103 protein-coding genes, 1 tRNA gene and 3 pseudogenes (2 of these 107 only partly in view) are annotated in these 115343 nt (G+C 65.7%); 56 read left to right on the top strand and 51 right to left on the bottom strand.

Translation table 11 applies throughout. The features are described 5' to 3' along the window. On the top strand, positions 1-669 hold the 3' portion of the coding sequence (locus tag ACOGXQ_RS08735; protein ID WP_419947018.1) for an RNase H family protein. It extends 402 nt beyond the left edge of the window; 669 of the gene's 1071 nt are visible here — the last part of the coding sequence; its start codon lies beyond the left edge, outside the window; it ends in the stop codon at positions 667-669. Between the two features lie 8 nt (positions 670-677). Here the strand turns inward: ACOGXQ_RS08735 and ACOGXQ_RS08730 are convergent, their stop codons facing one another. The 3 genes from ACOGXQ_RS08730 to ACOGXQ_RS08720 are packed head-to-tail and all read right to left on the bottom strand — an operon-like array spanning position 678 to position 1810. Beyond that, positions 678-1154, bottom strand: coding sequence for an SRPBCC family protein (locus tag ACOGXQ_RS08730; protein WP_419947017.1), 477 nt, complete (start codon positions 1152-1154; stop codon positions 678-680). 8 nt (positions 1155-1162) lie between these two features. Beyond that, the gene (locus tag ACOGXQ_RS08725; RefSeq protein ID WP_419947016.1) at positions 1163-1396 is read right to left on the bottom strand and encodes a TlpA family protein disulfide reductase; all 234 of its coding nucleotides are present in this window, start codon (positions 1394-1396) and stop codon (positions 1163-1165) included. A gap of 60 nt (positions 1397-1456) precedes the next feature. Beyond that, the gene (locus ACOGXQ_RS08720; protein WP_419947015.1) at positions 1457-1810 is read right to left on the bottom strand and encodes a hypothetical protein; all 354 of its coding nucleotides are present in this window, start codon (positions 1808-1810) and stop codon (positions 1457-1459) included. A 1044-nt stretch (positions 1811-2854) separates the two neighbouring features. Between ACOGXQ_RS08720 and ACOGXQ_RS08715 the strand changes: the two genes are divergently transcribed. Next, positions 2855-3433: an ISL3 family transposase gene (locus ACOGXQ_RS08715; RefSeq protein WP_419947014.1), complete on the top strand. Its 579-nt coding sequence runs from the start codon at positions 2855-2857 to the stop codon at positions 3431-3433. A 39-nt stretch (positions 3434-3472) separates the two neighbouring features. On the opposite strand, the gene ACOGXQ_RS08710 is transcribed toward ACOGXQ_RS08715, so the two are convergent. Both ACOGXQ_RS08710 and ACOGXQ_RS08705 read right to left on the bottom strand, forming a co-directional pair. Beyond that, on the bottom strand, positions 3473-4657 hold the full coding sequence (locus ACOGXQ_RS08710; RefSeq protein ID WP_419947013.1) for a Fic family protein: 1185 nt from the start codon (positions 4655-4657) through the stop codon (positions 3473-3475). A 472-nt stretch (positions 4658-5129) separates the two neighbouring features. Further along, entirely contained in the window at positions 5130-5435 is a 306-nt protein-coding gene (locus tag ACOGXQ_RS08705) for a hypothetical protein (RefSeq protein WP_419947012.1), read from the bottom strand. Between the two features lie 141 nt (positions 5436-5576). Between ACOGXQ_RS08705 and ACOGXQ_RS08700 the strand changes: the two genes are divergently transcribed. Next, entirely contained in the window at positions 5577-5762 is a 186-nt protein-coding gene (locus ACOGXQ_RS08700) for a hypothetical protein (RefSeq protein WP_419947011.1), read from the top strand. 35 nt (positions 5763-5797) lie between these two features. On the opposite strand, the gene ACOGXQ_RS08695 is transcribed toward ACOGXQ_RS08700, so the two are convergent. Next, positions 5798-6562: a dodecin family protein gene (locus tag ACOGXQ_RS08695; protein WP_419947010.1), complete on the bottom strand. Its 765-nt coding sequence runs from the start codon at positions 6560-6562 to the stop codon at positions 5798-5800. A 127-nt stretch (positions 6563-6689) separates the two neighbouring features. On the opposite strand from ACOGXQ_RS08695, the gene ACOGXQ_RS08690 reads away from it, so the two are divergent. The 4 genes from ACOGXQ_RS08690 to ACOGXQ_RS08675 all read left to right on the top strand — a co-directional run bounded on the left by ACOGXQ_RS08690 (position 6690) and on the right by ACOGXQ_RS08675 (position 14943). Then, entirely contained in the window at positions 6690-6899 is a 210-nt protein-coding gene (locus ACOGXQ_RS08690; RefSeq protein ID WP_419947009.1) for a dodecin family protein, read from the top strand. 78 nt (positions 6900-6977) lie between these two features. Continuing rightward, positions 6978-9398, top strand: coding sequence for a CaiB/BaiF CoA transferase family protein (locus ACOGXQ_RS08685; protein WP_419947008.1), 2421 nt, complete (start codon positions 6978-6980; stop codon positions 9396-9398). Positions 9399-9469: 71 nt separating this feature from the next. Next, positions 9470-10753 carry an ATP-binding protein gene (locus ACOGXQ_RS08680; protein WP_419947007.1) on the top strand — a complete coding sequence of 428 codons (1284 nt, stop codon included), beginning with the start codon at positions 9470-9472 and terminating at the stop codon, positions 10751-10753. Continuing rightward, positions 10750-14943 carry a hypothetical protein gene (locus tag ACOGXQ_RS08675; protein ID WP_419947006.1) on the top strand — a complete coding sequence of 1398 codons (4194 nt, stop codon included), beginning with the start codon at positions 10750-10752 and terminating at the stop codon, positions 14941-14943. Before ACOGXQ_RS08680 ends, ACOGXQ_RS08675 begins: the two co-directional genes overlap by 4 nt. Positions 14944-15051: 108 nt before the next feature. Here ACOGXQ_RS08675 and ACOGXQ_RS08670 read toward each other — a convergent pair whose 3' ends face one another. From ACOGXQ_RS08670 to ACOGXQ_RS08650, 5 genes are all read right to left on the bottom strand, one after another. Then, entirely contained in the window at positions 15052-15339 is a 288-nt protein-coding gene (locus ACOGXQ_RS08670) for a hypothetical protein (RefSeq protein WP_419947005.1), read from the bottom strand. Positions 15340-15519: 180 nt separating this feature from the next. Continuing rightward, on the bottom strand, positions 15520-16317 hold the full coding sequence (locus ACOGXQ_RS08665; protein ID WP_419947004.1) for a VOC family protein: 798 nt from the start codon (positions 16315-16317) through the stop codon (positions 15520-15522). A gap of 14 nt (positions 16318-16331) precedes the next feature. Then, positions 16332-21587 carry a hypothetical protein gene (locus tag ACOGXQ_RS08660; RefSeq protein WP_419947003.1) on the bottom strand — a complete coding sequence of 1752 codons (5256 nt, stop codon included), beginning with the start codon at positions 21585-21587 and terminating at the stop codon, positions 16332-16334. Next, on the bottom strand, positions 21569-21853 hold the full coding sequence (locus ACOGXQ_RS08655) for a RusA family crossover junction endodeoxyribonuclease (protein WP_419947002.1): 285 nt from the start codon (positions 21851-21853) through the stop codon (positions 21569-21571). The genes ACOGXQ_RS08660 and ACOGXQ_RS08655 overlap by 19 nt, the downstream gene beginning before the upstream one ends. Positions 21854-22284: 431 nt before the next feature. After that, positions 22285-23262, bottom strand: a complete 978-nt coding sequence (locus ACOGXQ_RS08650; RefSeq protein ID WP_419947001.1) for an alpha/beta hydrolase — start codon at positions 23260-23262, stop codon at positions 22285-22287. A gap of 454 nt (positions 23263-23716) precedes the next feature. Between ACOGXQ_RS08650 and ACOGXQ_RS08645 the strand changes: the two genes are divergently transcribed. From ACOGXQ_RS08645 to ACOGXQ_RS08615, 7 genes are all read left to right on the top strand, one after another. Beyond that, positions 23717-24022 (top strand): amidohydrolase family protein, encoded by a 306-nt coding sequence (locus tag ACOGXQ_RS08645; RefSeq protein ID WP_419947000.1) that lies wholly within the window; start codon positions 23717-23719, stop codon positions 24020-24022. A gap of 205 nt (positions 24023-24227) precedes the next feature. Further along, complete coding sequence (locus ACOGXQ_RS08640; RefSeq protein WP_419946999.1) at positions 24228-24470, top strand: hypothetical protein; 243 nt, start codon at positions 24228-24230, stop codon at positions 24468-24470. 141 nt (positions 24471-24611) lie between these two features. Beyond that, on the top strand, positions 24612-25271 hold the full coding sequence (locus ACOGXQ_RS08635; protein ID WP_419946998.1) for an enoyl-CoA hydratase/isomerase family protein: 660 nt from the start codon (positions 24612-24614) through the stop codon (positions 25269-25271). 1 nt (position 25272) lies between these two features. Beyond that, the gene (locus ACOGXQ_RS08630) at positions 25273-26355 is read left to right on the top strand and encodes a CoA transferase (RefSeq protein WP_419946997.1); all 1083 of its coding nucleotides are present in this window, start codon (positions 25273-25275) and stop codon (positions 26353-26355) included. Then, complete coding sequence (locus ACOGXQ_RS08625; RefSeq protein WP_419946996.1) at positions 26348-27070, top strand: enoyl-CoA hydratase/isomerase family protein; 723 nt, start codon at positions 26348-26350, stop codon at positions 27068-27070. Before ACOGXQ_RS08630 ends, ACOGXQ_RS08625 begins: the two co-directional genes overlap by 8 nt. Positions 27071-27212: 142 nt before the next feature. Continuing rightward, a complete protein-coding gene (locus ACOGXQ_RS08620) occupies positions 27213-27422 on the top strand; it encodes a YlcI/YnfO family protein (protein WP_419946995.1) in 210 nt (69 codons plus the stop codon). Further along, positions 27419-27817 carry a type II toxin-antitoxin system death-on-curing family toxin gene (locus ACOGXQ_RS08615; RefSeq protein WP_419946994.1) on the top strand — a complete coding sequence of 133 codons (399 nt, stop codon included), beginning with the start codon at positions 27419-27421 and terminating at the stop codon, positions 27815-27817. Before ACOGXQ_RS08620 ends, ACOGXQ_RS08615 begins: the two co-directional genes overlap by 4 nt. 47 nt (positions 27818-27864) lie before the next feature. Here the strand turns inward: ACOGXQ_RS08615 and ACOGXQ_RS08610 are convergent, their stop codons facing one another. Continuing rightward, positions 27865-27966: a hypothetical protein gene (locus tag ACOGXQ_RS08610; RefSeq protein ID WP_419946993.1), complete on the bottom strand. Its 102-nt coding sequence runs from the start codon at positions 27964-27966 to the stop codon at positions 27865-27867. Between the two features lie 228 nt (positions 27967-28194). Between ACOGXQ_RS08610 and ACOGXQ_RS08605 the strand changes: the two genes are divergently transcribed. Next, positions 28195-29817 (top strand): ATP-binding protein, encoded by a 1623-nt coding sequence (locus ACOGXQ_RS08605; protein WP_419946992.1) that lies wholly within the window; start codon positions 28195-28197, stop codon positions 29815-29817. Between the two features lie 507 nt (positions 29818-30324). Here ACOGXQ_RS08605 and ACOGXQ_RS08600 read toward each other — a convergent pair. Both ACOGXQ_RS08600 and ACOGXQ_RS08595 read right to left on the bottom strand, forming a co-directional pair. After that, complete coding sequence (locus ACOGXQ_RS08600) at positions 30325-31497, bottom strand: amidohydrolase family protein (RefSeq protein WP_419946990.1); 1173 nt, start codon at positions 31495-31497, stop codon at positions 30325-30327. A 25-nt stretch (positions 31498-31522) separates the two neighbouring features. After that, positions 31523-32113 carry a disulfide bond formation protein DsbA gene (locus ACOGXQ_RS08595; RefSeq protein ID WP_419946989.1) on the bottom strand — a complete coding sequence of 197 codons (591 nt, stop codon included), beginning with the start codon at positions 32111-32113 and terminating at the stop codon, positions 31523-31525. A 521-nt stretch (positions 32114-32634) separates the two neighbouring features. Between ACOGXQ_RS08595 and ACOGXQ_RS08590 the strand changes: the two genes are divergently transcribed. Then, entirely contained in the window at positions 32635-34116 is a 1482-nt protein-coding gene (locus tag ACOGXQ_RS08590) for a hypothetical protein (protein WP_419946988.1), read from the top strand. A gap of 124 nt (positions 34117-34240) precedes the next feature. On the opposite strand, the gene ACOGXQ_RS08585 is transcribed toward ACOGXQ_RS08590, so the two are convergent. Both ACOGXQ_RS08585 and ACOGXQ_RS08580 read right to left on the bottom strand, forming a co-directional pair. Continuing rightward, entirely contained in the window at positions 34241-36919 is a 2679-nt protein-coding gene (locus ACOGXQ_RS08585) for a CaiB/BaiF CoA transferase family protein (protein WP_419946987.1), read from the bottom strand. A gap of 106 nt (positions 36920-37025) precedes the next feature. Then, the gene (locus ACOGXQ_RS08580; protein ID WP_419946986.1) at positions 37026-38390 is read right to left on the bottom strand and encodes a serine hydrolase domain-containing protein; all 1365 of its coding nucleotides are present in this window, start codon (positions 38388-38390) and stop codon (positions 37026-37028) included. 154 nt (positions 38391-38544) lie between these two features. On the opposite strand from ACOGXQ_RS08580, the gene ACOGXQ_RS08575 reads away from it, so the two are divergent. Next, positions 38545-40119: a class I adenylate-forming enzyme family protein gene (locus ACOGXQ_RS08575; RefSeq protein ID WP_419946985.1), complete on the top strand. Its 1575-nt coding sequence runs from the start codon at positions 38545-38547 to the stop codon at positions 40117-40119. Between the two features lie 8 nt (positions 40120-40127). Here the strand turns inward: ACOGXQ_RS08575 and ACOGXQ_RS08570 are convergent, their stop codons facing one another. Continuing rightward, positions 40128-40373 (bottom strand): hypothetical protein, encoded by a 246-nt coding sequence (locus tag ACOGXQ_RS08570; protein ID WP_419946984.1) that lies wholly within the window; start codon positions 40371-40373, stop codon positions 40128-40130. Positions 40374-40514: 141 nt separating this feature from the next. Between ACOGXQ_RS08570 and ACOGXQ_RS08565 the strand changes: the two genes are divergently transcribed. The 4 genes from ACOGXQ_RS08565 to ACOGXQ_RS08550 all read left to right on the top strand — a co-directional run bounded on the left by ACOGXQ_RS08565 (position 40515) and on the right by ACOGXQ_RS08550 (position 44298). After that, positions 40515-41684: an amidohydrolase family protein gene (locus ACOGXQ_RS08565; RefSeq protein ID WP_419946983.1), complete on the top strand. Its 1170-nt coding sequence runs from the start codon at positions 40515-40517 to the stop codon at positions 41682-41684. A gap of 374 nt (positions 41685-42058) precedes the next feature. Then, complete coding sequence (locus ACOGXQ_RS08560) at positions 42059-42679, top strand: hypothetical protein (protein ID WP_419946982.1); 621 nt, start codon at positions 42059-42061, stop codon at positions 42677-42679. 412 nt (positions 42680-43091) lie between these two features. Next, positions 43092-43883, top strand: coding sequence for a hypothetical protein (locus tag ACOGXQ_RS08555; protein WP_419946981.1), 792 nt, complete (start codon positions 43092-43094; stop codon positions 43881-43883). Further along, entirely contained in the window at positions 43864-44298 is a 435-nt protein-coding gene (locus ACOGXQ_RS08550; protein WP_419946980.1) for a calcium-binding protein, read from the top strand. Before ACOGXQ_RS08555 ends, ACOGXQ_RS08550 begins: the two co-directional genes overlap by 20 nt. A 242-nt stretch (positions 44299-44540) precedes the next feature. On the opposite strand, the gene ACOGXQ_RS08545 is transcribed toward ACOGXQ_RS08550, so the two are convergent. Further along, the gene (locus tag ACOGXQ_RS08545) at positions 44541-45578 is read right to left on the bottom strand and encodes a nucleotidyltransferase domain-containing protein (RefSeq protein ID WP_419946979.1); all 1038 of its coding nucleotides are present in this window, start codon (positions 45576-45578) and stop codon (positions 44541-44543) included. Positions 45579-45796: 218 nt separating this feature from the next. Here ACOGXQ_RS08545 and ACOGXQ_RS08540 point away from each other — a divergent pair. From ACOGXQ_RS08540 to ACOGXQ_RS08495, 10 genes and pseudogenes are all read left to right on the top strand, one after another. Next, positions 45797-46251 (top strand): annotated as a pseudogene (locus ACOGXQ_RS08540) (CoA transferase). 132 nt (positions 46252-46383) lie between these two features. Next, positions 46384-47553, top strand: coding sequence for a DUF1015 family protein (locus ACOGXQ_RS08535; protein WP_419946978.1), 1170 nt, complete (start codon positions 46384-46386; stop codon positions 47551-47553). 13 nt (positions 47554-47566) lie between these two features. After that, positions 47567-48121 (top strand): bifunctional adenosylcobinamide kinase/adenosylcobinamide-phosphate guanylyltransferase, encoded by a 555-nt coding sequence (cobU, locus tag ACOGXQ_RS08530; RefSeq protein WP_419946977.1) that lies wholly within the window; start codon positions 47567-47569, stop codon positions 48119-48121. After that, a complete protein-coding gene (locus tag ACOGXQ_RS08525; RefSeq protein ID WP_419946976.1) occupies positions 48114-49196 on the top strand; it encodes a nicotinate-nucleotide--dimethylbenzimidazole phosphoribosyltransferase in 1083 nt (360 codons plus the stop codon). The genes cobU and ACOGXQ_RS08525 overlap by 8 nt, the downstream gene beginning before the upstream one ends. Before the next feature lie 83 nt (positions 49197-49279). Continuing rightward, complete coding sequence (cobS, locus tag ACOGXQ_RS08520; RefSeq protein WP_419946975.1) at positions 49280-50041, top strand: adenosylcobinamide-GDP ribazoletransferase; 762 nt, start codon at positions 49280-49282, stop codon at positions 50039-50041. 48 nt (positions 50042-50089) lie between these two features. Beyond that, complete coding sequence (locus tag ACOGXQ_RS08515; RefSeq protein WP_419946974.1) at positions 50090-50212, top strand: hypothetical protein; 123 nt, start codon at positions 50090-50092, stop codon at positions 50210-50212. Positions 50213-50349: 137 nt separating this feature from the next. After that, positions 50350-51045: a hypothetical protein gene (locus ACOGXQ_RS08510; protein WP_419946973.1), complete on the top strand. Its 696-nt coding sequence runs from the start codon at positions 50350-50352 to the stop codon at positions 51043-51045. A gap of 250 nt (positions 51046-51295) precedes the next feature. After that, a complete protein-coding gene (locus ACOGXQ_RS08505) occupies positions 51296-54052 on the top strand; it encodes an ABC transporter permease subunit (protein WP_419946972.1) in 2757 nt (918 codons plus the stop codon). After that, entirely contained in the window at positions 54049-54939 is an 891-nt protein-coding gene (locus ACOGXQ_RS08500) for an ABC transporter ATP-binding protein (RefSeq protein WP_419946971.1), read from the top strand. Before ACOGXQ_RS08505 ends, ACOGXQ_RS08500 begins: the two co-directional genes overlap by 4 nt. A gap of 5 nt (positions 54940-54944) precedes the next feature. After that, positions 54945-56819 carry a DUF3556 domain-containing protein gene (locus ACOGXQ_RS08495; RefSeq protein ID WP_419946970.1) on the top strand — a complete coding sequence of 625 codons (1875 nt, stop codon included), beginning with the start codon at positions 54945-54947 and terminating at the stop codon, positions 56817-56819. A gap of 374 nt (positions 56820-57193) precedes the next feature. Here the strand turns inward: ACOGXQ_RS08495 and ACOGXQ_RS08490 are convergent. Continuing rightward, positions 57194-58347, bottom strand: a pseudogene (locus tag ACOGXQ_RS08490) (IS3 family transposase). A gap of 59 nt (positions 58348-58406) precedes the next feature. Here ACOGXQ_RS08490 and ACOGXQ_RS08485 point away from each other — a divergent pair. After that, positions 58407-58865, top strand: a complete 459-nt coding sequence (locus tag ACOGXQ_RS08485; protein WP_419946969.1) for an ISL3 family transposase — start codon at positions 58407-58409, stop codon at positions 58863-58865. Between the two features lie 30 nt (positions 58866-58895). Here the strand turns inward: ACOGXQ_RS08485 and ACOGXQ_RS08480 are convergent, their stop codons facing one another. From ACOGXQ_RS08480 to ACOGXQ_RS08470, 3 genes are all read right to left on the bottom strand, one after another. Further along, complete coding sequence (locus ACOGXQ_RS08480; protein WP_419946968.1) at positions 58896-59288, bottom strand: hypothetical protein; 393 nt, start codon at positions 59286-59288, stop codon at positions 58896-58898. A 32-nt stretch (positions 59289-59320) separates the two neighbouring features. Beyond that, positions 59321-60217 carry a S8 family serine peptidase gene (locus ACOGXQ_RS08475; RefSeq protein WP_419946967.1) on the bottom strand — a complete coding sequence of 299 codons (897 nt, stop codon included), beginning with the start codon at positions 60215-60217 and terminating at the stop codon, positions 59321-59323. A gap of 486 nt (positions 60218-60703) precedes the next feature. Beyond that, positions 60704-61798, bottom strand: coding sequence for a hypothetical protein (locus tag ACOGXQ_RS08470; RefSeq protein ID WP_419946966.1), 1095 nt, complete (start codon positions 61796-61798; stop codon positions 60704-60706). Positions 61799-62048: 250 nt separating this feature from the next. Between ACOGXQ_RS08470 and ACOGXQ_RS08465 the strand changes: the two genes are divergently transcribed. The 4 genes from ACOGXQ_RS08465 to ACOGXQ_RS08450 all read left to right on the top strand — a co-directional run bounded on the left by ACOGXQ_RS08465 (position 62049) and on the right by ACOGXQ_RS08450 (position 68140). Next, a complete protein-coding gene (locus tag ACOGXQ_RS08465; RefSeq protein ID WP_419946965.1) occupies positions 62049-62726 on the top strand; it encodes a DUF3556 domain-containing protein in 678 nt (225 codons plus the stop codon). Between the two features lie 4 nt (positions 62727-62730). Then, a complete protein-coding gene (locus ACOGXQ_RS08460) occupies positions 62731-64158 on the top strand; it encodes a phytoene desaturase family protein (RefSeq protein ID WP_419946964.1) in 1428 nt (475 codons plus the stop codon). A 782-nt stretch (positions 64159-64940) separates the two neighbouring features. Continuing rightward, a complete protein-coding gene (locus tag ACOGXQ_RS08455; protein WP_419946963.1) occupies positions 64941-66941 on the top strand; it encodes a type I restriction-modification system subunit M in 2001 nt (666 codons plus the stop codon). Then, positions 66938-68140 carry a restriction endonuclease subunit S gene (locus ACOGXQ_RS08450; protein ID WP_419946962.1) on the top strand — a complete coding sequence of 401 codons (1203 nt, stop codon included), beginning with the start codon at positions 66938-66940 and terminating at the stop codon, positions 68138-68140. The genes ACOGXQ_RS08455 and ACOGXQ_RS08450 overlap by 4 nt, the downstream gene beginning before the upstream one ends. A gap of 194 nt (positions 68141-68334) precedes the next feature. Here ACOGXQ_RS08450 and ACOGXQ_RS08445 read toward each other — a convergent pair whose 3' ends face one another. The 6 genes from ACOGXQ_RS08445 to ACOGXQ_RS08420 form a co-directional block, all read right to left on the bottom strand. Continuing rightward, positions 68335-68937 (bottom strand): dCTP deaminase domain-containing protein, encoded by a 603-nt coding sequence (locus ACOGXQ_RS08445; protein ID WP_419946961.1) that lies wholly within the window; start codon positions 68935-68937, stop codon positions 68335-68337. A 102-nt stretch (positions 68938-69039) separates the two neighbouring features. Further along, positions 69040-69633, bottom strand: coding sequence for a hypothetical protein (locus ACOGXQ_RS08440; RefSeq protein WP_419946960.1), 594 nt, complete (start codon positions 69631-69633; stop codon positions 69040-69042). A gap of 120 nt (positions 69634-69753) precedes the next feature. Next, positions 69754-70764, bottom strand: a complete 1011-nt coding sequence (locus tag ACOGXQ_RS08435; protein ID WP_419946959.1) for an ImmA/IrrE family metallo-endopeptidase — start codon at positions 70762-70764, stop codon at positions 69754-69756. Next, on the bottom strand, positions 70761-71147 hold the full coding sequence (locus ACOGXQ_RS08430) for a helix-turn-helix domain-containing protein (RefSeq protein ID WP_419946958.1): 387 nt from the start codon (positions 71145-71147) through the stop codon (positions 70761-70763). The genes ACOGXQ_RS08435 and ACOGXQ_RS08430 overlap by 4 nt, the downstream gene beginning before the upstream one ends. Beyond that, on the bottom strand, positions 71144-72448 hold the full coding sequence (locus ACOGXQ_RS08425; protein ID WP_419946957.1) for a 4'-phosphopantetheinyl transferase superfamily protein: 1305 nt from the start codon (positions 72446-72448) through the stop codon (positions 71144-71146). Before ACOGXQ_RS08425 ends, ACOGXQ_RS08430 begins: the two co-directional genes overlap by 4 nt. Further along, positions 72445-73866 (bottom strand): nucleotide kinase domain-containing protein, encoded by a 1422-nt coding sequence (locus ACOGXQ_RS08420; protein WP_419946956.1) that lies wholly within the window; start codon positions 73864-73866, stop codon positions 72445-72447. Before ACOGXQ_RS08420 ends, ACOGXQ_RS08425 begins: the two co-directional genes overlap by 4 nt. A 349-nt stretch (positions 73867-74215) precedes the next feature. Here ACOGXQ_RS08420 and ACOGXQ_RS08415 point away from each other — a divergent pair, with 349 nt between their 5' ends. From ACOGXQ_RS08415 to ACOGXQ_RS08390, 6 genes and pseudogenes are all read left to right on the top strand, one after another. Next, positions 74216-75025, top strand: coding sequence for a hypothetical protein (locus tag ACOGXQ_RS08415; protein ID WP_419946955.1), 810 nt, complete (start codon positions 74216-74218; stop codon positions 75023-75025). Next, positions 75022-75609 (top strand): hypothetical protein, encoded by a 588-nt coding sequence (locus tag ACOGXQ_RS08410; protein WP_419946954.1) that lies wholly within the window; start codon positions 75022-75024, stop codon positions 75607-75609. The genes ACOGXQ_RS08415 and ACOGXQ_RS08410 overlap by 4 nt, the downstream gene beginning before the upstream one ends. A gap of 305 nt (positions 75610-75914) precedes the next feature. Beyond that, entirely contained in the window at positions 75915-79403 is a 3489-nt protein-coding gene (locus ACOGXQ_RS08405) for a DEAD/DEAH box helicase family protein (protein ID WP_419946953.1), read from the top strand. 136 nt (positions 79404-79539) lie between these two features. Further along, on the top strand, positions 79540-80412 hold the full coding sequence (locus tag ACOGXQ_RS08400) for an IS5 family transposase (RefSeq protein WP_419947325.1): 873 nt from the start codon (positions 79540-79542) through the stop codon (positions 80410-80412). A gap of 128 nt (positions 80413-80540) precedes the next feature. Beyond that, the gene (locus ACOGXQ_RS08395; RefSeq protein ID WP_419946952.1) at positions 80541-81872 is read left to right on the top strand and encodes an IS1380 family transposase; all 1332 of its coding nucleotides are present in this window, start codon (positions 80541-80543) and stop codon (positions 81870-81872) included. A gap of 295 nt (positions 81873-82167) precedes the next feature. Continuing rightward, a pseudogene (locus tag ACOGXQ_RS08390) lies at positions 82168-83152 on the top strand (site-specific DNA-methyltransferase); the annotation flags it as partial. A 39-nt stretch (positions 83153-83191) separates the two neighbouring features. Here ACOGXQ_RS08390 and ACOGXQ_RS08385 read toward each other — a convergent pair. From ACOGXQ_RS08385 to ACOGXQ_RS08375, 3 genes are read right to left on the bottom strand one after another with little or no spacing between them, the layout of a single operon-like run. Beyond that, complete coding sequence (locus ACOGXQ_RS08385; protein WP_419946951.1) at positions 83192-83611, bottom strand: type II toxin-antitoxin system VapC family toxin; 420 nt, start codon at positions 83609-83611, stop codon at positions 83192-83194. Positions 83612-83627: 16 nt separating this feature from the next. After that, the gene (locus ACOGXQ_RS08380) at positions 83628-83876 is read right to left on the bottom strand and encodes a hypothetical protein (protein ID WP_419946950.1); all 249 of its coding nucleotides are present in this window, start codon (positions 83874-83876) and stop codon (positions 83628-83630) included. Positions 83877-83928: 52 nt separating this feature from the next. Beyond that, positions 83929-85143: an amidohydrolase family protein gene (locus tag ACOGXQ_RS08375; protein ID WP_419946949.1), complete on the bottom strand. Its 1215-nt coding sequence runs from the start codon at positions 85141-85143 to the stop codon at positions 83929-83931. A gap of 165 nt (positions 85144-85308) precedes the next feature. On the opposite strand from ACOGXQ_RS08375, the gene ACOGXQ_RS08370 reads away from it, so the two are divergent. Then, on the top strand, positions 85309-86196 hold the full coding sequence (locus ACOGXQ_RS08370; RefSeq protein WP_419946948.1) for an SDR family NAD(P)-dependent oxidoreductase: 888 nt from the start codon (positions 85309-85311) through the stop codon (positions 86194-86196). 86 nt (positions 86197-86282) lie between these two features. Here ACOGXQ_RS08370 and ACOGXQ_RS08365 read toward each other — a convergent pair whose 3' ends face one another. Continuing rightward, positions 86283-86906 (bottom strand): acetyl-CoA hydrolase/transferase C-terminal domain-containing protein, encoded by a 624-nt coding sequence (locus ACOGXQ_RS08365; protein ID WP_419946947.1) that lies wholly within the window; start codon positions 86904-86906, stop codon positions 86283-86285. Between the two features lie 88 nt (positions 86907-86994). Beyond that, positions 86995-87588, bottom strand: coding sequence for a hypothetical protein (locus tag ACOGXQ_RS08360; protein ID WP_419946946.1), 594 nt, complete (start codon positions 87586-87588; stop codon positions 86995-86997). Between the two features lie 156 nt (positions 87589-87744). Here ACOGXQ_RS08360 and ACOGXQ_RS08355 point away from each other — a divergent pair, with 156 nt between their 5' ends. Further along, complete coding sequence (locus tag ACOGXQ_RS08355; protein WP_419946945.1) at positions 87745-88953, top strand: acyl-CoA dehydrogenase family protein; 1209 nt, start codon at positions 87745-87747, stop codon at positions 88951-88953. 412 nt (positions 88954-89365) lie between these two features. Here ACOGXQ_RS08355 and ACOGXQ_RS08350 read toward each other — a convergent pair whose 3' ends face one another. Next, positions 89366-90373: a hypothetical protein gene (locus ACOGXQ_RS08350; RefSeq protein WP_419946944.1), complete on the bottom strand. Its 1008-nt coding sequence runs from the start codon at positions 90371-90373 to the stop codon at positions 89366-89368. A gap of 186 nt (positions 90374-90559) precedes the next feature. Here ACOGXQ_RS08350 and ACOGXQ_RS08345 point away from each other — a divergent pair, with 186 nt between their 5' ends. Beyond that, positions 90560-91345, top strand: a complete 786-nt coding sequence (locus ACOGXQ_RS08345; RefSeq protein ID WP_419946943.1) for an SDR family oxidoreductase — start codon at positions 90560-90562, stop codon at positions 91343-91345. Between the two features lie 103 nt (positions 91346-91448). Here ACOGXQ_RS08345 and ACOGXQ_RS08340 read toward each other — a convergent pair whose 3' ends face one another. Together ACOGXQ_RS08340 and ACOGXQ_RS08335 are read right to left on the bottom strand one after the other, a co-directional pair. Then, positions 91449-92276 carry an FAD binding domain-containing protein gene (locus tag ACOGXQ_RS08340; protein ID WP_419946942.1) on the bottom strand — a complete coding sequence of 276 codons (828 nt, stop codon included), beginning with the start codon at positions 92274-92276 and terminating at the stop codon, positions 91449-91451. A 13-nt stretch (positions 92277-92289) separates the two neighbouring features. After that, the gene (locus tag ACOGXQ_RS08335) at positions 92290-92760 is read right to left on the bottom strand and encodes a (2Fe-2S)-binding protein (RefSeq protein ID WP_419946941.1); all 471 of its coding nucleotides are present in this window, start codon (positions 92758-92760) and stop codon (positions 92290-92292) included. 174 nt (positions 92761-92934) lie between these two features. Between ACOGXQ_RS08335 and ACOGXQ_RS08330 the strand changes: the two genes are divergently transcribed. After that, positions 92935-93522 carry a TetR/AcrR family transcriptional regulator gene (locus ACOGXQ_RS08330; protein ID WP_419946940.1) on the top strand — a complete coding sequence of 196 codons (588 nt, stop codon included), beginning with the start codon at positions 92935-92937 and terminating at the stop codon, positions 93520-93522. Here ACOGXQ_RS08330 and ACOGXQ_RS08325 read toward each other — a convergent pair. Together ACOGXQ_RS08325 and eno are read right to left on the bottom strand one after the other, a co-directional pair. Next, entirely contained in the window at positions 93519-93914 is a 396-nt protein-coding gene (locus ACOGXQ_RS08325) for an FtsB family cell division protein (RefSeq protein WP_419946939.1), read from the bottom strand. The two genes, ACOGXQ_RS08330 and ACOGXQ_RS08325, sit on opposite strands and share 4 nt — an antisense overlap. Beyond that, positions 93911-95206 carry a phosphopyruvate hydratase gene (gene eno / locus ACOGXQ_RS08320; RefSeq protein WP_419946938.1) on the bottom strand — a complete coding sequence of 432 codons (1296 nt, stop codon included), beginning with the start codon at positions 95204-95206 and terminating at the stop codon, positions 93911-93913. Before eno ends, ACOGXQ_RS08325 begins: the two co-directional genes overlap by 4 nt. A gap of 197 nt (positions 95207-95403) precedes the next feature. Between eno and ACOGXQ_RS08315 the strand changes: the two genes are divergently transcribed. The 4 genes from ACOGXQ_RS08315 to ACOGXQ_RS08300 all read left to right on the top strand — a co-directional run bounded on the left by ACOGXQ_RS08315 (position 95404) and on the right by ACOGXQ_RS08300 (position 100251). After that, a tRNA-Lys gene (locus ACOGXQ_RS08315) sits at positions 95404-95476 on the top strand. 64 nt (positions 95477-95540) lie between these two features. Continuing rightward, the gene (gene dut / locus ACOGXQ_RS08310) at positions 95541-95975 is read left to right on the top strand and encodes a dUTP diphosphatase (RefSeq protein ID WP_419947366.1); all 435 of its coding nucleotides are present in this window, start codon (positions 95541-95543) and stop codon (positions 95973-95975) included. Between the two features lie 220 nt (positions 95976-96195). Further along, a complete protein-coding gene (locus ACOGXQ_RS08305; RefSeq protein WP_419946937.1) occupies positions 96196-98631 on the top strand; it encodes a choice-of-anchor R domain-containing protein in 2436 nt (811 codons plus the stop codon). Positions 98632-99087: 456 nt separating this feature from the next. Beyond that, complete coding sequence (locus tag ACOGXQ_RS08300; RefSeq protein WP_419946936.1) at positions 99088-100251, top strand: ATP-binding protein; 1164 nt, start codon at positions 99088-99090, stop codon at positions 100249-100251. Here the strand turns inward: ACOGXQ_RS08300 and ACOGXQ_RS08295 are convergent. Further along, the gene (locus ACOGXQ_RS08295) at positions 100229-100633 is read right to left on the bottom strand and encodes a hypothetical protein (RefSeq protein WP_419946935.1); all 405 of its coding nucleotides are present in this window, start codon (positions 100631-100633) and stop codon (positions 100229-100231) included. The two genes, ACOGXQ_RS08300 and ACOGXQ_RS08295, sit on opposite strands and share 23 nt — an antisense overlap. Positions 100634-100646: 13 nt before the next feature. Between ACOGXQ_RS08295 and ACOGXQ_RS08290 the strand changes: the two genes are divergently transcribed. Further along, entirely contained in the window at positions 100647-100922 is a 276-nt protein-coding gene (locus ACOGXQ_RS08290; RefSeq protein ID WP_419946934.1) for a hypothetical protein, read from the top strand. A gap of 53 nt (positions 100923-100975) precedes the next feature. After that, complete coding sequence (locus ACOGXQ_RS08285) at positions 100976-101188, top strand: hypothetical protein (protein ID WP_419946933.1); 213 nt, start codon at positions 100976-100978, stop codon at positions 101186-101188. Positions 101189-101220: 32 nt separating this feature from the next. Here the strand turns inward: ACOGXQ_RS08285 and ACOGXQ_RS08280 are convergent, their stop codons facing one another. Next, positions 101221-102009 (bottom strand): maleylpyruvate isomerase family mycothiol-dependent enzyme, encoded by a 789-nt coding sequence (locus ACOGXQ_RS08280; RefSeq protein ID WP_419946932.1) that lies wholly within the window; start codon positions 102007-102009, stop codon positions 101221-101223. A gap of 36 nt (positions 102010-102045) precedes the next feature. Then, positions 102046-102465 (bottom strand): hypothetical protein, encoded by a 420-nt coding sequence (locus ACOGXQ_RS08275; RefSeq protein ID WP_419946931.1) that lies wholly within the window; start codon positions 102463-102465, stop codon positions 102046-102048. A 178-nt stretch (positions 102466-102643) separates the two neighbouring features. Between ACOGXQ_RS08275 and msrA the strand changes: the two genes are divergently transcribed. Both msrA and ACOGXQ_RS08265 read left to right on the top strand, forming a co-directional pair. Beyond that, positions 102644-103228: a peptide-methionine (S)-S-oxide reductase MsrA gene (gene msrA / locus ACOGXQ_RS08270; protein WP_419947365.1), complete on the top strand. Its 585-nt coding sequence runs from the start codon at positions 102644-102646 to the stop codon at positions 103226-103228. A 274-nt stretch (positions 103229-103502) separates the two neighbouring features. Further along, positions 103503-103727: a hypothetical protein gene (locus tag ACOGXQ_RS08265; protein WP_419946930.1), complete on the top strand. Its 225-nt coding sequence runs from the start codon at positions 103503-103505 to the stop codon at positions 103725-103727. Positions 103728-103729: 2 nt separating this feature from the next. On the opposite strand, the gene ACOGXQ_RS08260 is transcribed toward ACOGXQ_RS08265, so the two are convergent. The 10 genes from ACOGXQ_RS08260 to ACOGXQ_RS08215 all read right to left on the bottom strand — a co-directional run bounded on the left by ACOGXQ_RS08260 (position 103730) and on the right by ACOGXQ_RS08215 (position 113264). Beyond that, positions 103730-104260 carry a phosphatase PAP2 family protein gene (locus ACOGXQ_RS08260; RefSeq protein WP_419946929.1) on the bottom strand — a complete coding sequence of 177 codons (531 nt, stop codon included), beginning with the start codon at positions 104258-104260 and terminating at the stop codon, positions 103730-103732. Further along, positions 104260-104664 (bottom strand): LysM peptidoglycan-binding domain-containing protein, encoded by a 405-nt coding sequence (locus ACOGXQ_RS08255; protein WP_419946928.1) that lies wholly within the window; start codon positions 104662-104664, stop codon positions 104260-104262. Before ACOGXQ_RS08255 ends, ACOGXQ_RS08260 begins: the two co-directional genes overlap by 1 nt. 38 nt (positions 104665-104702) lie before the next feature. Next, complete coding sequence (locus ACOGXQ_RS08250; protein WP_419946927.1) at positions 104703-105056, bottom strand: LysM peptidoglycan-binding domain-containing protein; 354 nt, start codon at positions 105054-105056, stop codon at positions 104703-104705. A gap of 3 nt (positions 105057-105059) precedes the next feature. Further along, the gene (gene map / locus ACOGXQ_RS08245; protein WP_419946926.1) at positions 105060-106061 is read right to left on the bottom strand and encodes a type I methionyl aminopeptidase; all 1002 of its coding nucleotides are present in this window, start codon (positions 106059-106061) and stop codon (positions 105060-105062) included. A 95-nt stretch (positions 106062-106156) separates the two neighbouring features. Continuing rightward, complete coding sequence (locus ACOGXQ_RS08240) at positions 106157-107428, bottom strand: CaiB/BaiF CoA transferase family protein (protein WP_419946925.1); 1272 nt, start codon at positions 107426-107428, stop codon at positions 106157-106159. Positions 107429-107498: 70 nt separating this feature from the next. After that, positions 107499-108296: an enoyl-CoA hydratase/isomerase family protein gene (locus ACOGXQ_RS08235; protein WP_419946924.1), complete on the bottom strand. Its 798-nt coding sequence runs from the start codon at positions 108294-108296 to the stop codon at positions 107499-107501. 11 nt (positions 108297-108307) lie between these two features. Continuing rightward, a complete protein-coding gene (locus ACOGXQ_RS08230; protein WP_419946923.1) occupies positions 108308-108799 on the bottom strand; it encodes an HIT family protein in 492 nt (163 codons plus the stop codon). Between the two features lie 29 nt (positions 108800-108828). Next, a complete protein-coding gene (gene coaA / locus ACOGXQ_RS08225; protein ID WP_419946922.1) occupies positions 108829-109788 on the bottom strand; it encodes a type I pantothenate kinase in 960 nt (319 codons plus the stop codon). 4 nt (positions 109789-109792) lie between these two features. Further along, complete coding sequence (locus tag ACOGXQ_RS08220) at positions 109793-111091, bottom strand: NAD(P)/FAD-dependent oxidoreductase (protein ID WP_419946921.1); 1299 nt, start codon at positions 111089-111091, stop codon at positions 109793-109795. 4 nt (positions 111092-111095) lie between these two features. Beyond that, positions 111096-113264 carry a VanW family protein gene (locus tag ACOGXQ_RS08215; protein ID WP_419946920.1) on the bottom strand — a complete coding sequence of 723 codons (2169 nt, stop codon included), beginning with the start codon at positions 113262-113264 and terminating at the stop codon, positions 111096-111098. Between the two features lie 268 nt (positions 113265-113532). On the opposite strand from ACOGXQ_RS08215, the gene ACOGXQ_RS08210 reads away from it, so the two are divergent. Continuing rightward, a complete protein-coding gene (locus ACOGXQ_RS08210; protein WP_419946919.1) occupies positions 113533-114450 on the top strand; it encodes an SDR family oxidoreductase in 918 nt (305 codons plus the stop codon). A gap of 73 nt (positions 114451-114523) precedes the next feature. Then, on the top strand, positions 114524-115343 hold the 5' portion of the coding sequence (locus tag ACOGXQ_RS08205) for a MaoC/PaaZ C-terminal domain-containing protein (RefSeq protein WP_419946918.1). Its footprint extends 62 nt past the window's final position; only the first 820 of its 882 coding nucleotides appear in the window; it begins with the start codon at positions 114524-114526; the stop codon falls past the right edge of the window.

Here is a 115343-nt window from a genome sequence, read left to right as displayed (position 1 = left end):
GCGGACGCCCTGGCCGTGCATGCGGCGGGCGCCGGGGCAGGCCTGCGCGGCGATCGATTCGACGACGGCGTGCTCGATCAGCTCACCGACCGGCGAGCCGACGCGAGCGCACCAGCGAAGCGCGCCGGCCAGGAGGCTGCCAGCCGGGAAGCTGCGGGCCGGAAGATTGCCGGTCACGGATTGGCCGTGCTCGGTCACCGCCCGACCGAGCTCGGCGGGTACAACGAGAATCCGGTGTCGCGCCGCGTGCTGCGACAGCTCAGCGACGTGCTGGCCGCCAAGCGTGAGATGCATCCTGATCTGGTGGTCGCCTCGGGCCTTGGGCTCGGCGCGGAGACGATGGGCGCCGAGGCCGCGCTCGCGGCCGGTGTGCCCTACGTCGTGGTGCTCGCCTTCGAGGGCCTCGACGCCCGGTGGCCCGCACCTTCACGACGAAGATTCGCCGAGCTGCGCCAGCACGCACAGCAGGAGTTCGTGCTGGCGAGCACCGCGCCGATCGACGGCGAGGCATTCGGCAAGGCGATGCGCCGCCGCGACACCTGGTTCATGCGCAATTGCGACGAAGCAGTCCTGGTGCGGCGCCCGGACGACCGCACGCTGGCAGACCTGCACCGTCGCCTGGACGACGCGTTCGGCGGCGACGTGTGGTTGATCGAACCGGCCGGCTGATGCACCGATCAGGCTGCGCCGTCAGGAGCTGCGTCGTCTGAAACAGTCTCGGTGACAGCGGCCAGCCGCTCGAGTGTCTTCTCCATGTTCGTGACGTTCTTGCGGTGAGCGCCCAAGAGTTCGATGCCGCGCGGCGACTTCGCAGTGGACCAGTCGAAGGTCTCGCGCACCAGCGTGCTGCCATCAGGCTGGGACTCGAGCTCGTAGCGCCAGCGTTGACCGTGCCAGTGCGCCCAGGCGATCAGCCGGTTCTCCTCGAACTCCAGGACACGGTTCTTGACGGTGTACGAAATGCCGACCTTGATGCGCATGGAGAACGTGCTGCCCAGTGTCAGCGGGGCATTGCTGCTGGTGAGACGGGCCAAGGTCCCCGAGCCGTCGATCTCGCAGTGACGGCTGGGATCGGCGAGCACCGCGAAGATGTCCTCCGCGGGTGCGGCAATGACCCGCTCGACGCTCACCGTTCGCTGTTTCGGCTGTGCCATGTGGGTCCTCAGGCGGGCACGAGAGCGTCCCGAACGATGTCAGGCGGGGGAGCGCCGCCGCCACGCTCGATGCTGCCGTCAGCGCGCACGAGGACCCACCGGGGCTGCGAGCTCACGCCGAACCGCCCCCACAGCTCGCCGTCTTCGTTGCTGACTTGGGGAACGTCGCCCAGTCGGTGCTTGGCGACGAAGTTCCGGTAGGAGTCCTGGGAGTCGCTGCCGGGCACCCCGACGATGACCAAGCTGTCGCCGTGCTCTCGTTTCAGCGCTGCGACCGCAGGCGCTTCCCGATTGCACGCCGATCACCATGGCGCCCAGAACCACAGCAGGACGTCGTTGCCGGCAGTGAGGGCGAAATCGAACTGCTGCCCGTCGAGCAGCGCGCCTTCCAACTGCAGGATCTCGGCTCGCGTCTCGACCGCGGCCGCTGCAGCGGCCGTCGTCGGCGCCGCAGCGTCAGCCGTCGAGTCGGCATCGCCCGAGGCCGTATCGGTCGGCGCCGCGGTAGTCGCGGGGGCTGCTTGCGAGTCAGTTTCGGCTGCCGTGGCCGCCGGCTGCTGCGTCACCGTGCCGTCGTCGCCGCAGCCGCTCACGGCAGCGCCGCTGATCAACAACGCCGCCGACGCACTGGCCGCTCGGGTCCACAGCAACTTCACAACGTGAGCCTAACCGGCGGCTCCGCTGCTGATGGAGCCGATTACATTCGGCCATGTGAGCACTCGGATGCTGCTGGGTTTGGCTCTTGCCACCGGCACGGTCATCTTGGTGGCGTTCGCCGTCCGCGTGCTGACGTGGCCGTAACGGTCTTCAATGGCGCGTTCGGTTCTGGCGAGTTGATTCATTCCCTCATCTGAAACTGACTCGCATTGGACTTTGCGGGCGTTTCGCGTTTGCGTGTGGGATGTCCGGTTGAGGGTCTGGTTGTGTAGGGAGGGATCCCTCAGAATCGGAGGTGCGTGTTGTCCTGATTCGGGCGGATTCCTGTGGTTGTTGGCCTTACGCGTGTGTTGGTGTTGATCGTCGGTCTGGGGCCGGGTGTGGCCGTGACCGGGGTGCGTGGCCGCCCGGGGCGGGCCGTTGACGGTCGAGGTCGAGCTGTCGGGTTGTCCGTGCTGTGGGGGCTGCGGCGGGCCGGTGCGTCGTCACGGCGCCGGCAAGGTGGGCCTGGCGGATCTGCCGGCGTTCGGGCGCCCGGCGCGGCTGGTGCGGAACAAGCGCCGCCGGCTGTGCCCGGGGCGGGTCGTGTGCGGTGCGCGCGTTCACCGACCAGGACCCTGCTGTTGCGCTGCCCAGGGCGCGCATGGCATCCCGTGCGGCGCGGTGGGCGACACGCCGGGCGGGCCTGGGTCGGGCGATCACCGAGACCGCAGCCGAGCTGGGCACGGGCTGGCACACGGCCACCTCAGCAGTGCACCGGTGGGGCCCGGCGCTGCTTGGCGCCGGCCCTGGCCGCACCGGCGGCGTGAGAGCGCTGGGCCTCGACGAGATCCTGATGTCCCGCCGCGGCCCGTACCGCCGAAAGCACTGGGGCGCCACCATCGTCGGCGTGCGCAGAGGCGTCCTGCTGGACATCGTCGCCGGTCGCAGCGCCGCCGGCGCCAAGGGCTGGATCGGCGGGCGCACGCCGCTGTGGCGAAAACGCATCCGCTGGGCGGTCACGGGGCCTGTCGGGCCCCTACCGCAAGGCGCTCGGCGACACGATGCCGCACGCCACCCAGATCGCGGACCCGTTCCGCGTCGCGCGGCTCGCCAACAGCGCCGCCGACGACATGCGACGACGCGTCCAGAACCACACCACCGGCGGCAGAGGCACCAAAGGCGACCACCTCTACCGCACCAGACGGCTGCTGCTGCGAGCCGCCGAGCGCATCAGCGACCGAGGCCGCACCAAGCTGCGCGGCCTGCTCGCAGCCGGCGACCCACGCGGCGAGGCGCGCGACGCCTGGCACGCCAAGGAAACCCTGCGCGGCATCTACCGCATCGGCGACCGCGACCTCGCGCTCGAAGCCCTCGACGAGCTCTCACGCGACCCGCGCGACGAAACGTTCAGCCCGGAGCTGAACAAGCTCGGCCGCACCCCGCACACTTGGCGGACCCAGATCACGAACTGGCACCTCTCCCGCATCACCAACGGACCCACCGAGACCGACAACAACCTCGCCAAGCTCATCAAGCGCGTGTCATTCAGGACCGCCAACTTCGACCACTACCGAACACGCGTCCTGCTCTACGCCGGCAAACCAAACTGGACCCTCCTCGACAACCTCACCCCACGCTAAAACGCGAAGAGCCCCAATGGTCGGCTGTCGACTCTGGCGTCACTGATACCGGTGCTGGCCGGCATGACCGCGGGCAAGCACGCACGGTCGCTGCGAGCGCGGCCCGCGGAATCCGCACTTGGTGGGGAGCAGCGTCGACGGCGAGCGTTCAGCATCGGTCGCCGGCCTGGACATGCTGGGGGAGCCAGCCGGCACCGCACCGTCTGGGTTCATGCGCCTCAGGACGCTCACCATCTCGGGCACGGCGAAACGTGCATTGCGCCGGCCACCGACTGGGGTCACGATCCCGGCTTTGGCAAGGGCGTTGAGCGCTGTTCGGCCTACACGCCTGGAGACCCCTAGGCGGTCAGCGATCATCTCCGCGTCCAGGATCGGCATTGACGGCAGCAGCCTCATCAGCGATGCGGCCGCACTGTCGGAGCGGAAACGCGACTTCTGTTCCCATCCAGAGGCCATTTCTTCGACGGCCCTCACGGTCACTGTCGCCTGAGCGTGCGCTTCCTCGCACGCAGCGCCGAACACGTCCATCCATGGAGCGAAGCCTTGGCTGCGCGCCGCTGAGTCGTTGGCATCGCATACGACTCGCGTCGCGTTGAGGGACTCGTAGTAGTCGGCTCTGTCGCGCTCGAGCGCGGCGCTGATCGGAATGGCTCCGTCCACCAAGCCTCGTGCGTTGAGCACGGTGTGCACGAGAGCGCGCCCTGTTCGCCCATTCCCGTCTTCGAACGGGTGAACGGTCTCGAACTGCGCATGGGCTACGGCGGCCTGAAGCACCGCAGGGTGGTCACTCGTGTTCAGATATCCAACCAAGTCCTCCGCCAGGTCAGGGACATACTCGGGCGGTGGGGGGACAAACGTCGCTTCCTCAATCAGGCAGTCCGCCGGTCCAATCCATATCGGTTCTTCGCGGAGGGCGCCGCCGAGGTCGCGTTCCTGGGTGTCTTCGAACAGCGCTGCGTGAAGACTCAGAATGTCATCAGCCGTGCAAGGGCGGCCGTTCCGCAGTTGCTCGCCGAGGTCCACTGCCGCTGCCAGCTGCCGGGACGCGCCGAGCGTGAGCGCTTCGTTCGCATCGGTGACCGGCTGCCCAGTCTGTTCGCGATAGCGAGCCCATGCGAGACCGTCAGCTGTGGAGCCGACGCCTTCAATGACGCTTGACCTGACACTCTCGTCGCGGGCCAGCATCCACCGAGCGAGCACTCCCCCCATGTCCGTCTTTGGCATCGATGCGATGTTGCTGAGGGCCCTGTCGGCCAAAGTGAGCGAGTTCATCGCATCGGCCCCGAGAACGGGAGTCCACCCGCTCAACTGGTGGGGGACATATGCGCGGTATGCCCTACGTCCGTAGCCTGTCGCGCTGACCAGCCACGCTTCGGAGTCGACATATCGGCCCACACGCGAAGGTTATCGCGTCGTATGGGCTATTCATGAGGGCTCAGCGACGGGATCGAAGCGGCTTCGCGTCGTATGGGCTATCTGAGTGCCCGTGCTGCTGGACTGCCCGCTTAGTCAACGAGAGAATCTGCGGACGGGTCATCTTCGTAGTCTCCGTTTGCGGGGCACTCACTCGGCAGATGGACAAGTACGACGCCCGAAGCGCCGTAGTACACGATCGCTCTCTGCCCCTGACGAAGCGTCTTTTGGCAGTAGTTACAGACGGGTGCCTCGAGTGTGGTGCTCACGGCTGCTGCGCAACTCATGCCATCCCCTCGCAGCATGGGCATTCGGCTCGTTGGGCATCAGGCGCATGCTCGCCGGCGGGAGCTGGTCCTGACTGCAGCACGGCCACGCCATCGGAGTAGGCGAAGACCATGAGATCAAAGCCAGCCTCGCCGATCAGCCGGCCAGCATCGGTTTTGCTGATCCGTGCGTAGTAGGGGCCACTGTCGCCGCCCAGCATGCCCATCTCGACACGAGAAGCCTGCTTGATCTTGGAGCGACAGTTCGCAACATGACGCACACGGGTGACGAGAGGCTCGGCTGAACCGAAGCGGGTCGTCACCGCTGACAGGGGTCCCTGATTTGGGGGCTTACATACGATAGTTGACGACACGGCTGTGACCTGCGGAAACGCTTTTCGCATCCAACAACGTTCTTGCTGGTCGCACCGTTGCAGGCAACTATCCTACATAAGCCCCAAAATTTGACTGCGTCGATCTACGAAATCGAAGAAACATATGTCGTGCGGACACCCATCGGAGCAGGCTTCCTCAGCACGACCGCCGACAGACTGAGCATCGCGGCACCAGCTTCGAGCGTCGATCTCGCCGCCGGTGAAGCGTTCGAACACTTCCAGCGCTGCGGCCTTCCGCTCCGCATGCGCGTGTGAACCTGTCTCTGCCATGTCTCCCCACTGCGAGGCGCCTACAGCTCGCCGGGTTCCTCGCCGGGCAGGTAGGTGACAGGCAGCCTCGTCAAGCGACGCACTCTCGAGGGCAAGTCGGCGCCCACCAGCCGGGAAGCACCCGCGGGCAGCGTCGACAGGATGATGCCGTCAAAGCTGGAACGTGACAGCACTGCTTGTATCGCCCGCAGCGGATCAGGATCGCCGAGCTCGCCCGAGGCGGCGTACGACGCGGCAGCGATCTTCGCCAGCTGCGCATCCAGCCGCTTCTGCGCTTGCTCCATGCCGAGCGTGTCGGGCCCCAAGTAGTCGGTCGCCGGCACATGCTCAGAGGGGATGCCGGTCACCGGGTCGGCCGCGAGCATCGACAGCCGCCGGGCCCGGGCGTAGCTCTTGGAATGGGTCATCGGCACCAACAGGTGGAATTCGCACGGACCGTGCCGGTTCAGGCGATCGATCTCCGCAACCACCTCGCCGGTGCCCAGCGTCTGGTTGGCCACGATGAGCCAGCGCGTCACCTCCACATCGGGGGCACCCGGCGTCAGGCCCGGTCGCATGCGGTCGACCCGGAAGGCGAGGCGCAGCTTGATCCTGTACAGCGCGATCTCGCCCTCGGTGATCATGACGTCGCGCTCTTCCACATGCGCAACTGACAGATCGCGGATGGTCTTGGTCGCCTCGGCGACTCCCCGTCGCGCCGCATCCTCCCAAGAAAGCCGACTCGCGGCGACCAGCGTGATGACCTTCTCGACCGAATTGAAGTTGCGCTGGGGTGCTTCGTTCAAGATCCGGACCCCTTCGCTGAGAGCTCGTTCCCTCGGGTGGAGAGCGATGTGCTTCGGTGGGGCAGACTGTAGGGCACACCGCGAACGTGCGAAGCAATGCGCGTCCGAGGGGTCCAAGGAGGATTCAATGAGCAGCGTCTACAACGTGATCGAGCTGATCGGCACGAGCGACGAGTCGTGGGAGAAGGCGACACAGAACGCGATCACCGAGGCCTCCAAGACCCTGCGCGACCTGCGCGTCGCGGAAGTTGTGGAACAGGACGTGGTGATCGAGGACGGCGCGATCGCGGCCTTCCGCACCAAGGTCCGGCTGTCGTTCAAGCACGAGTCGCCTTGAGTCACCGCCCCGCGCCATGGTGAGATTTCCGCGCGGTCTCGGGAGAGCGCGCGGGCTGAGTGCGCGCCTGATCCATTCATGACCGCTCACGGCCTCGACGGCGTCCGTGTCGTCGAGATGGGGCAGATGGTGGCTGCGCCGTGGGTTGCCAAGCTGCTCGGCGATCTCGGCGCCGAGGTCATCAAGGTTGAGCCTCCCGCCGGCGACCGCGCTCGCCGGCGCGGGCCGTATCGCTCCACCGACGCGAGCGCCGACCAGATGGGCGGATTCTTCGCTGCCATCAACACCAACAAGCGCAGCGTCGTCGCCGATCTGAATGATCCTGACGGTCGATCTGTGCTGCAGCAGTTGCTCGCAGATGCCGACCTGTTCGTGCACGATCTGGCCGGACGCGCCTCCGCCGACCTCGGCCTGACGGCCGAGGCATTGCGCGTGCGGCACCCCTCATTGGTGACGCTGGCAGTGACGCCCTTCGGGCAATCGGGGCCGTACGCGGACTGGCGCGCCGAAGAACTGCAGATCGTTCACGGCGGCGGCTGGGGTTGGCTCGCGCCTGGCTGCGTCGCCGGCGCCGAGCTGCCGCCGCTGAAGCCTTACGGCCACCAGGCCGCCTTTCAATCCGGCTTCGCAGCTGCGTGCGCGGGCCTGGCGGCGGTGGATCGGGCACTGCGGACCGGCCGCGGTGAGCACATCGACTTCGCCCAGATGTCCTACGTGGTGGGGATGCTGGAAGCAGCGTTCATCAGCTGGTCCTACCGGGAGGAGAACCCCAGCCGCTTGGGTGCTCGCATCCTCAACCCGTGGGGGATCTTCCCGGCCAGCGACGGGCACATCTTCTTGGTGTGCGTCGAGGCCGACCAGTGGGAGCGGCTGAAGGACTTCATGGGCCGCCCGGAATGGGCCGACATGGACATCTTCGACACGCTCGAGGGTCGCTTTGAGAACGAAGACCTGCTGCGCATGTGGCTCGGCGAGTGGATCGCCGCGCAGCCGGTGATGGAGCTCTTCCACCGGGGCCAGGCACAGCGGTTGGCGTTTGCTCCCGTGAACACGGTGGCGCAGATGGCCGCCGACCCGCACTTGGCTGCCCGCGGCTTCCTCGTCACGTACGACCAACCCGGTCTGGGCGACATCACCGTGCCGGGCGCGCCGTCTCGGCTCACGAATTCGTGGTGGTCCATCCGACGGCCGGCGCCTTCGCCGGGCGAGCACAACGGCGAGTCGTTTGCCGCAGCCGACCCGGCCACGGCAACGCGGCCGGCACCCGCTCCTGCACTCTCGGCAGCAGCGTCGGACCGTCCGCTCGACGGCGTCACGGTGGCGGACTTCACCTGGGTCTGGGCGGGACCGTACTGCACGCTGCATCTTGCGCATCTCGGCGCGACCGTCATCAAGGTCGAATCAGCGACCCGCCCGGATCTGGGCCGTCGCCTTCCCACGCAGTCGGCGCACCACGAACCGACGCTCGACACCAACGGCTACTTCAACCAGTACGGCCAGGGAAAGAAGAGCATCACCATCGACATGGGAACGGCCGGGGGCCGGGCGCTCGCGAAGCGGCTCGCGCTCGAGTGCGATCTCGTCGTGTCGAACTACGCCACCGGTGTCATGGACGGATGGGGTCTCGGCTACGAAGCGCTGGCCGCCGAGCGGCCCGATGTGATCGTGGGCGCCGTCAGCGGCTACGGGCACCACGGGCCCTACCGGACGTACATGGGCTACGGGCCCACCACCGGCCCGCTGTCGGGACTGGCGTCCATGACCGGCTACCCCGGCGATGCCGCCGAGGAGCTGGGGGTCTCCCTCGGCGACCCGGCGGCCGGCATCGCCACCGCCTATGGGTTGGTGGCAGCGCTGGTTGCGAGGCGTCGCACTGGCGAGGGCCAGTTCGTCGACACCGCCATGTGGGAAGCCACGACCGTCTGCACCGCTGAGGGCTGGATGGAGTGGGTGCTGACCGGGCGCCAGCCTTCCCCGATGGGCAACCTGGATCCCCTGTGGTCTCCGCACAACCTGTACCGCTGCGCCGGAGACGACGATTGGGTGGCGATCTGCTGTGTCGACGAGGACGAGTGGGCGTCGCTGGCAGGAGCAGTCGGCATCGACCCTGGCGATGAGCGCTTCGCGGCGGCAGCAGACCGCAAGACCAACGAGGCCGAGCTCGACAAGCTCATCGGTGCCTGGACTCGCGAACGCGACCAGTGGGACGTCACCGAACTGCTGCAGGCGGTCGGTGTGCCGGCGTTCCCGTCGCTGAGTGCCCGGTCGATCGAGGCCGACCCGCACCTGGCCGCACGCGGTCTCGTCGAGCGACTCGATCACCCCGCCGTCGGCCAGATGAGTCACGTCGGCATCCCGTGGCTCCTCACCGATGGCGCCAACGGCGTGCGAGCGCCCGCACCGACGATCGGCCAGCACACCCACGAGGTGCTCGCCGACGTGCTGGGTCTCACGCCCGCCGAGATCGCCGCCCTCGAAGCATCCGGCGCCCTGCGCTAGGCGCCGTGAGCGGGTGGCAACGCTATTGAGCAAAGTTGCTCAATAGCGTTGCCACCCGGTACACTGCCTGTGTGGCGAGATATCGACGACCACTGGTCACGACGATCGTAGAGCGGCTTGGCGAGCCGCCCCGACGGCTGATCGCGGTGTTCGGGCCTCGACAGTCAGGCAAGACGACCGCTGTACTGCAAGCCCTTCGCATGATTCCGCAAGGTTGGCGCATGGTCGCCTTCGAGCCTGACGGCATCGACGAGACATCCGACGCGCCGGGCCCCTTGGACACGGACGAGGCTGCTGAGGCTCATGCACGTCTGCCATCAGCGCCTCGCGACGCTCGATGGCTGGTTGACGTGTGGCAGCGATGCCGTGAGCGAGCGAAGGAATCACCCGCCGGCTATGTCCTCGTGCTTGACGAAATCCAAGCGTTGAGGAATTGGTCTGCTGTCGTCAAGGGCCTCTGGGATGCCGACCGTGCTTCGGGCTGCCCTCTGCATGTTGTCATCCTCGGCTCGGCACCGTTGCCGATTCAGGCAGGCTTGAACGAGAGCCTGATGGGCCGCTTCGAGCCGATTGTGTTTCCTCACTGGTCCTTTACTGAGATGGCTGAGGCCTTTGGCTTCACTCTTGACGAGTACATCTTCTACGGCGGCTATCCGGGCACCACCGAACACATGTCAGGCCATGAGGAATGGCATCGGTACGTTCGAAGCGGACTGGTCGAGCCAAGCATTGACCGCGATGTGGTTTCGATGACAAGCATCCGAAAGCCAGCGCTGATGCGGCGTCTCTTCGAAATGGGCACCCGATACTCCGGGCAGATCCTCTCTTACAGCAAGATGCTGGGCCAATTGCAGGACGCCGGCAACACCACGACGCTGGCGAGTTACTTGCAGCTTCTCTCACAAGTCGGCCTGCTGACGGGCTTGAACAAGCACGTCGAGCGTGCCGTCTCGGCGAAGGCCTCCACGCCCAAGCTCAATGTCCTCAATACCGGGCTGATGTCGATGGTCTCCGGGTACCGGATTGATGAGGCTCGCTCAGATCGAACCCTGTGGGGTCGCCTTACCGAGAGTGCAGTCGGGGCACATCTGGTCAGCACGATGCCCTCGAGTGGGGAAGTGAAGTACTGGCGAGACCGGCGCGGCCGAACCGTGGTCGAAGTCGATTTCGTCTTGGAGCGAGGTCCACATGTCGTAGGGATCGAAGTCAAGAGTGGAACGGTCAGAGACGTATTGCCCGGCCTCGACGAGTTTCGGAGCCGTTTCAATGTCCGGACACTCGTCGTCGGTGAGGGGGGTATCCCGCTGCACGAGTTCTTGTCCGTGCCCGCGAGCGAGTGGGTCGAGGAAGCATGAGCGAGACGTACGTCGCCCGCACATGCACCCGCCTTGTCGCGACTGAGTTGGGCGGACAAGACGAAGCGGAAGTTGCTCCGCTCAGTTCGTACAGGTCCGATCGCGCCTATGTGCTGCTTGGCGATGCTGGTTCCGGCAAGTCGACAGAATTCAGCGAGGAGCGGAACGCACTCGGTGATGCGGCGGTGTTTCGCAGCGCGCGCGACTTCGTAACGCTTGATGTTGCACCGGAGTGGGGTGACAAGACGCTGTTCATCGACGGTCTCGACGAGATCCGTGTGGGCACAACCGACGGGCGCCCGGCGCTCGACGAGATTCGCAAGCGCCTAGATCGACTCGGTTGGCCGAGTTATCGCATTTCTTGCCGCGAGGCCGATTGGCTCGGTAGTAACGACCGCCACCGCCTTGAGAGCGCAACCCCCGGCGAGACAGTGGTCGTATTGCGGCTGGACCCCCTCGGCAAAGAGTCCATCAAGGAGCTCTTGGTTGCTCATCTCGATGCTGAGGCGATTCCCGGCTTCCTGGCTGAAGTTGAGCAGCGTGGCCTCAGCGGCATGCTCGACAATCCGCTGACGCTGGAGATGCTCGCCGCGTCTCTCGGACAGGGAGGCGGAGATCAGCCCACCAGCCGAATCGACGCATTCGAAGTCGCCTGCAGGCGCATGGTGCAAGAACACAACGACGAGCACATGGCCGCATCGCGCGGCGCCCCGCCGACTGAGACGGCGCTGGTCGCTGCTGGGGAATTGGCCGCCATCCAGTTGCTCTCGGGAGTCGAAGGCTTCTCCCTCGGCCCGGTCGAAGACCACTCGTCGTATGTCTCCTTGGACAGCCTCCTACCCTCCGCCCTCGAAGCCCGCAAGGAGGACTCGCACCGCCGTCGGTTTGCACTGGGAACCAAGCTGTTCTGGGCACCACCCAGCGTCCACTCCTTGGCGAATTGGCCAAGGCTCGCACCGCGGCACCGCCAGATCGCTGAGTTCCTTGGCGGCCGGTACCTGGCACATCTCGTGAACAGCGGACTACCCGCCGAACGAGTCGTCGCTCTCATGATCAGCCCACATGACGGCAGGATTGTGACATCACTACGCGGTCTATCAGCCTGGTTCGCAGCGCACTGTGCCGAAGCACTCGACCAACTCATCGATGCCGACCCAGTGGGCATCGGCCTCTACGGCGACATCAGCTCACTCAGCGGCGAGCAGAAGCGACGACTGCTACGAGTCATAGCGGAATACGCAGACGAAGGCCCGCTGCTTGGTCACGAGTGGCGCGACAACCGGAGCGTTGGCTATCGCGACTCGACCGCGTGGGCATTTCGCACGATCATCGACGACGAAACCATTGAGGCAGTAGCAGAGCTCATCGCCTGGGCCGGTCCTCAAGATCGCAAGAGCGAGCGCGTCCGAGAGTTCCTGCTTCAGATTCTCGCTGTTGTCGAGGAAGGCCAGTTCGCGGCTGCGCGCCAGCTCTTGCCTCAGGCGAAGTCGACAGTTCGTGACGGCAGCTACTCACGACATGTTCGACTGGCGGCTCTCGATGCCCAGCTTCACCTCGTACCCGCCGGAGAGGCCAGGCAACGCGAACTACGCCAACTGCTTGATGACATATTGGCGAGCCGCATCTCGGACCCCAACCGCCAGCTTGCAGGGGCGCTGCTCTACGAGCTCTATCCCGACGCCGTCGGGCCCGATGAAGTGCTCGACTTCGTCGATCATCCCAGTCATGACCGGATCCACGGACTCTTCGAGGGCTTCTGGCACAGAGAGTTCGCGCATCGTTCTTCGGGCTCCCAAGCCGGCCAAGTCCTGGATGCGCTTCATCGGGAAGCGGCCCGCGTGCTGCCCGTGCTGCAATCGCGCCACTTCGATAGCGCTGCCGTGGACCTGTTGGCGAAGGCGGTCGCTGAACTAGGCGATGAAGTCGACATCGGCCATTTGTTCGACTGGCTGCACGTTGCTGGCGCTGCTGAACCGCAGGTGATGCCTGCCAAGAGTCCCGCCGCGCAAGCCGTTCGGGAGTGGTTGGAAGCTCGTCCGGAGACCCAGCGGCAGGTGTTCTTGGAATGGCTACGCCGCCGCGACCCACAAGACCCCTTGGGCTTCAGGTCCTATGACTGGTGTCTCGCATTGCACGGGAGCAAGCTGCCTCGAGATATCGGGCGCTGGTGCCTAGCGCGAGCGGTGGAGTTGGCACCGACAGAGCCTGCTGTTGCGTGTGAACTTGTGCGGCGGGCACATGAGGCTCTCGATGACTCAGACAGGAATACAGACCTCACCGCCGAAGTCTTGCGAGCCGCTGTCAGCGGTTGCGGCGACTTGGAGGAACTTGTCGAGGCTCTGTTCGCCCCGGTGACGCCAGATCCACGAGTGGAGCAAATGCTCAAGGAACACGACAAGCGTCGTGAGGAATGGGAAGAGGAGAAGAGGAAGCTCGCGGAAGACTGGGCAACCGGCCTGCGATCGAGTCTGAGCCAACTCCGGGACAACACCTTCTCGTCAGCGAATCTGCATCGACTCGCGCTTGCCTACATGGGGCTGTATGTCGACAGCTCCGAGGAGTTGGGTGCGCGGGACAGCCTCAGTGATTTCGTCGGCGGCGAAGACGATCTCGTGGTGGCGGTGTTGCAGGCGTTCCGCGACTCCGTTAAGCGTCCCGATCTTCCCAGCGTTGAGGAGACGATCAAGCTCCACAATGAGTCGCAGCACGCTTGGCTCGCGCTGCCGGCGCTAGCCGGCTTGCAACTGCTCGACGCCGAAGACCCTGAACAGCTTGACCAAATGGATGACGAGGTCAAGCGTCAAGCACTAGCGCTGCTGTTCTGTGTGCCGACGAACTCGACTTCGCCGCCGCCTTGGTTCGAGCGCTGGTTCGAAAGACAGCCATCGCTAGTAGCGGAAGTAGCGACCAGGTGTGCGACCGCTGCGATCCGTAACGGCGACGAACACCCGTCGGGCCTCAGCGAACTTGACTCGGTCGGCGGAGATGCAGGCATACGGAACGCAGTCAAGCTGGAGCTGCTGCGATCCATTCCAGCGCGGGGCGCTAACGCCCAGCTTCGGCTGCTCGACCGGCTGCTGCTGGATGCAATGGCGCACCCGGATTCAGGCAACCTCCAAGAACTCATCGACGAGAAGCTCGCAGTTACCAGCATGACCGTGGCCCAACGCACCCGTTGGCTCACTGCGGCAGCGCTGCTGTACGAGGGCAATTGGGTCCCCGCCCTCATGGAGCACGTGTCGGCTCATCGATCGGCCATACGTCACGTCGCAGCGTTCTTCCACTCCGATCACGGCCCACGCATGACGGGACGCTCCAGCCTGACGGCGAGTGTCGCCCCAAGAACCCTCGCCGCGTTCGTCGAGATGCTTGGTCGCGCATATCCGCCGTTGGAACGAGACGGGCTGATAACGGTCGAGATCGATGCAGCGGACCGGGTCAGAGACATTATCCATCAGCTTGCGCAGTCCCCGGACACTGCAGCTGGCGAGGCATTGCGACGCTTTGAGCACGACCCGGAACTGAGTGAGTGGCACGACATCTTGAGTCGGCGGCGCGAGGCACAGAGCGCGATCCAACGAGACGCTGAGTATCCCCAACCGAGTGTCCATGAAGTCCAGCAGACGCTGAGTGGCGGCAGGCCGGCAAACGCGGCCGATCTAGAGGCGCTACTGCTAGATCGACTTGGCGACATAAGCCGCGAGGTACAGGGGGATGCAAGTAATCCCTGGGGTCTCTTCTGGAATGTGGACGCTCATGGCCGCCCAACTGCTCCCAGGCCCGAGAACGCTTGTCGAGACTCGCTGCTGACTCTCATGAAGAAGCATCCATCGCTGCGAGAGGTGGACATTGAGCCCGAAGTCAGCTACGCCGCCGGGAAACGTGCCGACATCCGGGCGAGCTGTCCTGGCTTCAACGTTCCGATCGAGATCAAGCGCGAGTCGCACAGCGACCTCTGGCACGCGATGCGCAGTCAACTCATGGGTCAGTACACGACGGATCCGGCCACCGATGGCTTCGGCATCTATCTGGTGCTGTGGTTCGGTGGCGAGCAACTGCCGACGCCACCGTCGGGGCGGCGACCACGTAGCCCTGACGAACTGCGGAGCATGCTCGAGGCGGACCTCAGCATCGACGAAGCCCGCAAGATTGCGGTCCGGGCCATCGACGTCACGAAGCCGGGTCGCTGAGGGGTGGACATTACACCTAGGAGACTGCTGATTTATTCGGATTCGGGCAAGTCTGCAACGCTCTGACCTGCGGCTTTGTGCCCATGAATCGGCGATTTCGGCAATTGCTCAGCAGTCTCCTAGTGCGGTCGGCAATCGGACAGCCACAGCTACCTCGATCACCCGTCCGGTCGAGGCCAGTGCTTCGCCAATGCGTGCGATTGCGTCGTCTTCGACTTGAGGTCCAGGGAAGTACTCGGTCTCGATCGCGATCGGTGCGGAACCGGTGTTCACAACGATGTCGGGCCGAAGCCCGGCCTTCGTCAGGGTCTTGGTTGCTTCGGCAGAAACGATCCAGCCGCCAAGGCGGTTGCCAAGAGCGTTCGCGACGAAGGAGTTGAGGGCAGGTTCAGCCATACGTGGGCTCACATCACCCTCCTGCGACTTGATCCCGCTGCGAACCGGGCACGTCTCGCAAGGTACAGGGGTGGTGTGACACAGGGCCGAACCGACGGTCGGTTCAGTACCCCTGTGCGTGACCGGCCAACGGTTATGCGGTGTGATCTACAGACGCGGGCGCTGAAGTGAGGTGTCCGGCTAGTCGGGCCAGTCGGTGAGGGTGACGAGGTCGAACATCGCTCCGGCAGGGTCGGACACGGTTGCGGCGCGGCCAGGTCCGAAGTCGAACGGCGGCATGATCACGTTGCCCCCGTGAGCGGTCGCTGCGGCGTAGGCGGCATCCACGTCGGACACTCCGAAGCTCACCCGCCAGTGGGGCGGCACGCCGTCGGGCAACGGTGCCATTGAGGTGCTGGCAACCGGCTCTCCGTCCAGTGTGAACACCACAGGCCCATCGGGTGCTTCCTCCATCGTGCCAGTCTCCCAGCCGAACAGCTCGCAGTAGAAGGCTGCTGCAGCGTCGTCGTCGTGCGTGGCGACTTCTGCCCAGGTGAACGCACCCGGCGCATTGACGATGCCCGCACCGATGGCGGCGATCGGCGTCCACGTGCAGAACACGGCGCCGGTGGGATCAGCGGCGATGACCATCCGGCCTGCGGCGTCGGGACCCGGCTCGGGCACGTCGATGGCGGGCCGCATGACGGCGCCTCCGGCCGCCGCAACCCGACCGGCGAACTCGTCAGCATCGTCCACAGTGACGTAGACGTTCCAGCACGGCGGGACACCTTCGCTGAGCATCTCGGGGGGCATGTCGAACACCCCTGCTGCGGGGTGCCCGTCCACGACCGCCATGACGTAGTTGATCTCGCCGCTGGGGTCGCGCTCGAAGTCCCAGCCGAGCACGGCTGCATAGAAGCCAAGGGCACCTTCGACATCAATCGTCGCCAAGTCGACCCACGACGGTGTTCCCGGTGCATGACGCTCTCGTATTGGCATGCTGCTTCATCTCCCTACGAACCGCGAGCGAACTGCTCCGACCAGATGTCGTGCATCCGGCCGTGCGAATCATACGAATCCGCGACGAGCCGCAAGACCCGTGCCGTGCGGGGCCAGCGGTCACCCACGATCTCGGCCTGCACCCTGTAACGATTGGAGAGTTCACGTTCGGCTGTCCCGCCGTCGGGCAGCGATCGCCAATGGACTCCTCGCAGATTTGAGATGCCACGAGCGAGGCCATGTTCGATGTCCGACGCCCGAGTCTCGATGCCAGACGAGCGGAGTGCTTCGAGCACGTCGCGTACATCAGGTGGAGGGACGATGCCGTGCTCGTCAGAGGACTCAGCCGGCACCTTGGCGAGCATCTCGCCGACGTAACCCGAACCGAGCGAAAGCAGTTCTCGCTTCGCGAGGAGTTCCAGCGCTTGGGTGATCCAGTCCAGCATGATGCTGCTGTCGACCGTGCCGTCGTCTCTCAAGCCTGGAATGCGATTCCAGTAGTGAAGGACCGTCCAAGCCTTGCTGGCTGCCGCATCGGCAAGCGCCGTTGCCGTATCGGTTTCGACGGACTCAATGGGGCCATCGGGCCTGCTCTCGCCTGTGGGTGCGTACATGTTCGCGATCAGTTCGACGAAGAAGCGAGGGTCACGCTCCAGCCACGCGTGCACCAAAAGCCCCTGCCCACGGCTACCGGGCACATCGTCAAGCATGATCTCCAGCCGTGCGAGTTGAACTTGGCGCGGGTCGTCGAGATTGACATCGTCCAATGGCATTTGATCGCTCAGCCAGTCGAGCGACTCTTCGACCCGTAACCGCAACGGATGGGCTATCCGAGATGAGTCCACATCGCCGGCCACGGCTTCGAGCGCTCGCAAGGCGAGTTCGAGCCTCGCTGAGTCGTGACTCTCAGATGTCCCATCGGAGTCGTCTGTTGCGAAGCGGTGAAACGCGATGATTTCGACGGCCGCGTCAGCTCTTCCCGCAGCGAGCAGCCGATCTGCCGCTTCGGCAGCTAGGACAGAATCCGAACCGATTGGCAGCGGGTTGTAGTGCTTCCAATACGCCGAATCGACATCGCGTCCGAGAGCCTCGGCGATCTCCCAGGCAAGCGGGAAGTCCCTGAGCGTGGTCAACAGCCGCGCCAAGTCTGTGGCACTGAAATGCTGTTCGCGAAGGCCCGTCAACCACGCTGAGAGGTCTGTGTCGGCGCGGTGCCGAATCCTGAGATTCTCAGCGAAGAAGCCCATTGCCACGAGATCCCACAGCACCGCGTCGGATTCTGGACCGATTGCGTGGCTTGCACCTTGGTCGGGGGCGTCAAGAAGTGGTGTGGGCGGCACTTCGTCTGCCAACCAGGCCGCGAGGGTGGGCGTCAAGGCGTCGACGTCGGCCCCCTCACCGTCGCCGAGTGTCAGTTTGTCTGAGTGAGCAAGCTCTGCGAGCAGGCGTCCGATGTGCTCGACACCCGATACCTGACGGTCGCCATGCGCTCGGACAGCGAGCCTGCGGATGCCCTCAAGACCGTCAGCCGCGTACGCCTGCATCACCGCCGCGCGGCGAAGCTCGGCAAGGTGCCTCTCATATTCTTCACGGTCATCGCCGAATGCAGGCACATCAAGTCCCGGCGAATGAGCCTCGAACAGCCATGCGCTTGTGGTGGCTGGATCATCATCCCCGAGCCCTTGAGCGACCTGCTCGACATCGGCGAGTTCATCGGGGTCGAGAGTCCAGAACGCATTGGCGAACTGATGGTGCAGACGGATGAACGACCGCAACCGATCACCGAGCAACGACCTGTCGAGATCACCTCGCTGCGCGGTCTCCTCGACAATGGCTAAGGCTCTTGCCCGTGCCGCTGGCGACAGGCGCATGAACCTTCCGCCCTCGTCAAGCGGCCAGAACATGTCGACGAGACGCTCGGCCTCTGTAGCGCTCGATGCGAAGTACGTGATCATGTCCAGCAGGAGCGCGATGACCTGGTGAGTCGCCGAGGCGTAGTCGTCTTGCGGTGCTGGCTCGACGATCGCGGGCCACTCCCGAACCTCCGGCGCCGCGTTGGGAGAACCGCCAGCCCGGTGAGGAGCGAGGTCCCAGAGAACGCGCCACAGCGCGGACCGCAGTTCATTGCTTCCGGCCGCCTCGCCGATCTGAACCCGGCTGACTAATCCGACGAGCACAGCGTTGCGTCGGTCAGTGGACAATCCGGTCTGAGGCAGTCGAGGCCAGAACAACGAAACAAGACAGTCGTGCGCCTTTGCGGCGAGATCGTGGTTGCCGACTGAAGCCAGTGTCAGCAGTGACTCGGCGACCAACGCCAAATGGCTGGGCTCCGGAGACCACGCGAGCGCTTCCGACGCATGCTGCAGGCCGTACCAGCCCGTATCCGACGAGGGTCCGCTGCTGCCTTCAGTCAGCGCCAGCAGATCCTCGGGGGCCGCTCTCGCCTGTGCAAGGGCGTCGCCAAATGCTTCGAGAAACTCATCCGGCGCTGCCTCAGCGAGCAGCGGCAACACCTCGCCCAGATCGACGATGCGCTGGATCGTGCGGTGAATGGCGCCATCGATCTCGACCAGCGAGTCGTCGCCAGCCTGCGTCACTCGTCCCGTCTCGTGGTCGTCGTCATCGATCACGAGCAGGCTTCGGACGATCAAGGCGGCGCGCGTCTCGGCGCTGATTCCGCTGGCCACTGGTGCGTCGCTGCCAAGAGTCCCCAGGAGAGCCAACGAACGCGCGACTCCACGGCGCAAGTCACGGCTGCTGACTGGTTGCGTCTGAGTGCGTCCGTCGATTTCGAAAGGGGTCCCATCAGGCCATCGCTGAGTCTCGCTTCCCGTGAGGGCATGCTCGGCCACAGACGCAAATCGCTCGAGAAAGCTCTCCGGCATTTCTGAGGCCAGAAGCCGCCAGGCTTCCTGCGGGGCAACGAGATCCCACTGATCGCCAACCTGTGCGATCAGCGCATCGGTGCCTTCGCTGAGTGGCCGAATGATGAGCAGCAGATCCTCGTAGCTCAGGTCGGTGCCGGAGATTTCGCACAGAAGCGACTGATCCCCCGCGTGCCGGTTGGACCAACGACCGGCCAGCAAGGCGGCCCACACGGCCCCCAGATGTCGGCTGCGTGGAACCTGGTCGAGCCATGCAGGAGTGACGGGATTGGGACCCACCTGGAGCGTCCTTCGCAGCGCGCCGAGGCTGCGACGTCCGAGCGCCGCCAGACGCCAAGCCTCACTGCGGCTGAGGCCTTGTCGTTCCAGCGTCTTGGCAGCGGCCGTCGGCTCAATTAGCCCAATCTCGATCAGTGCTTCGTCCTCTTCGGAATTCGAACTCGGGCGCGCGGCCCGGGAGAGCGGAACAACCATGCAGTGCCGCGATGGCTCTGCACCCTCCGCGACCTCTCGTTCGGCAGCGACCAAGATCGCCCCGCCACCCGGTTCGCGCTTGAGACGCCGCCAAGCCGCGGCATCCGAAACGACCAGCATCCGGTCGAGCAGCCCCCCAGCACGGGCACCCGCAGCCGAGATGAAGTCGAGCGCGTCTTGAGTGTTGCCGGCGACGACGTAGACGGTCCTGCCCCCGGTCGAGCACATTTCGACGAACTCTTGGAACTGTTGCTCGCGGCCCGCGAGCAATACATCGGCGCTGAACTGTCCACCGGTGTGCGCCTGCTCATGGTCCCATCGCCTGCGAGCCGGCGTGAAGCCGTCAGGCGCGAGTCCCAGACTCTCTGAGAAGCGAGCCCGCGTGGCCGGTGCCTGGATGAGCCAATTCAAGAGATCGTCGGCATCGAGTGCTCGGACCTCACGCCAATGTCTTTCTTCGCTGCGCTGTGCTTGCCACTGACGCTTCGCTTGCTGCCTGCCTGTGCCTGTCGGCTCAGCCGAGCCGGACGCTCCGGACGGTGTCTTCGTCGACTCGGGCCAAGCGCGGGGAGTGAGATGGACATAGGTGACCTGGCTGGCGTCGAGACGCGCCTCACTCGTCCGCCTGCCGTAGTTGCTGTCGGCATTGCGCGTGACGTCTGCTGAAGTCGAGACCTCCCAGCGGGACAGCCCACGCGGCGCCCAAGGCGTTCCCAGCCGGGTCTCCACTTCGAGATCGAAGTCGGGCCGTCCGATTCCCTCGGCGGTCGGGCAGTCGATGCGGATGAGGTCTTGTGTGGGTGTCGTCTCCACGATCAGATCGCGGATGAGGGCTGGCAACTCGTCACGAGCTCGCAGCCCGTTTGCCCACTGAAGAATGTGGTTTCGCTCCGCAAGGCCTAGCCCCCCGGGGACCGACCACAAGCCGACAGCCTCGTCTGGTTCCCCCTGTCGCGCAGCGAGGTTCAGAGGCGGGGAATGCAGATCGGAGGCCTCGGCGGAGGAGGGCGAGGGCAAATCCTCGGCGTCGCGGCGGGCCCACTGGACCCCATCGCGTTCGATGAGGAACACAGCTCGGTCCAACGACGCCCGCTCCGAGTCTCCGAAACGATGGAGAAGAACGGCCCGCGCGTCGAATGGCCCTGCGTTGAGCCAGACGTAGTCACCTGTGGCCCAATCGACGGCCACGCCGGCTTGCGCGGGAGTGCAGAAGTGCCGTTCGAACCAAGCGAGCATCTCGTCGACGACGTCCGGATTCTCAGCAATGCAGCGCTCAGCGATCTTCAACGCCGCCTCGGTCAGCGCCTCGTCGGGAAGCTCGGTGTCTTGCTGTGCATCGCCGGCGGCGGAGGCTGCGTGGAAGCGGCGGAGCGTTTCGGCTTCCTCAGCGGAGACTGCACTATCGGCTTCCAAGCCGTTGATCAGAGAGTCGGACAGATCGGGTGATACCCGGTAGCGCTCACCGTCGGCGACTCTGAGCAGGAACAGCGCGCTGGCGACGGAACGTCTCGCCAGTGCCACTGCGCCGGTACCGGAGATCGGCACGAGGCGCCGCGCTTCGGCGATCCAATCGGCGACAACCGATGGCGCAGGCGGACGAGCGTCCCGAGGCTGCGCGTACTCGATGATGTCGAGATGCCACTCTGGACGCTCGGCGACGAAGGCCCGCAACGTCGCCAGGCGGGTGTCCGACTCACGATCGCAGCCGATGGGTGCGAACTCGACAATGCGAGTCTCGGCGTGATCGGCTTCGCCTTTGCGGGCGATGAGATGAGTCGCGACCGTTCCCTCGTCTCCAGCCGAGACGGCTGTCTCGAGATGTTCTGATGCGGAGACCGTGTAGCCCGCTGCTTGGTACCGCCGCCGAGCTTGCGCTCTTGCGGCCCAGATGTTCAGTGCTGAGGCAGCCATGGCACCTCCAGCAAGTTCGAAGAGTCAACGATCTGGATGTAGACGAATTCCTTGAGATTCTTGGCGACTTCGACGTGGCCGATGAGTGTCGCCGGCCACGACTCACAGTCTGCCGCAAGGGAGCGGTCGTGACTCAGGGAATTCAGGTCGACCCGCGCCGCATGAATGTCGCTGAGCTGGGCGTCATCGGTGAACGCGAGTCCTTCCAACGCGTCGAATGTCGGCTTGAGCACGTTGTCGAGGTCTGGGATGCCGCCAGTCGCCATGTCGCAGAACCAATGAAAGCCGGCGTGAACAGGTCCGGAGGCGTAGACAGGCTGTTCGGAAACAGGTGCGCTTGCTTGCGGAAGGGTTGAGTTTGCTGCCGCTTCGACCTGTCTTCTCCAGCCGTCGAGGCTTCGAGCGCTGCTCTGAAGCGATTTCGGACGCCCCACAACGATCAACTCGATCATGACTCGGCGGCCGCGACGTGTCGAGCTGTCTCGTCAAGCAACTGTGTTCCCAAACTGGCACCACACCGAATGGGACTCTGTGACCTCTGCTTCCCATCGGGCATGACCGCGATCGACACCATTGGCAAAGCATAAGCAGTTAAGTTTTGATACAGGAGATAGTTTTTCGATCTATATCGAACGTCTAGGCGCAGAGCGCCTGCTGGAGGACTGGGTGCTGGCGGCCGGTCGAAGGCGTCGGCTGGCTAACCGTTCCCCGACGGTGCGAGGGTGCGGCGCAGGACGCTGGCGGTGAGCTCCTGGGCTTCGTGCGCCTGGGCCAGGAAACGGGTCATGCCGAAGAAACCGTGGAACTGGCCCGGGTACTCGATGAGCGTGGTGGGCACCTTGGCGTCTGCGAGCTTCTGCGCGTACTCGACGCCTTCGTCGCGCAGCGGGTCATGGCCGGCCACGATGACAAGGGCCGGTGCAGCTCCAGCCGGATCATCGACCGCTAGTGGGGCCGCATACGGGTTGTTGCGCTCAGACGGCGGGCAGTAGTGATCGTCGAACCAGGCCATCGTCGCGCGGGTCAGCAGGTAGCCCTCGGCGTTGGCGATCATCGAATGGGTGTCGCGGTCGAAATCGGTGACCGGGTAGATGAGCACCTGCAGGCCCGGCTGGCCGCACGCGTCGCCGTTCGCAGCGCCGTCACGGCACATCAGCGCCACCGCGGCTGCCAGATTGCCGCCGGCGCTGTCGCCGCCGATCGCCACCCGGGCCGGGTCGATGCCCAGCTCGGCGGCGTTGTCCATCGCCCACTGGGTGGCAGCACAGCAGTCGTCTGCAGCGGCCGGGAAGGGATGTTCGGGAGCGAGGCGGTAGTCGACCGAGACGGTCACGACACCGGCCAGCATCGTGAGCGCTCGGCAGGTGCGGTCGTGGGTCTCGATGCTGCCCACGACCCAGCCGCCGCCGTGGAAGTACACGAGGCAGCCGAGCGTCCCGTCGACGGCAGCGGTGGCGGCGCCGTCGCCGGGCCGGTAGATCCGTACGGCGATGTCGTTGCCGTCAGGGCCGGCAATGGTGCGGTCTTCGGTGCTGGCGACGTCGACGAGTTCCCCGGCGGGCGGCATCTCCTCGAAACCCCGGCGAGCACGTTCGTAACCGACGTCTTCGAACGACGGCCGGCCTAGGGCGTTGAGTTGGTCGATGACGGCTGATGCTTCGGCTTCGAGAGTCACGGCGTGCAGCATATGTTCGCTGCGCGCGGCGACGCAGCAGTCGGGATGGGCTCCGTCTGCGGGTGCGCTATGCCCCGCTGCCGTACGCTGAGACGGGCAGTCCCGCCGGGGGCGGTGGCTGCCATGAGGCGGAGCCGGGGCCCGAGCGGCTTGTGCGCGAAGCGAACAAGAGCGGGAAACGAACGGTGCGACAACGAGAACGGTGCGACAACGAGAAGGTGCACTCGTCGGGCGCACCCATGTGACGGGGGCAGGACATGGCTGAGGACGTGATCGCTGCCGAGCGTGGCACTACGCCGATGGATGCGTTCGTCGACCTGGCCGTGGACAGCGACCTGGAGATGTTCTTCGTGCAGGCGCTCGCCAACCAGGACCAGGACTTGGTGCTGCACCTGCTCAAACACCCCGCGCTATCCCGACCTTCTCCGACAGCGGCGCCCACGTCACCCAGATCATGGACTCGTCGCTGCAGACGCACCTGCTGGGCCATTGGGTGCGCGACCGCCAGGAGTTCACGCTGGAAGACGCCGTGCATCGCATCACCCAGCTGCCGGCGCAGGCATGGGGCTTCGACGACCGCGGCGTGCTGGCAGTCGGCAAGGCCGCCGACGTGAACGTGTTCGACCCCGAGACGGTGTCACCCGACATGCCCAAGCTGGTGCACGACCTTCCCGCTGGGGCCCCCGCCTGCGCCAGACCGCCACCGGCTTCGCCGCCACCATCGTCAACGGCGAGGTCATCACAGAGCACGGCAAGGTGACCGGTGCTGTGCCCGGCCGGCTGCTGCGAGGCCCGCTGGCCCGCTAGCCGGACCGGTCCCGCCGATCATCAACGCTGTCTGCTCCGACGTCACGGGGTCATTGTGGCCCAAGAACGGGCGACCGTCGTGAGGCAATGCAGCAGCGCGGCGTGTAGCTTCATACGGACCACCTTCCGCATTGACACGATGAGACCAGGGGGATGCTGTGGCGACCAAGGCTGGAGAGCGTCTGGATTTTGACGGCGGTGTACAGGTCATCGTCACCAAGGGCGGCGACGCAGACATTTCCGCTGCGGCCGGCGGCGAGGGCCTGAAGGTAGGCAAGCGCTACCAAGACGAGGATTCCGGTATCGAGGTGCTTGTCACCAAGCCGGGCGCGGTGACCTTGCAGTGTGACGGCAAGGACATGGCGATGCAGGAGCCGAAGAAGACCAAGTCGGCCGATTAGGCCGATCAAGCCAGCGCTGGGCCGACTGAGGCCGATCAGCCGACACGGGGCCGACGGGGCCTCATCGAGCCATCGGCGCCGGCCACCCAAGGGGGTGGTGGCACCCTGAACCGCATTGAGCATCTCCTGAGCGGCGGCGAGATGAACCGCGCTGCCGCGCGTGCGCTGGTCGAGCTGTGCGTGGACGTGCGGGAGGCACGCGAACCAGCCGTTGTGGTTCTGCGCAATGCGCCCGGCACCGACTTCTGCTCGGGCGTCAGCTTCGATCCGCTTGAACTCCAACCCGATCCGGCGTCTGCGCTGGCCACGGTGCGGGGACCGGTGGTGTGTGCGATCAGCGGCGAATGCTCGGGCCCGGGTCTGGAGATCGCCTTGGCGTGCGATATCCGCCTGTGCGATGCAAGCGCTCGCTTCGCAATGCGAGATGCGCTGGAAGGCCGACTGCCGGCATGGGGCGGCACCCAGCGCCTGCCACGCGCCGTCGGCGCCTCACGAGCGAATTCGATGCTGCTCTTGGGGACCGAGATCGATGCGGCCACAGCGCTTGAGTGGGGACTGACACACGCGGTCGAGGCAGACCTTGACGAGGTCATTGACCGCTGGCTGGACGACTTGGCCGGCGCGGGGCCGCTGGCGCTGGAGTTCGCCAAGGAAGCGGTCCACCGGGGCTCGGAGTTACCCCTCGCGGACGGGCTGCGCCTCGAAGGCGACCTCAACCACCAGCTCGCCGCCACCGACGACCGCGCCGAAGGCCTCGCGGCCTTCTTCGACAAACGGCCGCCGGACTTCGCAGGGCGTTGAGATGAGCGACTGGCTGCCGCCGGGTTTGTTCGACTATGGCGCCGAGCTGGCCACCGAGGCTGATCGGCGGCTGGGTGCCGGTGTCGCTGGCGACGCCGCGTGCTGGATCGACATGCCCCGGCGTCTCGGAACCGCCGATGAGCCCTCCGAGCCTGTCCGCTGGGGCGACGGCGCGCTGTGCGTGGATCTTGGACCCGACGACAGCGAGACCTGGGAACGGTTCGCCGAAGTGCACCGTGACCAGGCTGATCCCGATGTCGTTGCTGCCGCAGCGCAGGAATGGCGCCTGCCGGTCACTCCGTTCCGCCGGGTGTCGGAGGCGGCTGTCGAGACTGCCGCGCCGGCGCCGAGCTGCGAGCCAATGGGCCCGGCATCTCTCGACGGCAAGCAGATCGTGGACCTGACCTCGATGTGGGCTGGCCCGCTGTGCACCGAGCTGTTGGGCCGTGCTGGCGCCGAGGTCCGCAAGGCGAGCTCGGCGGCGCGGCCCGACGGTTTGGCGGGCACGGCGATGTACGCGGAGCTGAACGCCCATAAGACAGCCGTTGAACTCGATCCCCGGTTCGGCGCGGACCGCGATGCTCTCGAGAGACTGCTGGCGACAGCAGACCTGCTCGTCACCTCGCTCTCACCTAGGGCATTGGCCAATCTCGAACTGCTGCCCGAGCAGCTCTGCGTCCGTCACCCGCGGCTGCACACCTTGGCGATCACCGCCTTCGAGCCGGATTCGCCGGAGTGCTGCTGGATCGCGTACGGCACCGGCGTGCACGCCGCCTCTGGCTTGGGCTGGCTGGGCGATGAACCTCAGGCACCCGCGTACTCCTACCCCGACCCACTCGCCGGCCTGCTGGCAGCGCGTGTCGCTGCCGAGCAGATCGTCGGCGCAGCGGCGCAGCACATGCGCGTGTCGCTGGCAGGCGCGGTCGCGCCGCTGGCTGAATGGGCATCCTGCCGCCGCACCGCGGGCGCCCTGACAACCCTCGCCAGGTCGCCGCACGACGCTCCCGGGCCGATGGCAGCAGCCCCAAGCGTCGACAGCGCCACGACACCTGGTTCCGCTTCCGGCGGTGGCCGTCATGGCTGAGCGGATCCGGCTGGTCTTCGGCCACGACGGCGTAGCGACGATCACGCTGTGCCACCCGCCGCTCAACATCTTCGACCTCGAGATGCGAGATGGTCTCATCGAGGCGATCACGGCCGTACGTGACGTGCCCGACGTTCGGTGTGTGGTGCTCGCCGCCGAGGGCAAGCACTTCAGCGCCGGCGCTGACCTGTCCGAGTTCGGCACCGCAGAATCGATCTTCGACGCCAGGCGGATCCGGTGGGATCGCGATCCGTGGCTTCCGCTGGTGAACCTGCCGGTGCCCACCCTGTGTGTGCTGCACGGCTACGCGCTGGGCTCGGGCCTGGAGATGTCGCTGCTGTGCGATCTGCGCATCGCCGGCGATGACGCCGTTCTGGGCCTGCCGGAGACCAAGCTCGGCATGCTGCCGGCCGCCGGCGGAACGCAGAGTCTCACTGCGGTCATCGGCCCGACGGCGGCCTTGCCGATAGTGCTGAGCGGCTGCAACATCGACGCAGTCGAGGCCCACCGGCTCGGCATCGTCGCCGAAGTGGTGCCGACCGACGATCTCGACAGCCGAACTGTCGAGCTGGCAGGGCAGCTCGCCCGCATCCATCAGCCGGTCGCGAAGGCACTGCGCCGCTGCCTGCGTGCCGCGAACGACCTACCGCTCAGCGACGGCCTCGCTGTCGAGCGCCGCTGGGCACGCCTTGCAGCCGCCGGTGTCGGCGGTTGAGCGCGAGCCAAGTCCGCAGTAGTCGCCGACTCTCGTGCGGGTACACGCAGCAGCAGTTCCGGTCACGTCCTGAAGGCTGGCGGGCCCCACACGGTTCAAGTCAGCCGTTGAAGCAATCGCGATATCGAAATATCATGATGCGATGACAAGACAGACGACGGTTCGCCTGCCCGACGACCTTGCACAGGAAGCGGAGATCGTTGCCCGCGTGCAGGGGGCGAGTGTGAACCAGCTCATTGTTGATTCGTTGCGCGCCGAGATCGACCGCGTGCGCGCAGATGCTGACTTCACGGCTGTCGCAAGACGCGTACTGGAGCGAGATCGCGAGCTGCTCGAGCGGCTCGCGCAGTGACGAGATACTTGGGACTCGCGGAGTATCTCTGGCTGGCCGAACAGGTCACCGGAATCGAGGCCGAGAAACTCTCGAGGCTGGCGCGCATCGAGCTGGCGGACTCGGCTCTTCACGCGCCGCAGGCCGTATTCGCCGGTACAGAGTTCTATCCGGATGTGGTGGACAAGGCGTCTGTGCTCTGCTGGCGCTTGGCGCGTAACCATCCGCTGCCCGATGGCAACAAGCGAGCTGCGTGGGCAGCGCTGTCGGTGTTCATTGAACTCAACGGCGGACGGTGGGATCCAGATCCGCCTGATGTCGACGATTCAGAGCGAATGATGCTCGGCGTGGCTTCAGGTGCCGTTGACGAAGACTCGCTGGCAGCGTGGCTTCGCGGGCACGTCCGATTTGACTGAGCATCGAGGCTTGCACGGCCATCGATCCCTCAGTGCGTGCTGCGCACTCAGCGGGAGACGACGCAGAACTCTGTGCCCTCGGGGTCAGCCATCACCGTGGCCAGGAAGCCCAGGTGACCGGAGGTCTCGCCGGCGGCGGGCACGAGCACCGAGGCACCGAGCCCGATCAGCCATCGGCAGGCCCAGCGCCGCCTCTTGGCGACGGGGCATCGGCGCTTCGGTCTCGTACTCGGTCAAGGGATGCTCTGACCCCATCTCGGAAGCAAGCCGCGTTCGAACGCGAATAAAATGCTTAAGATCCACGTAACCGTTTCTTAGTGAGGGTTGATATACTTATTACCATCAGACAAACATGGACGTGAAAGATCGGGGCTGCGATGGCGATCCGAGACGACGATGGCGACGGAAGAGATGAAGCCAACCTTGACCTGTTGTTCAGCAACGAGGACTACGTCAATGAGATCATCAACGGTCCGGATGCAGGGGGTCAGCGGCTGCGCTTGCTCAGCGATCAGAACCCATGGCATCGCACGGGTGCGGTGCCGGCCGCGCTCGCGCCGCCGACGGAGCGTCCGCTCGCACGTGTGCTCTGGCGGAGCATGCTCGCCGATGGTCTGCTGCGATGGCACGTCATCTTGGGCCCGCGCCGGGTCGGCAAGACCACCGTGCTGTATCAGACGGTCGCTCATTTGCTCGCAGCGAGGATCGAACGCCACCGCATCTGGTGGCTGCGCCTCGATCATCCGCTCTTGATGGACGTGCCGCTTGGCGAAATCGTTCAGAGCATCCTCGCGTTCGCACGCTCCTCGGGAAGGCGAGGTGCGTCGCCAGAGCAGCCGATCTTTCTGTTCCTCGACGAAGTCACCTACGCCGACGACTGGGACCTCTGGCTCAAGACCTTCCATGACGAACGCTGGCCCGTCCGCATCGCTGCGACATCGAGCGCCAGTGCTGCGCTTCGACGACGCCGGCAGGACAGCGGGGTCGGACGCTGGCGGGAAGTCTCGCTGGCGCCGTGCTTGGTCTCCGAGGCGATGCGGTTCGTCGCGTCACCTGCAGAGCAATCTCGCCCAGAAAGACCGCTCGGTTCATCTCTAGCCGACGAGCTGCGTCAGCTCGAGGAGGGGACGACATCCGACTTCGCTTCGTCCGAGGCGGCCCGCATGCTGATGCTCGTGGGCGGCTTTCCCGAACTCCTGCTGCATGCAGGACAGGCACGAGTGCCCCGCGAATACGGTCCGGTTGCCGACGAGGGGCCCTTCACCGATGCGCTGATCGCCGCTCAGCTCAGCCTGCGGGAGGACTCCGTCGAACGCGCGGTCTACAAGGACATCCCGCAAGCCTTCCAGATCGACAATCCGATGATGCTCGAGCGGCTGCTGTATGTGCTCGCCGGCCAAGTCGCGCAATTGCTGTCGCCGTCGAATATTGCCGCCGGCCTGCGGTTGTCGGAGGCGACGATCGAGCGGTATCTGGCCTACTTGGAAGCCGCGTTCATCGTCTTCACGTTGCCCAACTATGCGGGAAGCGAAGCGAAGGTGCAGCGCCGCGGCCGCAAGATCTACTTCATGGACAGCGCCGTGCGCAGCGCGGTGCTGCAGCGAGGACTCGCGCCGCTGCGATACCCCGGCGAAGCCGGTCACCTCATCGAGAACATGGCCGCGTCGACGCTGCATTCCCTGGCGACGCAGGCGGGGGCGCGGCTGTATCACTGGCGCGAAGGACGCCACGAGGTCGATCTGGTCTACGACGACCTGCGGGGCCCATTGGCGTTCGAGATCACGTCGACGGCGCTGCATGACCTGTCCGGCCTGCGCGCACTGATCCGCCGTCATGACCGCTTCGCAGGTAACGCGTACCTCGTCGGACGGGATCTGCCTGTAGGCCATCCCACCGATGCGTCTGATGGCATCGGCACACTGCCGTGGGACGTCTACTTGACAACGGTCAGCAGACTCGCAGAGAGCGCCATGATGACCCGCCTCGGTGCCGCAAACTGAATCTCGATTGGCCGACACATCATCCACGTATGTCAACCCTGCGGGTTCGGGAACCTCGCTGATGATGCTGTTGCCAATCGCTGCAGTGACTACAGCGGGCCTCTGGGCTGCAGTTCAGCGGCGTCTGAATGGCGGATTCGCGTGATGTCTAACTGCGACCGACTTGGTCGCGTGGGCCAGCAAGCATCTCCGTCGCCGTGTGCTTGCTCCAGTTCGAGTTGGCGTCGCGGCGTCGGCACGATGTCTGTCTTGAACGCCGACGCAGCAGCCGAGCCGAAGGGACCCCGGGGGACCCTCCGCAAACTTCGACTGCATGCCCTGTCCAAGACAGCGGCGTTCAAGACAGGCGCAACCGTAGTTGCGTTGAGCCGCTCAGCCCGAACTACCTCCGAGCCGCCAGCAGCCGCGCGTTCCCGCTACCGCGAGCGTTCTCGTGCCGTCGCCAGGATTAGCTTGGGCGAGCGGGCCCCGAGTGCGGACCGCATCAGGGCTGGCCAGCCAGAAGCGTCAGAGGTCGATGCGGTACAGCTCGGACGCGTTGAGCGACATGATGCGCTCGACATCGTCGCGGGGGATCCCTTCGAGCGCCTTGGCCAAGTCGTGATCGTCGCGCGGATACAGGCAGGTGGGATGCGGGAAGTCGGTCTCGAACATCAGCGACTGCGCGCCCACGTACTCGACGGTCGGCCGCACGGTGGACCGCTCGAACCAGAAGCACCCGTAGAACTGCCGCCGGAAGTACTCCGAGGGCAGTATCGACAGCTCTGCCAGCTCGTTCGGCGCGGTCTCAGCCATCTGGTGGTCGAGCACCTCGAGAAAGAACGGCAGCCAGCCGACGCCGCTCTCCACCGAGACGATCTTGAGCTCGGGAAAGCGCTCGGGCACGCCGGAGTAGATCATGTTGCCCACGACCCGTGCGTTGCCCATGAACAGGTTGGCCGAGCCGACCGCCAAGCACCGCTCGGGTCCGAACGACGGCCACGGCGCCTTGCCGTAGTAGTCGAGGTTGCCCTTCGACGAGCCGATGTGAAAGTTGACCGGCATCGCGAGGTCCGAGCACACCTGCCACACCGGATCCCAGTGCGGCGTCGCCATGTCGGGCAGGCCGGCTTCCTCAGGATTGGAGCACGTCACGATGCCCCGCAGCCCGTTGGCGTGGCAGCGCTCGATCTCCCGCACTGCGGCGTCGAGGTCCCACCACGGCAGCAGCGCCATGCCGAACACCCGCTGGCCACTGGCTTCCTGGAACTCGGCCAGCGCGTCGTTGTAGATCTCGACCGAGATGAGGCGCAGCGCGTCGTCGGGCGACTTCAGGAAGTTCTGGTTCCCGAAGCCGGCCACGTTGGGATACATGATCTGCGCCTCGAGGCCGAGCTGGTCGAGCATCTCCACCCGGGCCGCGGCGTCATAGCTGGCGCGGTGCACCATCTCGTTGTCGAAATCGAAGAAGACCGTGCCGGTGATCTTCTCGCCCGCAGGGTCCACCACCGACGACGCAATGGGCAGCCCGATCGGGATGGCGTCATCGAACCACCAGCGACGCTTGCCGCCTCTGGTCTCCATGCGCGGCACACGGTCGCGGTACTTCGCGGGCGCCCGTGACGTCCACAGGTCGTACGGCTCCGACCAGTGACTGTCGGTGTCGATGATCTTGAGGTCGTCGAGAATCGTGCCGCTCATCGACTCACTGCCGCGGTCTGGAGCCTCAGCCCACTGGCGGGACGGTGACCGGGCGCTCGCCGAACTCGGGCCGCTCGGTGCGGGTCTTCTTCAGCTCCCAGAAACCGTCGATGTCCATCATCGCGACCATGCCGTCCCACAGTTTCAAGGCGTCTTCGCCCTTGGGCGCACGAGTGATCACCGGGCCGAAGATGCCCACACGCTCGCCGTCAGCGCGATCGAGTGCAATGATCGGGGTGCCGACGTCCTCACCCACGAGCGCCAAGCCCTCATCCATGCGTGAACGGATCTCGGCATCCCACTTCTCGTCGTTGGCTGCCTTGGCGTGGGCGGGATCGATCCCCAACTCTTCGAGCGCCTTGGCGATGTCGAAATCGCGGTCGCCGTCGTGGTGGATGCGGCTCGCGAAATCCCAGTAGACGCCGAACACAGCGTCATCGCCCTCGGCGGCCCGGATCGACTCCATGACCCGCAGCTGCCCGTGCGTGCCGACGACCGCGTCGTAGTACTGGCTGTCCGTCGGGGGATTGTTCTTGAAGAGCAGGCTGATCGGCTGCCACTTCACCTTCAGGTTGCGCTCGGAAGCGACGTCATCGACGACCCACCTGGCCGTCACCCAGCACCAAGGTCAGATGGGGTCCACCCAGAACTCGATCTCGGTGTCCGTGCCAGTGTCAGTTGCCATGCGGGCAATCTACCCGTGATGTGCGGGACCCATCAGGGGCACGACACGCCGTCTGGGTGGACAGCTGCTGCATCGAGGTGCCGTCGGGGTTCGAGTAGTCGCGTTTGTCTATGCCCGTGCCCCACATCGGGCCGTCCATCGCGTGGGTCACGATGCCGCTGCCGCGATACCCCGCCTGTGCCTACGGGTCGTACTGTCCGAATCGTGTGATCGAGGCGAGCACGACGCGGGCCGCAGGCTGTGCAGGGCCTCATAGCCAAGGCCGATGCGGTCGAGCCGATGCGGTCAGATGGCCCAGCGGGAAGGATCGGCAGCACTCAGCCCATCGCGGCTGGGAATGGGGCCAGCGCCTCAGAGAAGGCCCGAAGTGTGGTATGCCGTATGGTGTTCAATCGGCAGGCATGAGCGCAATCACTTGAGTTGCTGACTCTTGCTCAGAGGGGGTTGGAACGATGAAGATCGCACGGCGCATGGGATTGGCGCTCACAACGACAGCGCTGCTGGTCGTGCTTGTCTCTTTCCTGCCTTCTCCGTCTGCGGGTGGGCAGACGTCTGACGAATCACCGCTCGCGATTGAGATCACCATCGCTGACAAGATCAGGTTCGCTGACTCCACCGTGTCCACGGCGCTCACGTCCACAGTGCTGGACTGGGATGTCGGTGGGCGTAGCCGCCGCAGTGTCAGACCCGTCGCCTTGGAGGCTGATATCGAGAGGGTCTCAGTAACGGTTCGGCCTTCCGCAACCACCCGGGTCGCGCTGTCGGTCAGCGGGTCCGACGAGTGGGTGGAGGGATCGCCGGGACAGGCAGTGGTGCTGGCGAGCCACCCGACCAACCTCAGGGTGAATATTCGTGTGACGCCGATGAATGGAGCGCCCTTGGGCAAGAGCTTGGTCTTTTGGAGCTGTCATAACGGTCTCGGTGCGGGCCGGGTCATCGCAGTCGAGGGCACGTGCATCTACTTGCGCTGGGCAGTCTGGCTCGTTGCTGATGGCTATGCCGTCGACGCTGCTGTCGAGCAGTTCAACGAGCGCCCGGGGTGGCAGGTCGATTCCGTCAACGGGCGGCGAGTCGTCGGCGAGCATGTTCCCGACAATCTGACTTGGGACGAGTTGGAAGCCGAACATGACGAGATCCGCGATCAGCCGTGGGCTGCGGAGGTGTATGCGAGCACGCTCTCGTGGGAGGAGGTCGTTGGCAGTGGTGAGGGTGCGTCGATGTCTGGGGGTGGTGAGGAGGTCGTTGGCAGTGGTGAGGGTGCGTCGATGTCTGGGGGTGGTGAGGAGGTCGTTGGCAGTGGTGAGGGTGCGTCGATGTCTGGGGGTGGTGAGGAGGTCGTTGGCAGTGGTGAGGGTGCGTCGATGTCTGGGGGTGGTGAGGAGGTCGTTGGCAGTGGTGAGGGTGCGTCGATGTCTGGGGGTGGTGAGGAGGTCGTTGGCAGTGGTGAGGGTGCGTCGATGTCTGGGGGTGGTGAGGAGGTCGTTGGCAGTGGTGAGGGTGCGTCGATGTCTGGGGGTGGTGAGGAGGTCGTTGGCAGTGGTGAGGGTGCGTCGATGTCTGGGGGTGGTGAGCAGGCCGGGCCTGGCTTCAGCAGCGACGGTGAGCGGAGCAGCCAGAGTCCCAAGGGGGATGTCTACGTGGTGAACGGGTGGAGTCCTGCGGATGTCGGCCTCGCGACGCTGCTCGCATCCCGAACGCTTGGCTCTTCGGTCCTGTACACCGTTGGAGACGAGCTTCGTTCGGCTATTGCGGAGGCGCTGATCGAATTCAATCCCGAACGCGTCGTCATCATCGGCGGCGTTGCTGTGGTGACTGAGGAAGTGCAAGCCGCCATCGCTGCAGCGGTGCCCGATGCCAAGATTGAGCGCATCGCCGGCGCGTCACGCATAGAGACTTCCGTAGAGGTAGCACGGCTGGCAAGAAGTTCGTCGTAAGTCTGCGCCTCGAGACCGAGTCGGGCGAGCATCTCCGCCTCGGCGGCTCGGATCGACTCCCTGCCCGTGATGTGCGGGACCCATCACCATCAGGGGCACATCACGCCATCAGGCAGGCCAGCGGCTACATCGAGGTGCCGTCGGGGTTCAGGTAGTCGCGGGTGATGTGCCCCTCGTCGCAGAGCGCCTGCCACTCGGCATCGTCAAGGCCCAAGATCTGCCGGTAGACGTACTCGTTGGCGTCGCCGAGGATGCCGATGGGACGCCACGGCATCTCGGGACCGTCCCAGCGCCACTGGCGTCCGGGGAAGCTGTGCCAGCCCTGCTCGACCGAGCCGTTCTGGCGGAACCAGCAGCGATCACCCATCTGCGGGTCGGCGCGCAGTTGCGACTCGCGCAGCACCGGTCCCGCAGGCACGCCGGCTTGCTGGCACTGGTGGAACACCTCGGATGGGGTGCGCTGCTGAGTCCAGGTGCTGATCCGCTCGTCGATCTCGTCGTGGTGGGCTTGGCGCCCTGCCAGCGTGGCCAAGCGCTCGTCGCCGCCCATCGCCGGCGCGCCGTCAGGCCGGCCGTGGTCCAGGAGGCCGGCCAGCGCTGCCCAGTCGGCGTCGGTCTCGCAGGCGATCACCGCCCATTCGTCGTCGTGGTCGGGCCGGGCGGGATCGGTCGCACAGCGGTAGCAGCCCTGCGGAGCGCGAGCCACCGAGCGATTGCCCAGCGGCCGGTGACGGGTGCCGTTGGCGGCAGCGTCGATGAAGTACTCGCCGATGTGCTGCATCACGTTCTCGGACTGCGAGAACTCGATCAGCTCGCCGATGCCGGTCCCACCGCTGCCGTCGATGCCGTCGCGCCGACCCAGCACCGCCAGCACGGCGAAGGCGGCGGCGGCGGCGCTGGCGGGGTCCATGTGGAACACCGAGGTCAGGCTGGTGGGATCGTCGTCGGCGTAGCCGCGCAGGCCCGTCAGCCCGCACAGCGCCTCGAAGTTGGCGCCGAAACCGACCCAGTCCGAATACGGGCCCTCGAGGCCCATCGGCGGCATGCGCAGCACGATCGTGCGCGGATTGACGGCGTGGACGGTTTCCCAGTCGAGCCCCAGTTTCGGCAGCACGCCGAGGGAGTTGTTCTCGACGATCACATCGGTCTGCTGCACGAGCCGGTGCAGCGTCGAGCGCCCGAGCTCGGTCCGCGGGTCGAGCGTGCAGCTCAGCTTCCCGCGGGCATGAGCGCTGAACAGGTTCTGGCGGTTCCACGGGCGCCGTCCGGGATCGTGATCGGGGTATCCCGACAGCGGCCCCAATTCGGGATTGATCTCCCGTGGCGGGCGAGGCATCAGGCCCCGGGTCGCCGTCGGGAACACGTAGGGGTTGTCCACTCGGATCACCTCAGCGCCGAGATCACCCAGGTACATGGTGCAGGCGGGTCCGGCCCACACGACCGTCAGGTCCAGCACCCGGATGCCGCTGAGCGGCAACCGCGTGGGTTCTTGGCGGGCCGGCCCGATGTCCGGTGAGCGAGGATTGCCGGCCTCGTTCGTCGCAGCGATGCCGGGTGCTGCGAGGCCAGCACGTACCTCGGCATCGTGCTCGCCCAGCAGCGGCGCATGCCGCGGTGCCGGCGACGCCTGATCGGATGCGTCGCGCGGGTCGACCCGATGGAGGCGAAACGGCGCACCGAGCTGCCGGACCGTTCCCGCTACCGGATGCTCGACGGGCACGAAGAAGTCTCGTGCCGCAAAGTGCGGATCGTCAAGCAGATCGGCGGGAGCGTTCAGCGGGGTCACGCCCCACTTGTTGACTTGTGCTGCAGCGCCGACCGTGCTTTGGGTGTGGCCGGCCAACCACACGAAGAGTGCAGTCTCCACCATGTCGGGAAGTTCGGGATCTGCCAGCCACGCAGGACTCGCAAAGCGTTCCGCCAGCGAATTGCCGTCACCGCTGTCGCCGCCGAGGCCTGCGCTGGTGAGCGTCTGCACCATCCGGGGGGCCCACGACGGCAAGGTGAACACCAGCGCCCAACCGTCGGCGGTGGGGTAGAAGCCGACCGGCGACGCTCGCTGCGGCTGGCGCACGTCTCTGCTGACATCGGTGCCGGTCCACGCCTCGTACAGCAGGTAGGACGCTCGGCGGTCGATGGTGCCCGCCTGCGCCTCGAACGCCGACACGTCGATGTGAAACGAGCGACCGCTGCGCTGGCTCATCTGGTACGCCGCCAAGGTCGGCACTGCTGCCAGATTCCCGACTTGGTACGAGGTGACGTCGCCGCTGAGCTTGACGGGCTCGCGTTCGTCGATGCCCGTGCCCCACATCGGTCCGCCCATCGCATAGGTCACGATGTCGCTGCCGCGGTAGCCCGCCTGTGAGTACGGGCCGGACTGCCCGAACGGTGTGATCGAGGTGAGCACGACACCGGGCCGCAGGCTGCGCAGCGTCTCGTAACCCAGTCCTATTCGATCCAGATGGCCTGGTGGGAAGGCCTCGATGACGATGTCCGAGCCCGCAGCCAGTGACCGGACGAATGCAAGGTCGTCGGCGCTGGGCTCGGCGGCGCCGATGTCGGCAATCACGCTGCGCTTGTTGGTGTTGAGATGCAGGAACAGCGGTGACCTCTCTGCGGCGTCAGCACCCGATGCCGGTGCGGCTGCGTCGCCCCAGGGGCCGTGACGCCGTGCGGCATCGCCGCCGTGCGGCTCTACCTTGACGACGTCGGCGCCATGATCGGCGAAGAGCTTCCCCAAGTACGGACCCGAGATTCCTGTTGCCAACTCCAGCACCCGGATACCGGCCAACAACTGGCTCACTGCTGCCCCCCTTGCCCGACTCGCCCAGGCCAGACGATCGGGGCAAGTATTGCCGATGACGCATTTGTGATGACCTTGGCCGCCTGCCGGCCGCAGGAGAGGCACATCAGTTCATGGTCGCCAGGATCGGGGCCAGCGATTCCAGCAGGGCTCCGACATCCTCGTCGCCCTCGAGGCCCAGCAGGTTGGTCGTCAGCGCGATGCCGAGATCAAGTGCAGGCGCGTATGCCGCGATGGTGCGGAAGCCCGGCACGCCGCCGCCGTGGCTGTAGATCGTCACGCCCAGCATCTCGCCGGTGGAGATGCCCAATCCGTAGTCGTTGACGGGATCCGGGTGACCCGTCGTCATGAGAGTGACCTGCTCCTCATCGAGGACGTCCCCCGCGAACAGACCCCGGATCAGCATCGCCGCATCGCCGATCTGCGTTTCGATGCCGCCGCCGGTCCAGCCCGCTGAACGGGCCAAGTCGTTCGGGATCGTGCCGATGTCCACGAAGATGGCGTCGCCGTGGGTGATCTGGTTGTCGCTGGTGAGTCCCATCAGCGGTCCCAATATGTAGCCGAGCGTCCCGCCGACGTACCCGTTCGCCGTCGGCTCGGGCGGGAACTCGTCTGGCGTCAGGTAGGTGTGCTGCAAGCCGAGCGGCTCGTACACACGAGACCGCAGTTCCGCGGCTGCCGTGTTGCCGGTGACTGCTTCGATGAGCAGGCCCGCAGCGAGATAGCCGGTGGTGTTGTAGTGACGTTCGGTGCCCAGCTCAGCTACGGGGCCGTACTCGGAAGCAAATTGCAGGATCTCTTCAGGCGAGATCTGCTCTGCCAGCCGGGGCGCTGCGAGTTGGTAGAACTGCACGTCGAACGCGTACTCGACAAAGCCCGAGGTGTGCCCGAGAAGGTCACGCACCGTGACTGCAGCGGCGTGCTCGTAACCCGGTGCCCAGTCACCGCCCAAGTACTGAGCGACCGGGGCATCGAGTTCGATGAGGCCTTCGGATACGAGCTGCAGGATCACCGCCGCGGTCACCGGCTTGGTGACCGAACCGATACGCATGTGATGATCGACGGTCATGGGAGTGCCAGTGGCGATGTCGCTCACGCCCCAGGCGAAGGTTGCGGGCTCGGCACCGCCTTGGGTGATGGCCAGCACGAGGCCCGGTGCGCCAGTGCGCTCCATCCAGTCCTCGATCGCGGCGCCGAGCGGATCGACTGGCTCGTCTGAGGACTCGGCCCCGCCATCGGCCTCAGCCTCCTGCTCGTCTCTTGACGCAGCGATCGCGGGCGCCGCCGTGGTGGATGTGACTGTCGTCGCCGGCGCGCCAGTCGTCGCCGGCGGCGGGACGGAAGTCGTGGACGCTGGTGCCGCGGTCGTCGTCGGCGCAGTGGCGGTGGTTGTCGGCACTGCTTGGTCGGTGCTGCTGCAGGCGGCTGCCAACAGGCCGAGACTCAGCAGAGCAGCCGCCAGTCGCCTCATGCGCGCAGCGTAGGGAGTGTCCGGCAGAATGTGTCGCCGCCTGCGCCCGGTCCGGGTGCGCTGGCAGTGACACATTGCGAATGGACATCGTGCGATCATCTGCCGTTGACTTTGCGGAATCGGGCCGCGAGGCCGCATCGAATAGGGGACTGACGTGAATCTCGGAATGCTGCTCTTCATGCCGGCGGCCATTGCCGGCGAACAGGTCATCCTGATCGACACGTCGACGGAGGCCGGCGGCGGCGCGGCCCGCGAGGTGACCTACCAAGAACTGCTCGACAATGTGGGACGCACAGCCGGAATGCTGACCATGCTCGGCGTCGGTGTGGGCGATCGGGTCGGCATCTTCGCCACCAACAGCGTCGAGTGCGTGGAGGCGATCTTCGGCGGTGCGTTCGTCGGCGCCACCGTCGTGCCGATGAACTTCCGCGCCGGCGCATCCGAGACAGCGCACCTGCTCAGCGACAGCGGCATCAGCGTGCTGTTCACCGAGTCTCGTTACAGCGACCTGATCGAGCAGAACAAGCCCGCTGACCTCGAGCACGTCTACCTGCTGGACGATCCGTCGTCATACGCCGCAGCGCGCGATGAGGCGTTCGAGCTGCCCGTGCCCGAAGACGTCGATCCCGGTGGACTGTGCACGCTGCTGTACACCAGCGGCACCACGGCCATGCCAAAGGGCGTCAAGCTGACCAACGGCGCCCTGACCGGCTACGTCATGGGCACCAACGACGCCGCGACCGGCGAGGACATGGGCCGCATGGCGGTGGCGGCGCCGCTGTACCACATCGCAGGGTTGACCTCGATGCTGAATGCCCTCTACAGCGGGCGCGTGGTGGTACTGCTTCCCCAATTCCAAGCCGACTCATGGATCGAATGCGTCCAGCACCACGGCGTCACCCACGCCTTCCTGGTGCCGACGATGCTCGCCCGGGTGCTCGAGGCGCCCAACTTCTCGGCCGACGCATTCGGCGGCCTCGAAGCGATCACCTACGGGGCGGCGCCGATGCCCCCGTCAGTGATCCGGCGTGCGATCGACGTGTTCCCGTCCAACGTCGCGTTCGCGGGTGCCTACGGCCAGACCGAGACGACCTCCACGGTGGCGGTGCTGGATCCCGACGATCACCGGATCGAGGGCAGCGCGGAAGAGAAAGAGCGCAAGCTGCACCGGCTGTCGTCGGTCGGCCAGGTGCTCGAAGACGTGCAAGTGCGCGTGGTGGATGCTGACAGCGGCGAGGTCGTAGCGCCTGGCGTGATCGGCGAGGTGCAGCTGCAGACGTTCCGCGCCATGGACGGCTACTGGGGCAACGACGAGAAGACGCGCGTCACCATCGACGACGAGGGCTGGGTGCACACCGGCGATCTCGGTTACCTGGACGACGATGACTACCTGTTCCTGCACGGCCGGACCGGCGACATGATCATCAGGGGCGGCGAGAACGTGCTGCCCGATGAGGTCGAGGCCGTCCTGTACGACCATCCCGATGTGCTCGAGGCGGCTGTGGTGGGCTTGCCCAGCGAGGAATGGGGCGAGCGCGTGGCCGCCGCCGCCGTGGTGCGCCCCGAAGCTGGAACTTCGGGCGACGACCTGGTTGCCCATGCCCGCGAGCGGCTGGCCCCATTCAAGCGGCCTGAGTTCGTGCACCTCATGGGCGAGCTGCCGCGCACCTCCACCGGCAAACTGCTGCGCCGCGATCTCATCCCCATGCTCGACGAGTTGGGAATCTGAGCCTCGGTTCAGATCTTGGGGTTGCCGCCGCCTGTGCCTGCTGCCGGCGCAGTCGCGTCGTCCGGGATCCCGATGCGCAAGTAGCCCTCGACGCGGGCGAGTCGCTCGCGGATGTCGATGATGTCGTGCCGCAGGGCGGCCAGTTCGGTACGCATCTCGGCCCGCAGTCGCTCGATCGAGCGCTGTTGGTGCCACACGATCACAAGCACCGCGACCGCTATCGAGATCACTTGAGTGAGGACCACGGCGTCCACTCCTTCAACATAGCAAACCGTGCGGACTGTAGCGCCAGCGATGTCAAATATAAAATTAGTTATTGAAAACTACTGAAAGATTGTCAAGACGAGGGAGCCGTGAGTAGCGACGGCAAACCGCGTTGCGGTAAGCACGACGACGTGGCACTTGGGTACCGGGACGATCATCTGCATCTGCTGGCGTGTGCCGCTGTACGCCGATCAGTGGATGTGCGCGACGCCGCCTCGATGGCTGAGCTGCTGGGCACGATCCGCCAGGCCGCGCAGGAGCGAACTGCGGGCGAGGGCCAGGCAGCATGGCTGCGCGCGTGGGGCTATGACGACGCGTTGCTCGCCGAGCGGCGACACCCGACTGTCGCCGAACTGGACGCCGTGACCGGCGGCCGGCCGGCAGTGCTGCACCACATCACCGGCCATCTGGCCGTGGTGAACACTCCGGCGGGCCGGGCGCTCGGTCTGGAGGCAGGCGGTGTGCTCGTCGAGCGACATGATGTGCTCGCGAGGGTGCCACGGCCCGACCGCGCCCGGACCGTGATCGGTGTCGCCGGTGTGCTGGGCGACTTGGCGGCAGCGGGCATCAGTGCCTGTACCGATGCGACCCACACCAACGATCTTGCGGCACTGGAGCTGCTGGCCGACGCGGTTTCCATAGAACCGGCGGTAGCGGTTGCTGCGATGGTGGGAGCAGACCGACTCGACACGCTCGGAGGCCACTGCTTCGGGATGGCGGTCAGCGGGACCTCGGATTCAGGCGTGGCTTCCGGCAGCGTGCGCATCGGCCACGCCAAGGTGATGCCTGCTCACGATGACGACAGCGCAATCGCCGACTTGGTGGCGGCGGCCCGCGCGCACGGCTTTCCGGTCGCGATCCATGTCATGGACATCGACACGTTGCACGTTGCGCTGGATGCACTCGAGGCGCACCCGCTGCCGTCGGCCGGAGCAGCGACGAGAGGGGCTCAACGCAGCGCGCCCGGCCGCAGCGCGCCCGACCGCATCGAACACTGCGCGCTCGCGCTGCCCGAACAGCTCGACCGCATCGCCCGCCTTGGCGTCAAGGTCGTGACCCAGCCCAGCTTCGTGACCCGTCGGGAGCAGAAGTACCGCGACCAGCTCTCGCCGGTCGAGCAGGAATGGCTGTGGCCGCTCGCCGGCCTGCTGCGCCGCGGCATCGAGGTCTCATTCTCGTCAGACGCGCCGACGGTGCCCGCGGATCCCAACGAGTGGATCGCAGCGGCCACCGGTCGGAACATGGCCCCCGCCGAGCGCATTGACGCCGACACGGCTCATCAGCTCTGTTGGATTGCCTAACGCGCGTCTGCTGGGATTGGTTCCTTCAAGTTGCTCCTGCGACAAGGCCTCTCGGCGCGTCGCTGGTGCAATTGGTGAGTGCCGAGACAGCCGCAGCTACGAGTCCGCTACGACTCGGTCCAACGGTGTCGAATTGCCTGCGTGGTGGCCCATGCTGCGTCCCCGGCATATGGGACGCTGGCAGCCTTGTTCCGAGGCATGTCGCCGTGGTGGCCCAGACGTGATGAGCGGGCGAAGTCGCGATAGAGAATTGCGAAAGACTATTCTCACAATTCGTGAGTTTTCGTGAGTTTTCGGGGGGGGGGGGGGGACTCTTGGGCTGGCCTGCGCGCGGCGTGATTCGCTGGCGGCCTTCGATCGTCGCTGTCATCGCGATGTTCGCGTTGGTTCTGCTGCCGTCGGCGACGACAGGCGCACAGTCGAGCGATAGGGGCACATGCGGCAGCAATTTGGGGACGCTGTCCGCGGCATCTGTTTCGTTGTCGGAGTCGGGGACGATTGACGCGGACCCCGATTGCGTTTCTTCGCTGCGTGATCCTGCTGATGCTGAGAGCGTGTACTACGCGCGGCGTCACACGTTCACGCTGGATGCGGCGGCGACGGTGTCGACGTGGGTGAGCAGTTCGCAGGTGAACACCTACATGCTCCTCGTTGAAGGGTCCGGCGGTGATGGCTCGGGGGTTGTGCTGGCGCGCAGCGGGGTGTCGAACTGGGTGCTTGGCGCCGGGACGTACACCCTCGAGGTCACCACCATTGCTGCTGAGGACACTGGCGCCTACACGGTGGGTGCGAGCTGGGCGCGGGCGGACGAGTGTCTTCGCGATCTGGGGGTTCTCAGCGGTGGCCCCGTCGGCGTCGGGGTCGGGCACCGTCGCGAAGGATCCCGGCTGCACATCCCCTTCGCGGGCTGGCGACAGCGGCGACGTTCACTACGCGAGACGGCACAAGTTCACCCTCGAGACCGCATCGACGGTGACTGTGCGGGTCGGACCTGAGAGCTCAGAGGCGTTCGTGTCGCTGATCAGGGGCGACAGCCCAGGACGGCACGGGCACCGTGATCGGCAGCGCCTACGGACGAGATGAACGCTGCAGGTTCTATCTCCGCCCGTGCTCGCCGAGCGCGCCCGCGATGCTGAACCGCCAGCGGCTCCCCGCAGGCAACTACACCATCGAGGTATCGACCAGCACTGCCGAGGCGACCCGCGCCTACGACATGTCGCTCGACTGGGCCCCGCTGTGGCGAGACGTGTCCGTCACCGACGCGACCGCGTCCGAATACGACGGTGCCGTCGTGATCACGCTCGAAGCGGCGCCGCCCGAAGGAGTGACCGGACCGGTGGGGAAGTCGCGCCCGCGGTCCTTAGTTGGTCCACTGCGCCCGACACCGCGATCGCGGGCTCAGACTTCGTGGCCTCCTCCGGCACGGTCACCATCACCTCAGACCGCAGCCGAGCAACCATCACCGTGCCGATCGCCGACGACACGCTCGCCGAGAGTGCCGAAACGCTCGTCATCAACCTCGCAGGCATCTCGGGCGCCACTCTGGCCAGCGGCTCTGTAACAGTCACCATTACCGACGACGACGGTACGTCGGCGCCGGTGACCGCTGAAGAGACGTGGACGCTGACGCTCCGTGAAGGTTCGACCGAGCCCCTGATAAGCGAGTGGATCGACGGTGCCGACTGGTTCGCCGGTACCGATGTGCGCAGATACGTGCTTCTGGATCTGAAACCGGGCAACTTCATGGATGTCGCAGTCGCGGCTGAGTTCCTGCCCGGTGAGGTCGTGCTCGAGGGGCGAATCCCTCTCACTCTGCGGGAATCGGGCGGTTTCGCCGGCTGCAATGCCGGTCCGGCCGAGTTGTTCGTAGGCGGGGCTTTGCTGCGGTGGTGCCGTTACGACTTTCAACCGACCCAGTTGGCTGCTGTGACCGAATTGCTTGGTCAAGAATCGCTCACGCTCAGCGTCGACAGGCTCCGTGCGTCGACCTGCGTGGAGCCGCGTGTGTCTGCTGTGGTGGCCGGGGTGTTCGATATCGCCCAGCCCGGTTGCAGCGCGTGGGCGGATGTGTTTGTGGACGTGGAGCTGTCGTGTGAGGGCGGCACGGCGGGCAGCGGCGGGTACCGCACCGGTGTGGAGGTGCTGACCGGATCGGCGGCGCCGGTGGACTCTTCCGGCGTTGCCGGATGCCGCGGTTGACGCGGCGCCGCGGGGCTATGCAGTTGTCGCGACTGGAGCGAATCGTGCCGGCACGCTCGACGGCGGCAACGGCGACGACACCATCTGGGGTGATGCTGACGCCGACACCATCACCGGCGGCGCAGGGGCCGACAGCCTCCACGGCGGTCCCGGCGACGACCGCCTCGACGGCAACACCCAGAACGACACTCTGTGGGGCGGTCCCGGAGCGGACACAGTCGACGGGGGAGGCCACGACGACGAGCTCCACGGCGGCCCGGGTGAGAACACGCTTCGAGGCGGCGCGGGCGACGACCGGCTGTGGGGAGGCATTGACGCTGACAGCCTCGACGGAGGCAACGGCACCGACCATCTCGACGGCGGGCCCGACATCGATGCCTGCACCAGAGCGGACAGCGAATCGGGCTGTGAATGAGCGAGATAGTCGAGCCAGAGGGCCGTGACTGCGCTCATGGGCGGCGCGTGAGTCTCTCCGACGGTGCCGAAGTCCTGGTGGACGGCGGTGTTCGCGCGGACACGGAACTGTCGTCAGAGACCGCCAACCCTGACCGATGCAACATGAACAACCTCAGAACCTGCTGCGCCAAATCTGAGGCAACACACTTGAATGTGCCGAAGGAGTCCGGCATTGAACGTCTTGTGCGCGCACTCTTGCAGTCAGCGGCGCAGCCGACCGCCCTGAAGTGCGGTTTGTTCCCCGCCGGGGAGCGCTGCTGCGACGCCAGTCACCACATCGCCTGCGCTCATGACGGTCTGCGCCGTGGACAGCCTCCGCTGACAGGTGACCATTCGTTCGTCGTCCGGTGATGCTCCTGCGTCGAGCACTCGGTTCAATGTGGCCTCGGCTGCGGTGACAGCGGCGCTTGTGAGCATCTGGGCGAGTCGCTCTGTTCGCTCTTTCGTCGCCTGAGGCATTGACGACGGGTAGGTGCCGCCGATCCGCCAGCTGCTGATGTCATCCCAGTCCTCGAGGCTCGGCCTCATGGTGTTGGCCCGAAGCGGCTCGAGGGCCGCCACCAGGTCGTCCGGCATCGGCCCCGCCGCCTCGATCAACTCCGCAATCTTGTGCCTGCGCTCCGAGACAATTTCGTTCACGGCCGACAGCGCCTTGATCGAGTTCTCGATCACCATCGAAGCATCAGCGCACAGACTTCGCAGACGGCTATGCCTGACGCTCTCGTCGATCTCTTCGGTCCCGTCGACGACCACTAGTTCGCCGGCGCTCGGGCGACAGGAATCGGCCATCTCCCTGAGCGCCTGCGCCACGCCCGTCAGGCGATCAACAGCCTCACTGAGGTCGCTGTCCGGCATGCCTAGCTCCTTGCCCCAGTCCACTGCCGTCGGCTCTCGCTCGAACAGCGTCATCCGGCGACGATTGATCGCCGCTTCGAATGAAGACTTGACCTTGCTGGTGCGGTGCTCCCACTCCGGCCAGTCGGTGACATGCACCTCGACCGGCACTCCTGCCGCGGCCAGACACTTCGCTTCGAGCCGCCATCTGCGCGGGTAACGCTCGTCGTAGTCGATGTCGTCGAACACAGCCACAAGGTCGACGTCACTGCCGGGGCGTGCCCGTCCCTCCGAGACTGAGCCGTGCACCAGCACCAGTGATGCGCCTTCCTCGGCGAGCACATCGGCGGCGGTACGTGCGTGCTCTAGTGTCGGCACTATCCGTGCGTCTTCTCGCAGTGCCATGGACGCACAATAACGGAGTTCGCTCGGTGGCCTGCCTGGCGTTCGCAAGGCAATGGCCTGCCCGGATTACCGCTGCCTGTGTTCCGTCGTTGATGTCGACCGCCGGGGCGCCACTGAGCTGAGCCGGCGTTGGCGCGCTGACGGCGCACGGCGGCCAGCCCAGCCACAGGCGGCTCTTCTCAACTGCTACCCGCTGCAGCGATGGCGAGTGGCTCTGGATGCTGGGCCTCGAAGGCGACCGTCACTGGCCCAATGTCATCGCGGCGATGGATCGTCCCGACTGGGGTGACGACCCGCGCTTTGCTGACATCGTGCTGCGACTGGAGAACGCCAAGGCGCTGACGGCGGAGATGGATGCCGTCATGGCCGCTCGAACGCGTGCAGAGTGGGCGACATCTTTGATGCGAACGATGTCTGGTGGGCTCCAGTGCAGTCGACGTGGGAGATGCGATCGGATCCGCAGGCCCGTGCTGCGGGCTGCTGGGTGGAGGTGCCGACACCTGAGGGCGGTGCCATCGAGATGGTCGCGACACCGGTGGATTTCTCAGCCAGCGCTTGGGCGCCGGCCGGTCCCTCGCCCGAATTGGGTCAGCACACCGAGCTGATCCTGCTGGAGCACGGCTACGGGTGGGATGCCATCGAGCGGCTGAAAGCGGCCGGCGTCGTCCCCTGATGCGAGATCGATGAACGGGTCGCGCGTCGAGACAGATGTCGGGGGTGAGATAACTTCGATCCGTCGCGTCGTCGTGCGCCCCGAACACCGCATCACGGGCGAGCGAGACGGTGCGGCGGGGAGGGAGAGCGGATGATCGAACCGGTCAGCGCTCGTGTTCTGACACCCGAATGGGCGCCCACGGTGATCCCCGCGCCGTATGACTCGCTGACGCCTGACGAGCGTGCGCAGCACCTCGCCACCAATCCCGACTCGTTCGCTCACGTGGCCGGTACCCCGCTCGAGACCTTCGGCCACCCCAGCGAGCACCTGCGCCACGCCACCCGAAGCACCCAGGCACTGGACCGGCTGATCGGCCTCGGCGCCTTCGGCGCCACCCGGCCGCCGAGCCTCTATGTCCACTGTGTCGAGGCCGACGGTTACGCCCAGCATGCGCTCCTGGGAGCTGTCGATCTCGACACGCATGAGCTGCGGCCCCACGAAGACACCCAGCCGGGCCGGGTCCACGGCTTGGCGGTGCATTTCACCGAGGTCGGCCGCATGTCCAGCCCGGTAGTCGTCACTGCGCCGAGTCTGGACAACGTCGCCGAGGTCATCGAGGCCACGCTGGCAGCAGCCGGCGATCCCTCGCCGCTCGAGCCGCTGCTCGACACCAAGACCGCTGACGGGGCCCGCGTCACGCTGTGGCCCGCGGTGATCCCCAGCGAGACCAGCGTCGATCTGGAGGGCCCGCTGTACATCGTGGACGGTCATCACCGGGTCGCCGCTGCCCGACAAGCCGGCTTCACTCAGGTGCTCGTCGCACTGGTGCCCGCCTCAGAGCTGCACCTCGGCAGCTTCGACCGGGAGCTGAGCGAACTGGACATGATGCCCCGGCGTGTGGCCGACCACATGAGTGCCCGCTGCGATGTCGTCGAAGTCTCCGATGCCACCGAAGCTCGGCCCACAGATCCTGGGTCGGTCGGCTTTGGCGTCGCCGGACACTGGTTCCGGGCGCGGCGCCTCGACGTCGATGCCCGGGCCGATGTGCCATCGGGAGTCGACCCGGCGCGGGGACTCGATGCGGCGTTCGTGCACGACTTCGTGCTGGCCGAGATCTTCGGCGTCACCAACGCCTCGGATCCCCGCATCACCTACCGACCCACCAGCGTCGCCATCGCCGACGCGCCGGTCACGATCATGCTGGCACCGGTGCCGCTCCGTGCAGTGTTCGACGTAGCAGATTTCGGCGGCGTGATGCCTCCGAAGACCACGTACTTCTTGCCCAAAGCCCGATCGGGTGTGCTGCTGGTCCGCTGCTGATGCGACGCGATACATGCTGATCGCGCTGACCGGCGGCGCTCGCAGTGGGAAGTCCCGAGCCGCCACGGCGACGGCGACGTCGCTGGGTGCTCCGGTGACCTTCATCGCGACGGCCGAGGCCGGTGACGGCGAGATGGCCGAGCGCATTGCGCGCCATCGAGCTGACCGGCCCGAGGCGTGGGCAACGGTCGAGTCCCCGATCGATCTGGTGGGCGCGGCCGGATGTGTGGATCCCGCCGAGACGATCATCATCGACTGCTTGTCCATGTGGGTGGCGAACCGGATGCTGGAGGGCAGCGCAGATGACGAGAGTGCCGATGCCGCACGCCTGGGTGAGATCACCGCCGCGACACGCGAGCTGGTTGCTCATCTGCGAGGACGGGACGGCACCTCCATCGTGGTCACCAACGAGGTCGGCTCAGGCGTAGTCCCCGCCACACCGCTCGGGCGCGTGTACCGCGACGTGCTGGGATCAGTGAATCAGATCGTCGTGGAGGCATCCGACCGGGCGTACCTCGTGGTGGCGGGCAAGCTGCTGGAACTCTCCGGGCCTGACGGCGGTGCCTGAGGCCGTGCCGGAGACTGCGCCCGAGATCGCGTCTGGGACAGGTTCGTCGGGCCGGCCCTCGTTGCTCTCCCAGATGCTGGCGGACCTGCCGAAGCCTGATGAGACCGCCCGACGGGCCGTGGCTGACCGGGCGTCGCAGGTGCTGCGACCGGCGGGTGCGTTCGAGCGGCTGGATCAGGTGGCCGTCTGGCTTGCCGGCTGGCAGCGCACGCCGGAGCCGACAGTCGAGCGGCCGGTTGCGCTCGTGTTCGCAGCCGACCACGGCGTCGCCGACGAGGGCGTGAGCGCGTATCCCGCCGAAGTGACTGCCGCGATGGTGTCCGCCGTTGACAGCGGTGTCGCCACGGTCACGGCGGTCGCCCGCCAGGTGGGTGCAGTCGTGAGATGCGACGACGTCGGCGTGGGTGTGCCGACGGGCAACATCCGCACGCACGATGCAATGGGCGCCGACGAGTTCGACGCGGCCGTCAGCGCAGGCGCACTCGCTGTCGAGCGCGCCGTCGAGGCTGACCGAGCCGATTTGCTGGGGCTCGGAGAGCTCGGCATTGGCAACACCACTGCCGCGGCTGCTGTGTGCGGGTTGCTCTTTGCCGACGATGCAACCTCGTCCGCTGAAGCTGCGGCCCGTTGGACTGGACCGGGCACGGGGGTGCAGGCAGAAGCGCTCGATCACAAGCGGGTTGTCGTGTGCGATGTGCTCGAACGGGTGGGCCGCGTTGCACCCATGGAGGCGCTGCGCCGAGCGGGCGGGCGTGAGCTTGCGGCTATCGCCGGAGCGGTGGCTGCCGCACGGCAGCGCTCGATTCCGGTCATCCTCGACGGGTTCATCGGAACGGCTGCGGTTGCGCCGCTGGCACTGGCGACGCCGGGCAGCCTCGACCACTGCATCGCCGGGCATTGCTCCGCCGAACCTGGCCATGGGGAGCTGCTGGGCAGGCTCGGGCTTGAACCGCTGGTGCGCCTGGATCTGCGGCTGGGGGAGGGAACTGGCGCACTCATCGCGGTGCCGCTCGTGCGAATCGCCGCCGCGGCCGTGACCGACGTCGCCACCTTCGCCGAGTGGGGCCTGGCGTGAGCTTGCGAAACGTATTGGATACAGCGTGAGCTTGCGAAACGTATTGGATACAGCGTGAGCTTGCGAAACGTATTGGATACAGCGTGAGTCTGCGGTACGCGTGGGCGTTCCTGACCCGGCTGCCGGGTGGCGCACACCCCTCGACCGAGCGGGATCTCGGCCGAAGCGTCCCGTGGTTCCCGCTGGTCGGCGCGGTCGTCGGGACGCTGAGCGGCGGCGTGTTCTGGGCGACCTGGACCCCGCTCGGCGCGCCGTTCGCCGCAATCCTCGCCGTCACCACGGGCGTCGTCGTCACCGGTGCATTCCACGAGGACGGTCTCGCCGACTCAGCAGATGCGCTCGGGGGGACGACTCCCTCCCAGCGCCGCGAGATCATGAAGGACTCCCGACTCGGGACGTTCGGAACGCTTGCGCTGGTGCTGGCGACGCTGGTGCAGGTCTTCGCCGTCATGCCGCTCAGCGCACGGGACGCCGTGATCGCCATGGCCCTTGCCCATGGCGTGGGCAGGGCGCTGGCGGTCACAGCGATGGCATCGATGCCGGCAGCGTCAGGCTCAGGTTTGGGGCACGGCTACGCGGCCCACCTTCGGGCGGCGCCGTGCGCCCTGTCGATTCTGGCGAGCTACGGCGTGGCGTTCGCGCTCGGTCCGGTGGGCGTGTTCGCCGTCGGCGCTGCCACCGGGGCAGCGCTGGTGGTGGCACTCGTGGCCCACCGCCGCTTCGGCGGCATGACCGGCGACGTACTCGGCGCGATCAGCCACCTCAGCCAGATCGCCGCCTTGGTCACGGTGTCACGCCTGCTGGACGACTTCGGCTGGTTCTGGACCGGCTGGTCCTGGAACTAGAGTCCTGGCCCGACGTACCGCCCTCCAGTTCGGATAGACCGACTGCGCATGCGCAAGCCGACCGATTCCTCGGCAGAGGACAGAACGAGAAGCGACGGGTTCGCTGCGCTCGCCGTCCTGCTGCTGACGATCGCGTTCATCGTCGCCATCATCGTGTTCGCGATCGCCTAGCCCGGCGCGAGGCGTCCACAAGCATTAGACATTTGTGGTCCGGCATCGGAGAGACAGGCGGCGGCCGACTCGGCGCGTCATCAGGCCTGTCTTGTTCCTAGCGAGCTATCGACGACGGGTGCCAGGCGATCAACGCGGTGATCATCGACGGCGCCCAGATCTTCCTGCCGCCGATGGAGAATGCGATCGCGGCCCTCGGCCAGAGCTTCGGCGACATCATCATCCTGCCGCCGACAGCGCAGGACTATTCGTCAGAGGTGGCCCAGGCGACGACCGACGCCGACTGCGTGATCGGCATCGTCTCGGAGACGCCGTATATCACTTGGAACACGGCGTGGACCCAGTCGGGCACCGACGCTCGCCAGTACGGCCCGCAGGGCAACCTGAATGAGATCTCCGCCGCCGGCAACGAGGAATCGACTGACGGCGACATCATCGGCGGCATGTACCCCGACATCTCCACGGCACCGTGGGACGAGTACCGGCTGGCGCTCGAAGAAGGCGGTTGGGACACGACCGAGCACGACTACAACAGCCTGGGCGGCATGGGCACGTGGGCGGCGTTTGCGGCCTTCACCCAGATCGCCGAAACTATCGATGGCGAGATCAACGCTTCCTCGTTCTTCGAGGCCGCATCGAACACGAACAACCTCGATCTCGGCGGCATGGTGCCGGTGCTGGACTTCACCCAGGAGTGGACCGATGGTCTGCCTGGTTTCCAGCGCCTGTTCAACCGCAGCGTCGTGTTCAGCAAGCTGGAGAACGGCAAGGTTGTGCCGCTGACCACCGAGTTCGAAGACGTCGGCGACCTGGCCACCGGCAACGCCGGCTGACGGTCATCTGAGTACCGTCATATCAGTTCTGGCGCCCGCGCCGGGGTGGCCCGAGTGAGTGATCACTCGCCATCCCGGTGCCGGCGCGAGCCGGCCGAGCGGCGCCAAGAGGCTGAGCCGAATGGCGAAGCCGTGGCCCGAGCGGCCCGTGAGCCCGTATCCAATGAGAATTGGGAACAAGAGCGGGAAGCAAGATGTGACGCGATGGCATCGTTCTTGAGTCCGCGCACACTCTGAGGCGGGGGAATCATTGGACGAGGTCATTCGCTTCGCTCTGCTGGGTTTCGGGGTCGGTGCGTTGTACGCGCTGGCCTCCCAAGGCCTGATCGTGGTGTACCGCGGCACTGGCGTGCTGAACTTCTCCTTGGGCGCTACCGCAATAGCGGGCGTCTTCCTGCAGTGGGAGCTGCAACACCGGGCCGGCTGGCCGTTCCTGCTGGCGGCGCTGACCGGCGTCGCGCTGTCCGCGCTGCTCGGCGCCCTCACGCACTGGGTGATCATGCGGCCGCTGCGTCGCGCCAGCACGCTGATACGCGTCATCGCCACCTTGGGCGTGCTCATCTTGATCCAGGCCGGCGTGGTCATCCGGTACGGCTCCAACGCACGTCAGGTGGCCAGTTGGCTGCCCACCAACCGGGTGACGCTGTGGGGCGAGGTTGCGATCACCGTCGACCGGCTGATCCTGTTCGGAGTGGCATGCGTGTTCGCCGTGGTGCTGTGGTCGATGTATCGACGGAGCCACTTCGGCCTCGCCACCGAAGCGGTGTCCGAGAGCGAGCGAGCCGCTTCGGCCATCGGCTTGTCGCCGAATGCAATCGCCATCCAGAACTGGGCGCTGGGCTCGGCCATCGCTGCGGTTGCGGGCATCTTGGTGGTGCCCATCATCACGTTGCAGGTCACGGCCATGACCTCACTGGTGCTTGCAGCCTTGGCCGCGGCGCTGGTCGGTGATTTCCGGTCGTTCCCCATCGCCACCGCCACTGGCCTGGCGTTGGGCATCGGTCAGACGCTCGTGGGCCGATACGTCGACCAGCAAGGACTGGGGCAGTCGCTGCCCTTCCTGGTGATTGTGGCCGTGCTCGTGTTCAAGGGCCGGTCGCTGCCGAGTCGTGACTACTTCTTGCGCGAGCTACCGATGATCGGCAACGGACGCATGTCGTGGGACTGGACGATCTTCGGCGTCGGCACGGTGGCTTTCCTGATGCTCACCAAGCAGGCCAAGTGGATCGACGCCCTGACCGTCACCATGGGCGTTTCGATCGTGCTGCTGTCGATCGTGGTGCTGACGGGCTACGCGGGCCAGCTATCGCTGGCGCAGTACACCATCGCGGGGTTCGGCGCGTACGTGTCAGGACGCCTCGTTGCGGTGTTCGACATCCCGTTCCTGCTGGCGCTGGTCGCGGGCGTGCTGGCCGCCGTGCCGCTGGGATTCATCTTCGCCCTGCCGGCTGCACGAACGCGCGGCATCAACCTGGCAATTGTCACATTGGGACTCGGCACCACCATCGAGCTGATGCTGTTTCGCAACCGCCAATACACCGGCGGCGTGCAAGGAACTCAGGTCGGCAGCCCCGATCTGTTCGGCCTGGACATCGGGTCGATACGCCACCCGGAGCGCTACGGCCTCTTCGTGCTGGCAATGGCGCTGTTGGCCGTGTGGGTGGTGTCGAACGTGCGTCGTGGCCGCAGCGGGCGGCGCCTGCTCGCCATTCGAACCAACGAGCGGGCCGCCACGGCGCTCGGCATCGACGTGGGAAAGGCGAAGCTGTTCGCCTTCTCGCTGAGCTCGGCAATTGCGGCGCTGGGCGGGATCGTGCTGGCATTCCGGCTGACCTCGGTCAGCTACACCTCGTTCACCAACCTCACCTCGATTCTGTTCGTGGGACTGGCGATCGTGGGCGGCGTCGGTCACCTGCTCGGTGCGTTCGTAGGCGCCACCATGGCGACCGCAGCCTTCAGCCAGGAAGTGCTCGAATCGACGTGGGATGGGGTGGGCCGCTGGACCCAGCTCATCAGCGGCATCGCCATCTTGCTCATGGTGCTCGGGTACAAGGACGGTGTTGCAGCCGAGTGGGTGAAGATCTTCCGGCTGGTGAAACGAGCCCGCAAGTGGGGCCGCTCATACTTCATCGACCTCGAAGACGTCTCTGATCCGAACGCTGCTGACCCGAATGCCTCTGGGAGCCAGAGGTCGAAGGTTCCGGCTCGCGTGCTGAGCATCCAGAACATGACCGTGCGCTACGGCGCCGTCGTAGCGGTCGACGATGTCAGCTTCAACCTCACGCCGGGCACCATCACGGGGCTGATCGGTCCGAACGGCGCCGGCAAGACGTCGCTGATTGACGCCGTGTGCGGCTTCACACCCGCGGAGGGTCGAGTGGTGCTCGACGGCGAGGACATCTCGCGAATGTCGCCCTCCAAGCGTGCCCGCATCGGCATTGCTCGTTCGTTCCAGACGCTCGAGCTGTTCGAAGACGCGACGGTGTTCGAGAACATCAGCGTTGCCGCCGACCCTCAGGACATGCGGTCGTACCTGCGCGATCTGGTGGCGCCGTCGAGCCCCCCGTTCCCGCCTGAGGTCGTGCGGGCAATCATCGAGTTCCAGCTCGACGGCGACTTGCACCGCGACGTGAAAGACCTCTCCTACGGAAAGCACCGTCTGCTGGCGATTGCCCGGGCGGTGGCGATGCACCCGAGCGTGCTGTTGCTCGATGAGCCGGCCGCCGGCCTGAGCACCGCCGAGAGCGAGGAGCTGGCCGAGGTGGTTCGGCGCCTGGCCCAGGACTGGGGCATGGCAGTGCTGGTTGTCGAGCACGACATGAACTTCGTCAACGGGGTGTGCGACGAGGTGGTGGTGCTGGACTTCGGCAACAAGATCGCAGTCGGGAGCCCCGAGGAAATCCGTCTCGACCCAGCCGTGGTAGCCGCATATCTGGGAACTGAGGCCGACGATGGTGTTGTGGCCGCCGCGCCGCAGCCACAGCTGGCATCCGGGGGTGGCGCATGAGGCAGCTGCTGCAAACGCGAAGCCTCAAGTGCGGGTACCTCAACCGGGCAGTCGTCCAAGGAGTGAACCTGAAGGTCCACCAGGGCGAGGTGGTCTGTCTGCTCGGTCCCAATGGCGCCGGCAAGACCACCACGCTGCTGACCATCGCCGGTGAGCTGACGCCCGTCGACGGAATCGTGATGTTCGGCAACACGCCTACCTTCACGCCTATGTACCAGCGCATCCGGCGAGGGGGAATCGGGCTCGTGACTGAGGAGCGCCTGGTGTTCACCAAGTTGTCGGCTCGGGACAATCTGCGAGTGGGCGGCGGTTCTGTGGAAGCAGCGCTGGAACTGTTCCCCGAGCTCGAGCCTCGGCTGGACGTGCGCGGCGGCATGCTCTCGGGCGGCGAACAGCAGATGCTGGCGCTGGCAAGGGCGCTCAGCCGCCAGCCGTCGATTCTGCTGGCCGACGAGCTGTCGCTCGGGCTGGCGCCGATCGTCGTCGATCGGCTGCTGGGAGCGGTCCGAAAGGTGGCCGACACTACGGGCACCGGTGCCTTGATCGTCGAGCAGCATGCCCGCAAGGCGCTGGCTGTCTCTGACCGGATGTACCTGATGGCCCGCGGTCAGATCCTGCTGGAACTGCCCGCTGCCGATGCCCTGCGCCGCCTCGACGAGATCGAGGAGACGTACTTGACCGGCACGTCTGAGACCGAGGAAGACCACATCGAGCGTTTGCGGCGCAAGAACAAGAGGAAGGCATGGAGGCGCCTGCGGGTGCGCGAGCGCGAGCTGAACCGGCTGTCCGGCAAGCTTGCCTCGACCCGCACCGCCGCCGAGGACGACTTCTATTTCGAACGCGAACGACAACGACGACACGCGGCGATGGTCCGCCGAAAGAGGTAATCACCATGGGGTATCGCACCGCTGAGCTGCCCGATGTCGATCTCGACGAGTTTGCGAAGATTCCGTTCTTCGAACGGATGAAGCTGCTGCAGTTGCACTGGGTCGAGCACGGCTTCGGGACGCCCAAGCAGACCGGCACGTTCTATGCGTGGAAGATCTTCCTGTATGCGCTGTTCGGGTTGATCGTGGCCGGCGCGTTCACCGCCGGGCTCGAATTCAACGACATCGGCGGCTGGTGGGACGAGCCGATCCTCTACCAGAAGCTGATGATCTGGACGATCCTGCTCGAGATCACGGGACTGGCGGCCACCTGCGGCCCGCTGGCCTTTCACTTCGACCCGCCCATCGGGGGAATCCTCTACTGGTGGCAGAACGACACCCTGCGAGTGCCGCCGTACCCCAACCATGTGCCGTTCACCAAGGGCAATCGCCGCACGCCCTGGGACACCGGGCTGTACAAGCTGATCCTGGCCAGCCTGATCCTGCTGCTGGTGCTGTCACCCGAGCAGGTGGACGGGCTGCCCGACGGCCGCACCGGCATTCTGCCGCAGTGGGCGACGCTGATCTACTGCGGCTTGATCTTGCTGATGGCCATGCGCGACAAGATCGTGTTCTTGTCGTCACGGGCCGAGCAGTACGTGCCCACGTTGCTGTGCTTCTCGCTGTTCAGCAACTTCGTCGACATGATCATCGCCGCCAAGGTTTTCATCGTCATCATCTGGATGGGCGCCGGTTTCTCGAAGCTGCAGCACGGGTTCTCTTCGACGGTGTCGATCATGGTGCAGAACACGCCGTGGGTGGTGTGGGATCGATTCCGCAAAGCGACCGTGAAGGACTATCCCCGCGACATCCGGCCGGCTCGAACGACGCACTTGCTGGCCCATATCGGCGGCACCACCTGCGAGCTCATCATGCCGCTGGTGCTGCTGTTCTCTCCTTGGGGATGGGCGACGTGGATTGCCATCGTGTCCATCTGGATGCTGCACACCTTCATCATCTCGACGTTCCCGCTGGCGGTTCCGCTCGAGTGGAACGTGTTCTTCATCTTCTGCGTAGCGTTCCTGTTCTCGAACTTCCACACCGGAAGCGGCTACGCAGTGTGGGACATGGAGCCGGTGCTGTTGGTCGTGGTGCTGGTTGCGGCGCTGTCGCCCATTGTGCTGGGAGCATTTCGCCCGCAGTACGTGAGCTTCTTGGTGGGCATGAAGCAGTACGCCGGCAACTGGTCGGCGGCGACGTTCTCGCTTCGCAACAAAGAGATGGAAGATCGCATCAACGACAAGATCGTGAAGGCCGCCGACAACCAGATTGACCAGCTCGAGCCGCTGTTCGGTCCTGAGATCTCCGAGATCTTCATTCAGAAGGCGGTGGCGTTCCGCATGATGCATCCGATGGGCCGCATGCACATCTCGGGCCTGATGTGCCACGTCGACGATCTCGACAAGCGCATTCAGCGCGAGGGCGAGTTCCTGAGCAACGTTCTGACGGGGTGGAATTTCGGGGACGGGCACTGCCTGGACGAGCGTCTGATAGCGGCGTGGCAGGAGCGGTGCGAGTACGAGCCCGGCGATGTGATTGCGGTGTTCACCGAGTCGCGGCCGGCGTATACCAACAGGGTGCAGTACCGGGTGATCGACGCGGCGCTGGGGACCGTCGAGAAGGGCTGGTACCGCCACGACGATGCCTACAACTCCCAGCCGTGGCTGCCCGACGGCCCGATTCCGCACACGGTGACATGGCGGAAGGAGGGCTACGAGCCCCAGGGCGTGCCGCATCCCGGCAATGCCCGCAAAGTGCCGTCCGTCGATCACGACGGCAACTGGCTGATCCCCCGCCAGACGGCCGGCGGTGTCGTGATGCCCCCAGCCAACACCGGCTGAGAGGCTGAGCCGGCAGGCGAAGCTGTGGCCCGAGCGGCCCGTGAGCCCAATCGCATGAGCACGGGGAACAAGAGCGGGAAACAACTGGTGCGACAACGGAAAGGCGGACCTACCCGCGCGGTTCGTCATGCGGCGACGGCGGGGACTGTCGAGTGAGCTTCGTCGCACATCAACGGCGGAGCCAGCGCTCGCCGGTGAACGGCACAGCGAACAAAATCGACGACACGCTGCCAACCGCACGCGGCGAACTAAACTGGCTCTTCGGGTTTGAGCGGGGTGTGGGTCCGTTGAGGGGTACGAGGGCTCTGTGATTCACCCTGGGTTTTGCGCAGGCTCTGGGGGTCCCTGTGTTTCGTGTAGGCGGATTACTGGATTCATGCTGCCGGTTTGTGTTGGTGTCGGTTCTCGAACTCGACGGGTGAGAGCATGCCAAGGGCGCTGTGGCGCCGCTGGCGGTTGTGCCAGATCTCGAGGTATTCGAAGATCGCGTTGGCGAGCTCGATGCGTGTGTGCCAGCGTTTGCGGTCCAGCAGTTCGACTTGCATGCGGGACCAGAACGACTCGATCATCGCGTTGTCGTAGCAGTCCCCGACCGAGCCCATCGAGGGCAGCAGCCCCGAGTCGACGGCTCGCTGGGTGAACGCCCACGACGTGAACTGGGTGCCCTGATCGCTGTGGACCACCGTCTCGTCCGGTGTCGGGCTGCGTGCCTCAATCGCCATTCCCAAGGCGCTCGTCACCATCGCGGCGGTGGGTCGGGAGTCGATGGACCAGCCCACGACACGGCGGCTGAAGGTGTCGAGCACCACAGCGCAATAGAGCTTGCCCTCGCGGGTGGGGTGCTCGGTGATGTCGGTCACCCACAGCCGGTCCGGGGCTGAACTGGTGAAGTCACGGTCCACGAGATCGGCTGCGGTCGCCGCGTTGGGGACCTTGCGGAACTTGGGCCGCCCCGACACGCCGCGCAGCCCCGCTCGCCGCATGAGTGTCTCGACGGTCTGACGGCACACTGCTATGCCGCGGCCCAGAACCAGCTCGGCATGGACTCGGTTGGCGCCGTAGGTCTGCCGGGACACGGCGTGGATCTCACAGATGACATCACCCAGCCAGGCGTGCCGGATCGAACGCGCTGAGGGCGGGCGGCGAAGCCAGCCGTAGTAGCCCGACACCGAAACCCCCAACAGTTCGCATGCCCGCTCGACAGGAAGCCCTTCCGCGGCCATCACCTTGATGGCCGCGAACCGCCTTTTGGGTCGACGTCCCCCTTCAGCAGCTCGGTCGCCCGGCGGTGGATCGCCAGCTCGGTCTCGAGCTCGCGTACCCGCCTGCGCAAGGCCACAAGCTCCGCATGCTCAGCTGTCGTCAGACCCGGCTCGACGCCGGCGTCGATGCGCGCCTGGCGGCGCCACGTATAGATCGACTGATCGCTGATCCCAAGCTCAGCCGCGACCTGCGCAACCGGCCGGCCCGCCTCGACCAGATCGATCACACGCCGCCGGAACTCCGCCGGATAACCCCTCGGTGCCATGAAGCCTCCTCAAAGCTCATGACAACACAATCCAGCATCCACCCCGCGCGAAACCCAGGGTGCACCAGTATCGCTGCCGTCGCCTGCTGACCAAGGCCGATGAACGCCTCGACGACCGCGGCCGGACCAAGCTGGTGGGCCTGCTCGCAGCAGGCGACCCCCACGGCGAAGTCCGCACTGCGTGGCACGCCAAGGAAGTCGTCCGGTCGATCTACGCCATCGACGACCCCGACCTCGCCGAAGAATTCACCGAACGCCTCGGCGCCGACCTCCAAGACCCCGACTTCCCAACCGAGACCCGCCAGCTCGGACGCACCATCGCCCGCTGGACACAGCACATCGTCGCCTGGCACCGCGCACGCGTCTCCAACGGACCCACCGAAGCCCTCAACAACCTGATCAAACGCGTCAAACGAATCGCGTTCGGCTTCCGAAGCTTCGCCAACTACCGGATCCGCTCGCTCCTCTACGCCGGCAAACCCAACTGGGCACTACTCGCCACCATCACACCCCGCTAACTTCCGAAGCTCCACTAAACCTGCCGGATTCTATGAGTGTTGCGCCATGTCAAATCGGTAGCACGCGAGTAGCTGAAGTGCAAGTACGGGGGTCAATAGGATTCCGAGGCGCAGAATTGATATCAGGAGACAGGCGCCGATGGCAATGATGCTCATCCGGAGAGCAACCGCAGTCGCCTTGCCCACGAATGCGATGGGAAACGCGATAACGACACCCATAGCCCAGAACGTGGCCGTTACCAAGGCCGGTGGATTGCTCGATGTAGGTCCAGTCGGGGTTATCACGCCAATTTCTTGTTTTTCTTGTCCGGTGAACGGAAAAACTGCATCGAGATCGAGCTCCTCACCGTGGACGAGGAGCATATAGGCACAGGCCGCGAGCCAATATACGAGACCGCTGAGGACGATCCAGCGGAAGTTCATTCGGTAGGCGCGCCTGCTTGCTCGAGCCACGGTCACTCCCCTTGCGGCAAAGTGCACTCTCGCATGACGGCGACGATAGGCACGGTCATATCGCCTTGCGATATGGTCTCGGCAGAATCAAGCAACGCAGCACGCACTTCTGTCGGTGTGGCTTCTACATGGCACGCCATATAGATTGCCGCTGCCCCCGCTACATGAGCCGCTGCCAGCGAGGTGCCGCTTGGGTCGATGGTGCTCTCAATCGAATTCAGCTTGGTAGTCTGTATACACACACCTGGGGCATATATGTCGACGCTTGGGCCAGTATTGCTGAAGTCGGCAACGCTGTCATCCTCACCCGGCCCGCATGTCGGCGACCCCAATCCACCTGGCACGCCATCAAAGTCAGCGATGGCTCCCACAGTAATCACTTGGTGCAGTTTGGCTGGGATGAAACCTGAGGCGTCTGCTTTTTGGTTTCCGGCGGCGGATATAACAGTCACTCCAGCGTCAAGTAATTGGCACATCAACTGTCTCAGTCTGTCTGCCTGACAAGTAGCAACATCAGTACGGTGTTCGTCAGGCCGGTTGAAGGCTATCAGTGCGACATCTATGTCATCTGCGTTGTCGTGTATCCACCTGAGACCACAGATCACGTTATCCTCGGAGGCAAGAGTTTCGTCAGCGAATACTCGAACAGCGTACAATTCTGCGCCCGGTGCTACGCCAATGATTCCGCTACCATTGTGCTTGGCTCCTACGACCCCCGCCAAGGTTGTGCCATGACCGTCAACATCACCCCAGTCCGCATGGTCGTCCGTTGCACAGTTGAATCCATCTGTTACAGCCAACTCCGAGTTGAAGGCCTCAATGCCGGTGTCGACGATGGCAATGCTCGGCGGCCATCCGGGACCCTTCGGTATGCCGCTGCCGCCGTGGATGCGACGCACTCCGCTTGGAGTGTACTCGTTGAGCAGTTGGCCATGCTCCTGGTCTGCGTTGTTGAGCGCCGATTCTGAAGTAGCGGTGCCTTCCGTGCTACACGAGGCGACTACGCAAGCAGCCCCCCAGATCGCCAACAAGAGATAGAACCGGACACGGTGTCGACGGTGCCAGTATCGTTCGGCTAAGGGTCCGTAGCGCCTTAAGTCGTGCGATATGCTGATGCGTTTCCGCAGGTCAGAGGGCTGCACATGGTGGGAAATCACGCGACTTGACTGATGACGGGCACTAAGCGTCGGAAAGGCATCGCCAGCACCGTATGCGGTGCCATTTCACAGTGTGCTCCTGTGCATCTACCCGCAACCCCACATTGGTGAGCGCGTTCGGGAATAGAGTGATGAAATTGGAGTCAAGCAAGAGCACTCCATAACAAGTCAGCAAGTGAGAGAGTGACGGGTCGCCGAGATATCGACCCGCTGAACGTCGTCGGACCCCTAGTTTCGATTGATCCACCAGAAATTATCCGTCTTGTCAGTGCGGAGGAGGTAAGCACAGCCGCCATGCTTGTAGTTCGAGGCATAGTGATCTACTGTCAGATTCGCATAACCTATGGTTTGTACGGTATGGCCAGCATATGTCGTGCCCGGTGACGTCGGAACAGGCAAGGCACCACCACAGACTAGGTTGGCAAAGATAGGGTTCTCGTAGGAGGACGATTCTCCTACATACATGTAATCCGAATTATAATCACTCCATGCGTAGTGACTGGTGCGACGCCATCCGGATTCCGAGAGCCAGTTGGACCACCACTTCCAGTTGCTTGGGGAACGCTGAGGGTTCTGGTTCCACACCTCCACTTGAGCATGAACCTCGGAGGTGGCGGGTAGGAGCGGATACGCCAGTTCTCGGACTTGGGAACGTGTCTTGACTCTATAGTCCGGTATCTCAAGCCTGAACTCACCGTTGGATGAATTATCAACAAGGCTCGCTCCGCCGGCATTGGTGGGGCCACTAGACCCATGAGGCGAGACAGCGGGTGCCGAAGAATCACTATCATCTGCCTCATCCGCTTCCGAATCGATGGCATCTGCATCGGAGAGAACGCCGAATTCGACGACCCGCTTGCAGCTCTGCGGGTCGTAGGCGATTTCGATCAACGCCGTTGCAACCTGCCTGCCAACGGTGTTTCGACTAACGAAGTTGCACCCGGTCGACTCACTGCCATCTGCGAGTGTCACTGTTGTCCTGCGGCCTTGCTCAACGACGCGGACGGCCTCAACAAAACGTGAACCCGCATCCGACACTGATTCTTCGTAATGGATCACCGATGAGCCAGTCAACTCGGCATCGTTTCCGATCCGGGGAACTGCCTCCAATTCTAAGAACCACTGCGGGTCACTCTCAAGGATTGGATCAGCAGAAGCGTCTTCTAGACGCCCCGATATATCGATCTCGTGACCTTCAACCACGACTCCTTCGGGCATGATGGCGTCAATCTCGAACGCTTGATCAAGCTGGCCGTCTCCGTCCAGCGTAATCTTGTATGCCGTGGGTTGCTCGGAAACAACCGCTATGGCTCCTCCGTCCAAGGGCGTGTCTCCCGGCGGCCCGTTCAATATATCCGAATCGGATGACCCGCCGGTGGAACCGCCACCCCCGCTGAAGGCAGATGCCGCTGGTTGACTGCTAGCCAGTGCGACACAGACGGCTGCGAGCACTGCGACCCAGTGATTGCGCCGCTTGCTGTCGCCTCGACCTTGGCGGTGCTTGTGCGTTGTCATTCCGATGCTCCGTGTCGTTGGCGTGGAGCTCCGTGTCGTTGGCGTGGACTTGGATAGCATGTCACAGCAGGAGCAGAGGGCGCACCCTCTGTTGGCGGGCGTGGTGCGCGCCGACGGCTTGGGAGCGGCTGAGGTTGCTGAAGGCTCGCGCACGCAGGGTTGGATCGATCAGCTCGAGCCGCTGTTCGGTCCTGAGATCTCGGAGATCTTCATTCAGAAGGCGGTGGCGTTCCGCATGATGCACCCGATGGGCCGCATGCACATCTCCGGCCTGATGTGCCACGTCGACGATCTCGACAAGCGCATTCAGCGCGAGGGCGAGTTCTTGAGCAACGTGCTGACGGGGTGGAACTTCGGCGACGGGCACTGCCTGGACGAGCGGCTGATAGCGGCGTGGCAGGAGCGGTGCCAGTACGAGCCCGGCGATGTGATCGCGGTGTTCACCGAGTCGCGTCCGGCGTACACCAACCGCGTGCAGTACCGGGTGATCGACGCAGCGTTGGGGACCGTCGAGAAGGGCTGGTATCGCCACGACGATGCCTACAACTCCCAGCCGTGGCTGCCCGACGGCCCGATTCCGCACACGGTGACATGGCGGAAGGAGGGCTACGAGCCCCAGGGCGTGCCGCATCCCGGCAATGCCCGCAAAGTGCCGTCCGTCGATCACGACGGCAACTGGCTGATCCCCCGCCAGACGGCCGGCGGTGTCGTGATGCCCCCAGCCAACACCGGCTGACGCGGTGACGACGGCGACCGTCGTCGGCAGCGGGCCGAATGGATTGGCCGCTGCGGTCCACCTGGCGCGTTCAGGCGTGGACGTGACCGTGCTGGAGGCGGCGGACACCATCGGGGGTGGCACGCGCAGCGCCGAGGCCATCGTGCCAGGCCTGATTCACGACCAGTGCTCGGCGGTTCATCCCGTGGCAGCCGCGTCGCCGTTTCTGCGCGGGCTCGACCTCGAGGCGCTCGGTCTGCGGTGGTGCGCGCCCGTGGTCGACTGCGCGCATCCGCTTGACGACGGCTCGGCCGGCCTGCTGTACCGGTCCATTGCGCAGACCGCGGCGGGGCTGGGCGGGGACGGTGCTCGGTGGAGCCGGCTCTTCGGGGCGCTGACGGCTGATCTCGATGCGCTGTTCGAAGACATCACGCAGCCGCTGCTGCGGGTGCCGCGCCATCCGCTGCTGACCGCCCGGTTCGGGGCGGTGTCTGCGACGCCCGCCACGGTCGTGGGCCGCTTCTGGCGCAGCGAGCAGGCTCGGGCACTGTGGGCAGGCGTTGCTGCACACGCGTTCTGGCGTTTGGACAGCCCCATGTCCAGCGCGGTCGGCCTGATGATCCTGGCCGCAGGACACCAGTACGGCTGGGTCGTCGCCGAGGGCGGTTCGCAGGCGATAGCGGACGCGCTGGTAGCCGACGTGACGGCACACGGGGGGCGGGTCGAGACCGGGATTCGGGTTCGCTCGGCCGCCGAGCTGCCGCCGGCTGACCTGCTGCTGCTCGATGTGTCGCCATCGATCGCAGCCGACATTCTGGGCGACCGGTTGCCCCGTCGAGTTGCCCGTGCCTACCGGAGGTACCGCCACGGCCCGGGGGCGTTCAAGGTCGACTTCGCAATCGAGGGCGATGTGCCGTGGCGCGCACCGGCTGCCGGCGACGCCGGCACTGTGCATCTCGGCGGCGATGCGCGCGAAGTGTTCGACAGCGAACTGGCCGTCCATCGCGGCCGGATGCCTGAGCGGCCGTTCGTGCTGGTCGGCCAGCAGTACCTGGCCGACCCCTCCCGCTCGGTCGGCGAGGTCCACCCGCTGTGGACCTACGCGCACGTCCCCCACGGCTACACCGGCGACGCGACCGAGGCGATCGTCGCCCAGATCGAGCGATTCGCTCCCGGCTTCTCCGAGCAGGTAGTCGGAACGGCGGTGCGCTCGGCGACCGAGATGTCGGTCTACAACCCGAACTTCGTCGGCGGTGACATCCTGAGCGGCGCCTCGTCGCCCCTCCAGCTGCTGTTCCGCCCCCGAGTTGCCCGCGATCCCTACTTCACCGGCATCCCGGGCATCTACCTGTGCTCAGCGTCGACGCCCCCGGGGGCAGGCGCACACGGCCTGTGCGGCCTCAACGCCGCCACCCGAGCCCTAGCCGCGCTGGGAATCCCCCGCCCGGCGTGAGTTGGATGCGCCACTGTTCGTGGCGAACGCTCTATGCCTGTGGCGCGCCGAGGCGAGCTGTGACCACCCAGAGGCGTGCGCACGAACGGACCGCTCACATCCAGCACCGCCGACAGATCCCAAGCGACGATGCAGTCGCAGTCCAGTCGCGACCACCACAGTTCGGGATCGTCGCCGCGGACAAAGCGAGGCACACAGAGACCGCTGTAGCCGGCGTCCTGCACCGCCCGCCAGTCAACTTCCCAGCCCTTTTGCTGGTGACCCAGCTCGGACAAGTTCCACAGGAACGTGTCAGGAAGATGTTGCGCGCGATTCAGATGCAGCATGCCGCCGACATCCAACGTGATCTTCCAATGGTGACGACCCAAGCTGGTCATCTGGTTCGCGCCGGCCCACCTGTCCCACGGACGCACGCTGCCTGTCGGCGACATCCAGAGGCCCCACGGATTCCAGCCGCGCCGCGACGCCTGCCGATACACCCGAGATGGCTCGAACACCCACCGCGCGCTGTCCCCCGCATCCTCGCTTGGCCAATGAAGCCCCACCATCGCACGACGCTCTGCCATATCGCGACGCACCGTAATCGCATTGCCCGAACCGACGAACGTCCGAGCGTCCGACAGGCCCGACGTCGGCCACGACGGTGGTGAGGCAACATGGCAGAATCCTCCATCAGTCGTCGGCCGTCGTCCTGACGGGCCGCACGGGGGTGACAGTGTGGGTAGTCCCGCGCAGCACCACGTCGAAACGGACGGGTGAGCCGAAGCTCCGTCGGGAGGGACATGAGCAGCGAGACCAGGAACAACTATGCGGGGTTCATCTGGTCGGTGGCGGACCTGCTGCGCGGCGTGTACAAGCCGTCCGAGTACGGGCGGGTGATTCTGCCGCTGACGGTGCTGCGGCGCCTCGATTGCGTGCTGGAACCCACCAAGGCCGCTGTGCTGGAGGCCGATGAAACGCTGCCGGTAACGTTGCAGAACCGCGACCCGGTGCTCTGTCAGTACGCAGGTCAGACCTTCTACAACACGTCCCATCACACATTCGCAACGCTGCTCGGCGATCCCGACCACGTCGCTGGCCACCTGCGCAACTACATCGCCGGATTCTCGGACTCGGCTCGCGACATCGTCGACAAGTTCAACTTCGACGCCCAGATCGACCGGCTCGACAACCACAACCTGCTCTATCTGGTGCTGTCGAAGTTCACCGAGCTGGATATGAGTCCCGATGCGATGTCGAACTTGGAGATGGGCTACCTCTACGAAGAGCTGATCCGCAAGTTCTCCGAGCTGTCGAACGAGACCGCTGGTGAGCATTTCACGCCTCGCGAAGTCATCCGACTCATGGTGAACCTGCTGTTCCGTGAGGACGATGAGCTGCTAACCAGCCGCGGCGTGGTGAAGACATTGCTTGACCCGGCCTGCGGAACCGGCGGGATGCTGTCGATGGCCGAGGAGTACTTGCGCGAGCTCAACCCAGAAGGCGAGCTGCGGGTGTTCGGCCAAGAATTGAACGCTGAGACCTACGCCACCTGCCGCGCCGACATGCTGATCAAGGGCCTCGGCGCCGAGAACATCCGCTTCGGCAACAGCTTCGACGACGACCAGCACGATGGCCAGCGGTTCGACTACCTGCTGGCCAATCCGCCGTTCGGAGTGGAGTGGAAGATGGTGGCCGACTTCGTGCGCGACGAGCATGCCGACCGGGGCTTCGCCGGCCGATTCGGTGCCGGGCTGCCTCGCATCAACGACGGCAGCTTCCTGTTCCTGCAGCACATGATCTCGAAGATGAAGCGCTCCGACGAGGGTGGTGCCCGGCTGGCGATCGTGTTCAACGGCGGCGCCAGCTCGGGCGAGTCGGAGATCCGCCGCTGGATCATCGAGAGCGACATGCTCGAAGCGGTGGTGGCCCTGCCTGACCAGTTATTCTACAACACCGGCATCTCCACCTACGTCTGGTTGGTCACCAACCGCAAGGAGCCTCGGCGACAGGGCAAGGTGCAGCTCATCGACGCCCGCGAGAACTTCACAAAGATGCGCAAGAGCCTCGGCCAGAAGCGCAAGGAGATCAGCGCCAAGCAGATCGACGACATCAGCCGCCTGCACGGTGCGTTCGAGGAGTGCGCACGCTCGAAGATCTTTCCCAACGAGTCGTTCGGCTTCCTACGCATCACGGTGGAACGTCCACTGCAACTGCGCTGGGAGATCACCGACGACACGCTCGCAACTGCCGAGTCCCACAAGGCCGTTGCGAAGCTCGAACCCGAAGCCCGCGAGGCGCTGTTCGCAACGCTGCGGGACCGATTCGGCGACGAGTTCAACTCAGATGCCACCGTGCAGGAGCTGGTGCGCTCCGCTGTGCTGCCAGTGACGGGCACCAAGGCGGCAACGGTTAGCAAGGCAGTGGCCACTGCGCTCGCCGTCCGCGATACATCTGCGCCCGTGCAAGTTGACCCGCGCGGCGACCCCCAACCCGACCCGCAGCTTCGCGACTATGAGAACGTTCCGCTGCCTCCAATACAGGTCGCCTTCGAAGCAGACCCAACCGCACGCATCGACACCATCGAATACCGCACGGCCATAAACAACTACCTCCGAGCAGAAGTCCTCCCATACGTGCCCGATGCCTGGCACGACCCGGACAAGACCACGATCGGCTACGAAATTCCTCTCACGCGCCACTTCTACTCCTACATCCCACCCCGTCCAATGGCTGAAATCGACGCCGAGATCGTTTCGCTCGAAGCTACGAGTCGCGATCTGATCTCAAAGATCATGTCATGACCCACCGAGAAATGCCGTTGTTACATATAGCCGATATTCGGATCAGTAATGTCGACAAGAAGACTCGAATGCATGAACAATCGGTGCGTCTGGTCAACTACACAGATGTCTACTATGGCGACAGAATCACACCTGACTCGAACCTAATGAGAGCATCTGCCTCGCGTGACCAGGTACGGAATTTTGGTCTAAAGTCTGGGGATGTACTCATAACCAAAGATTCCGAGCTGGCGAATGATATTGGTGTGCCAGCGTTGATCGAACACGCGACACACGAGATGGTCTGCGGCTATCACTTGGCCATGCTACGACCACGACAGGAGATTGTCTTGAGCAGGTACCTGTACTGGTTGCTCAACTCAGCATGCGTCCGCAGCCAAATGGAAATCGCTGCTACCGGGATCACTCGATTCGGGCTTCGAGCAGAGGCAATCAAGCGGATCAAGGTCACAGTGCTGCCACACTCCGAACAACTCCAGATTGCAGATTATCTTGATGCCAGCACATCGCATATTGACGATGCCATCGCAGCGAAAACCCAGTTGAAGAAACTTCTGATACAGCGCCGCTCTCGACTGCCGGAGGTTGCACTGGAGATCATGCGCGCATCTGAGCAAATGGTGCCACTCAAGTATCTCGTCGTCGAGTCCAATCTTCGAAGCGATAGCCGTGCGTCACGCACGTTGCTTTCCGTTTCCATACATAATGGCGTCGTTCCCAGGAACGATGAATATGCATCAGCTGCGCCTCCAGAAGCTCTCGCCAGATACAAGCGCTGTAAACCGGGCGATATTGTAATCAACAGAATGCGTGCGTTCCAAGGCGGGGTAGGCCAAGTCCGACGGCAAGGAGTCGTCAGCCCGGACTACACAGTTCTCCATGTCAAGGATCGAGTCTCCAGCAGTTACCTCCACTTTATAATGCGCTCGCCTTGGTTCATTTCCGAAATGACTCAGCGGCTGCGCGGCATTGGATCGACCGACCAAGGGCACGTCCGCACGCCCCGCATCAACTTCTCGGAACTCGGAGAGATTCGCGTGCCAGTCCCATCGCGAACCCGCCAAGACGACCTTGTTTCCGAGCTGATCGAGAGGGAAGCAGATATCGCTAGTGCGCTCGACCTCCACGGCAAACAGATTGAACTCTTGACGGAGCGCCGACAGGCATTAGTTACAGCGACTGTATCCGACCGAATCTAGGTTGAGATTGGGGACGATGGGCTGTCGGAATTCCGAGGGCCGTGACGATTCTTGTGTTTGGCCCTCAACAGCGAGGGATCGTCAGAGGTATCGCTTGCTTCCACTGTTTCGCTAATGCTGAGCTGCGAGATGTTTTATGGACAACGCGTCTAGGCTCCTGACTGCTCATCATGTGAGGCAACTGACACCTAGAATCAGGTCAGAGCCTGGAACAGTAGCGTAATGATTGCACCGACAATTGTTCCGGCGAGGTAGCTACCAAGCTGGATTCGCCATCCAATCTTCCGTTCGATGGTTGCCATTCGGTCGGCAAGCACTTGCGGAGTGAACACATCGCCCTGCATTTCCATCGTGTCTTGGTCAGTGAAAGCGGGGCGGCCCCCGTGGCCTTCGTAGAGATCGTCGGTGGGCGTATCAAGGGCCGTGAACCAAATCAAGAAGGTAGGAGTACCGCGGGAAATGTAGACGGAGGACGGCCCGGCGTTGTAGACAGAGAAGCGCAGTCGACCGTGGAAACCCGGGTCAACGTGGAATCCTGAGACATTCACGAGGCCCAAGCGCTTGACCTGAGATTTCATCGAGATCAGTCCAAGTGCATCGGGCGGGATGCGAACCTTCTCTTCGGTCATCAGCTGGGCGAAGTGCCCTGAAGGGATTCGAAGCTGCTCGTCGTTCGCAAGGTCCCGTCGGATCTGATCCTCGCCGGTGAGGAGCGCCTGCGGTCCCATGCTCAGTTCGTAGCTGCAATTCGCAATGCGGTCCTGGTCGAACGGCGTCACCAGCCGCTCGTCCTTCAAGCGTGATCGCATCGTTTCTGACGACCAGAAGCCAGTCACTCAAGTACCTCCAAGACTGTGCTGAGGGCCGATGCCGACGCAGCTTCTTCGCCGCGCGGCACCCTACGTCAGGTCAACGTCAGTGGACGGCAAGTGTTCGTTGCACACAGTTGCGAGCTTGACACCGAAGACTGCGATGTCAGCGAGCCTCTCGTCACGGAATGCGTCCCAGCTGCCCTGCTCGACGGCATCAGCAAGCAGACCGGCCAGCTTCGTTACGTGGAACGAGTAGTGCCGTAACTGCTCGATCTTCGGGAGACCGAACACGTCGGGGTGGAACCGCCGGTCGTGGGCGAGTTGTGCAATCTGGACCTCGTCCCAGCGTCGAGCGGATGCGAGCGCGTCGGCACCGACGAGTTCGACCTGCTCGGCTGCGCCCGCGTAGCGGAGGAGGCTGGATGCCTCGACGCCTCGAATCCTGTCCTCGTATGCCTGACGCAACGAGACGCCGGACTGATCGGCGAGTTCAGCAGCGACTCGTCGCATCGACTCAGCTGCTGTCACGACTTGGTGGGTGGTCGCAGGCTCGTTGTGCTCGATGTGTTCGCAGAACGCGGCGCAAGCCGCCGCCGCGCGGATGAGGGTGAAGGCGGCGCGGCTGAGATCGGCCTCGCTTGGCTCGTTTCGGGTGTCTGTTGGCGAATCGTGGAGAGTCATACTTGGCCAAACCTCAAATTACATACCCGTAACTCTAGCCCCGCGACACGGGTGCCTGTCCCTGCATTGGCGTCCGCGCCTAGCCCGCCCCGGCTTCGGTTCACCGCGGCGCATCATCGGTCAGGCGCTGGCACGCGCCAGGAGTTGGTCATGCTGGTTGGTGGAGATTCCCTGTCCCAGTTCGGATACCGGCAGCGGACGGGTGACCGCGTGAATGGTGAGCGGCGCGCCGGCCTCGCACTCGTCGCCGGGACGCCGAGAGAAGAACTCAAGTCGGGTGCGTCCGGGCTTGCATGCCTTGAGCGTCACGTGTCGGGCGTCTGCAGCACCGAACAACGTTCCTCTGAGATCGGCGTCGGAAGGCTGATGCCGGTCGTTGACGAGTGCGAACCTATCCCCAATGTCGGAGGGGAGCACCCATTCATAACCCGATTCGGGCATTTCGGGCAGTGCGATGTCGATTTCGTCGGCGACGTTGAGTTCGACTGCTCGCTGGTGGTCTGCCAGTGTGAGTCGCCGTACTGACGCCCACTGCTGGTCGGGTCGACGGCCGCCGAGGAGCATCTGCTTGATCTGGCGTGGATGCACCTTCCAAAGCTCCTGAGCCGACACAACTGGGATCTTGCCGAGAACGCGGAGCTGGGTGACCGTTGCTTGGTAGCTCACCCCGAGTTCTGCCGAAATCGAGTACACGTCGGTCGCGCTCAGGTCCGGATGGTCAGGGTCGTGCCCCCAATGCTCGAGCTGCGCCTCAACAGAGAGTTCGGACATGAGGAGACTCGCGGCAAACGTCTGGGCCTGAAATTCCTTCGGATCTTGGGATCGGTCCGTGATGGTTGCTTCGAGATCGAGGTGTGATTCGTGACCCAGTTCGTGATGCCCGAGTTCGTGTGCTGCTGTGAAGCGTTGCAGGGCTAGCGGCCGAGCAGCGTTGAGGGCGATGCCGGCCGTATCGCCAATTCGCAGATAGGTACCCAGCAAACGGTCGAGGCCGGCTTCGAAGCTGAGCCAGATGCCGCGATCTTCGATCAGGTCGAAGATCGGAACAGGATCGCCCGGCGAGAGCCCGGTTTCGGCGAGGACGTGCTCAGCTGCTAGGACGGCCTCACGTGCGAGGCTTCGGCGGTTCATTCTGCTCCTGTGCCGTCCCGGCTGGGAGCGCGGGCCGGTCCCGCCTCTCGGAGGAACTGGGCGAAGCGCAGGACTTGTTGCCGGTCGTCGTCGGACAACCCCGAGGCGGTGCGGAACAGCGCTTGCGTCGTCGCGTCAACCTCGTCGCTCTCGTCTCCCGAGAAGTGCGACAACGGTCTCCGGTAGAGGGCTGCGAGTTGCTTGAGTTCGAGGAAGGCGACTCTGCGGCGACCGGTCTCGATGTCCGAGACAGACGGGCGCGGGATGCCGAGATGGTCTGCGACCGCTGCCTGCGGCAGGCCGATGGCCTCGCGTGCATCCTTCAGTCGCTTGCCGAGCGCCGCCGATTCGTCTGCCGCGAGATTCTCAGGTGCCGTGCTCATTCGGGTGCTCCGACGCCGGCCAGCGCTGTATGCACCAGGGCGCTTGTGCGAGCTGACTTCGAGGCGGTGACGACGGCGATTGCGAAGCCCTCTTCGTGTGTGAGGCTGCACTCGAAGTCGGCCAGGCCTGATTCGCTGGCCTTGTCCTGGGCTGCACGGCTCAGCAGGAGCGATGGCCGCCCGTCAGATGCCGTGTTGACGACGATGTCGCGCATTTCGAGACCGCGAACCCCGGTTCCGATGGCCTTGAGCGCTGCCTCCTTCGCTGCAAATCTCGCGGCGAGTCGTTCGTAATCGCCGCCGCAGTCAAAGATCTCAGTCTCGGTGAACATCGTTTCGAGCACGATGCGATCTCCCCGAATGTCGGCTTCGAACTCGGCAACGCTGACCGCATCGACACCGACCGCCGTCGCCGTCCGATCGACTGTGTTGCCAATAGCGACACCGGTCACTGCCGCAAGTCGCGCAGCCGTCGCCATCCTGCGGCACGGCGACGCATCAGACACGGCAGCGGCAGCCTGTTCGTGGAGATCACGCAAGGCCACCTTCCCGAATCCCGCGAAGGTGCCGATCTCTGCGCTCGCATGCGTGGCGACGACGGTGACCGTCCCCAGGCCAAGTCCGGCATGATGGCTCAGTGCGCGACCCAGACGAGCGAGTCCCAGATAGTTGCCGTATGCCTTCTTGATGAGATGCTGGTTGCGATACAGAGCCGTGAGGTGAACGTTGGCATCTTCAACCGTCAATGAGATGTGGCTGAGGCAAGGGAAGCCGTACGGCGAGCCATTGCGACCGGGGGCTTGAGTCCGCAAGTCGAGCGCGGGATCCTCAAGGGCGATCTCGTAATCGCTGCTGTAGTTGTACTTGGGCTGCGCTGGGTTGGCGTAGCGGCGGAGCCGTTCAGCCACCTCGGTGAGCTGATTGATCGACTGTCCGTCAGGTCCTGGCCAAGCGACCATGCGATGGCAGTATTCGCCGCCGGGAGATGCCGCCTTCGCGACCTCAAATCCTTCGAGGTAGAGGTCCGTGAACTCTTGGAGTGCGTCGATTCCAAGATCTTCTTCGTAGAGCTCCGCCGCGAAGATGGTGTTGGCGACGGTCTCGACTGGCCAGCGTTGCCATGACTTGGACGACTGCGGACGGCTTTCGATGAACTCGTCCAGGACTGCTCTCACCGGTACGATCTCGTCGTCGGCATTCCAACTGGTCACGACATTGACAGCCGTGCCGCCGACATCGAGCACTGCCCCGAAGGTGTCGATCCAGGCCTCGGAGAGGGTTCGCCGATAGATCGAGATCACGCTCGGACCAGCGCTGGCGCCGTCTTCGAGGCCAAGAGTTCGATCAAGTTGGCCACGTCGGTCACTTGATCAGGCTTGAGGTCGGATTGCTTGACGACTTTGCCGACTTGGAGGCTCTTGCACACTCGGGCGATGATGACCATCGCCTTGCGCGACGGAATCCGCTCCTCATCGCCGGAGTCGAGGGCGGCTTCGATGGTGTTGCGGTCGAGGCGCAGCCTTGGCAGCTCGCTCAGGACGAGTTCACGAATCCTCTGGAGGTGTTCAGCGGGTGGTACCTCGGCTGAGGGCACGGTCACGGCTTCGGCTTTGTAGTCCATGGCTACACCATAGCTTGTGTTGGTCGGAAAATACGACAATAACTTTCTGCCATCCGAGTGAGTTCCGAAGTCGACGGGTGCGTCGGCTGACCAAGGGAGGCGCCACTTCGGCGGGTAGCCGAGGCGCAGGGGCTGTTCGTCGGGCCGAAAGGTCTGCTTGATGCGCTTCGGTCCGCCGACGCTGATTTCTGGGTGTGCAGCACGGGCGTACTTGTCGACCTCACAGAAAAGATTCTGGCAATCAATCAGATGCAAGGGTCGGCCCCAAAGATCCTTGAATTCGACGGAGTTGTCCGTCAGGTAGACCTCTGCAGAGTTCGTCATGGCGCGGATCACACCGACCGGATCGAGCCCACGGGTGTCGGTGAAGCACTTCTCGATGCCTCTCAGCGCTCCAGGCCCCGCGACGACAAACTCCATCTCGTCGAACGGGAAGTGAGGGCTGTAGTTGAGGTCGATTGCGTACTGGTAGGCCAAGAACGAGCCGAACGAGGGGATCTGCAGCAGCTTCTGGTAGAGGCCTTGCAGCGACTGAGCCTGGGTAATGGCGTCGATTGTGCCGTCGGCGATGATCTGCTCCAGAAGCGCCACGTGGTTGGCGTGCTTGCGACGGTGGCCCAGCGCGGGCGAGGGCATGATGTAGGCGCCTGAGTAGAGGCGGGTGCCCGATTGGAACCGACGATCCAATGCGCCCGTGTACGCAGCGCTGTCGAACGTGGCGATGGTGGGTTGGCCGACTTGGCTGACCAAGTGCTGCCAAGTGTCGGTGTGGTTGAAGATCTTGAAGAGCAGCACGCGCAGAACCGTGTCGCGGTATTCGTAATCGCCGGAGTAGATGACATCCTGCAGAAGTGACTGGCTGACCCGATCAGAGGCCCGGTAAGCGTTCGTGAAGCGATGTGACTGCAGAATCTGATCCTCAGTCCACGGTGCCGACTCTCCACGCAGTCGCCGCATGAACATCGCCTGCCGCTCTGCAGCCAGGTACCAATAGCGCCAGAAGACCTTGGTGACCCTCACCCGCCGACCGTCGAGCTCAACACTCGACCGCTCGGCACCCAGGTCCAGTCGGGGCACAGGTGTGTTGGCTCGATGCATCTGCACGATGGTCGCACGAACGCACCGTGTCCGGGGTGGACTTCTGTCATGCCTGTCTGCGCACCGTTCGCGCGCGCTCACAGTTCATGACGGGTGTCGCTGGTTCATCGTGCAGAAACCAGGCCAGTCTCGTGCTTCCGTCGTTCGCTTGTCCCTCTTGAGCACACGTCGCGCCGCTGCCCCGGCAAGCCGCTTGGACCTGAGAGGGGTGCTTGGACGGGTACTGGGATATGTACTCAGCAGGTACTGTTATGGCTACCGCTGGTAAGGCGATTCAAACTTCAGCCTGCTGGTGTTTCCGTCCGCTGGCAGGGTGGCATTCGAAAGCTGTTGGTATACGGTGACGGGCATGGCAACAGCGTGCCACGAGCAGCCGGCTACGGCCAACCAAACCATCGATGCCATCGTAGATGAGGCTGGCCGCGACCATGCTCCGCTGCGCAAGACATTTCTGCAGAAGCCCGACTCGGAGGGTGCGGATCGCGCGTCAGCGATGGCCGACCTTGTCCGTGCAGGTGATTCGCTCGGACTCCGCTTGTACTTGACCGCCGTACTGAAGGCGTCATCACCGCCATGGGACACAGCGCTGCCCGCCCCGGTTTGGGCACGTGCGCTCGGTAACCCGCTGCCGACCTCGAAGGGCGCCACGGGTGCGATCTCCAAGGCATGGCGTCGGTTGGAAGATCACGGCCTGATCCGCCGAAGCCGCTACAACCGCATGGCCCAGATCACGCTGCTTCGCGAAGATGGCTCTGGGCAGGACTACACCCATCCTGGTGACAAGGACTGCCGGACGGAGGCCGACGACTATTTCAAGGTCCCAGTGGCGCTATGGCGGCTTGGGCCTAGCGGCGAAGGACGCTGGATCAGGGAGTTGAGCGTTCCCGAGCTTGCGATGCTGCTGATCTCGTTGAGCTTGAGAGATGAGTCTTGGCTGCCGATCGAGCACGCCCCAGACTGGTACGGCGTCTCAGCCGATACGGCCCAGCGAGGGCTTTCCGGCCTCCGGAATCGCGATTTGCTGGATGTTGACATCCGCGTGAAGACTGCGCCGCTGTCGCCCACGGGTGCCACAACAGAGCACCTCTACACGCTGAAAGCTCCTTTCGGCCCGACCGGTCGGCGTCAGCGATCCCGACGTCGAGGAGCCAAGCGATGACGAGGCTCAGCGACGGTCAACCGATACGCGGTGACGTGGTGGCCGTCATCGACGAGTCGTCGCCGGTCGCTGGCGCGGGCGTCTACTACGTCGTCACCGCCGCAGTGGTCTTCGACCCGTCGAACATTCGCCACCGTGTTGGCGGCGTCGTCGGCGAACGAACCTCGCCATTTCACTACCGCCGCGAAGGCCCAGAAGCGATTGAACGGATGGTGGCTCTTATCGAGGACATAGGGCTGATGGCATCGGTGCTGTGGCGGCCTGTCGCCAGGCGTGGCCAAGTTGCTGCGCGGCGCGACCTGCTAGCAGCCCACGCCCGCCGGTTGGCCCATGACGGCATCACACACGTGATCATCGAGTCAGGTGACGAGACCAGCGATCAGCGCGACCAAGAAACCCTGCTGGACACATTCGCGACGGAGGGCGGGGTGCCGTTTCGGTACGACTGGCGCTCGAAAGCCGAACCACTCCTGTGGATTGCCGATGCCATCTGCGGCATCACCGCCGAACACCTGCTGGAAGGCAATCACACGATCTTCGACCGGCTCGCGAACGCCGGGATCATCGAGGTGGTCAACATATGACCAGAAATGCGAAAGCCCCGGCTCCCGTCCTAGTCGGCCTGCCTTGCGGCACGCCCTCGGCCTGGCACTCCGGGACTCGCGTCTTTCCCCCGGAACAGCACCGGAGGACACGGTCATTATCGGCCCATCAAGCCCAAATGTCAACCTCAGCGCCAGAGATGACGAACGGTCTGCCACCAAACATGCCGATTTTGCAGCGAAGTCTGGCTCAGGGCACGGCAATCGGGCTCAGGTAGAGATCACTGCTCGTGACACACGCGTTCTAGGGTGAGTCGGATGCCGGGTCTGCAGTGTGAGGCGGCGGAGTGAGTTCTGTTTCGGAGGCGGCGTTTGAGGAGCACATTGCCGACTGGTTGGTCAGCCACGGTGGGTACCAGCACGTCAAGATCGGCAACGCTGGAGACCAACCCCGGGATTTCGACCCGGCTGCGGGCATCGACACGGCGGACCTGTTCGAGTTCATCGGGGCGACGCAGGGAGTTGCCTGGGAGCGCCTTGTCCAGACGGCCTACGGCGGCGATCGCGTCAAGGCGCAGGAGGGCTTCACGCAGCGGCTCGCAGCAGAGTTGGATAAGCGAGGCACCGTTGACGTGCTGCGCCGGGGCGTGGTGGACCGCAATGTCACGATCCAGCTTGCGTACTTCCGGCCTGCTCACGACTTGACGCCTGAGCTGGCCGAGCGTTACGACGCGAACGTGCTGTCGGTGACCCGGCAACTGCCCTTCGAACCGAGCAGCAACCAGACCGTCGATCTGGGCCTGTCCGTGAACGGCATTCCGGTGGCCACGGCTGAGCTCAAGAATCAGCTCACGGGCCAAGGCGTCGAGGACGCCGTCGCCCAGTACCGCAGGCGTCCGCAGCGGAATCGGACTTTGAGCCGGCTCGGCATGGTGCATTTCGCTGTCGATCCGTCGTCGGTGGCGATGACGACCCGGCTGGCGGGAGCGAGCACCCGGTTTCTGCCGTTCAACCGCGGCCATGAGCTGGGGAAGGGCAATCCTCCGAATCCCGACGGGCATCACACGGCCTATCTATGGGAGCAGGTGTGGTGCCGTGACGCCTGGCTGGACGTCTTGGGCCGCTTCGTGCACGTGGACAAGCCGTCGAAGGGTTCCAAGGCCCGTCCCGAGGTGGTCTTTCCGAGGTTCCACCAGTGGGATGCTGTGCGGCGCCTCGAGGCCGACGCCAGACAGAACGGGCCGGGTCGCAGTTACTTGGTGCAGCACTCGGCGGGCTCGGGAAAGTCCAACTCGATCGCGTGGCTGGCGCACCGGTTGTCGTCGCTGCACACCACGAATAACGCCAGGGTGTTCGACAAGGTCGTGGTCATCACCGACCGCGTTGTGCTCGATCGCCAGTTGCAGGACACGATCAGCCAGTTCGAGCACGCGGTGGGTGTGGTGCAGCGCATCGACGAGTCCTCGGCACAGCTCGCCGAAGCTCTGGCTAGTGAGCAGGCGCGCATCATCGTCACGACACTGCAGAAGTTCCCGTACGTCTTCGACAAGATCGACGCGCTGCCCGAGCGCAGCTACGCGGTGATCGTTGACGAGGCACACTCGTCACAGACCGGCGAGGCTGCCAAGGAGTTGCGGCGAGCGCTGGGCGCGGCCGAGCCCGAGATCGACGACGACGCCGATGTCGAACCCGCCGAGGCCGAAGAACTGCTGGCCGAGGCCGTGGCGGCGCGAGGTCCTCAGCCCAACCTGTCGTTCTTCGCGTTCACCGCGACCCCCAAGGGCCGCACCCTGGAACTCTTCGGCGAACTCGACGACAGTGGCAAGCACCAGCCATTCCATCTGTATCCGATGCGCCAGGCCATCGAAGAGGGCTTCATCATGGACGTGCTGGCCGGCTACATGACCTACACGCAGTACTCCCGCCTGGAGAAGGCGATCCTCGACGACCCCTCCTATGAAACCAGCAAGGCCCGCAGTGCGCTGGCTCGGTTCGTCACGCTGCACCCTGACAATCTGTCGCAGAAGGCCGAGATCGTCGTGGAGCACTTCCGCTCGAAGATCGCCCGCCAAGTCGGCGGCCATGCGAAGGCGATGGTGGTGTGCTCGTCGAGGCCTCATGCGGTGCGGATGTGGGAGGCGCTGCGCGGCTACATCTCGAACAACGGGTACGAGATCGGGGTGCTGGTGGCGTTCTCGGGTGAGATCGACGGGCTGACCGAGACGAAGGCGAACGGCTTCGGTGAATCGCAGACCGCGGTGCAGTTCGACACCGACCAATGGCAGATCATGGTGGTTGCCGAGAAGTTCCAGACGGGATTTGACCAGCCGAAATTGACCGCCATGTACGTCGACAAGACGCTGACCGGCCTAGCCGCAGTGCAGACGCTGTCGCGGCTCAACCGTATCCACCCCGACAAGTCAGGCACGTTCGTCGTGGATTTCGTGAACGATGCCGAAGACATCGGCGAGGCATTCGCCGTGTACCACGGCAAGACTGTCGCTCCACCGACAGATCCGAACCTGCTGTTCGACACCCGGCACGACCTCGACGGATTCGGCGTTCTGGACGTAGGCGAGATGCAACGGGCAGCCGTGCTGCTGCTGAGCGAGAATGCGCACGCTCAGATCCACGCTGCTCTGCAACCGGCGGTCGAACGCTTCGCCGGGCTGTCCGACGAGGATCAGGAGGCCTTTCGGGATGCGCTCGGTCGATTTGTGCGCGTCTACGGATTTCTGTCGCTTGTGGTGCCGTTCGGCAACCCTGAACTTGAGCGGGACTATCTCTTCTGCCGTGCGCTGGCGGCGTTGACCCGGGATTCCTCGGCCGGCGAGACCATCAGCTTGGGCTCGGAAGTGGAGCTCACCCACCTTCGGCACGAGCTGACATTCGAAGGTTCGATCGACCTTCCTGGCGGCGAAGCCGAAGTCACCACGATCTACTCCGGGACCGGGCCGATGGTCGACCCCGAGGAAGAACGGCTGTCGGAGATCATCGCCCGTATCAACGAGCGCTTGGGCACTGACTGGACTGACGAGGACCGTTTGGTGTTCGAGGCAGCGGCTGGCGACCTGATCGCCGACGTCCACGTCCAGAACCAGGCGGCCAGCAACGACGAGGCCACGTTCCGCGACCATGTGTTTCCCGACCGGTACCAGAAGGCGCTGCTAGCACGCATGGATCGCAACAGCGGACTGATCTACGAGTACCTGGACGACGAGACGCTGCAGGCGGCCGTACGGGACATCTACGCCGTCGAAGTCCATCGGCGCGCCACGGTGGCTCGCCAGCGAACGTGCCCAATCGGCGAGCTGCTCGGCGCCGACCGCGAATCCCAATTCCTGGAGTACAAGTCCACCCTGCGCTGGGATATCCGCCAAGAACGCAAAGGCGGCCACCCTGAAGACGCCGTCGTCAAGACGATCGCCGGGTTCGCCAACTCGCCCATCGGCGGAACGCTGCTGGTCGGTGTTGCGGATGACGGCACTCTGTACGGCCTCGAAGACGACTTTGCCACGTTCTCCAAGCGAGACGAGCGCGGCGACCGCGACCTGTGGGGCCAACATCTTGAAAACCTGATCCGCAGTCGCCTCGGCGACTCTGTCCTTCCGCTTGTCGCTACCGAGTTCCACACCATTGACGGCCATCATCTCGCCCGAGTCAGCATCGAGCCATCAGGACTCCCCGTTTACGAGCGAAATGGCAACGACCAGATCTTCTGGCTGCGCACTCGCACGTCGACGGTCGTCGTCCGAGACCCAAGCGAACGCGACCGCGTCATGGCACGCCGTTGGCCAGCTGACATGACCGGCTCGCGACAATCGACTTCCGGCTAGACCCAGCGCGAGAAGGGCAGCTCAGCTCTCGATCTCGACGGCAGAAACGCTGCTAAGAGGCCGCGCGGATAGGCGGCCGTCCACGGGTCGTCTGGTTCGCCGGTGTATTGGTCGGGTTGTCCTGAACTTGACGACCGTGGAGGCCGGTTTCATCATGCGCGCTTTGAGCAAGGTGGTGGTGGATGTCATCTGGGCTGCGGTCGAGCCGCGGTTGGCTCGTCCCCGGTCGCATCCGCTGGGCTGTCACCGGCCTCGGATATCGGATCGGCTGTGCCTGCGGGGGATCATCATCAGGCTGGTGACGGGCTGCTCGTGGGAGTCCGTTGAGCACCTGTTGGACGGCGAGGTGTCTGACACGACGCTGCGGTCGCGCCGCGACGAATGGGTCGCCGCCGGGGTGTTCGATCACATCGCGGCCGAGGCGATCGCCGCGTGGGACCGCATCATGGGCCTGCGGCTCGCCGATCTGTGCGTCGACGGCTCGGTCCACAAGGCCCCTTGCGGCGGGGCGGGGACTGGCAAAAGCCCTGTTGACAGGCGGAAACTGGGCTGGAAGTGGTCGCTGGCGACCGACGCGGCGGGCACCCCGGTCGCGTGGGCCGCCGACGGCGCGAACCGCAACGACATCATGCTGTTCGAGCCCACCCTCGCCGAGATCGAACGCCGAGGCCTGCACCACGACATCGAAACCGTCCATCTCGACCGCGGCTACATCGGCGCCCGCGTCGACCGGGCCGTCCACAAAGCAGGCATCGCCGACATCGAGCGGCCCGCCAAGCGGCCCCCCACAACCACAGACCCCAAACCGGCCGCCGCCCCCATGGGGCTGCGCTGGACAGTGGAGCGCACCAACTCCTGGCTGTCCAACTACGGGCAGCTACGACGCAACACCGACCGCAAACCCCAGCACCGCCTCGCCCAACTCGCCCTCGCCATAACGCTCATCATCGTCATCAAACTCATCGACCACCGCAACCGCTGGCAGCCCACCGAACCACCTATCCGCTGACGCTCTAAGCCCCGATCCACCGGTTCGGTTGGGCTGGTGGGGGTTTGCGTCCACCAGAAAGGCCTCCTGACGTGGCATTTTGCCGGTTGTGAGAACGCGGCGTGATGCCATGACGGGAGGCACTTTCTGTGAGCGATGATACGCGGTTGTTGGACCGGGTCGAGGCAGTGTTCGACGAGGGCTCTTTGGTGGGGGACGCGGGTCTGCTGGCGGTGGGCACCTTGGCGGGCCGGCTGGGCTTGGAGGGCTTGATCGACGAGACTGTGCGTCCGCCGGCGGCGGGCCGCGGGTCGGGAGCGAAGGTGCTCACGGCGGTGTGCTCGATGCTGGTGGGCGGGTCGTTCTTCTCTGACGCGGATCGGCTGCGGGCCGGCTCGGCTGGGTCGGTGCTGGGGTTCGCGCCGGTGGCGCCGTCCACGCTGGGGACGTTCGCGAGGTCGTTCTCGTGGGGTCATGTGCGCCAGCTCGACCGCGCCCAGGAGCTCGCGTTGGGCCGTGCGTGGGCTGCTGGGGCCGCCCCGGCCGCGGAAGCGATCACGGTCGACATCGACTCCACGCTGTGCGAGGTGCACAGCGACGCGAAGCACGGCGCCGCGTACGGCCACGGCGGGCGGCTCGGCTATCACCCGCTGGTGGCGGCCCGCGACGACACCGGTGAGATCGTGCACTCCCGGATGCGCAAGGGCTCCTCGCAGCGGGGACACGTCGATTTCGCCGCGGAGACCTTGGCGCGGGTGCGCCGCCTGGCGCCGGGCGCGGCGCTCACGCTTCGAGCTGACGCGGGGTTCTTCTCGTGGGACCTGATCGACAAGCTCGACGCGCACGGCACGAGGTTCCTGATCGCGATCGCCCGCAACCCTGCTGTCGACAAGGCGATCGCCGCCATCGGCGACGACGACTGGACACCGATCGGCTACACCGACGACGGCGAAGCCCAGGTCGCCCAGGCCACGCTGACCAGCGGCCGACGCGCCGCGGGCAAGCCCAAGCGCACGGTCCGCCTCGTGGTGCGCCGCACCCGCCTCGCCGGCGACCAAGCCGAGCTGTGGCCGAACTGGCGCCACCACGCGTTCGTCACCGACATCGACGACGACGAGCTCGACACCAAAGCAGCCGACACCGCCTACCGCGCCCACGCCCGCGTCGAACAAGCAATCAAGGACCTCAAAGCCGGCGGCCTCGCCCACAGCCCCTCAGGACGGTTCGCGGCCAACGCCGCCTGGCTCGCCTTCGCCGTCCTCGCCCACAACATCGCACGCTGGACCGCGCGCATCGGCCGGGTCCACGAACCCCGCAAGCTCACCGTCGCAGCCACCATCGCCCGACGCCTGCTCAACATCCCCGCCCGGCTCGTCAACCGCAGCGGCCGACCCACCCTGCGGCTGCCCGCCAAATGGCCCTGGGCAGCCCAGTTCACCGCCGCGCTGCGACACATCCGCAACCTGCCCCAGCGCTGCTGAGCAAACCCCAGCGCCACGCAGCGCCGCGCAGCACACCCCAGGCGCAGCACACAAACCAACCCCCGAGCCGACGCCGACCAACCACGCGTCCGCCCAGCCCTCACCCCGCCCCCACGACAAACCGCGCCACCGACATCCCGCCCAACCCGACACCGCACACCCCACCGGTGGATCTGGGCTAAGCGCTGGCGGCGCGAGGTCGGTTCTGAGGCGGGCGGTCAGCTCCAGCAATTCCCCGTTCGCGCGGTCGGCTCTGAAGAACTCGGCCAACTTCTCTTGGCGAGGTTGGCTTGACGAGGACAGATCGAAGGTACGCGTCGCCGGGCCGTTCACCGTCGAGAGCATCTCACCGCATCGCTACCTGGGCCTCGACGCCGACGACCAGCTGATCGATCCTGTAGCCGACGCACGGAGCAATGGAGAGGCGCCGCAGGACTTCGTGTCGCTGATCCTCGACAACCTGCGGACCGCAGGGGTGCAGCAGGCACACAAGACAGACCGCATCGACTTCATCTCGCTGCAGCCGTGGCCGGGTGACTACGTCTGCGCCGAAGGCGCCTATACCGAGGCTCTGCAGCCATCGAAGGACGACTCAGCCGATCCGTCCGGTGCTGGTAGTCGAAGAGCAGCGATCTTCGTCGGCCCAGAGTTCGGCACCGTCACGCGCCCATTCCTCGTGGCGGCTGCTCAAGAGGCCGCCGAGGCGGGCTTCGATGTCCTGATCTCGTGCGCATTCAACTACGACGCGCAGGCGTCCGCGTTCATCAGGTCAGGGCCATTGCAGGTGCTGAAGGCCAGGATGAACGCCGATCTGCACATGGCCGGCGAACTCAAGAGCACTGGCAGCGGCAACCTGTTCGTGATCTTCGGCGAACCCGACATCGAGCTGCTCACGGCCCACCCGACCGAGGACGGCACCGCGCAGTTCTGCGTGAAGCTGAGAGGGATCGACGTTTTCGATCCGACGACCGGCGATGTGCGCAGCGACGAGCCGGGTTCCATCGCGTGCTGGTTTGTCGACACCGACTACGACCACGAGAGCTTCTTTGTGCGTCACGCCTACTTCCTCGCGTCACGCCTACTTCCTCGGTGCCGACGATCCCTACAAGTCGCTCAAGACAACCTTGAAGGCAGAGATCGACGAGAACGCCTGGGCAACCCTGAACAGCGACACATCGCGTCCGTTCCCGGTTCCCGAGACCGGCCACATCGCCGTCAAGGTCATCAACCACCTCGGCGACGAAGTGATGAAGGTCTTCCGCGTCCCTACCCTCGACTGACTGATCGCGCACAGCGCTGACGACGGGCAGACCTTCGCCTCAGGGCGCGACGCGGAAGGCCCGGCGCCGACCGGGGCCGTAGCGGTACACCCGGAAATCGCGGTCGAGTGTGACCGCCTCGGTGATGCCCAGCCGTTCCATGACGGCCCAGCTTGTTCGATCCGAGAGCGAAAAGTCCTGATCGCTGAACGTCGCTCCGATAGCTGCTGCGACTTCCAGATCGCCCAGCAACGAGACTTCGACTCGGGCGGTTCCCCTGCGAATGGCATTCACCAGAGTCTCAGCGGCGAACCGGTCATGCCGGTGCTTCATCACCATCCATGTCTCCTGCAGCACATGGTCGGCCGTCAGCAGCCGACCCTGCCGGTCACCGAGCGCCTCCGCTACACGAGTGTGGGACGACTCCGAGCCATCCGCGATCGACACCCACGCAGAGGTATCGACGAAGCAGAGTTCCATCTGACTGACTCTGCGCTCAGTCGAGGTGCTGGCGGTGCTGCGCTGCTACGGCCTCAGCCACGATGGCGTTGCAGTCTGCAGCCATATCGAACGGCTCGCCATGGACGATCGCGCGGATGGCATCAAGATCGCCTTGAGGATCTGCTGTGCTGAGCTCCCTGTCGAACAGCCGCCGCGCAAACTCTGCGAAGCTGATTCCCTGCTGCGCTGCGCGCTGCTTCGCCTCGGCGTGAAGGTGGTCCGGAAGCGTGATGACTGTCCTCATAGTGATATCATAGCATCACTCGATGCGCCGGTGACCGGTGCCGTGATGCCCGCTACAGGTCGAAGACTTGGCGGGCGTTGTCGCCGATGAAGGCCCGCCGCCACTCGGCGGGGAACATGTCGACGAGCTCGTCGAGATCGAGCACGTACTCGGGCGTGTGGTCGGCGTGGGGGAAGTCGCTGGCCCACATGAACCGGTCGTGCCCGTAACGCTTCGCCAAGGCCGGTATGGAGCGCTCGTCGGGATCACACGAGATCCACACCTGCCGCATGAAGTACTCGCTGGGCTTCATCTCGAGCGGCACCCGGGTGCCGGTGTAGGTATGGCCGAACACCGCATCGATGCGGTCGAGGCAGTAGCCGAGCCAGCCGCCGCCCGATTCGAGCACCAGCACCTTCAGTTCCGGGAACCGCTCGAACACGCCGTAGTCGAACAGCGACACGAACTGGTGCCGCACCCCGTCCGACGCGGTCATCGACGCCGTCAGACGCAGCTCGCGCACGTGCTCCCAGGTGCCCATGCGGGTGCCCTTGGTCCACTGGGGCTCGAACGTGGGATGGATGGCGAAGGGCACGCCGAGGTCTTGGGCCGCCTCGTACACCGGGTCGTGGTCGGGGTGACCCAGCGGGCGGGTGCTGTGCGTGAACGGCGCCACGAAGCAACCCCGTGCGCCGTCGGCCACCGAGCGCCGCAGCTCGGCCGCCGCAGCCACCGGATCTGTCATCGAGATGTGGGCGACGGGAATGAGCCGGTCGGAATGATCCCGGCAGAACTCGCAGATCCAGCGGTTGTAGGCGCGCGTGTAGGCTTGGCTCAGCTCGGCGTCGTCGAGCTCGGCCTCCCACAGCAGTCCCATCGTCGGCAGCAACACCGCGATGTCGAGGCCTTCGGCATCGAGCAGCTCGATCCGCTGGTGGGGGTCCATGGCGCCGAAGGGGATCTCGCCGACGTAGGTGCGATCGGGGTTGAACATGATGTCGGGCAGATCGGGAGCGCCCATGGCGCCCAGCGTCGAGACCATGCCGGGGCGGGCCAGCTTGCTGCGCTGGTTGTCGATCATGAGCACTTCGAGACCGCGCTCGGGCTCGATCTCGATGCGCAGCGCCCGGTCCTTGTAACGATCCTCGAGGTATTCCTGCCACAGGTCCGGCGGCTCGAGGATGTGGCCGTCGGCATCCACTGCGCCGGCGTGAGCGATCTTGTGCACCTCGTGCATGTGGCGCTGCCCGCCGTCGCTGGCGAGCTGTCGCTGGACGGTCGTAGTCATGATTCCTCCCGGTGAACCCTGGTGCCCGTTCGGATTCTCTCACGTCAGTGCTCGGGCGTCAGCGGAACGGTGCCACACGGCAGCTGCGCGGCGATGTCGGGGCGCGGCAACGTCACATAGGCGACAATCGCGGCGTCATATTCGACAGCACGGGAGGGCAGCACGATGAGTGAGAGCAGTGGCAGCTCCGGGGGACGGCTCGCTGGCAAGGCTGCGGTGATCACCGGCGGGGCGAGCGGCATGGGACGGTCGACGGTCGAGCTATTCCTGGCAGAAGGCGCCTCGGTCGTGATCGGCGACCTCAACGCCGACGCTGGGCATGCATTCATAGAGGAGCTGACCGGCGCGGGCCTGGGCGATCGCGCTCGCTTCACACGCACCGATGTGGCGGTCGAGGACGACGTGGCCGCGATGACCGAGCTGGCAGTCGAGGCATTCGGCCAGCTGGACGTGGTGTTCAACAACGCGGGCATCGGCGGGGCCTTCGGCCCGATCACCGAGCTGGACGCGGACGCTTGGGACGAGACCTTCGCCATCCTGGTGCGCTCGGTGATGCTGGGCACCAAGCACGCGGCGCGGGTCATGATCCCGCAGGGCACCGGCGGCTCCATCATCAACACGGCGTCCATCGCCGGGATGGGCGGTGGCGCAGGCCCGCAGGCGTACTCGGCGGCCAAGGCGGCGGTGATCAGCCTGGCGCAGACCACCGGACTGGAGCTGGCGCCCCACCGCATTCGCGTCAACGCCATCTGCCCGGGTCTCATCTTCACGCCGTTGATGCACAGCGGAAACGAAGCCCAAGCCGAGGAGGTCATGTCTGAGATGCAGCCGTGGCCGGATCGGGGCGAGGGTACCGACATCGCGTCCATGGCGCTGTTCCTGGCCAGCGACGAGAGCAAGTTCGTGAGCGGCCAGCAACTCGTGGTCGACGGCGCCATGCTCGCTGCTGGACCGCGAATCCACGGCCGCATGCACAACACCCGCAACCTTCACCGCATGGCAGGCATGGCTTACGGCACTACCGGCCAGGCTGCGACTGTTCGTCGCCTTTAGTTGCGCCCGCGGCAGAGGCGGCAGGACCCTCTGCTCCGGGAATCCGGCAGGTTCCAACCTCGCAGAGTTCCCTGTCGCCTCCGCCGCTATGACATCTGTGCCCCACCGCTCAGGCCGTCGCGGAAGTCGGGGTGGGCTATGGAGATGAGCAGCTCCGCTCGCTCGTCGAGCGAGCGGCCGCGCAGCTCCACCGCACCGAACTCGGTCGCCACGATGTCGGCCGTGTACGCCGGCAATGTCGTGGGAGCGCCCGCTTCGAGGCGCTGCACGATGCGCGAGATGCGTCCGCTGGCTGCGGTGGACGGCATGGCGACGATGGACCGGCCGCCGGTCGCTACACAGGCGCCGAATGCGAAGTCGGGCGCCCCGCCGGGTCCGGAGATGTAGCGGCCAGCGATCATTTCGGAGTTGGCCGAGCCGTCGAGGGCCATCTGCACGGTCGATTGCAGTGCCACGAAGTTGCGAATCTGGGCGATGCCTTCGATGCCGTGGCTCAACGCGCCGTTCACGAGCTGCACCGCCGGATTGCCGTCGACCCAGTCGTAGAGGCGGCGCGTGCCCATCACCTCTGCGGCGACGCTGACACCGTCGCCGACCGGTCCCTTGTGACGGTTGTCCACCGCACCGCTGTCGATGAGATCGATGCAGGCGTCGTTGATCATGCCGCCGTGCAGGCCGAGATGCCGGCGGTCGGTCAGGCTCGAGAGCACCGCATCGGGGATGGAACCGATCCCGAACTGCAGCGTCGTCCCGTCGCCGATGAACTGGCCGACGTGGGCCGCAATCGCGGCTGCGGTCTCATCGACTACGGCGGCGCCAGCTCAGGCAGCGGTTCGTCGACTTCAACGAGCCCGTCAAAGTCGGTGCGGTGGCATTCCCCTCGCCGTGCACGTACGGCATGTGAGGGTTCACCTGCGCGATCACCAGCGGGGTGGATCGCAGCAGGTCGACGTGACCGCCGACGCCCGTGCCGAGGCTCATACGGCCGCCTACGTCAGGCGGGTTGGCCTGGCAGAGCAGAACGTCGGCCTCCAAGCCGCCGCCGGGTCCCACGAGGCCGGTGATGTCCGAGTAGCGGGCTGGGACCACGCCGAAATGCGGGCTGTCGAGTGCGTCGCGCAGAGTCCCGCTCGGCTGAAGCGACGTCCAGCGGAACGGGTTGCCGAGATGATCCAGAGGTGCGGGCCGATCCAGCAGGAAGGCGCTGACGAACTCGAGCTCTGCGAAGCGGTCGTGCGCCGCGTCAATGGCAGCGAGCAGGCCGTAGGGGGCCGCAGAGTCCTGTGCGACATAGACGCGTGCCCTGCGCCCGATGCGCCCGGTCGCCTCGTCGATGCCGAGCTGGACACCGGCACGATTGCCTTGGCGCGCGGAGGGGCGGTCTGGATTCATCTCGGCAGCCCTTCTCGGCACCCGGCGGCCTGGTAGCCGACCGGTTGGCGAACTGTACGGCGGCCCGGCGTGGCGCCGCTGATCGTCGGCCCCGTCTGACAGGTCGCGCCGTCTGCTCCGAGATGGGCGCGGCATTCGAATGGCAAGATGCGGGCCATGACCTCTGCTGCGATCGACTCTGACGCCATGCCCCCGACGGAGCTGGCACACGAACTGATGCCGGAGGTGGCAGACGCTGCGGTGAGTGCGGCCGACCAGGAGGTGGTGGATCGGGCGGCGGCATGGGCCAGCTCCGCGGTCGCGCCGCACGCCGAGTCCTGGGAGCGTGAACGCCGCTTCGCGGCTGAGGCATTTCAGAGCGCGGCGGAAGAACAGCTGTGCGGGTTGCTCGTGCCCGTTGCCGATGGTGGTTCGGGGCTGAGTCAGGTCGGGCTGGCACGGGTGCTCGAAGAGGTGGCCGCGGCCGACTTCGCCATCGCATTCGTGCTCGTCTGTCACAACAATCTGGCGGGTGCGGTGAGCAGGCATGCCCCCGCGGAGATGCGGGAGCGGGCACTGGGGCCGTTGGTCTCGGGCGAGCGGCTCGGCGCTTTCCTCTTGACGGAGCCCGGCGTCGGCAGCGATGCCGCCAAGATCACTACGACAGCGCGTCGCGACCGTGACGAGTGGGTCATCGACGGTCGCAAGGCGTGGGTCAGCAATGGCACGGCGGCCGACGTGATGTCGGTGTACGCGCAGGCCGATCCCGCAGCGGGACACCGGGGCATCATGACGTTCCTCGTCGACAGCAGCACTGACGGCATCGAGCGGACCGACGGCTACGAGCTCATCGGCGCCCACGGCATCGGCACCAACGAGATCCGCTTCGACGAGTGCCGGGTCTCCGATGCCGAGGTGATGGTGCCCCTCGGCGAAGGGTTCGTTGCCGCGATGGAAGGCATCGACATCGCCCGGGTGCTGGTCGCGGCGATGTGCTGCGGCATGATGCGCACTGGGCTGGCGGCGGCCATTGACTATGTGCGCCAGCGTCAGGCATTCGGCGGCCGTGTCGCTGACCTGCAAGGCGTCCGGTTCACGCTGGCTGATGTCGCTACCGATCTCGAGGCAGCGCGTCTGCTGACGTACCGGGCGGCGCTGGCTGTCGCCGAAGGCCGGCCGGCAGCCGTCGCCGCCGCTCACGCCAAGAAGTTCGCGACACGCGCGGCGGAGCGTCGGCTGGCGGATTGCATGCAGGTGATGGGTGCCGTCGGTGCGCGCAGGGACCATCCGCTGCCACGGCACTTGGCGGCGTCGCGTCTGACGCATTACGTGGACGGGGCGACGGAGATCCAGGACGTCGTGATCAGCCGGGCATTGCTCGACTGAGCCTTTCCCATGGGACTGTCAAAGAGACAGACCGCAAGACAGTCTTGGCCTGCTCAGGTCTTCTTGGTATCGCCGAGCCAGCCGACGATGGCACCGGCTACCTGCCGTTCCGGCGCGTCGTCGGTCTCAAAGCGGCGCTTCGCATTTGCGCGTGGAGCAGGTCGGTGAGGGTGCCGGTGGCGTAGGCAGGGATCCCCCAGAATCGGAGGCGTGTTGTTGCCCCGGTTCGGGAGGATCGGTGTGGCAGTCGGACCCCTGCCGCAAGGCGTTCGACGTCACGGCGCCGCACAGGCAGTGGCCCGAGGCGGCCGGTTCAGTGCCTGACTCCGCAGGTTCGCTCATCGCAGCACCCCCGAGATCCCGTCCTGCCGTCACTGCCCGATTGTCCCCTGGCCTGCAGGCCGCTCGAGAATCAGTTGCAGAGACCGTCGTCGCTGACGCCCCGATGGCTGTAGCACAGGGTCGTCGCCGAGACTTGGCGCAGGGTGTACGGCCCAGCGTCGGTGGCGAGGTCGCCGTCGGTGTTGGCAGCCATCCAGTCGCCTGCGGCGTCGACGTCGATGTACAGCCGGTAGCCGCGCACCGAGTCGTCGGGCTGCCCGACGACATCGACGGCCACTTCGATGACTCCTTCGAGGGTGCTGGGCGGCGCGACGGTCCTGACGCGGGAAACCGGATCGGCCGCGGAGGCGTACTGCGCGACGACTGCGTCGGTCAGCTCGTGCAGCGTGGCTGCCTCGGCGTCGGCGCTGAGGCCGAGAAGCACTTCTGCGGTGACGTCGTGACGCTGCCCTGACGCGAACGGCGCCAGATAGTTGCTGCTGGCCCAGCCGGTCACCGGGCCGGCCTGGATCTCGTGCCAGGTGGAGGTCGCCAGGTCGCGTGTGCGGCCGGTCGCGATGAGTCCCACGATGTCGAGCGTCGCGAGATGGCCGACGGCATCGGGTCCCTGCACGAGCAGCGAGGGTCCTTCCGCGGCGGAATTGCCGATGCGGATCGACAGAGTTGCCGCGATCGTCCCGTTGGGCACCTCGCGCAGGTTGAGCCAATCGTCGTGGGTGACGCCGACGACGCCGAGCCGGGTGCCCTCCGCTGGGCCGAACGCCGCGGGCGTGCCTGGCAGCGCATCGTCGGGCACCGGCGAGACAGCCGGCTGACCGGCGTCGCTCGCTGGTGACGCCGAGGTCGCGGTCACCGACGGCACAGTCTCCGGCGACAGAGGCGCTTCGGTGGTCGCCGCGGACTCGGCGGCAACCTCCGCATCGCTGCTGTCATCGGTATCCGGAGGAACGCTCGACGACGGCGGGACCGGCGAGACAGCCGGCGTCTGGTCGCCAGTCGCGCTCAACGCGACGAACAGCGACAGCGCCGACAGTGCAAGCGCGCAAAACGCCGCCACTGCAACAAATCGATTGGTCATTTGCGCGAAGGCTCCTGTCAGTCCGATTGCCAGCAACAACGGGTATACCGCGCCGCAGCCTCCGCCCGTCGGCAACCAGGCCCCTTGGCCAGCACGGCCCATGCCTCACACACGGTCCTCTCGCTCGCCGACCAATGCCTCTGTAACGTTCTGGCACGGACGCGTTGCGGTTCCGGGCAACCACAGATGGGCTGGCCGATCCGGCTCGACGAGACATGGGGACGGGCGATGGACTTGGGAATTGCGGGACGCACCGCGGCAGTCGCTGCGGGCTCGGCAGGGCTGGGACTCGGCTCGGCGAAGGCACTGGCGGCCGAGGGTGTGCGGGTGGCGATTTGCGGCCGGGATCCGGAGCGGCTGGCGGCCGCTGCAGGTCAGATCGACGGCGAGGTGCTGACCGTTACAGCCGACCTTGCCAACCCCGCCGAAGGACGCAGCTTCGTGTCCCAAGCCATCGAGGGCCTGGGTTCGGTGGACATCCTGGTCACCAACGCCGGAGGGCCGCCGCCCGGCATGTTCGACACCACCGAGATCGATGCCTATCAGATGGCCTTCGACATGAACTGCAAGGCCATGATCGAGATGTGCCGGGTCGCCATCCCGCCGATGCGTGATCGTGGCTGGGGCCGGGTGTGCGCCATCACCAGCGTGGGCGTGAAGCAGCCGATTCCGTTCCTGCTCGCCAGCTCAGTGGCGCGGGCCGGGCTGACCAGCTTCCTCAAGCTCACTGCCCGGGAACTGGCCCCGACCGGTGTGACCGTGAACTCGGCTCAGCCGGGCACCCACTGGAGCGACCGCGTGGCCAAGATGATGGACCAGGAACAGGCCGCCAAGAGCAACCCGATGAACGTCTGCGGCGACTGCGACGACTTCGGCGCCGCAGTCGCGTTCCTGTGCAGCGAGCAGGCCAAGTTCATTACGGGCACCGGCCTGCTCATCGACGGTGGCCAATCCACCGGGCTGCTCGACTGAGCACCGCGCCTGAGCCGTTGAGCGCGGCCGGCTCGCGCCGAGCTGCGATCAACTCCAGCCGGCAGCCGCCGGCCTGTAGCGACGAATTGGGCGACGAGTCGGGTTAGGAGACGCCGGCCGCTTCGAGCGCCCGCCGGGTGAGCACACGGGCGAGGTGGTTGCGGTAGTCCGGCGCGGCGTTCAGGTCGGTGGGGGCATCGGCGCCCTCGGCGGCCTGCTCTGCAGCTTCTGCAGCCGACGCGCCGCCGGCCAGCGCGGCCTCGGTCGCGCTGGCACGCAGCGGCGTCGAGCCCATGTTCACCAGTGCCACGTTGGTGCCGCCGTTCACCGTCACCGCGGCTGCGCCTACGATCGCCCAGTCCTGGGCCCGCCGGTTGAACTTCTGGTAGTTCCAGCCAGCGCCGGGCGCCTTCGGCACCCGGATCTCGGTGAGCATCTCGTCGTCGGCCAAGGCCGATTCGAAGTAGCCGGTGAAGAAGTCGCCGGCGGCTATCTCACGAGTGCCGCCGGGTCCTTGGGCCACGAGCGTGCCGCCCAGCGCCAGAACCGCTGCGGGAAGATCCGAAGCAGGATCGGAGTGCGCCAGCGAGCCGCCGAGCGTGCCGCGGTGGCGGACCTGGGGGTCGCCCACCTCCCCTGCCACATGCCCCAGCAGGGGGCACTCGGCTGCCAGCAGGTCGCTGGTCTCCAGCGCGCGGTGCCGGGTCAGGGCGCCGATGGCGATGTGGTCGCCGCCGTCGTTGATGTAGCTGAGGTCGGTCACGCGGCCGATGTCGACGACCACGCTGGGCACCGCCAAGCGCAGCTTCATCATCGGCAGCAGCGAATGGCCGCCCGCCAGCAGCTTGGCTTCGTCGCCGTGCTCGCCGAGCAGTGCGATGGCCTCGGCGGCGGAACCCGCCCGTTCGTAGTCGAATGCTGCAGGAATCATTGCCGTGCTCCCCTCAGGCCGATGTCTCGCCGGCCGCGCAGGCCAGCACCGACTTGACGATGTTGTGATACCCCGTGCAGCGACACAGGTTCCCTTCCAGGCCGAGGCGTACTTCCCGCTCTGTCGGACTGGGGTTCTCCTCGAGCAGCGAGACCGCTGCCATGACCATGCCCGGTGTGCAGTAGCCGCACTGCAGGCCGTGGTTCTGCCGGAAGGCCTCCTGCATGGGGTGCAGTTCGTCCTCCGACGGCGCCAAGCCTTCGATCGTCAGGATGTCCTCGCCGTCGGCCTGCACCGCCAGCATCGTGCACGACTTCACCGATTCGCCGTTCACATGCACCGTGCAGGCCCCGCACGAGGACGTGTCGCAGCCCACGTTGGTTCCTGTCAGCCGCAGGTCATCCCGCAGCCAGTACACGAGCAGCGTGCGCGGCTCGACTTCGCCGGTACGCGTCTCGCCGTTCACCGTGACGCTGATCTCCACTATGACCTCTCCCGTCTTCGTCGGCTGTCAGGCCGAGCAGGGTATCTGTCGGCCGTCAGGCTGGGCATCTGTACGCTCAGCCCGCGGGCTGAGCGGCCACCATCATGCACCATGCGGCAGCGACGCGCCGACACGGGGACACCGGGCACTGGACGGCAGCAGTAGTTTGACGATGTGGCGACCTCCGAGGCCGTCGCGGGTCCCGGCGACCCGCGGGAGAGCGTGAGCGAGACTGCGCCCCCGGACACACGGGATCTCATCTTGCGGCGCGCTCGAGATCTGTTCTCGCGGCAGGGATACCGCGGCACCTCCGTCCGGCAGGTCACGTCGGGACTCGGCCTGACGCCGGCGGCGCTCTACTACCACTTCACGGGCAAGGAAGACGTGCTCGCCGGGGTGCTGGCCCCGATGGAACGTGACGGCGAGGCCATGATCGCCCGGATGGCGGAACTTGTGCAGACGCCGGAGATGCTGCGGGAAATTCTCGATCGGTACTTCGACTTGCTGGCGCGAGACATTGTCGTGTTCCGGCTCGTTGCCGACGACGTCGACGTGCAGAAGAGTGCCGTCGGTCAGCGGCTGCGAGCGCAAGCTGGGACCCTGTTCGCCTGGCTGACCGGATCCTCGGCAGATGTCGCCGATCGCATCCGGGCCGCGGCCGCCGTGGGCACGATACGGCTCTCGCTCGAGCAGCGCGGCGTGGATCCTGATGCACACCGCGATGCCATCATCGGACGCGCGTTGAGGATCATGACTGACTAGTCACGGTCGCCGAGCAGGTACGCCACGCCTGGCAGCGGCCATGCCGACGGCAGGTCGACCACATCATCGGCAGGGTCCACGTTCAATCGGTAGAGAATGTCCCCTTCGCGCACGAGCGAGAACTGCTCACGTGCAATCCGTGCCACGACGACCGGATCCTTGGCGTCGGCGACACGCTCAGACAGGTGGGATGTCTCAGCCTGCAACCGCGCCAGCGTCTCTTCTGCGTGAGCGATGCTGCGGCGCTGGGAGGTGAGCAATTGCCAGGGAAACAACAGAACCGCCAAGAGTCCCACCGCACTCACCACGATGACCAGGCCGACGAGCACCGTCATCACCCGCCGTCCTGAGCGGGGGCGGCGCCCGACTGGTGTGTCTGCCGGGGTGCTCATCTGTGCGCTGCCAGCGAATTGCCGCCCCGGTAGACAGCGAATTCGCCGAGCTCCTCTTCGATGCGCAGCAACTGGTTGTACTTGGCGACCCGATCCGAGCGCGCCGGCGCGCCCGTCTTGATCTGGCCGCAGTTGGTGGCGACTGCAAGGTCGGCGATGGTGGTGTCCTCGGTCTCGCCAGAACGATGAGACATCACTGCGGTGTAGCCGGCGCGGGCCGCGAGGTCTACGGCGTCCAGCGTCTCGCTGAGCGTGCCGATCTGGTTGACCTTGACGAGAATGCTGTTGGCGACACCGGCGGCGATGCCACGCCCCAGCCGTTCGATGTTCGTCACGAACAGGTCGTCGCCGACCAGTTGGACTCGGTCGCCGAGTCCCTCAGAGAGCCGCGACCATCCCACCCAGTCGTCTTCAGCCATGCCGTCCTCGATCGAGCAGATCGGGTAGCGGTCGCACAGATCGGCCAGGCAGTCCGAGAACGAGACGGCGTCGAGCTCCCGGCCTTCCCCGGCCAGACGGTAGATCCCGTCGTCGTAGAACTCGGTCGATGCCACGTCGAGGGCGAGCGCCATGTCGGTGCCGGGCTCGAAACCGGCCTCGCCGATCGCCTCGACCAGCAGTGCCAGCGCAGCCTCGTTGGATTCCAGGTCGGGTGCGAAACCGCCTTCGTCGCCGACGGCGGTCGACAGCCCCCGGGAGCGAAGCACCTGTCTCAGCGCGTGGTAGGTCTCGGTGCCCCATCGCAGGGCCTCGGAGAACGACGCCGCTCCGACCGGGACGATCATGAACTCCTGCAGGTCCACGTTGTTGTCCGCGTGGGAGCCGCCGTTGATGACATTCATCATCGGCGTGGGTAGCACATGCGCATTGGCGCCGCCCACATGCCGGAACAGGGATATGCCGAGCGTCGCTGCGGCGGCATGGGCGGTTGCCAGCGAGGCCGCCAGCACGGCGTTCGCCCCGAGCCGAGCCTTGTTCATAGTGGCGTCGAGCTCGATGAGCGCTTGGTCGACGGCCCGCTGTTCGACGGCATCGTGGCCCACGAGCGCAGCGCCGATCTCGCCGTTCACATGGGAGACCGCATCGGCCACTCCCTTGCCGCCGAAACGGTCGGTGCCGTCACGCAGCTCGACCGCTTCGAACTGGCCTGTCGAAGCACCCGAAGGCACGATCGCCCGGCCGACGGCGCCCCCAACGGTGCGCACTTCGGCCTCAACGGTGGGATTGCCCCGAGAGTCCAGCACCTCGCGGCCAGTCACCTGAACGATCTGCGTCGACGCGTGCGCTGTCACGCAATGCCACAGTACCGAAGGCTGACGCGGGCAGGATGGCGCGCTGCGGCTTCACTCAAGAGTTCAGCCTCTGGCAGGATGCTCCAAGAATCGATTCTTGGGCAGTTGCCGAGCGCAAATCCGCAGGCCAGGGACTTGCACCTCTGGCTACATCCGCATATTTCAGCATCCTGCTAACCTCGGTGCGCCCGTATGTGGGGCCGCTAGCTCATCGGGTAGAGCAGGGGACTTTTAATCCCAAGGTGCCGGGTTCAAGTCCCGGGCGGCCTACCGAGGCAGCAAAGCACCCGATGTCGAACCGCTAGCTCAAGCCTGCCCTACAGTGCTCGCCGTGGTGGCTGTGCCGATACAACGCTTGGATCTCGACCTTCCGCTGCCGGCTTACGCCAAGCCCGGCGATGCGGGCTGCGACCTGCTCGCAGCCGAGTCGGTCACGCTTGGGGCTGGCGGAGGCCGCGCGATGATCCGGACCGGCGTCGCGGTGGCCATCCCGCGGGGCTATGCCGGATTCGTCCAGCCTCGCAGCGGGCTGGCGTGGCGACACGGAATCACATGCGTGAACTCACCCGGGCTGATCGACAGCGGCTACCGGGACGAGTTGCGCGTGCTGCTGCTGAACACCGACCCGACGGCACCCTACGAGATTCAGCGCGGTGACCGCATCGCGCAACTCGTGATCCAGCGTGTCGAACAGGCCGAATGGGCAGAAGCCGACTCGCTCGACGACACCGAGCGAGGCTTCGGCGGTTTCGGACACTCAGGCCGCTGACTGATGCATGCGTCAAGGGCCGTCCCAGCAACGGCCGCATCGAAGGCGCAAACAACCTGCTCCAAATCCTGCGACGCAGAGCACATGGCTTCACCAGCTTCGGAGTCCGCGGCATCCCCGTCACTCAACCTGACAAAGCCGAACCCAGCAGCTCCACACCACAGAACGCGATGACTCGATTGCCTGTGCTGGTCTGGCCACCGTCGAGATCGCCGACACGGTGCCGCTGCCGGGCGCGCCGCGGCTGACGGGCACTGCGCTGGGCCCGTTCGGGGCGGTGACGCTGTGGTGGGCCGCGCCTGTCGAGGGCGGCCCCGTGGAGGGCTATCGGGTGTGGCGCGGCCCCCGGCCTGACGAGCTGGCGGTGATCGCGGACGGCCTCGCCGCTGAGGTGACCACTTACACCGACACGACCACGCCGCCGGGCCAGACGCTGCACTACGCCGTGCAGGCCTACAACGGCACCGGAACCGGGCCCGCCTCTGGCGCCCTCAGCGCTGCCACGCCCGCGCTGCCCCAAGCACGCGCCGAGCCGGTGCTGATCGAGCCGGTGCTGGTCGAGTTCGTCGACCCCGAGCCGCTCATCGCCGCCCCCCAGAACGCAGAGACCCCGCTGGTCACCAACTTCGCGTACGGCACCGCAGGTGGGGGCAGCCAAGTTCTTGGATCTTTTGCGGGTGGGACGGCGCAGGCGTTCCAGTTGGACCCTTCCTCGGGCAGCTGGAGGCTCGAGGCGGTCGAGCTGCAGATGAGGCGACGGCAGTCAAGCATACGGAACCGGGGCCGTGTGACGATTCACGCCTCCCAGGGCCATCTTCCCGGTGAGGTGCTGTGGGAGCTGACCCCGCCGGCGGACTATCTCACCGACGCCGACACCGACTTCCGCACCTACCGGTTCAGCGCGCCCGAAGGCGCCGTCCTCGAGCAGGGCGACACCTACTGGCTGGTGCTGCGACATGTGGAGAGCGGCGCGGCCGAGTCGACCACATCGGGGGTGAGCAGAAGGCCGGCGGCGTTTGCGGTCCTCTCGGACAACCAGGACGGTCCCGGCTTCTCCATATGGGATTACTTCCTGTCTCGCGGGATCGGGGACGCCTGGGACAGGTCGACCTCAAATAGCCGGGTTGCGTTGGCGGTGTACGGGGAGCAGTTCGACGAGCCTGCTAATGAGGCGTCGCGCAGTGTGGTGGCTGCGTTTCATCGGTCGCGTGATGTGGACTGGTTCAAGATGACGGGTCTGGAGGCGGGCCGGGTGTATGTGGTTGATGTGCTGGGCGAGCAGCGTGGGGGCGGCAGCGCCCGGCGTGCGGCGATCGTGGGCATCTACGACGCCGACTCGACGCGGCTCGACAACGACGGCAGCGGCGGCGATGACGATTATCAGTTGCACAGCGTGGGGGGCTTTGCGCGTGGTCGCGCTTATTTTTCGCCGCCGTCGGATGGGGATTATTTCGTGGGGGTGGAGCTGTCGCATCTGTCGGGTGGGGTGTGGGCGTTCTACAGCGATGTGGTGTCGGATCCGGCGTCGGCGCCCGCTGGTGCGCTGGTGGATCGCTGCCACAGATGCGGGCTCCGGGAGGCGTATGTGGTGCTGTCCACCTACACGGTGGCGGTGACCGACCTGCGCAGCACCACCGTTCATTCTCTGGGCGCTGAGGTCGCTGCGGACGCGGCGACGGTGGCGGTGGGGTCGAGCGTGGAGGGGTTCTTGCACGACAGCTTCACGCTCGGCGCGCTCACGACCGGCGCGGGCGCGCAGCTGGTGCGGGTGGAGGGGCTCGAGGCGGGCCGCCGCAACCAGTTCACGCTCAGGATGCACGACATCGGCGGGTCGCTGCTCAACGACGTCAGGCCGTTTATCTCCAACATTAACGTCGACTTCGACGTCGCTTCGGAGGGGATGATAAGCCTTCATGACTTCGGGGTTGCGGGGGGCTTTTCCCGCACCAGCGGCTCCTGGGAGCATTGGTTCACCCAGGCCGCTTCGGACTATGTGCGCACGGCGGCCAATTTCGAGAACGAGGCGCTCCATCTGTCTGCCCATGACGGCTCGCTCAACCAGCCGCCGAGCGCGTATTTGGGGTCGCGTTACACGCTGTATGCGTGGGGCGAGGCCGAGGATCCCGTGGGGGAGGCCCCCGGCGAGGACCTGCCCGGCACCGACGGGTGGCGCTGGCGGCTGCGCCGGCATCTGTTCACGCCGGGGTTCGTGAGCGCCGACGCCGGAGAGGCGGCGGTGTCGGCGACGGTGGACCGTGACGGCGACAGCGACTGGTTCCGGGCGTGGATGAGCATGCACGACTACAACACCGTGACGGTCACCCAGACCGCGTCGGCGGGCTGTCTGCGGGTGCGCATGTACCAGTCCCCCACGATCAACGACGTGGGGGTTCCGTGGATCCGCGGCGAGAGCGAGTGGTCGAACGCGACGCGCATCACCGCCGCCTGGGACCCCTACTACGACCACGGCGGGCTGCGCGAGCAGTTCACCTTCGAGGGCATCCACTACATCAGCGTCGAGGCCGGCCCGCTGTACACCCACAACACCGACAGCACCACCCGCTGCACCCTGTCGGGCCTGACCAGCACCCAGCGAGCCGACTACACCCGATCGAACCCCCGCACCGAATACACCGTCACCTTCACCAACAACTAGCGCCGCGTCAGCAAACGTTTGCGCGGTTGCTGGCGCCGTCGCTTCGCCTGCGAGCAGGCCCTCCAGCGATCCCCGCCACAGCGAAGGTTGCTTGACACGGCACTAGCCGCACCGCCGGCCGCGGCGTCGCCCACGCCGATTCGGCCGGTACCTCGCAGCGGATGGCACCGTCGCCAGAGCGCACCAAAAGGACCTCCACCAAGCCTGCGGCCAGCCTCGCAAGATCGCACGCTCTGGCCATGTCCGCGCTCGCCGAACAGCGCATCGTGTCCGCAGAAAATCCTCAGGCATGGACCACGACGGGCCGATCAGTTGATCGCCCCCTCAGCAATTGACAGAAATTACTTGCAGCAGCAGTAAGCAGCATAATTCGCTGTAATCTCTATTGAAACTCTCTGCGCAACGTGATGCCATCGCGGGTCCGCACCTGAGACACGACATGGGCAAGGGAAATCCATGGACCGACTGCTCAACCCGTTCCGCCCCGGCGCAGGCACGGCGCCTGGAGCGCTTGTCGGCCGAGACGAACTGATCGACGAATTCGGCGTCACGCTCCGCAGGACCATTGCTGGGCAGCCCGGCAAGAGCTGCATGCCGCTCGGGCTGCGAGGAGTCGGCAAGACCGTGCTGCTCAACCGCTTTCTGCAGATCGCCTCTGATGAGGGAGTCCGCACGGCCTTCATCGAGGCGACGGACTCGGGCAGCTTCGCCGGCCAGCTTGCGATACGGCTTCGCCGCGTCCTTCTCGAGCTGGCGACAACACCAGTGCGCCGCGCGGTCACGCGTGCGCTCGGCGCGCTGAGGGCATTTTCGCTGCGGTTGCCGGACGGCACGAGCATCTCCGTCGGCGTGGAGGCGACACAAGGCATCGCAGACTCCGGCGTTCTGGACGAGGATCTTGCCGATCTGCTCGTGGCCACGGGAGAGGCGGCTGCTGAATGCGGGACGGGTGTCGTGCTTGCTGTGGACGAGGCGCAGTATCTCAGCGCGCAGGAGATGGGGGCTGTCATCGGTGCCGTGCACCGAACCTCGCAGCTCGACCTCCCGGTGCTGCTGTTGGCTGCTGGCTTGCCGCAGCTGCGGGGCCTCGCCGGACGGGCACGTACCTACACCGAACGGCTTTTCACGTTTCCCGAGATCGACGTGCTCGACAGCACTGATGCCCGCGCAGCGCTGACGATCCCGGCGGCAGACCACGAGGTCGAGTTCACGCCTGAGGCCGCCGACGCCATCGTGGAGTTGGCTCGCGGCTACCCCTATTTCGTGCAGGAGTGGGGCTACCACGCCTGGAACGCGGCGCCGAAGAGCCCGATCACGCTCGACGACGTACAAGCCACAGTGCCGACGGTGGTCGAGACCCTCGACCGGGACTTCTTCGGAGTGCGCTTCGACCGCCTGACGCCGAAGGAACGGCAGTACCTGCGAGCCATGGCGGACCTCGGACCGGGCCCGCACCGCTCCGGCGACATCGCGAACGCGCTCGGCGTCCTCGTCACGTCGGTAGCGCCCCGCAGGTCGGGGCTCATCTCCAAGGGCATGCTGTACAGCCCGGCACATGGCGACACGGCCTTCACGGTCCCCCTGTTCGACGAATTCCTCAAGCGAACCATGGGGGAGTGAGCCGGCGGCTGCTGTTGGGCGGCCGGTTCTCGAGCTGATGCACTGCGGGCTTGGACACGCCGCGCCGCTCGGCGACCTGTCCGAGACTCATGTCATTGCGGGCGCGCAGCGTCGCCAGTACGTGACTGGCCATGATCTGGCTGTAGGCATCTTCGACCGCCGTCGTTGGGGTGGGCCACGAATAGTCCTCGCCCGTCGGCACGCACGCAGCCGCCGCTGCTTGGGCGCTGGAGAGCAGGATGCGGAAGCGGTCGATGACGTGCCGTGGGTGTGGGAGCCGGTCGTGATCGACGTGGAGAACCGGCGCCCCACATGGGTGGACGAGTGTGCGGATCCGAGCGCGCCGCTTCGCCGGATACAGCTGGCTGTCACAGGGACTCACTACGATCCAAGCCGTGACGGCGCGCCGCAACCCCTCCGGACGTCCCGCCGACACGCCCGAGCATGTTTGGCGGCGCCAGATGGACGCCATCCGCGCCCGCAGCGTTCCGCAGCGTCTCGAGGAATGGCGCCAGCTCAACGAGGCGGGTGCGGTCATGGAGGAGAGGTCGGTGCGAATGCGTCACCCCGACTACGACGACCGCGAAGTCTTCTTGGGTCTCGTCGTTGCCCGCTACGGCCCCGAGCTCGCCGGCGAAGTCTGGCCTGATTCCGCGGGAATCGAACCCTGATCGATCTCACTGCCGCGCTGGAGCGCACGGTCGGTGCCCTCGAGTCTGCCGGCTTGGACTACATCGTGGTCGGCTCCACGGCCGCGGCGGCGTGGGGGACGGCCCGGATGACCCGCGATGTGGACATCGTGGTCCTCCTGGTGCCCGATTCTGGCGAGACGGTCCTCGAAGCGCTTAACGTTCTCGACGTCAGTTACATGCACCGATGGGCAGCCGAGCTGGGCGTACAAGACGATCTGACCGAACTGCTCGCCGAACAAACCTGATTCGCTCAACAAGCAGCGGCACAGGTTGCCGGCTACATCGTGAAGCGCAGGTTGCGGGCGGCGTGGGCGCCGATCTCGGCGTCGCCCGACCACGTGACCAGTCCTGCGGCAATCGGGCCTTCGGGGTCGATGCGCCCGCAGGCGAGATCCATGAACGCCATCGAGTCGCAGTGCAACGTCACGTCGGGATTCTCGACGTGGTCGACCTCGCGGGCCCGGCCGTCGACCTGCACGTAGACATCGCGTTCGACAGCGCCGGTGATGTCGAAGCGCATGGTGGCGCCGTCGGGCAGCCCGACTCGCTTGCCGGCGATGTACCCGATGGACAGGTGCACCTCGTTCAGTGCCATCTCGGCGGCAGGCCCGCCGTTGCCGGTCGGCATTCCCAAGGGCGTGCGGCAGTCGCGCTCGTGCATCCAGTGGTCGAATTCGCGGATCGCCATGAAGCGGCTGTAGGTGCCCGGACCCACCGGGGTGATCGAACCGCGGGCGAACACCTCGTCGTCGAGCGCCTCGAGCTCTGCGACGCGCCCGGCCCAGACCTCCGCGGCCAGCGCCGCGAGTTCCGGCCCGCTCATGGCCATCGCTGCGGTGACGTACCCCGCGACATCCCCGAAGGGCGGCGGCGTCTCTACCGATTCGGGCAGCCAGCCCGACAGCGCCTGCTCCACGGATACTTGGTGGGCCAGCACGCCGTGGGTGGTCCAGTCGGGGCAGTGCGACTGCACGTCCCACTGGTCGCCCTCGAGCGAGCCGTAGAGCTCGTTGCAGCTCGCCCAGCAGGCCTTGAGGTTGTCGACAATCAGTTCTCGTTCGCTCATTGCGGTGTCTGTCCTTCTGTTCGTTCGGCTCTCTGTTCAGCCGGTCTGCTCAGCCGGTCTCGGCCCGGATGCGGGTGATGATCTCATCGAGCCGGTCGATCTCGCCTCCACCGATCGGGAACCGGCCCGGAAGATGGCGGTGGCGTTCACCGAGGCCCAATCAAAGCCCAACGTGTTGATCACCGCAGCCCGCTCGGCCACGGCATCCAGATCGGTGCAGAACTCCTTGTCCCGCTCGCTGCGCGGCGGCGACGCCAGCATCGTCTGGGTGCCGATCTCGGCCGGGTCACGACCGAAGTCCTCCCCGGTCTCCCGTCGGAGGTGTGCTTCGGCAATCTCCGACTCGACGATCCCCGTCTCGCAGTCCACCGACGTCGCCGTGCCCGAGAACACCGAGAACACCGTCTCCTCGCCGACGCGTTCCAGCGTCTCGGCCGGGATCAGCGATTCGCTCATGCGCCCGACACTACGGGGCAGCGCTGTGGAGTGCTGCGGGCATGGGTCGTCCGCGCAGCCCGGATGGTCCGCCGCCAGTAGCGTTTGAGGCACAGCAGGAGGAAGAGCCGTGGCGTTGTGGTCGAGGAAGCTGGAGCTGCCGGACGCTGAGGGTGCGCTGGCGGGACGCAGCCAGACGATGCCCGTGGCACCGGCGCATGTCGTGCTCGGCACGCCGATGACGCCGCCATTCCCCGAGGGATTCAGGCAGATCGTGGTCGGCATGGGCTGCTTCTGGGGTGCCGAGCGCATCTTCTGGCAGCTTCCGGGCGTCTACACCACCGCCGTGGGCTACGCCGGCGGCATCACGCCGAATCCCAGCTACGAGGAGGTGTGCTCGGGCCTGACCGGCCACACCGAAGCCGTGCTCGCAGTGTTCGATCCGGCGGTCACGAGCCTCGAGGCGATGCTCAAGGCGTTCTGGGAGGGCCACGACCCGACCCAAGGCATGCGACAGGGCAACGACATCGGCACCCAGTACCGCTCGGGCATCTACGTCGCGAACGAGGACGCACTGGCGACTGCCACATCGTCGAGGGACATGTTCCAGGCCGTGCTCGACGATGCCGGCTTGGGCGCCATCACCACCGAGATCTGCCTGGCCGGATCCTTCTACTACGCCGAGGACTACCACCAGCAGTACCTGCACAAGATCCCGTGGGGCTATTGCGGCCTGGGCAGCACCGGCCAAGTCTGCCCCGTAGGGGTTGTCGCCGCAGATTGAGCTGAACCTGCTCGCAGCGTCCCGGCGAATCAGACGAACGCGCTCGCGAACGCAGTGATGGTCTCGTCGGTCACGGCCTCCCCGCTCAGGCACTCGCGCAGCGGCGCCACGTACTCACGCATCATCGCGATCGGGCGATCGGGCGATCGGGCGATCGGGCGATCGGGCGGCGGCTCGCCGTGCTGACGGTGACGAGCCGCGAGTGCGAGATAGGGTGAGCGACACAACCGGCAACGTCGCCTGCAGAGGTGCCGAGCGCCCCGAGGGAGCACAGATGACCGAGACCACCGAACCGACTCGGACCGCTGAACCCCGGATCATCTCCGACGCGCTCGAGGTCATCGACCATGCACTGGGCGATTTCTTCAGTCGCGAGCTGGTCTCCTCAGTGGAGGTCACCGACGTGCTGCTCGACGTGCGCACGCTGCTGCGCCGCGGCGACGAAGCTGCTGCAGCGCCCGCCGCCTCCAAGGGTTCTCAGGGCGTCGCTCGGGCCTGAATTCAGCGGCGCATCAGACGGACAGCGAACCGCCCGATTGCTTCGCCGAGCGCTGCGCCGGCGATGACATCGCTGGCGTGATGCAGGCGCACATGAATGCGCGAGGCCGCCACGATGACAGCCGCGAGTCGGTACAGCGGCCCGAGCCGGGAACCGCGCGACAGCACAACTGCCGCGCAGAACGCCGCCGACGCGTGGCCTGAGGGAAAGCTCGAGCTGATCGGCTGACGGAGCCGGTGGTGGGTCGGGTTCTCCGCCGCCGTGCCTGGCCTGCGACGGGCAAAGAGCCGCTTGACGCCTTGGTTCACGACCAGCGACTCGAGTGCCATGAGCGCGCTGAAGCGAAGCGCATCGGAAGCTTCCCGGCGTGGTGCCAGTGCCCGGATCGCGCCCAGGACATGCCAGATCTGGCTGAATTCGCCGACATCCGAAGCGCCGTACATGACGCGATCGACCAGTTTGCGCCCTCTCATGACCTCCCACCAGCGGTCGACGGCGCCGTCGAAGCGCGCAAGCCGTTGCGCCGCTGACATCAACCAGACCCCGCAACGGTGATCGGCGGTGCCGTGGTGGTCGGCAGCAGCGGCGGAAGGACCGGATCGGTGGCGGGCGCAATGGTGAGCAGCGGCCCGGAATTCGGATCCGGAGGCGGGGGAATCAGCAGGACTTGGTCCACCCGGATCAACGTGGGATCGGCGATGTTGTTGACCCGCACCAAGTCGTTGAGATGAATGCCGTGCCGATCGGCAATCTGGATGAGCGTGTCCCCGCGCACCACCGTGTAGGGCGTCAGCAGCTCCGGCTCCGTGGTGGTCGTTGTGGGAACAGCAGCCGGCGCCGCCGTCGTGGCAGAGACATCGGTACGTGATGCGCCGGGCAGCAGCGAGCAGCCGCTCACCGCCCCGGCGAAGGCGAGGCCCATCGCGACCGCTGTCACACCCCGAGCCCAGTCTCGAACAACCGCAAGTGAAGCCGTCACTGAGACGTGTCGGCGCCGACGACCGTCGGCGGGATGACGAGCTGCTCGCCGATGCGCAGCAGCGTGTCCTCCTTGCCGTTCTCTTCCATGAGTGCCTGCACTGTCACGTCGAACCCGTTTGCGATCTTGCTGAGCGTGTCGCCTGGCTGGACGACGTAGATGTGGCGCTGGGGCGGGGGCGGGGCGATGGTCGTGGTCGTGAGCTGGGGTCGCAGCGTGGTGAGCACGGGCAGCGTGGTCGGGATCGGCTCGGCCTCGGGCTCGGTCTCGCAGCCCGAGGCCCACACCGCGGCAACGCACAGCACGGTGGCCGCGCACGCAGCCGCCGCCACGGCGCGCGCCCGGGACATGACTCAGCCGGCCCGTGCCGACGCGGTGCTCAGCTGCTGGGGCCAGTTGTCCGGGTCAAGGCGCTCCTGCACCTCGCCTCCCAGGAACGGCTGGGGCTCCTCCGCGGTCACGGTCAGCAGCTCCGTGCCGCCGACGGTCACTGCCACCGTGTGCTCGAACTGGGCAGTGCGGCTGCGGTCAGCGGTCATTGCCGTCCAGCCGTCTGGCCAGAGCTGGGCACGCGGCATGCCCATAGTGATCATCGGCTCCACGGTGAACGTCATGCCCTCGACCAGCTCGGTGCGTGCGGCAGGGTCGTAGTAGTGCGGGATGTTGGGGAGCCGGTGGAAGATCTGCCCGATGCCGTGGCCGACGAACTCACGCACGACGCCGTAGCCCTCTGCCTCGGCACGCGCCTGGATGGCCTTGCCGATGTCGCACACTCGTGCGCCTGGCCGGACCGCCGCTATGCCGTGATACATGGACTCGCGCGTCACCTCGACGAGTCGCTGCGAGGACGCATCCACCTCGCCGACGGCGAACGTCTCGGAGTGGTCTCCGTGAACGCCGCCCACGAAGATCGTCACGTCGCAGTTCACGATGTCGCCGTCTCGCAGGGCCCGGTCGTCAGGTATGCCGTGGCAGATGATCTCGTTGACCGAGGTGCACAGCGACTTGGGGTAGCCGTTGTAGTTGAGTGGGCTCGGATAGCCGCCCTCGGCAATGCACGCCTCGTGGCAGACCTCGTCGAGATGGTCGCTCGTGACCCCCGGCGCGATCTCCGCGGCTACAGCCGCCAGCACACGGCGTGCCGCCGAGCCTGCCAACCGCATCGCTTCGATCGTGGCGCCGTCGGAGGGCTCGACATTGTGCGGGGCCGGACCTGAGCGGCCGCTGAGCGCGTAGGGCGGCAGTGCGATGTTGCTCGGCACTGCACGCCGGGGTGAGACCTGTCCGGCGACGATCGGCTCGAAGCCCGACGGCCTCGACCGCGCCGCCGGCATCCGACGCTTGCGTCTGCCCATCATGGTCACGCTACCTGCGAGGGGACACCCCGTCGTATCGCTCTGCAACGGTTCTTCCGGAGCGGCCCGACGAACCGTCCCCGACGCTGGGGCACTCAGTCGGGGCTGACGCCGGATGCCCCCTCCGGCGGTTCGGCGAGCCCTGCGAGAACCTGGTCATTGTGCTCGCCCAGCTTGGGGGCACGGCGGTAGATGCCCGGCGGTGTAGCGCTCATGCGGATCGGCGGGGCGATCTGCACGATCGGCCGCCCGACGGGCTGGTCAACCGCAACGAGCATGTCGCGGGCGGCGACGTGCGAATCGCTGAACAAGTCGATTGGATGGTTCACCGGTCCGCAGGGCACCTTGCCCCCGATCGCGGCGATGACCTCAGCGTTCGTGAGTGCTGCGGCCCACTGCGTCAGCGCAGCGATGATCTCGTCGCGGTGGTGGTATCGCGCCCGCAACGTGCGGGTCTCTTCCGCCCAGGCCCACTCGGGTCGGCCCATGGCAACAGCCAGCTCGCGCCAGTGATTGTCGGTGGGAGCGCCGATGGCGATGGCACCGTCTGAAGTCTCGAAGATGTCGAACGGCACGATGAACTGGTTCTTGTTGCCGCTGGGGGGCGTGTCGGGTTCGCCCAACACGCTGTAGCGAGTGACGCCCACCTCGCTGAGGGCCATCACTGCGTCCACCATCGAGACGTCCACGAACTGCCCCTCGCCGGTCCGTTGCGCATGGAACAACGCCGCCAGCACCCCCATGGCGCCGATCGTGCCGGGGTACGTGTCGCCGATGTAGGGACCCACCACGTGCCGATCGTCGGGGCCGCTGCCGGTGGCCGAGACCATGCCGGACATGGCTTGGGCCACGACGTCGTACGCCGGCCAGTCGACATACGGACTCTCGCCCGACCGTGGATCGCCGAAGCCTCGAATGGCGCCGTACACGAGCCGGGGATTGCGCTCGTGGAGCACCTCCCAGCCGACCCCGAGCCCGTCCATCACCCCCGCGCGCATGTTCTCCACCAGCGCATCAGCGGTGTCGACGAGCTGCAGGAACTTCTCGCGGTCGTCGTCGTCGGTCAGATCGAGCACGACGCCGCGCTTGTTGCGGTTGTAGTTGGCGAACCCGGCGCCGAAGTTGCGCTCGGTGTCCTCGCGGGTGAAGGGCGCCATCTTGCGCGCCAGCTCGCCTCGCGGCGGCTCCACCTTGATGACATCAGCCCCGAGATCGGCCAGCATCATCGTCGACCAGGGTCCGGCCAAGGCGTGGGTGCAGTCGATGATGCGGACGCCTTGCAGCGGGCCGGTGTTCTCGGTCGCCATCGGCGCAACCTGCTCATGTGCGGTGAGATGGTCCTCGTCAGGGGGATCCAGCTTTGTCATGGCCCTCTCTCGACCTCTTTCGGCCTCTCTCGGCTTCTCTGCACCACTGCAGGCGATCAGGTGCAGGCGATCAGGTGAAGTTCGGGCGGCGCTTCTCGACGATGGCGGCGTGACCCTCCCGCGCATCGGGGCCTGAGAAGCCCAGCATTTCGAGAGCGGCGGAGGTGTCGAAGATCGGCCCGGCCATCCGCATCCAGTTGTTCAGGCTGTGCTTCGTCCAGCGGATCGCGCTCTGGCTGCCCTTGGCCAGCCGGCGAGCTATGGCGAACGCCTCGTCGATCACAGCGTCATCGTCGACCGCCTTGCTGACCAGGCCCATCTCGTCGGCTTCGGCGCCCGTGATGGTGTCGCAGGTCAGCAGGTAGTACTTCGACTTCGCCATGCCGCACAGGATCGGCCACACGATCGCGGCGTGATCGCCCGCGGCGACGCCCAGCCTGGTGTGACCGTCCACGATGCGCGCACTGCGTCCGGCGACCGAGATGTCGGCCATGAGTGCCGCCGCCAGGCCGGCTCCGACTGCGACGCCCTCGATCGCCGACACGATGATCTTGGAGCAGTTGATCATGTTGTAGACGATGTCCCGAGCCTCACGCAGGGCTCGCTGGCGTGTCTCGAAGTCGTCCATGATCTCTTGGATCATGTCCAGGTCGCCGCCGGCGGAGAAGGTGCCGTTGGCGCCGCGGATCACCGCCACCCTGGTGTCGGGATCGGTGTCGACCGCCCGCCAGACATCGGCCAACGCCAGGTGTTTCGGGGCGTCGACCGAGTTCAGCCGGCCCGGCGTGTCGATGACGATCTCCAGCACGCCGTCGCCGTCGGGACCTACGACTTGCAACGCAGCAAAGGGGGCATAGCGGTCGTTCATGGCACCCGACGCTAGCTCGGAGGCGCGGCAGTCGCCCGGGCTTCAGGAGCCGCTGCACTGAGCTTCCGGTACGCGGATTCGATCTCGCCGGCCGGGGCAAACAGTCGCTCCCACGGGTGCAGCAGCCGATCCCGCCCGTACCGGGGGATCACATGGATATGGAAGTGAAACTGCGTCTGGTCTGCAGCGGCGCCGTTGTTGTTGAGCAAGTTCACGCCCGCCGGCGCCAGCCGCTCGCGCACCAGTTCCGCCACCCGACGCGCTGCCTGCATGATGTGTGCCGCATCCTCATCGGTGAGATCCCACACATCGGTGACGTGGCGGCGGGGGATGACCAGGCAATGTCCCACGGTCATCGGCAGGCGGTCCATGAACGCCACCGCATGGTCGTCCTCGTAGAAGCGCAGCGCCGGAATGTCGCCCGCCGCAATCGAGCAGAACGTGCAGTCCGGCATGCGCTCGGGGGCGGGCTGGCCTGGGGCAGGAGGGTTCACGGTGTCCATCGATCGTCGGGAGATCGGCTCGTCGGCGGTTAGTGGTACCGGAGCTCGACGTGGTCGATGACGTGGTCGTGACCCTTGGCAAGCACCAGATCGGCTCGTGCGCGTGTGGGGAGGATGTTCTCTTGCAGGTTCACCAAATTGATCGAGCGCCAGATCGTGCGGGCGACGGCGTCGGCGGCAGACGGCGGCAGGTCCGCGAACTGGGCGAAGTAGGCCGAGCGCTCGCGGAACACGGTTTTGCGAAGCTGCTGGAAGCGCTCGACATACCACTCCTCGAGGTCTTCGGCTTCGGCGTCTACGTAGATCGTGAAGTCGAAGAAGTCCGACACGAAGGGCGTGTTCGAGGGAGGACCGGTCTGCAGCACGTTCAAGCCCTCGACGATGAGGATGTCCGGGTGGTTGATGAGCTGAACCTTGTCGGTGACGTCGTAGATGATGTGCGAGTACACCGGCGCAGCGACATCGGGTTCACCGCTCGAGATCCGCCGCAGAAAATCCCGCAAGTCGCCGCGCCGGTACGACTCCGGGAAGCCCTTGCGGCCGAGAATGCCGCGCCGGGTCAGCTCAGCGTTCGGCATCAGGAACCCGTCCGTGGTGACCAGGTCGACTTCAGGATGATCGGGCCAGGAGGCCAGGACGGCTTGGAGGATGCGCGCTGTCGTGCTCTTGCCCGCGGAGACGCTCCCGCCGATGCCGATCAGGTACGGCCTCGGCGGGAGCACCCTGCCGAAGAAGCCCTCGGTCGTCGCACGCAGCTGCCGCTTCGCGGCAACTCGCAGGTTCAGCAGCCGCGACAGGGGCAGGTAGATGTCTCGCACCATGTCGAGCGTCACCGGCTCGACGAGTCCGGCGAGCGCCTCGAGTTCCGCCTCAGTCAACGAGAGCGGGGTTGCGTCCCGCAGCTTCGCCCATTGCTCGCGGGTGAACCGGCAATGCCGGTTGTCGATGCCCGGCTCGAACGTGCTGTCGAACGTAGTTGCGTCCGTCACCCGCCTAGCTTGGCGAACGTGAGGGCACGGGCGCAACTGCAACCGCTTCGGACGCGTAGGCACCTCGCGCATTGGTCATGCCCCGATTCCAACGGCGAGGGGTGGCGACAGCTGCCCGGGGATAGTCCTCGAACATCCAGCGGGCGAATTGCCGCTGGGTCCAGCCCGTCGCATCGACCATTCCCAGCGCGACCTCGGCGAGTCGTTCATGGGCCAAGATCCGGCTGAGGCCTCGAGCCAGTCGGTGGTCAAGCGCGTACTCGGCTTGCGCGCCGGCCACGTAGCGAGCGGCGACGCTGTGCGGGGGGCCGCCACGCGCAATCGCGCTTGCTGCCATGCGCCCCATCTGGATCGCTTGGCCGATGCCCTCGCCGGTCAGCGGGTCCGCGGCCGCTGCAGCGTCACCGCAGATCAGCACCCGCCCATGTGCCAACGACAGCCCGCCGAGGCGCGCCGGGATCGGCCATGCTCGTGTCGTCCCATCGGGTTCGTGGGGGCCGAGTACGCCGGCGATGTGCGGGCGCTCGGTGAGACCGGCCCAGACGGCTGCAACCTCTGTGCCGACGAGGGTGCCGGTGCCGCTCGCCGAACTGCGCTGGCCGGTCTTGCGGGGCTGGCCGGTCTTGCGGGGAATGCCGAAGCCGACATTGACTCGGCCGTCCCCGAGAGGGAACGACCAAGCGTAGCCGGGAAGCAGGTCCGGTTCGAACCACACCCACATGCGGCGAGCCGCTTCGCCGCTCGCTCGCAGATAGCCGCGGAATGCGTGCCAGTCCCCCCGGTAACGCGCAGGACCGATGCCGAGCGCTTTGCGGACGGCGGAGTAGACGCCGTCGGCGGCGACGACGAATCGAGCCGTGATGAGATCGTCGTCGCTGAGGCGGATCGATGCGACGCTCGCGCTGTCGCCGGGATCGGTGAATCCAGCGAAGGCAGTGCCAAGCCGGACATCAGCACCTGATGCGACCGCGAGGTCGACGAGTGCCGAATCCAGCTGGGTGCGGCGGCAGACGGCGGCGAACTGCCCCCGCCCGCCCGGCAGCGGCAGCCGGATGATGCGACCCCCCGGTGCGCGCACACAGGCGGTCTCGACCTGCATCCATGAGTCCAGCAGTGCGGGCCGCAGCCCCAAGCACTCGAGCTCGCGCAGCGCGAGGGTGGTGAGTCCGTCCCCGCAGCACTTGTCGCGTCCCTGCGCCGCCCGGTCGGCGACCACCACATCGAGGCCGGCGCGTCGAGCCCACACGGCTGCGGATGCACCCGCCGGGCCAGCGCCCACGACGAGAACGTCGACTGCGGTCATCGCCTCATGACCGCGCGGGCTCAGTGGTCTCGTCGGCACCGACTTCATCGCCGGACGGCTCGTCCTGCGAGTCGTCGGTGTCATCGGGTGTGCCCCCCTCCGGCGTGCTGCCGCCCGGATCGCTTGCATCGCCGGTGCCGTTGCCATCCGGCCCATCACCCTCGAACCCAGGGCTTTCGCCCGACTCGTCGTCCTGGGCGAGCGCTTCGAGGTCGACATCGAGGCACGGATCGTCGGGGTATCTAGGCAATTCGGAGTCGCGTTCTCCAGGCTTCTCGACGCATTCGAGCGGGGGGCACTCGACGATTGACCCGTCGGCACGCTCGCTGCCGTCTTCGACCACCCCGTCGTCCGCGTCCTCGGTCGCTTCCGACAGCCCCGTCCGCGCCTGTTCTTCTCCAGCGGCTCCCTCTTCTGCGGTCTCATCAGGTGCCAGCAGCGGGTCGATGCACCGCCTCGGCACCGAACGGGTGCCGTCGCAGTTGCGGCCTTCCTCGGGCCGGTAGCGAGCATGGAACGTGTCCGTGTCGGTGGTCCCGTCGGAGAACATCCGCGTCCGATCCGTGCGGACACGTCGGCAGAACTCCCGCGTCTCCTCCTCGGGCTCTCCGATCGTCACCACGACATTGCGAGTCGAATAGATCTCCACGGTGATGGACGTGTCGGTGTAGGCAGGCCAGATCAGGATGCCGTAGGGAGTCGGGTTGGTGAATCGGAGATCAGGCTTGGGATAGGAGATGGTCGGGTCGAGTCCGTAGGGGTAACGGCTGAGGTACAGCGAATGCGTCTGGTACTCGTCGATGTCCATGCCAGCGTGAATCAGCGCATTGAAGATCGTGGTGGCGAATTGCGAGACCCCGCCCCCGATGTCATCTATGACGACGCCTTTCTCGATGAAGCCGCCTTCGACGAAGCCCTTCTCCTCGGTGCGCTTGCCGACATGCCCATTCAACGAAAGGCTCTGGCCTCCTTCGACCACCACGCCCCGCATGAGGTCGGCGAAGAGCTGGATGTTGGTCACACGGGACTGGCAGCAGGCGTGCTTGGTGGTGAAGGCGCCGACGAGCTCGACGATCCCGAGCGACTCCAGGTAGGTCTGCTCTTCCCGGCTGACTGCCGGGCGCGACGGCAGAGCGATCGGACCCTCGACGCCCGACAGCAAGGCCTCAGCGGTCAGGGTGCCGGCCTCATCTGCGCAGCACGCTTGGGCGCCATCGCTCGCCACAACCGTCGGCACACCGTCGACAACGGTCATGGCCGCGGTGGTGACCGCGGCAGATTGCGCCGAGAAGACCTCCTCGAAATACGGGCCGACGCCTTCGGTGCTGAAGCTGATCATCGGAGGCGACGCATTCGGGTCCAGCGTCAACCAGCCGGCGATTGCTTCGAGCGTGAGCTCGTGTGAGTGGTCCTTGTAGGTCACGACGAGATTGCGCCCGTATCGCTCGTGAGCCTCGTCGACCGCCTGCTGCAGTTCGGGCGTGATTTCCAGCGGCTGGCTCTGCTGCAGTCGGGCAGCAATCTCGATTCGGGCGTAGGCGCGTGCAATGCCCTCGAGGATTTGGTCGACGATTGCGTCGGCGTCGACCACTTGGCCGGGTCGGCCCAAGTCGACCGCCAGGCTGTTGTCGACGACGATGATGGATGGGGGAGTGGCCGTCACGCCGAGCTCGGTGGCGCCTGCGAGCACGGCGCGGGCCACGGGGCGCTCGACGCGGAACCGGCGCTCGGAGAACTGCGGATCTGCCGACAGCGCCGACCACGGCTCGGCCGCCGAGCCCGCATCTGACCCGGTGCTCGCGGATCGCCGTTCCTTGACGGCGTTGTAGGTGGCGTCGCTCTCGAGCGTGATGCCGAGGTCGGCGATGGTCAGCTGCAATTCCCCGACGTCAGTACGCACGAGCACTGGCGTGGCAGCCAACTCTGCTGCAAGCCTGGCGATGCGGAGCTGCAGTGCATCAGGACTCACCTCGGTGGGCGTGCCGGTTTCAGGGGCCGGAATGACCGGCGGCACTTGGGTCGGGGCAGGTCCGTCGGTCGTTGCCGGGGCCGTCGGCGCGGGTGCGTCTGCTGAGTCCCTGACGGAGAGGACGGCGGTTGCAGCGATCGCCGAGACCAAGATCGCCGTCGCGCTGATGATCGACCACTTGGGCGCCCACGACGACCATTGCACGAGGGTTGAGCGTACGGGTCGCACAAGGCCGCGGAGCGTCAGCTTGGAACGTCAGTTGGCGGGTCTGAGTCCTGAGTCCGAGCGGGCCGCGAGCCCGTACCAGCCGAGAGTCGGCGCGGGCGTGCGAAGCAACAGCGCGTGTGGCAAGCGAAACCTGCGAAGACCAGGTGTCTGTGCGATACTCCGAGCCGTCGTCACCGCATGTGCGACGGTTCAGCGGTGCCGCAAGAGGACAGCAGCAGGCGGCCAAGAAGGGACGCAGGACACCATGAGCAAGCTGTGCGAAGGTCGGGTCGTCATCGTGACCGGGGGTGCCCGGGGCATAGGGCGCGAGCACTGTCTCATGCTCGCCTCCCATGGGGCAAAGGTGGTCTGCAATGACCTCGGCGGCGCCCGAGACGGCACTGGCGCCGACACCGGACCCGCTGATGAGGTAGTCGCGGAGATTGCGGCGATGGGCGGGGAGGCCGTTGCCAACGGCGACGATGTCTCCGATTGGGAGGGCGCTCAGCGGCTGGTGAACCAGGCCGTCGAGACCTTCGGAGATCTCCACGGCATCGTCAACAACGCAGGCATCCTGCGCGACCGCATGCTCGTCAACATGACCGAGGCCGAGTGGGACGCCGTGATCAAGGTGCACCTCAAAGGCACCTTCGCTCCCGCACGCTGGGCCGGTTCCTACTGGCGGGAGAAGTCGAAGGCGGGCGAGCAGGTCGACGCCTCGATCGTCAACACCACCTCGGTCTCGGGCATCTACGGCAACCCTGGCCAGACCAACTACGGCGCCGCCAAGATGGGCATTGCAGCCTTCACGATCATCGCAGCGCGCGAACTGGGCCGTTACGGCGTACGCGTCAACGCCGTGGCACCGGGTGCGCTGACACGCATGACCGAGGACTTGGGCATGGGCCAAGCCTCAGAGGAAGACCAAGCGCTCATGCACCCGCGCTACATCGCGCCGATCGTCACTTGGCTCTGCTCGGAAGACGCGGCCGGAGTGAGCGGCCGGATCTTCGAGGCATCGGGGCGGATGCTCGCCGTCGCCGAAGGCTGGGAGCGCGGGCCGACAGTGGACGCCATCGACGACCCCACCCGCATCGGCGAAGCGGCCCGGCAGCTGGTGCGCGACGCTCGCCTCAACAGCGGCATGAACGGGCAGCCTGCCGACGGCGGCGTGGCCGACTGAGCAGTCGGCACTCGCGCTCTCCGAACCCGGCAAGACTCCAACAGACTCGAACAGATCAGAGAGGACAACAGGCATGGGACTCAATCCAGACGCGGTCGGAGCGACCGGCAAGACGACCACCAGGGCGTGGACATTTCGAGACTCGCTGCTCTACGCCGTCGGCATCGGCGCCGGCGCCGAGGATCCGTTCGGGTCCGAGCTGGAGTTCACGACCCACAATTCCAAGAACATCACCCACAGGGCATTCCCGACCCAGGGTGTCGTGATCGGCTTCGGCGCCGGCGGAGCGATGGCCCAGGCCGGCGACATCGACTGGGGCAAGCTGCTTCACGGAAGCCAGGGCATCACCGTGCACCGGCCGATCCCCACCGAAGGCAGCGTGGAGATCACCGACCGCATCGCGGGCATGTGGGACAAGGGCGAGGGCCGCAACGCAATCATCGACACCGAGGCCTCGGCAGTCGATTCCGACAGCGGCGATGTGCTGTTCGAGCTGCGAAGCTCGGTCGTGATCCGCGGCTCCGGCGGATTCGGCGGCGAGGCAGGCAGCACGGCCTCGCTGGTCAGCGCGCCCGACCGTGACCCCGACTACGAGGTCACCTACCAGACTCGTCCCGATCAGGCCCTCACGTACCGTCTGAGCGGCGACTACAACCCGCTCCACAGCGACCCGTGGTTCGCCACCGAGCTCGCAGGCTTTCCCAAGCCGATCCTGCATGGGCTGTGCACCTACGGGTTCACCGGTCGGGCACTGTTGCACACCCTGTGCGAGGGCGACCCGTCACGCTTCCGCTCGATGGACTCGCGGTTCTCGGCGCCGGTGTTCCCCGGCGATTCGCTGACCGTCCAAGTGTGGGACGACGGCGAGGGCCGAGCGATCTACCGCACCATCG

It is taken from the genome of Candidatus Poriferisodalis sp., assembly GCF_965208485.1.
GTDB lineage: Bacteria > Actinomycetota > Acidimicrobiia > Acidimicrobiales > Poriferisodalaceae > Poriferisodalis.
The sequence above is the reverse complement of the archived record's forward strand: the minus strand, read 5'-3'. Positions and strand labels throughout refer to the sequence as shown.

Coding starts and splice junctions, on each gene's coding strand:
- ACOGXQ_RS08385 (WP_419946951.1), bottom strand. CDS start 83,611: ATGGAACTCTGCTTCGTCGATACCTCTGCGTGGGTGTCGATCGCGGAT.
- ACOGXQ_RS08645 (WP_419947000.1), top strand. CDS start 23,717: ATGGACTCGTCGCTGCAGACGCACCTGCTGGGCCATTGGGTGCGCGAC.
- ACOGXQ_RS08430 (WP_419946958.1), bottom strand. CDS start 71,147: ATGAGCACGGCACCTGAGAATCTCGCGGCAGACGAATCGGCGGCGCTC.
- ACOGXQ_RS08325 (WP_419946939.1), bottom strand. CDS start 93,914: ATGAGCACCCCGGCAGACACACCAGTCGGGCGCCGCCCCCGCTCAGGA.
- ACOGXQ_RS08380 (WP_419946950.1), bottom strand. CDS start 83,876: ATGAGGACAGTCATCACGCTTCCGGACCACCTTCACGCCGAGGCGAAG.
- ACOGXQ_RS08375 (WP_419946949.1), bottom strand. CDS start 85,143: ATGACTACGACCGTCCAGCGACAGCTCGCCAGCGACGGCGGGCAGCGC.
- ACOGXQ_RS08340 (WP_419946942.1), bottom strand. CDS start 92,276: ATGATTCCTGCAGCATTCGACTACGAACGGGCGGGTTCCGCCGCCGAG.
- ACOGXQ_RS08690 (WP_419947009.1), top strand. CDS start 6,690: ATGAGCAGCGTCTACAACGTGATCGAGCTGATCGGCACGAGCGACGAG.
- ACOGXQ_RS08220 (WP_419946921.1), bottom strand. CDS start 111,091: ATGACCGCAGTCGACGTTCTCGTCGTGGGCGCTGGCCCGGCGGGTGCA.
- ACOGXQ_RS08345 (WP_419946943.1), top strand. CDS start 90,560: ATGGGCTGGCCGATCCGGCTCGACGAGACATGGGGACGGGCGATGGAC.
- ACOGXQ_RS08465 (WP_419946965.1), top strand. CDS start 62,049: ATGTCACAGCAGGAGCAGAGGGCGCACCCTCTGTTGGCGGGCGTGGTG.
- ACOGXQ_RS08560 (WP_419946982.1), top strand. CDS start 42,059: ATGTTCGCGTTGGTTCTGCTGCCGTCGGCGACGACAGGCGCACAGTCG.
- cobU (WP_419946977.1), top strand. CDS start 47,567: ATGCTGATCGCGCTGACCGGCGGCGCTCGCAGTGGGAAGTCCCGAGCC.
- ACOGXQ_RS08415 (WP_419946955.1), top strand. CDS start 74,216: ATGGCAACAGCGTGCCACGAGCAGCCGGCTACGGCCAACCAAACCATC.
- ACOGXQ_RS08240 (WP_419946925.1), bottom strand. CDS start 107,428: ATGACAAAGCTGGATCCCCCTGACGAGGACCATCTCACCGCACATGAG.
- ACOGXQ_RS08480 (WP_419946968.1), bottom strand. CDS start 59,288: ATGAACTTCCGCTGGATCGTCCTCAGCGGTCTCGTATATTGGCTCGCG.
- ACOGXQ_RS08535 (WP_419946978.1), top strand. CDS start 46,384: ATGATCGAACCGGTCAGCGCTCGTGTTCTGACACCCGAATGGGCGCCC.
- ACOGXQ_RS08635 (WP_419946998.1), top strand. CDS start 24,612: ATGAACCGCGCTGCCGCGCGTGCGCTGGTCGAGCTGTGCGTGGACGTG.
- ACOGXQ_RS08360 (WP_419946946.1), bottom strand. CDS start 87,588: ATGAATCCAGACCGCCCCTCCGCGCGCCAAGGCAATCGTGCCGGTGTC.
- map (WP_419946926.1), bottom strand. CDS start 106,061: ATGGGCAGACGCAAGCGTCGGATGCCGGCGGCGCGGTCGAGGCCGTCG.
- ACOGXQ_RS08275 (WP_419946931.1), bottom strand. CDS start 102,465: ATGAGCGAATCGCTGATCCCGGCCGAGACGCTGGAACGCGTCGGCGAG.
- ACOGXQ_RS08350 (WP_419946944.1), bottom strand. CDS start 90,373: ATGACCAATCGATTTGTTGCAGTGGCGGCGTTTTGCGCGCTTGCACTG.
- ACOGXQ_RS08710 (WP_419947013.1), bottom strand. CDS start 4,657: ATGCCAAAGACGGACATGGGGGGAGTGCTCGCTCGGTGGATGCTGGCC.
- ACOGXQ_RS08230 (WP_419946923.1), bottom strand. CDS start 108,799: ATGGACACCGTGAACCCTCCTGCCCCAGGCCAGCCCGCCCCCGAGCGC.
- ACOGXQ_RS08495 (WP_419946970.1), top strand. CDS start 54,945: ATGGGGTATCGCACCGCTGAGCTGCCCGATGTCGATCTCGACGAGTTT.
- ACOGXQ_RS08620 (WP_419946995.1), top strand. CDS start 27,213: ATGACAAGACAGACGACGGTTCGCCTGCCCGACGACCTTGCACAGGAA.
- ACOGXQ_RS08235 (WP_419946924.1), bottom strand. CDS start 108,296: ATGAACGACCGCTATGCCCCCTTTGCTGCGTTGCAAGTCGTAGGTCCC.
- ACOGXQ_RS08260 (WP_419946929.1), bottom strand. CDS start 104,260: ATGTCAGCGGCGCAACGGCTTGCGCGCTTCGACGGCGCCGTCGACCGC.
- ACOGXQ_RS08265 (WP_419946930.1), top strand. CDS start 103,503: ATGACCGAGACCACCGAACCGACTCGGACCGCTGAACCCCGGATCATC.
- ACOGXQ_RS08670 (WP_419947005.1), bottom strand. CDS start 15,339: ATGGCTGAACCTGCCCTCAACTCCTTCGTCGCGAACGCTCTTGGCAAC.
- ACOGXQ_RS08545 (WP_419946979.1), bottom strand. CDS start 45,578: ATGGCACTGCGAGAAGACGCACGGATAGTGCCGACACTAGAGCACGCA.
- msrA (WP_419947365.1), top strand. CDS start 102,644: ATGCCCGTGGCACCGGCGCATGTCGTGCTCGGCACGCCGATGACGCCG.
- ACOGXQ_RS08685 (WP_419947008.1), top strand. CDS start 6,978: ATGACCGCTCACGGCCTCGACGGCGTCCGTGTCGTCGAGATGGGGCAG.
- ACOGXQ_RS08250 (WP_419946927.1), bottom strand. CDS start 105,056: ATGTCCCGGGCGCGCGCCGTGGCGGCGGCTGCGTGCGCGGCCACCGTG.
- ACOGXQ_RS08590 (WP_419946988.1), top strand. CDS start 32,635: ATGAAGATCGCACGGCGCATGGGATTGGCGCTCACAACGACAGCGCTG.
- ACOGXQ_RS08355 (WP_419946945.1), top strand. CDS start 87,745: ATGACCTCTGCTGCGATCGACTCTGACGCCATGCCCCCGACGGAGCTG.
- ACOGXQ_RS08600 (WP_419946990.1), bottom strand. CDS start 31,497: ATGAGCGGCACGATTCTCGACGACCTCAAGATCATCGACACCGACAGT.
- ACOGXQ_RS08655 (WP_419947002.1), bottom strand. CDS start 21,853: ATGGCGACTGGCGGCATCCCAGACCTCGACAACGTGCTCAAGCCGACA.
- ACOGXQ_RS08280 (WP_419946932.1), bottom strand. CDS start 102,009: ATGAGCGAACGAGAACTGATTGTCGACAACCTCAAGGCCTGCTGGGCG.
- ACOGXQ_RS08605 (WP_419946992.1), top strand. CDS start 28,195: ATGGCGATCCGAGACGACGATGGCGACGGAAGAGATGAAGCCAACCTT.
- ACOGXQ_RS08715 (WP_419947014.1), top strand. CDS start 2,855: ATGCCGCACGCCACCCAGATCGCGGACCCGTTCCGCGTCGCGCGGCTC.
- ACOGXQ_RS08580 (WP_419946986.1), bottom strand. CDS start 38,390: ATGAGGCGACTGGCGGCTGCTCTGCTGAGTCTCGGCCTGTTGGCAGCC.
- ACOGXQ_RS08630 (WP_419946997.1), top strand. CDS start 25,273: ATGAGCGACTGGCTGCCGCCGGGTTTGTTCGACTATGGCGCCGAGCTG.
- ACOGXQ_RS08435 (WP_419946959.1), bottom strand. CDS start 70,764: ATGAACCGCCGAAGCCTCGCACGTGAGGCCGTCCTAGCAGCTGAGCAC.
- ACOGXQ_RS08625 (WP_419946996.1), top strand. CDS start 26,348: ATGGCTGAGCGGATCCGGCTGGTCTTCGGCCACGACGGCGTAGCGACG.
- ACOGXQ_RS08660 (WP_419947003.1), bottom strand. CDS start 21,587: ATGGCTGCCTCAGCACTGAACATCTGGGCCGCAAGAGCGCAAGCTCGG.
- ACOGXQ_RS08455 (WP_419946963.1), top strand. CDS start 64,941: ATGAGCAGCGAGACCAGGAACAACTATGCGGGGTTCATCTGGTCGGTG.
- ACOGXQ_RS08450 (WP_419946962.1), top strand. CDS start 66,938: ATGACCCACCGAGAAATGCCGTTGTTACATATAGCCGATATTCGGATC.
- ACOGXQ_RS08500 (WP_419946971.1), top strand. CDS start 54,049: ATGAGGCAGCTGCTGCAAACGCGAAGCCTCAAGTGCGGGTACCTCAAC.
- ACOGXQ_RS08665 (WP_419947004.1), bottom strand. CDS start 16,317: ATGCCAATACGAGAGCGTCATGCACCGGGAACACCGTCGTGGGTCGAC.
- ACOGXQ_RS08515 (WP_419946974.1), top strand. CDS start 50,090: ATGCGCAAGCCGACCGATTCCTCGGCAGAGGACAGAACGAGAAGCGAC.
- ACOGXQ_RS08300 (WP_419946936.1), top strand. CDS start 99,088: ATGGACCGACTGCTCAACCCGTTCCGCCCCGGCGCAGGCACGGCGCCT.
- ACOGXQ_RS08420 (WP_419946956.1), bottom strand. CDS start 73,866: ATGCATCGAGCCAACACACCTGTGCCCCGACTGGACCTGGGTGCCGAG.
- ACOGXQ_RS08730 (WP_419947017.1), bottom strand. CDS start 1,154: ATGGCACAGCCGAAACAGCGAACGGTGAGCGTCGAGCGGGTCATTGCC.
- ACOGXQ_RS08410 (WP_419946954.1), top strand. CDS start 75,022: ATGACGAGGCTCAGCGACGGTCAACCGATACGCGGTGACGTGGTGGCC.
- ACOGXQ_RS08440 (WP_419946960.1), bottom strand. CDS start 69,633: ATGACTCTCCACGATTCGCCAACAGACACCCGAAACGAGCCAAGCGAG.
- ACOGXQ_RS08675 (WP_419947006.1), top strand. CDS start 10,750: ATGAGCGAGACGTACGTCGCCCGCACATGCACCCGCCTTGTCGCGACT.
- ACOGXQ_RS08370 (WP_419946948.1), top strand. CDS start 85,309: ATGAGTGAGAGCAGTGGCAGCTCCGGGGGACGGCTCGCTGGCAAGGCT.
- ACOGXQ_RS08210 (WP_419946919.1), top strand. CDS start 113,533: ATGAGCAAGCTGTGCGAAGGTCGGGTCGTCATCGTGACCGGGGGTGCC.